The organism is Enterobacter cloacae complex sp. P47BA (assembly GCF_014930485.1).
Taxonomy (GTDB): Bacteria; Pseudomonadota; Gammaproteobacteria; order Enterobacterales; family Enterobacteriaceae; genus Enterobacter; species Enterobacter bugandensis.
Window position 1 is genome coordinate 1 of record NZ_JADBRF010000020.1, and the last position, 102,623, is coordinate 102,623.

Sequence of the window (102,623 nt, forward strand, 5' to 3'; positions counted from 1 at the left end):
AGGATGTTAAAAAGTGTTCACCATGTCCCCGAACACCTGTCTACCATGTCCCCGGACTGTACAGAGGGAGAGGGCTGGGGTGAGGGGAAGCATACGACTCTGGTGGTCATTCCATTCACTTTATGTTCCTTGCTACTCTGTAACGACAATACCCGTGAACGTGCCAGGGTGGCTCAGTCGCCACCACCCTGGCTACCCGGGCTCCCGGCAGTAAATCGCCGCTACGCGGTACCTTCGGCTTATTCCTTCCGGCTTATCGGGGACGGGCTGAGGTAACATCCCTGTAAAGCCCGCCCTCTCGGCGCATCCATGCGCCTCGCCCCGGCCTGCAGGAAACGCCTCAGCGATTTACACCCGGACCATAGCGTCGCTGTAAGACCTCTGCCCACAGTATGCTTTTCATTGCGGTAATTTTGCGAGTCTCTTTCCAGAAATGGTAATATCCTCAGTGGCATAGCTCAAATCTATTGCCGCCTGTTTTGATGAGCAGTAAGTTCTCTTTGCACCTGCAAAATCAGGTGCCGGGTTTAGCATCCTGGCTTATCTTATCGGCGGCACATTATGTGCAGCATGCTTTGCTACATCTCAATGGTGGGCTGAGCAGGGGCATCGAAAGATGCGCCGGTATCCGATAAGGCCGGTAATGCTAACTCTGTTCAGTCCACCACCAGCGAAGTTAGCATTTCCGGTGGTGGAAGCTTTATCACTTATCGGAGGCTGCCAATATGGCTACTACCCCAACCCAAGCTCATTCTTTATTCACCCTGCCCTTCAACCACGCCACCGACTTCACCGAACTGGCGGATAACTGCGAACGTTTTACCGACGCACTGGTAGATTGCGAAGAACCCGCCCCAAAAATGGCGCTTTACGGCAGACTTTATGCCTGTCTGAATCTTCTGCAACCCACGCTTCTGGAACCTGTTCCGGACGCTTTAAAAGCCAGCCTGACCGTGAAGGAACTCCCGTCACGCGTTCCGACTTTCGAACCCGAATGCGATCAGCTGGGGCGCTACTGTCAGGAGCTTACGCAGATGCTGATGAACGGCTCACTGTCGCGACAATCTGAAATCGTGATGGAAGATTTGCTGTGCGAGCTGGTCAGCTACTTTGCTGATACGCTGAAGGCACCGCGCTGGCTGCAGACAGACGAAGGCACAATCGCGATCGGCTAAACCTGCCGGATGGCGCTGCGCTTATCCGGTCTACAAAAGACCCATAAAAAAACCCGCCGAAGCGGGTTTTTAGCATGTGTTACAACAGGCACATTACTGCAACAGCGAAATATCCGCCACGCGCAGGAACAGCTCGCGCAGTTTTTCGAGCATGGAGAGACGGTTAATACGCAGTTCTTTATCTTCTACGTTCACCATCACTTTCTCGAAGAAGGCGTCGATAACGTCACGCAGCTCCGCCAGCTCAACCAGCGCTTCCTGGTAACGACCTTCCGCGAAGTACGGCTCGAGCTTGTCGCGCAGCACCACAACCTGCATCGCCAGAGCGATCTCTTCCGGCTCTTTCAGCGTCGCGGCGTTTACGCGCTCGTTCAGCGTCTCGTCGGATTTCGCCAGGATGTTGGATACACGCTTGTTGGCCGCCGCCAGAGCAGATGCCGCTTCCAGCGTACGGAAGTGGGAAACCGCCTTCATACGCGCATCGAAATCAGCCGGACGGGTTGGACGACGCGCCAGCACCGCCTGAATGGTGTCGACGGTGTAACCTTCGTCCTGATACCACGCGCGGAAACGGCCGAGCATAAAGTCGATCACGTCATCCACAACGTTCGCGTTGGTCAGCTTGTCGCCGTACAGACGCACCGCTTCTTCGGTCAGGGTCTGCAGATCAAGGTTCAGGTTCTTCTCAACGATGATGCGCAGCACGCCCAGCGCGGCACGACGCAGCGCAAACGGGTCTTTATCGCCTTTCGGATGCTGGCCGATGCCGAAGATACCCGCCAGGGTGTCCATCTTATCGGCAATCGCTACAGCGCAGGCAACCGGGTTGGACGGCAGATCGTCGCCCGCAAAGCGCGGCTGATACTGCTCGTTCAGAGCTACGGCCACGTCTTCCGCTTCGCCATCGTGACGCGCGTAGTGCATGCCCATTACGCCCTGGGTGTCGGTGAATTCGAACACCATGTTGGTCATCAGGTCGCATTTGGAAAGCAGGCCCGCGCGGGTCGCGTGGTTAACGTCGGCACCGATTTCACGGGCGATCCAGCCGGACAGCTCCGCGATACGGTCGGTTTTGTCGCGCAGCGTACCCAGCTGCTGCTGGAACAGCACGGTCTGCAGGCGCGGCAGGTTATCTTCCAGACGCTTTTTACGGTCGGTATTGAAGAAGAACTCGGCATCCGCCAGACGCGGGCGCACCACTTTCTCGTTACCGGAGATAATCTGGCTCGGATCTTTCGATTCGATGTTCGCCACGAAGATGAAGTTTGGCAGCAGCTTGCCGTCGTTGGCGTAAACCGGGAAGTACTTCTGGTCACCCTTCATGGTGTAAACCAGCGCTTCTGCCGGAACGGCCAGGAATTTCTCTTCGAATTTCGCGGTCAGCACAACCGGCCATTCCACCAGAGAAGTGACCTCTTCCAGCAGGCTGTCGCTCAGGTCGGCATTACCGCCAATCTTACGCGCCGCTTCTTCCGCGTCCGCTTTAATTTTGGCTTTACGCTGTTCGTAGTCGGCAATCACTTTACCGCGCTCAAGCAGGATCTGCGGGTACTGGTCGGCATTGTCGATGGTGAACTCTGGCTCGCCCATAAAGCGGTGGCCGCGGATCACGCGATCGGACGCCACGCCCAGAATGGTCGCCGGAATAACGGTGTCGCCCAGCAGCAGGGTCACGGTGTGTACCGGACGCACGAAGTGTACGTCAGACGCGCCCCAGCGCATCAGCTTAGGAATCGGCAGCTTCGCCAGAGAAGTGGCGATCATGTTTGGCAGCAGCGCTTCCGCGCTTTCGCCTTTCACGTGGGCACGATACAGCAGCCATTCGCCTTTATCCGTGGTCAGACGCTCGGCCTGATCAACGGTGATGCCGCAGCCGCGCGCCCAACCTTCGGCAGCCTTGCTTGGCTTGCCTTCCGCGTCAAACGCCTGGGCAATCGCCGGGCCACGTTTTTCAACTTCACGATCCGGCTGAGACGCCGCCAGATTTGCCACTTTCAGCGCCAGACGACGCGGCGCGGCAAACCACTCAATTTTACCGTGCGCCAGGCCAGCGTTATCCAGCTCGGCGGTCACGTTCGCAGCAAAAGATTCAGCCAGGCTGCGCAGGGCTTTTGGTGGCAGCTCTTCGGTGCCAATTTCCACCAGGAAAGTTTTCTCAGACATGGCCGCCTCTTATTTGTTTCGGTTGCACATCGGGAAGCCAAGGGCTTCACGGGACGCGTAGTAAGCTTCTGCAACGGCTTTGGTCAGGGTACGAATACGCAGAATGTAGCGCTGACGTTCAGTTACGGAGATCGCTTTGCGGGCGTCCAGCAGGTTGAAGCTGTGGGCGGCCTTCAGAATACGCTCGTAGGCAGGCAGCGGCAGTGGAGTTTCCAGCGCCAGCAGCTGCTGGGCTTCTTTCTCGTACTGCTCGAAACAGGTGAAAAGGAAGTCCACGTCCGCGTATTCGAAGTTATAGGTGGATTGCTCCACTTCGTTCTGATGGAACACGTCACCGTAGGTGGTTTTACCCAGCGGGCCGTCGCTCCAGACCAGGTCGTAAACGCTGTCTACGCCCTGAATGTACATTGCCAGACGTTCCAGACCGTAGGTGATTTCACCGGTGATCGGCTTACATTCCAGACCACCGACCTGCTGGAAGTAGGTGAACTGGGTCACTTCCATGCCGTTCAGCCACACTTCCCAACCGAGACCCCAGGCACCCAGCGTTGGGTTTTCCCAGTTGTCTTCCACGAAACGGATGTCGTGGATGGTTGGATCCATACCCAGCTCTTTCAGCGACCCGAGATACAGTTCCTGAATGTTGTCGGGTGATGGCTTAATCACCACCTGGAACTGATAGTAATGCTGCAGACGGTTCGGGTTTTCACCGTAACGACCATCGGTCGGACGACGGGAAGGCTGCACATACGCGGTCGCCATTGGCTCTGGGCCCAACGCGCGCAGGCTGGTCATCGGGTGTGAAGTGCCGGCGCCGACTTCCATGTCCAAAGGTTGAACAATGGTACAGCCCTGACGAGCCCAGTAATCCTGTAAGGTCAGGATCAGGCCCTGGAAGGTCTTGGTATCAAACTTTTGCATAGTATTTCGTGCTGGATACGTGTGGTTTTAAATGGAAGGGACCAGTATACCCGCTGGCTGCAAGATATACAGTACGAAACGGGGTTGTTTAGGGAAAATTGGGAAATAAGCCTTCCGGCCAGAACGCTGGCGGCGTCTGGTTGTTGATTATGCGAGCAGGCTAGCGCATGGAGAGATGTAAAAACTGACCGTCCGCATCAAACGAGCAGACAAAGCCCTCTTTACGCGCAGTATACCCTCTAAGCTCATAGCTGCCCTGAAAGCGCTCGAATCCGATGACGTTAATTTTCTGAACGTCCGAGTTATAGCGCCGAGCGGCCCGCTCTTTACAGAGCGCTTCCATATTCAGCGAACGCTCCGGGCTTATTTTTCCCTGCTGCGCTTTTTGCACGGGGACTTCCTGTGGCGCACTGCATCCTGCCAGCATCAACAGCAGAAAGAGTGATGCCACACGCTTCATCATCATTTTTATTACCGTCCTGGTCAGCGGCTGTTATTTTTAATATCAACACTTTTATAGATTAAGGTCTGCCATTCTGCGAATCTCGCGGTCTCCCGGCAAGCCTGCGCATAAAACTCAGAATTTTCCAAACGAAGACTTTTGGACAATGGGAGTCCCACTCACTTTACAGGGAATACGAGGAACTGATGCCGTCAAAAATTAACTGGATTGATAACCTGCGCGGAATAGCGTGTCTGATGGTGGTCATGATCCACACGACGACCTGGTATGTCACGAATGCCCACAGCATCAGCCCCGTTAACTGGGATATTGCCAATATCCTCAACTCCGCGTCGCGCGTCAGCGTGCCGCTGTTTTTTATGATTTCCGGCTTTCTCTTTTTTGGCGAGCGTAGCGCGCAGCCGAGGCACTTCATCCGCATCGCGGCCTGTCTGGGGTTCTACAGCGCCGTTGCCCTGCTCTATATCACCCTGTTTACCTCCATTAACGCCGGGTTATCCCTCAAATATTTGCTGCAAAAACCGGTTTTCTACCACCTGTGGTTCTTCTTCGCCATCATCGTTATCTATCTGGTCTCTCCGCTCATTCAGGTGAAAAACGTCAGCGGGAAAATGCTTCTGGCCCTGATGGTGGTGATTGGCATTGTCGCCAACCCGAACACGGTTTCGCAGAAAATCGACGGTTTCGAATGGTTGCCGGTAAATCTCTATATCAACGGCGACACCTTTTACTACGTGCTTTACGGCATGCTGGGGCGCGCCATCGGGATGATGGACACGCAAAAGCGCGGTCTGAACTGGCTCTGCGGAGCGCTGTTTATCGCCGGCGTGGCGGTGATTTCACGCGGGACGCTACATGAGCTTCAGTGGCGCGGCAATTTTGCCGATACCTGGTATCTGTATTGCGGGCCGATGGTCTTTATCTGTGCCGTATCGCTGCTCACGCTCGTTAAAAACACCCTGAATGCGCGTCCCCATCCCGTGCTGGGCTTTATCTCGCGGCACTCGCTGGGAATTTACGGTTTTCACGCGCTGGTGATCCACGCCCTGCGAACAAGGGGCGTTGAGCTCAAAAGCTGGCCGGTGCTGGATATCGTCTGGATTTTTGCCGCTACGCTGGTTATCAGCCTGCTGCTGTCGATGCTGCTGCAAAAAATAGATACCCGCCGCTTCGTCAGTTAACGCGTCGCTGCCGGGCGCGGTGGTACTGGCGCGGGGAGGAGAAGCCTGCCGCCAGCGAGGCCTGTTCCACGCCGCGCCCCTGCATCAGCCACTGCTCCGCCACCGCCAGACGCAGCTGCTCCAGATAATCGCGGACGCTAATCCCTAAATGCGTCTGGAAAAGCCGGGTGAGATGGCGCGGGCTGACGTGCGCCAGTGCGGCGATATCAGGCAAGCTCCACGTTTTTTGCGGCTCGGCGGTGAGCGCATCCTGCGCCCGATGGATCGCCGGATGAAGATGATTGCGGTAGCGCAGCCACGGGGAGAGCTGGGGATCGTCACCGGAACGGCGGAACCAGACCACCATCTCGCGCGCCACGGCCAGCGCCTTTTCGGGACCGCACAGGCGGTTAATCATATGCAGCGCCAGATCGATGCCCGACGTGATCCCCGCGCTGGTCCAGATATTCTCGTCCTGTACAAAGATGCGGTTTTCTTTAATCGTCGCCGTGGGAGCCACAGTGCGTAAACGGCTGATAACGTCATGGTGGGTTGTGCACTGTTTGTTATTCAGCAGGCCCGATTTCGCCGCCAGCAGCGCACCAGAACAGACGCACATCACCGTGATATCCCGGCGCTGAATGACCGGCTGCAGGCGCATTAGCCAGTGCTGGATCTGCTGCGCCTGCGGCGTTGAGAACTGAGCGCGGGAGTCGCTCACCCCCGGCAGGACCAGCAGACTCCCTGGAGGCAGACTTTCCGGCAACGGCTGGATGCCGCCCATCGTCAGGCCTATCGACGTCGGCACGTCCGGTTGCGGCCCAATGTAATGCAGACGAAACGCGTCGCCAGCCAGCACAAAGGTCTCCGCCGGGCCTGACATATCCAGTGCCAGTACCCCGGGTAACATCACGAACCAGACGTCGATGCGCATTACAGTGACTCCAGCGTCTCCGCTACCGTTTTAATTTCGGCAAAACGCCCGGCCAGTACCGTCTCGGTACGATGGCGAATTTCCGCTGCGCTCAGGGTAATGCCCTTGTACATCATGGGAAACGTCAGCGTTGCCTCGCTCACAAACGTCACAGCATAACCCAGATCGGATGCTACCCGAGCGGTGGTTTCACAGCATTGTTCCGTGCGAATGCCGCAGATGATCAGCTGGTTGATATCACGCTCGCGCAGCCAGCGGTCAAGCCCGGTATCCGTGAAGGCATTATGGACGTGTTTCTGGAAAACCACATCCGGCTGATGACGCAAAAAGGCCATCGGTTTGACATAGCCGCTTTGCAGCGTGAAGGGGCCGTCTTCATCCACATGAAAAATATCAACGACTGGAATACCGCGCGCCTGGCAGCCTTCAATCAGCCCCAGCATCGCCTGCTGAAAGGCAGGAATGTCGCCCTCCTGCCAGTAAGGGCGATGATGGAAGGACTGCTGAGTATCAATATTGATGAGTGCAATGCGTGACATGATAAATCTCCTCGCCAGTGGGTGTGTCACCATACTGGCAAGGAAAGAGAGGCACGCACAGACCAAAAAAGGACATCCTCGTGCCTCTGTCGGACAAGCGAGTTTATGACATCAGCGGCAGCAGCTGCTGATAGATTTTGCGGAACACCTCGCGCCTTTCTGCATAACGGGCATGTCCTGCCGCGTCAGGCACATGCGCCTGTTCAAGCGTAAGCTGCGGCAGCAGTTGCGAAAGCGGCTTTTCCGGGTTCATAGCGATCTGCGCCAGACGCGCGGCGCCGAGCGCGGGGCCAACATCCCCTCCCGTGCGGAAATCCAGCTGCAACCCGCTGATATCCGCCAGCATCTGTCGCCAGTAAGGGCTTCGCGCGCCGCCGCCAATCAGGGTGACGCTCGCCGGTTTCAGGCCGCAGTCGTGCACCACATCCATTCCGTCGGCCAGCGCATACCCCACACCTTCCAGAACCGCACGCGCCAGCTCTGCCGGGCCGTGCTGATGGGTTAGGCCAAAGAATACCCCTTTCGCTTCCGGGTTGTTGTGCGGCGTACGCTCGCCAGAAAGATAGGGTAAAAACCAGACGGTACTCGCCGCGTCATCCGCTTGCTGCGCTGCCGCAATGAGTGCCGGAACGTCCGCCATGCCGGTAAGCTTCGCCGCCCAGTCCAGGCAGGATGCCGCGCTCAGCATCACCGACATCAAATGCCATTTTCCCGGAAGCGCATGACAGAAACTGTGCACAGCGCTTTCGGGATTGCTGCGATAGCCGTCGCTGACGGCAAAATAGACCCCAGAGGTTCCCAGCGACAGCATCGCCTGCCCCGCCTCAACCATCCCGACACCCACGGCACCCGCCGCGTTATCGCCGCCCCCGGCCACCACCGGTACGGCAGGCATATTCCAGCGTTCCGCAACGTCTGGCAGCAGCGTACCCGTCACCTCACAGCCTTCGAACAGCGCGGGCATATGTTCCCGGGTCAGATGGCAGGCATCCAGCATCGCCTCGCTCCAGTCGCGTTTCGCCACGTCGAGCCACATCGTGCCTGCGGCATCGGACATGTCGCTGGCGAAATCGCCCGTCATACGAAAGCGCAGATAGTCTTTTGGCAACAGGGCTTTCGCCACCTGACGGAAAATCTCCGGCTCGTGGCGCTGTACCCACAAAAGTTTTGGTGCGGTGAAGCCCGGCATCATCAGGTTGCCCGTAATCTCGCGGGACGTGGGCACACGCGCTTCAAGGATTGCGCACTCTTCCGCACAGCGGCCATCGTTCCAGAGAATAGCCGGGCGCAGAACGCGATGCTGGCTATCCAGCAACGTTGCACCATGCATTTGTCCGGCAATGCCCAGCGCTTTCACGTCGCGCAGGCTGTGCTGCTCGCCTAAGGCTTTCATCGCGCGATCCGTCGCCTGCCACCACTGCTCCGGGTCCTGCTCCGACCACAGCGGATGCGGGCGTGAAACCTGCAGCTTTTCAGTCTGCGTTGCTAACACGTCGCCCTGCTCGCTTAACAGGATGGCTTTCACACCCGATGTGCCAAGATCGATCCCGATATACATTGTGGTGACTCCTTTGACAGAAATGCCCGGTGGCGCTTCCGCTTACCGGGCCTGGATGCTGTTATTTATCGAACAGGTAGTGATTAACCAGGTTTTCCAGCAGTTCCTGATGCCCGCTCTGGTGCTGCGGCGCCAGCTGCTGTTGTTCAGCGTACTTCGCGATGTCCGCAAGCGATAACTGACCCTTCAAAATTTGCTGGCCCAGCTCACTGTTCCAGCCGCTGTAGCGCTTCGCCACGCGCTTATCCAGCTCGCCGTCTTCAATCATACGCGCCGCCACTTTCAGCGCCAGCGCCATGGTGTCCATCGCGCCAATGTGGCCGTAGAACAGATCGTATTTGTCGGTGCTCTGGCGACGCACCTTGGCGTCAAAGTTAAGGCCGCCGGTGGTGAAACCGCCCGCTTTGACGATCTCATACATCACCAGCGCATTCTCTTCCACGCTGTTCGGGAACTGGTCGGTATCCCAGCCCAGCTGCGGATCGCCGCGGTTCGCATCTACCGATCCGAAGATGCCCAGCGCAATCGCAGAGGCAATTTCGTGATGGAATGAGTGGCCCGCCAGGGTAGCGTGGTTAGCCTCAATATTCACTTTGATCTCTTTTTCCAGACCAAACTGCTTCAGGAAGCCATACACGGTGGCGACATCGTAGTCGTACTGATGCTTGGTTGGTTCCTGCGGTTTAGGCTCGATCAGCAGCGTGCCGCGGAAGCCGATTTTGTGCTTATGGTCGACAACCATCTGCATAAAGCGGCCAATCTGCTCGCGCTCCTGGCGCAGGTCGGTATTGAGCAGGGTTTCATAGCCTTCACGGCCGCCCCACAGGACATAGTTTTCGCCGCCCAGCTGATGCGTAGCGTTCATTGCCGTCACCACCTGCGTAGCCGCCCAGCTAAACACTTCCGGATCCGGGTTGGTGGCCGCACCCGCACCGTAGCGTGGGTTGGTGAAGCAGTTTGCCGTACCCCAGAGCAGCTTCACGCCGCTTTGCTGCTGTTTTTCTGCCAGCACGTCCACCATCTGCGCAAAATTGTTCAGGTACTCTTTCAGCGACGCCCCTTCCGGCGATACGTCAACATCATGGAAGCAGTAGTACGGCACGTTCAGCTTGTGGAAGAACTCAAACGCCACGTCGGCTTTGCGTTTCGCCAGCTCGATGGCCTCACCCGGCTGTTGCCACGGACGGTCAAAGGAACCCACGCCGAACATATCGGCGCCGTTCCAGCAGAAGGTATGCCAGTAACAGGCGGCAAAGCGCAGATGATCTTCCATGCGCTTACCCAGCACCAGCTCATCCGGATTGTAGTGACGAAATGCTAAAGGATTGGTCGTTTTTGGGCCTTCGTAACGAACACGATCGAGTTGGTCGAAATAAGCTTGCATATTGAGCTCCATAATCAGGGTATGCGGCGAGTCGTTGATACAGGAGTAATAGTGAATAGACATTTTGGGTTGCTCAATTACGTTATTTCACACTGCTATTGAGAGAATGCACAACTGTGCGCTGGCTCGCAAAATAATGCGCAGACAAACTATTTTTCGGCGCGCATTCCAGAATCAAATGTAATTAAGGCGTTACGAATTTTAAAATCCGATCGCGGTCATAAATTCAGAAATAAACCAAATATCGTAATGAGAAGATAAAAATCTGTAATTGCCAGCCCGCCTTTCCGCGTTAAAAATTTGCTGCGACCCAGCAGTGAATGTTTCTTTTATCTCAGCAACACATACCCCTACAAAAAGGCCTAATAATTATGAAGATAAAGAACCTGACCCTAACGCTCTGCACTACGCTCCTCCTTGTAAGCTTTGCAGGGCATGCCAAGGAGGTCAAAATTGGCATGGCGATTGATGACCTGCGTCTGGAGCGCTGGCAAAAAGATCGCGATATTTTTGTGAAAAAAGCGGCATCACTCGGTGCGAATGTGTTTGTTCAGTCGGCTAACGGCAATGAAGAAACGCAAATGTCGCAGATCGAGAATATGATCAACCGGGGAGTCGATGTTCTGGTCATTATCCCTTATAACGGCCAGGTATTAAGTAACGTGGTGAAAGAAGCGAAGCAGGAAGGCATAAAAGTTCTCGCTTATGACCGCATGATTAATAACGCCGATATTGATTATTATATTTCCTTCGACAATGAAAAAGTGGGCGAATTACAGGCGCAAAGCCTGATCGACAAAGTGCCTCAAGGCAATTATTTCCTGATGGGCGGTTCGCCGGTGGATAACAACGCCAAACTGTTCCGCGAAGGGCAAATGAAGGTCCTTAAGCCGTACATCAACAGCGGCAAAATTAAGGTGGTCGGCGATCAGTGGGCCGACGGATGGTTACCAGAAAATGCCCTGAAGATTATGGAAAATGCGCTGACGGCCAATAACAACAAAATTGATGCTGTCGTGGCCTCCAACGATGCCACAGCAGGCGGGGCTATTCAGGCTCTGAGTGCCCAGGGACTGGCCGGTAAAGTCGCGATTTCTGGTCAGGATGCCGACCTGGCGGGCGTAAAACGCATTATCGCAGGTACTCAGACCATGACGGTCTACAAACCGATTACCGAACTTGCCAATACGGCGGCGGAAATTGCCGTTGAGCTGGGCAACGGTAAGCAACCTAAAGCAGATGCAACGCTGAATAACGGCCTGAAAGACGTTCCGGCTCGCCTGCTCACGCCAATTGAAGTCAATAAAGAGAACATTGACGCCACCGTTATTAAAGACGGTTTCCACAAGAAGAGCGAACTGTAATCCGGCGCTGCCCCTGCTCTGCGGGGGCGCATCACGTTGTACTGTTCTTCCCTCGGGTTATGTGGAGCAGTTATGCCTTATTTACTTGAAATGAAAAGCATCACCAAGCGCTTCGGCGCGGTGAAAGCCGTCGACAACGTCAGTCTCCGGTTGAACCCTGGCGAAGTGGTTTCGCTGTGTGGCGAGAATGGTTCGGGCAAATCAACGCTGATGAAAGTCCTGTGTGGGATCTACCCGCACGGCAGTTACGAAGGCGAAATTGTCTTTGCTGGTGAAGTCATCCAGGCGACGCACATTCGCGACACCGAACGTAAAGGCATCGCCATCATCCACCAGGAGCTGGCGCTGGTGAAACATCTCACCGTGCTGGAGAACATCTTCCTCGGAGCCGAGATTTCCCGCCACGGCGTGCTGGATTACGACACCATGACGCTCCGCTGTGAAAAGCTGCTGGCGCAGGTGAGCCTCAACATTTCACCGGATACCCGCGTGGGCGATCTGGGGCTGGGGCAACAGCAGCTGGTCGAAATTGCGAAGGCGCTGAATAAACAGGTCAGGCTGCTGATCCTCGATGAGCCAACGGCGTCGCTCACCGAACAGGAAACTGCGGTTCTGCTCAATATCATCCGCGATCTGCAAAACCACGGTATCGCCTGCATCTACATTTCGCACAAGCTGAACGAGGTAAAAGCCATTTCAGACACCATCTGCGTGATCCGCGACGGGCAACACATCGGCACGCGTGAAGCTGCGGGCATGAGTGAAGATGACATCATCACCATGATGGTGGGCCGCGAACTGACCGCGCTCTACCCGAATGAGCCCCACACTAAGGGCGATGAAGTGCTGCGCGTGGAAAACCTGACCGCGTGGCACCCCGTTAACCGCCACATTAAGCGGGTCAATAACGTTTCGTTTTCCCTTCACAGCGGCGAAATTCTTGGGATTGCTGGGCTCGTCGGTGCCGGGCGCACCGAAGCCGTGCAGTGCCTGTTTGGCGTGTGGCCAGGGCGCTGGGAGGGCACGATATATATAGACGGCCAGCCCGTGAGAATCGACAACTGCCAGCAGGCGATTGCCCGCGGCATTGCCATGGTTCCGGAAGACCGCAAAAAAGACGGCATCGTACCGGTCATGGCGGTGGGTAAAAACATCACCCTTGCGGCACTCGATCGGTTCTCCGGCGCGCTGAGCAGCCTGGATGATGCCGCCGAGCAGCAGTGCATCCTCCAGTCGCTTGCCCGGCTGAAGGTCAAAACCTCCTCACCGGAACTGGCGATTGGCCGACTGAGCGGTGGTAACCAGCAGAAGGCGATTCTGGCGCGCTGTCTGCTCCTCAATCCACGCATATTAATCCTTGATGAGCCGACGCGCGGGATCGATATCGGTGCCAAATACGAAATCTACAAACTGATTAATCAGCTTGTACAGCAAGGGATTGCCGTCATTGTCATCTCGTCTGAGTTACCCGAAGTGCTCGGCCTGAGCGACCGCGTGCTGGTCATGCACGAGGGGAAACTGAAAGCCAACCTGATTAACCAGAACCTGACGCAGGAGCAGGTGATGGAAGCCGCTTTAAGGAGCGAACGTCATGTCGAAAAGCAATCCGTCTGATATCAAAGTCGCTGTTCCGACGCCCGGCGCGTTCGCGGGGCTAAAAGCGCTGAACCTGCAGGTTTTCGTGATGATCGCGGCGATTATCGTCATCATGCTGTTCTTCACGTGGATGACGGATGGCTCGTACTTAAGCGCGCGTAACGTCTCAAACCTGCTCCGCCAGACCGCCATCACCGGCATCCTGGCCGTGGGCATGGTGTTCGTGATCATCTCTGCGGAAATCGACCTGTCGGTCGGGTCGATGATGGGTCTTCTCGGCGGCGTGGCGGCCATTTTTGACGTCTGGCTCGGCTGGCCGCTGCCGCTGACCGTGGCGGTGACGCTGGTACTGGGGCTGGTTTTAGGGGCCTGGAACGGCTGGTGGGTTGCCTATCGGAAGGTGCCATCGTTCATCGTCACCCTGGCGGGAATGCTGGCCTTCCGCGGGATCCTGATCGGTATCACCAACGGCACGACCGTCTCCCCGACCAGCGCGGCGATGTCGCAAATTGGCCAGAGTTACCTCTCGGACAGCATAGGCTTTACGATCGGCGTGGTGGGACTGCTGGCGTTTGTCGCGTGGCAGTGGCGTGGACGTATGCGCCGTCAGGCGCTGGGTCTTGCGTCGCCAGCGTCAACGTCCGTGGTAGGACGTCAGGCGCTGACGGCGGTCATTGTGCTGGGCGCCATCTGGCTTCTTAACGACTATCGCGGCGTTCCGACGCCGGTACTGCTGCTGGCGTTGTTACTGCTCGGCGGCATGTTTATGGCGACGCGCACCGCGTTTGGCCGTCGTATTTATGCCATCGGCGGCAACCTTGAAGCTGCTCGCCTGTCGGGTATTAACGTCGAACGTACCAAGCTGGCGGTTTTCGCCATTAACGGCCTGATGGTCGCTATCGCCGGGTTGATCCTCAGCTCGCGTCTGGGGGCAGGCTCTCCTTCCGCCGGTAACATCGCCGAGCTGGATGCTATCGCTGCCTGCGTCATCGGTGGCACCAGCCTCGCAGGCGGTATCGGTAGCGTGGCGGGCGCGGTCATGGGGGCATTTATCATGGCGTCGTTGGATAACGGGATGAGTATGATGGACGTCCCGACGTTTTGGCAGTATATCGTCAAGGGGGCCATTCTTTTACTGGCAGTCTGGATGGACTCTGCCACCAAGCGACGAGCCTGATAACCGCATTGTGACTTAACTGGGAAGCGAGCCATGTTTGAAAAGCGTCACCGCATTACGTTGTTATTCAATGCCAACAAAGCCTACGACCGTCAGGTGGTAGAAGGCGTGGGTGAATATTTGCAGGCGTCGCAATCCGAATGGGATATTTTTATTGAAGAAGATTTCCGCACCCGTCTGGAGAACATCAAAGACTGGCTGGGTGATGGCGTCATCGCCGACTATGACGATCCCATCATCGAGCAGCTGCTAACCGACGTCGACGTGCCGATTGTGGGCGTCGGCGGCTCGTATCATTCACCCGAACACTACCCGCCGGTCCACTACATCGCCACCGATAACCATGCCCTGGTCGAGGCCGCCTTTCTCCATTTAAAGGAGAAAGGCGTCCATCGCTTCGCGTTTTATGGTTTACCCGCCACCAGCGGCAAGCGCTGGGCCGTGGAGCGTGAACATGCGTTTTGCCAGCTGGTCGCGCAGGAGAAGTACCGTGGCGTGGTCTATCAGGGGCTGGAAACCGCACCGGAAAACTGGCAGCACGCGCAAAACCGCCTGGCGGACTGGCTGCAAACGCTGCCACCGCAAACCGGCATTATTGCCGTGACGGACGCCCGGGCCCGACACGTGCTGCAGGTCTGCGAACATTTGCATATCCCGGTGCCCGAAAAACTGTGCGTGATTGGCATTGATAACGAAGAACTGACCCGCTACCTGTCCCGCGTGGCGCTCTCCTCCGTAGCACAGGGCACGCGCCAGATGGGCTATCAGGCGGCAAAGCTATTGCACCGTCTGCTGGATAAAGAGGCTCTGCCGCTTCAGCGCCTGCTGGTTCCCCCCGTCCGCGTCGTTGAGCGTCGCTCAACCGATTATCGCTCCCTAAGCGACCCGGCCGTCATTCAGGCCATGCACTATATCCGCAACCACGCCTGCAAAGGGATTAAGGTCGATCAGGTCCTGGACTCGGTGGGCATTTCCCGCTCGAATCTGGAGAAGCGATTCAAAGAAGAGGTGGGCGAAACCATTCATGCCGTCATTCATGCGGAGAAGCTGGAGAAGGCCCGCAGCCTGCTTGTCTCTACGTCACTGTCGATCAACGAAATCTCGCAGATGTGCGGCTATCCGTCGCTGCAGTATTTCTATTCGGTGTTTCGCAAAGAGTATGACACCACGCCGAAAGAGTACCGGGATCGCCACAGCGAGGTGCTGATATAGAAAAGGAAACGCCTTCCAGTGGAAGGCGTTTTTTGAGATTACATATGGGCGGCAATTAAGCGCTGGTTATCCTGGTACATAGCGAACAGATAGTTGTTATAGCTATTTCCCTTCGTCGAATACCCTTTTAGCTTGTGAATCATTGCGCTGGCCGTTACTTCCTGATCCGCTTTACGCAACTGAGCGCGTGATTTACGGAACGATGAGTAGGCCGGGTGCGTATTAAGATTCACCGCGTAAGCATTCACGGAATCTTTTACTGATTCAAACTGAGAATAGCCCTTCACTTTGCCGGGCGCATTATTACAACGCCCTTTCGCACATTTCATGCCGAACAGGTTGTTGTTATTACGCGCCAGCTTAGACGTTCCCCAGCCGCTTTCGGCTGCTGCCATGGTCGCTACCATGCTGCCTGGGATAATGTCCACACGCTCAAGGAGAGCATTCCACGGTACGCGACGCGTGTTACCGTTCCAGCTCAGTTTGTAGCGCTTCGTGATGTCTTTCAGACGCGCGCGTTCAGACGGCGACCAGCGGCTATCGTACTGTTTTGAAATTAACCAGTTACGATCCGCCGTAATCGCGGCATTTTGACTTGTTATGTAAGGCATTACCGTCCGGAGAAACGCTTTTTTTCTTGGTGTTCCGGAAGGGTATTTTCGCAAATCAGGAAGTGAACTACTCTTTGCACTATTGCGAGAATACTCTTGTTTACTGCTAACCTTACTACTTGTCGTCTTTATTACGTGGGCTTTCTTACTCGTTGTATCCGTGTGCGTCTTCGCAAGCACCCCACCCGAAAATGTCGTGGTGAGTAACATGAGTATCGCGGCCCCATATCGTCGAATGGGAGTCGATATCATTAGGTCTCCTGGTCGGATGTAATCATCCCAACACCTTATTTTTTTCACAAATTTGAGAGCGGAATCTCAAATCATATCAAAAATAGACTTCAAGAGCACGTATAGAAATAGTCCAAATCCGAAACTATGTCACCTGAAACTTGCTCATAAAAACATCATTCCATGAAAATTGTGTGCGCTATCGCAGATAACCCCCTAATTTTGCGCGAGATCACTCATCCTCACGCATCCTCCTGGTAGAAAGCGATGGGGGATGAGTTTTTAACCACAACCTGATGGCACACTGGTCAAAAATGCCGCGACAGGAAAATGGAATGAAACGCACCGCATTAGCTTTTCTGATGTTACCCGCTCTGGCACATGCCGACTGGTCATCGCCGGGGTTTAACACATTTCGCGCCGAAGGCACCGGTGTTTTCACCAGCCAGGCAAAGCTTACGAAGGGTACGCGTCCTCTGACGCTGGGTTTTGACAAGACGTGCTGGCAGCCTTCGGAGGCGATAAAACTCAATGAGATGCTGTCGCTCAAGCCCTGCGACGGGTCTCCGCCGCAGTGGCGCCTTTTCCGCGACGGTGAATACCAGATGCGGATTGATACCCGATCCGGCACGCCCACGCTGTTGCTGACAATTCAGAGCACCGCAGAACAGCCGGTTGCAAGCGTTATCCGCCAGTGCCCGAAGTGGGACGGTAAACCGCTGACGCTGGACGTCAGCCATACCTTCCCGGAAGGCACCGTGGTGCGTGATTTCTACAGCAAACAGACCGCGACGGTGCAGAACGGAAACATAACCCTGCAGCCAGCCGCCAGCAGTGGTGGCCTGCTGCTGCTTGAGCGCGCCGAAACCGACAAACCAGCGCCATTTAGCTGGCAGAACGCCACCGTCTATTTTGTGCTAACCGACCGCTTTGTGAATGGCGACCCGGGCAACGACAACAGCTACGGTCGTCACAAAGACAGCATGCAGGAGATTGGCACCTTCCACGGTGGCGATCTCAAAGGGCTCGCCAGCAGGCTCGACTATTTACAGCAGCTGGGGGTGAACGCGCTCTGGATAAGTTCCCCGCTTGAGCAGATCCACGGCTGGGTAGGCGGTGGCACCAAAGGGGACTTCCCACATTACGCCTATCACGGCTACTACACCCAGGACTGGACGAAGCTCGATGCCAACATGGGCACCGAGGATGATCTGCGCCATCTTGTTGATGAAGCGCACAGGCGCGGCATTCGCATCCTGTTCGATATCGTCATGAACCACGCGGGCTACGCGACGCTTGCGGACATGCAGGAGTACCAGTTTGGCGCGCTGTATCTGCAGGGTGATGAGCTGAAAAAGACCCTGGGCGACCGCTGGACGGACTGGAAGCCGGGCGCGGGCCAAAGCTGGCATAGCTTCAACGATTACATCAACTTTAGCGACAAAGCCGCATGGGAAAAATGGTGGGGCAAGAAATGGATCCGCACCGACATTGGTGATTACGACAACCCCGGCTTCGACGATTTAACCATGTCGCTGGCGTTCCTACCTGATCTGAAAACGGAATCCACCGCCCCTTCCGGATTACCCAACTTTTATCAGCACAAGCCCGATACCCACGCGAAAGCCATCCCGGGATATACCCCGCGCGACTATCTCACCCACTGGCTCAGCCAGTGGGTGCGCGACTACGGCATTGACGGTTTCCGGGTGGATACCGCGAAGCACGTCGAGCTTGCGGCCTGGCAGCAGTTAAAGGACCAGGCTAGTCAGGCGCTGGCCGCGTGGAAAGGGGCCAACCCGGACAAAAAGCTCGATAACGCACCGTTCTGGATGACCGGCGAGTCCTGGGGCCACGGAGTGATGCAAAGCGACTATTACCGCCACGGTTTCGACGCAATGATCAACTTTGATTATCAGGAGCAGGCGGCAAAAGCGGTGAATTGCCTGGCCGATATGGATCTCACCTGGCAGCAAATGGCGGAAAAGCTGCAAAGCTTCAACGTGCTGAGCTATCTCTCCTCCCATGATACACGCCTGTTCCGCGAAGGAGGCCAGCGCGCTGCGGAGCTGCTCCTGCTGGCACCGGGCAGCGTACAAATCTATTACGGTGATGAATCCGAGCGTCCGTTTGGCCCGACGGGGTCTGACCCGCTGCAGGGTACACGCTCGGATATGAACTGGCAGGACGTGACGGGCAAGCAGGCCTTAACCGTCGCCCACTGGCAAACGCTGGGCCAGTTCCGCGCCCGCCATCCGGCGATCGGTGAAGGCAAGCAAACCACGCTTTCGCTGAAAGAGGCGTACGGCTTCGTGCGCGAGCACAAGGGCGATAAGGTGATGGTGGTATGGGCGGGTAATCAATAATTATCCCCCCTCACCCTGGCCCTCTCCCCACATGGGGAGTGAGCCGGGGGTGAGGGGTGAAACCCACCAGAACTATTCACTACAAAAATCCCTCTCGGCCATACAAAACAACAAATCCGACCACATCTCCCGATTTGCACCAGCACAGTGCTAGCGTTATGGTTACCCACTTTCAAAATAAGCTCGATAGAACACCTGCTATGACGTTTTCACTTTTTGGCGACAAATTCACCCGCCATTCAGGCATTACTCGCCTGATGGAGGACCTCAACGACGGGCTGCGCACACCGGGCGCCATCATGCTCGGCGGCGGAAACCCGGCGCAAATTCCGGAGATGACAACCTATTTCCAGACGCTGCTCGCGCAGATGCTGGAAAACGGCAAAGCGACCGATGCGCTCTGCAATTACGACGGTCCGCAGGGTAAAACCGAGCTACTGACTCTCCTTGCCAAAATGCTGCGTGAAGAGCTGGGCTGGGATATCGAACCACAGAATATTGCACTAACAAACGGCAGCCAGAGCGCGTTTTTCTACTTGTTTAACCTCTTCGCAGGGCGTCGTGCCGACGGCACCACCAAAAAGGTGCTGTTCCCGCTGGCACCGGAGTATATCGGCTATGCTGATTCCGGCCTGGAAGAGGATCTGTTCGTCTCCGCGCGCCCGAACATCGAGCTGCTGCCGGAAGGCCAGTTCAAATATCACGTCGATTTTGAACACCTGCATATTGGTGAAGAGACGGGGATGATCTGCGTATCGCGCCCGACGAACCCAACGGGCAACGTGATTACCGACGACGAACTGATGAAGCTGGATGTCCTGGCGAACCAGCACGGCATCCCGCTGGTGATCGACAATGCCTACGGCGTGCCGTTCCCGGGCATTATCTTCAGCGAAGCACGTCCGCTGTGGAACCCGAACATTGTCCTGTGCATGAGCCTCTCCAAGCTGGGTCTGCCGGGCAGCCGCTGCGGTATCATCATCGCCAACGAGAAAATCATCACCGCCATTACCAATATGAACGGCATTATCAGCCTTTCACCAGGCGGTATCGGCCCGGCGATGATGTGCGAAATGATCAAACGCAACGACCTGCTGCGTCTGTCTAATGAAGTCATCAAACCGTTCTATTACCAGCGCGTTCAGGAGACGATTGCGACGCTTCGCCGCTACTTACCGGAAGAACGCTGCCTGATCCACAAACCTGAAGGCGCGATTTTCCTGTGGCTGTGGTTTAAGGATTTGCCGATCACTACAGAACTGCTTTATCAGCGACTGAAAAAGCGTGGCGTGCTGATGGTGCCGGGCGATTACTTCTTCCCGGGTCTGGATAAGCCATGGCCGCACACCCACCAGTGCATGCGCATGAACTACGTGCCCGATCCGGCAAAAATCGAAGCGGGCATCAAAATTCTCGCCGAAGAAATTGAAAAAGCGTGGCACGAAGGCAGCCAGTAACACGCTACCCCTCACGCACGTTAAAACCCAGCTCTTTTGATATCGCCTCTGCCGTTTCGCGCAGAGGCTTGAGCAGGTTTTTCTCGCCAACCTGCTTCATGCGGGACGTCGACAGCGAAATGGAGATCGCATACGGCACGCGACCATGAATATCAAACACCGGCACGGCGATACAGGAGACACCCAGCTCGTTCTCTTCTTTATCCATTGCCATGCTGCGATCGCGAATTTCCGCCAGCTCATCGTACATAGCACTCAGTTCAGTGATGGTATTGCGCGTCAGCGGTTGAATCTGTTCCTGATGGCTTTGCCAGTAGCTGGCCACGTAATCCTGATGACCAAAGGCCATATAGATCTTGCCCATTGCAGAGCAATAGAGCGGCATATGCTGGCCGATGTAAGCACGCGTACGCAGCATGCCGGTTGTCGGCTCGAGCTTATAAATTAGGATCGCGTGGTCATCTTCCCGACTGGAAAAGTTCACCGTTTCGCCAGTGGCAATGTTCAGCGCCTCAAGATGCGGGGCCGCCACGTGAATAATGTTGAGCGATGACAGCGCCTTTTGCCCGACAGCAATGAATTTAGTGGTCAAACGATAGCTGCCCGCCGCTGGCGCCGGGGTAACGTACCCGCACGACTGCAGTCCCTGGAGTAACCGGTGGACGGTGCTCTTATTCAAACCTGCCAGTTCCGATAAATGCGCAAGCGGACACCCGTTCGGGTAGTTGCTGAGGATCTCAATCAGCATCAGGCCGCGAAACAGGCTCTGGCTGCCCGCTGGCCTCTCTTTTTCCTGCGTTATTTCGCTCTCTTTCATGCTCATCAAATCGCTCCTTTTTATCGCGCTCCTGATGGTAGCGCAAAGTGTGGTTTAGTTCACGATCTCAACAGAAAAAACGCAACCAGTTGATTTTAATGATTTTTGAAAAACGTGAATGTCGTTGATCTGATAAAAATTGATCGCTATATTTGAAATCAGATTTCGCATAGTGAAATTTAACGATAAAAAAGCGTTCGCACTTGCCCCTAAAAAACAGGAGAACAGGGATGAAAGTGACCTTCGAAGAGTTGAAAGCGGCGTTCAATCGGGTTCTGCTCGATCGCGGCATAAAAGTGGAGACTGCCGATGCCTGCGCAGAGATGTTTGCCCGCACCACCGAGTCCGGTGTCTACTCGCATGGCGTAAACCGCTTCCCGCGTTTTATTCAGCAACTGGATGCGGGTGACATCATCCCTGATGCCCAGCCACAACGGGTGACCTCATTGGGTGCCATCGAACAGTGGGATGCCCGACGCTCCATCGGCAACCTGACGGCGAAAAAGATGATGGATCGCGCCACCGAACTGGCATCCGACCACGGTATCGGCCTGGTGGCGCTGCGTAACGCCAACCACTGGATGCGCGGCGGCAGTTACGGCTGGCAGGCGGCTGAGAAAGGTTACATTGGAATTTGCTGGACCAACTCCATTGCAGTAATGCCTGCGTGGGGATCAAAAGAATGCTGCATCGGCACAAACCCGCTGATCGTCGCTATCCCGTCGAATCCCATCACCATGGTCGACATGTCGATGTCGATGTTCTCCTACGGCATGCTGGAAGTGAACCGCCTGGCCGGGCGCGAGTTGCCTGTAGATGGCGGCTTTGATGACGAGGGCAATCTCACCCGGGAGCCTGGCGTGATTGAGAAAAACCGCCGTATTCTGCCGATGGGCTACTGGAAAGGTTCAGGCTTATCCATCGTGCTCGACATGATCGCTACCCTGCTCTCTAACGGCTCTTCCGTCGCAGAAGTGACCCAGGACAACAGCGACGAATATGGCGTATCGCAGATCTTTATCGCTATTGAAGTGGATCGCCTGATCGACGGGCCAACCCGCGATGCCAAACTGCAACGCATCATGGACTTCATCACTACCGCCGAACGCGCTGATGAGAATGTTGCCGTTCGTTTGCCGGGACATGAATTCACGCGTCTGCAGGAAGAGAACCGTCGCAACGGCATAACCATTGACGACAGCGTATGGGCGAAAATCCAGTCTCTGTAAGGAGGGGATGATGATATTCGGACATATTTCGCAGCCCAATCCGTGTCGCCTGCCGCTGGCGATTGAAAAAGCGCTTCATTTTCTGCGCACCACGGATTTCACCACCCTGGAGCCAGGCGTGGTGGAAATTGAAGGCCGCACTATTTTTGCTCAGGTGCTCGACCTCACCACAAAGGATCAACACGAAAACCGTCCTGAAGTGCACCGCCGCTATCTGGATATTCAGTTTCTGGCCTGGGGTGAAGAGAAAATCGGTATCGCTATTGATACCGGCAATAACAAAATAAGCGAATCATTACTGGAACAGCGAGATATTATTTTTTATCACGACAGCGAAAATGAGTCGTTTATAGAAATGGCACCTGGCAGTTATGCCATATTTTTCCCGCAGGATGTTCATCGTCCTGCCTGTATTAAAAACAAGGAAACGGTAATTCGTAAAATTGTGGTGAAAGTGGCAATCAGCGAATTATTGTAATTTTCTGACGAATACAGGAACGCGAAATGGCCAACACCGGTTTTATTATTGGTGCGTACCCCTGCGCACCCTCGTTTCACCAGAAAGGGGAACAAGAAGAACAATCCTTCTGGCGGGAACTTTCCGACACACCGTACATACGCGGGCTGGAACAACCTTGCCTGGAAAACCTTCATCCTTTCGGTGACGAGTGGCTGTTCCGTCATACGCCGGACGAGTGGCAAATCGTGGTCACGGCGGTGATGGAAACCATGCGCCGTCGTGGCACGAACGGCGCATTTGGTCTGGCATCAGCAGACGAAGAACAACGTAAAGCATGCGTTGAATTTTACCGGCATCTGCACCAGAAAATTGACGCTGTAAATGTGCGTTTTCCGGGAAAAGTCATAGCCCTGGAGATGCAGGCGGCGCCGCAGGCCGGGAATGCATCCGTCGAACAGGCCACCGAGGCATTCTCCCACTCAATCCGCGAAATTGTGAGCTGGAACTGGTCCTGCGATCTGGTGCTGGAACACTGCGATGCCATGACCGGACCTGCACCGCGTAAAGGGTTTTTACCCTTAGAACAGGTGCTGGAGGTGGTAAACGGAACCGACATCAGCGTCTGCATCAACTGGGCACGGTCGGCCATTGAAGGCCGTAATTCCACCGTTCCGCTTGAACACGTTCAGGCCGCATGTAAAGCCGGAAAATTGGGCGCGCTGATGTTCTCTGGCACCACCACACGCGGCGAATATGGCGACTGGCAGGATCTGCACGCGCCGTTTTCTTCGTTCTGTGCCGACAGTTTAATGACGACTGAACAGGCTACATCACTCTTTACTGCGGCGAGCGCCGCAACATTGAAATTCTCCGGTATTAAATTACTGGAAATAAATGCTAATGCTGATGTCAGCCATCGCATCGCCATTTTGCGTGACGGCATTAGCGCTATGAATAAAGCGACACAATAAAAATAAAAACATATTCCGATTACATTCACAGAGACATTAACTATGAATATTTCAACGAATGCTCTACATGCGGATATTCCGCGCCAGCGCTGGCTAAGAATCATTCCACCTATTCTTATCGCCTGCATTATTTCTTACATGGACCGCGTAAATATCGCCTTTGCGATGCCCGGAGGTATGGATGAAGAACTGGGTATTTCCGCCACCATGGCAGGCCTGGCAGGCGGGATCTTCTTTATCGGCTATCTGTTCCTGCAGGTTCCGGGCGGCAAGATTGCTGTTCATGGTAGCGGCAAGAAGTTTATCGGTTGGTCCCTGGTCGCCTGGGCAGTCATCTCAGTCCTGACCGGTATTGTCACTAACCAGTATCAGTTGCTGGTGCTGCGCTTCTTACTCGGCGTGGCGGAAGGCGGGATGCTGCCCGTTGTGTTAACGATGATAAGCAACTGGTTCCCGGATGCCGAACGTGGCCGCGCCAACGCGATTGTGATCATGTTCGTGCCGATTGCCGGGATCATCACCGCGCCACTTTCCGGCTGGATTATCACCGCGCTCGACTGGCGCTGGCTTTTTATCATTGAAGGTTTGATGTCCATAGTGGTGCTGGTGCTGTGGGCGTTCACCGTTTACGACCGTCCGCAGGAAGCACGCTGGATCTCAGAGGCCGAGAAAAACTATCTGGTGCAAACGCTGGCCGCTGAACAGCAGGCCATCGCCGGAAAAGAGGTGAAAAATGCCTCATTGAGCGCCGTGCTTTCCGATAAAACCATGTGGCAATTAATCGCCCTGAACTTCTTCTACCAGACCGGGATTTACGGTTATACCCTTTGGCTGCCCACCATCCTGAAAGAGTTGACGCACACCAGCATCGGCCAGGTTGGGGTGCTCGCCATTCTGCCTTACATCGGTGCCATTGCGGGGATGTTCCTGTTCTCTACGCTTTCTGACCGCACCGGCAAGCGCAAGCTGTTTGTCTCCCTGCCGCTGATTGGCTTCGCACTTTGCATGTTCCTCTCCGTGGCGCTGAAGGCAAACACCTGGCTGGCCTATGCCGCGTTGGTCGGCTGCGGATTCTTCCTGCAGTCCGCCGCTGGGGTGTTCTGGACGATTCCTGCACGTCTGTTTAGCGCCGAGATGGCAGGCGGTGCGCGCGGTGTGATCAATGCGCTTGGTAACCTCGGCGGATTCTGCGGCCCTTATGCGGTAGGCGTACTGATAACGCTGTACAGCAAAGACGCGGGAGTTTACTGCCTGGCGATTTCTCTGGCACTGGCTGCGCTGCTGGCCCTGCTGTTACCAGCGAAATGTGATGCCGGAGCAGAACCCAATCCCACGGTGAATCCGCATAAACGTGCGGCCTGATGCCCTCACCCAACCCACTAAACCGAACCGTAGGCCGGGTAAGCGAAGCGCCACCCGGCGAATAAGTGAGATGAAGATGAGTGAAAAAGAGCCCTTCTGGCTGGGTATCGATTGTGGCGGTACTTATCTGAAAGCCGGGTTATACAACCGCCAGGGAAAGGAAGTGTGTATCGAACGTCGCTCGGTTGCCACGCTCAGCCCACGCGCAGGCTATGCGGAGCGGGATATGCACCAGCTCTGGCAGCACTGCCACGCTACCGTCGCCACGCTGCTCAAACGTTCAGGCGTAGACGGAGAGCAGATCAAAGGCGTCGGCATTTCTGCTCAGGGCAAAGGACTGTTTCTACTCGATAAACAGGATCGGCCCCTGGGCAACGCCATGCTCTCTTCTGACCGCCGGGCGCTGGAGATTGTGCAACGCTGGCAGCAGGACGGCATTCCAGAAAAACTCTATCCGCATACGCGCCAGACGCTGTGGACCGGGCATCCGGCCTCGCTTCTGCGCTGGGTAAAAGAGAATGAGCCTCAGCGCTTCGAGAAAATTGGCTGCGTGATGATGGCGCACGATTATCTTCGCTGGTGCCTCACCGGCACCAAAGCCTGCGAAGAGAGCAACATTTCGGAGTCCAATCTCTACAATATGAATACCGGCCAGTACGACCCACAGCTCACACGCTGGCTCGGTATCAGCGAAATTGACGGCGCCCTGCCGCCGATTGTCGGTTCAGCAGAAATTTGCGGGGAAATCACCGCTCAGGCAGCCGCCCTGACCGGTCTCGCGGCGGGTACGCCCGTCGTTGGTGGACTGTTTGACGTGGTTTCCACCGCGATCTGCGCCGGGCTACACGACGAACACACGTTGAATGCCGTAATGGGCACCTGGGCCGTCACCAGCGGGATTGCGCATGGCATCCGCGACAGCGAGCCGTTCCCCTACGTCTATGGCCGCTACGTTCATCCGCAGCAGTACATCGTTCACGAAGCCAGCCCGACTTCCTCCGGCAATCTTGAGTGGCTCACCGCGCAGTGGGGCGATATGTCATTCGATGAAATCAACCATGCCGTCGCCGGTCTGCCAAAAGCCGGAAGCGATCTGATTTTCCTGCCCTTCCTCTACGGCAGCAACGCGGGTCTGGAGATGACCAGCGGTTTCTACGGCATGCAGGCGCTACACACCCGCGCACACCTGTTGCAGGCGGTTTACGAAGGCGTGGTATTCAGCCACATGACCCATCTTAACCGCATGCTTGAGCGCTTTACCGAGGTGCAGGCACTGCGCGTCACGGGTGGCCCGGCCCATTCGGACGTGTGGATGCAGATGCTTGCGGACGTCAGCGGTCTGACAATTCAATTACCCCAGGTAGAAGAGACTGGCTGTTCCGGTGCCGCGCTGGCCGCACTGGTCGGTACAGGCACCTATCCCGATTTCCACACGGCGCAACGCGCCCTTAAACATGACATCCGGGTGATTGAACCCGACATGAACGCCCATGCGGCCTATCAACGCAAATATCACCGCTATCAGTTACTGATTTCAGCATTACAGGGCTATCACGCCCAGGTTAAGGAGCACGACCTATGAGCCGACCATTACTGCAGCTGGCGCTCGATCACACCTCACTTCAGGCCGCGCAACGCGATGTTGCCCTGCTTGTGGATCACGTCGATATCGTCGAAGCCGGTACCCTTTTATGTCTGACCGAAGGACTAAGCGCCGTCCGCGCGCTGCGTAAACAGTGCCCGGAGAAAATTATCGTGGCGGACTGGAAAGTGGCCGATGCCGGGGAGACGCTGGCAGAACAGGCGTTTGGCGCGGGCGCGAACTGGATGACCATTATCTGCGCCGCTCCGCTGGCCACCGTTGAGCGAGGCCACGAGGTGGCACTGCGCTGCGGGGGAGAAATCCAGATAGAGCTCTTTGGTAACTGGACGCTGGACGACGCGCGCGCATGGCAACGTATCGGCGTAAAACAGGCGATATACCACCGGGGAAGAGACGCGCAGGCCAGCGGTCAGCAGTGGGGCGAGGCGGATCTCGCCAGAGTGAAAGCCCTCTCAGATATCGGTTTACAGCTTTCGATTACCGGCGGCATCACGCCTGCCGATCTCCCCCTGTTTAAGCAAATCAACGTCAAAGCGTTTATCGCCGGGCGCGCGCTGGCGGGCGCGGATAATCCGCCGCAGGTGGCACAGGCATTCCATTCGCAAATCCGCGATATCTGGGGAGCGTAACCATGCGTCAGCATCCGTTAGGTATTTATGAAAAAGCGCTGCCGAAAGATCTCTCCTGGCCGGAACGCCTGGTCCTGGCGAAGAGCTGCGGATTCGATTTCGTTGAGATGTCGGTTGATGAAACCGACGAGCGTTTATCGCGCCTTGAGTGGAGTACCACGCAGCGCGCCTCTCTGGTTGAAGCGATGCTGGAAACCGGGGTGTCTATCCCTTCTATGTGCTTGTCTGCCCACCGTCGCTTCCCGTTTGGCAGCCGCGACGAAACGGTGCGCCAGCGCGCCCGTGAGATCATGACCAAAGCCATCAGGCTGGCACGCGACTTAGGTATTCGCACCATTCAGCTTGCGGGTTATGACGTCTATTACGAAGAGCACGATGAAGGTACTCAACAACGTTTTGCCGAAGGACTGGCATGGGCCGTCGAGCAGGCCGCCGCCGCACAGGTGATGCTGGCGGTCGAGATCATGGATACCGCATTTATGAATTCCATCAGCAAGTGGAAAAAGTGGGACAACATGCTCGCCTCGCCGTGGTTCAGCGTTTACCCGGACGTTGGCAACCTGAGCGCGTGGGGTAACGATGTTACCGCCGAGCTGACGCTGGGCATTGACCGCATTGCGGCTATTCACCTGAAAGATACCCAACCCGTTACCGCGCAAAGCCCCGGACAGTTCCGTGATGTACCGTTTGGCGATGGCTGCGTCGATTTTGTCAGCGTGTTTAACACGCTGAATAAGCTGAACTATCGTGGCGCGTTTCTGATTGAAATGTGGACCGAAAAAGCCAAAGAGCCGGTGCTGGAGATTATCCAGGCACGCCGCTGGATTGAAGCCCGTATGCAGGAAGGAGGCATGACATGTTAGAACAACTCAAAACCGAGGTACTGGCGGCAAACCTGGCGCTGCCAGCCCACCAGCTGGTGACCTTTACCTGGGGCAACGTCAGCGCAATAGATCGCGAAAGCGGCATGATGGTCATCAAACCGTCCGGCGTGGAGTACGACGTGATGACGGCGGAGGATATGGTGGTGGTGAACATTGCCACCGGCCTGGTGGTCGAAGGCAGTAAAAAACCCTCCTCTGACACACCAACCCATCTGGCACTGTATCGCCGTTATCCGGAGATTGGCGGCATCGTACATACCCATTCCCGCCACGCCACCATCTGGTCGCAGGCGGGACAGGATTTACCCGCCTGGGGCACGACACACGCAGACTATTTCTACGGAGCGATCCCCTGCACGCGGCTGATGACCACGGCAGAAATTGCCGGGGAATACGAATACCAGACGGGCGAAGTGATCATTAAAACCTTCGAGGAGCGCGATCTCAGCCCAATGCAGGTCCCGGCGGTACTGGTTCACTCCCACGGCCCGTTCGCCTGGGGCAAAGACGCTGCCGATGCGGTCCACAATGCCGTCGTGCTGGAAGAGTGCGCCTATATGGGCCTGTTCTCACGCCAGCTCGCACCACAGTTACCGGCTATGCAGCAGGCGCTGCTGGACAAGCATTATCTGCGCAAGCACGGGGCGAACGCCTATTACGGGCAGTAATCAACCGGAATTAATATGCTCCTTACAGTACCGCCGTTTCCAGACGGCGGGGGTTAACCCAGTATGCTTCGAGAATATCTGCCGGAAATATCCCACGTCGTTAAAGCCGCAGCGCGCTGCGACCTCGGTTAATGACGCAGCGTCGTTGAGCAGGAGTTTTTCCGCCGCCCTGACGCGCTGGCGATGTATCGCCTCCGTCAGGGTTAAATGGAAAGTCCGGCGAAAGACGCGCCCGAGATAATCTGCATTACAGTGCAACGCTTTTGCCAGCTGCGAGGTGGATATCGGTAAATGAAACTGCGTGCGAATAAGCTGTTTTGCCTTCCATGCCATCGCCGCGCCGGCCTGATCTGCGCTGTCTTCATATCCTGAAGAGTTCGACACCTGCTGTAAAATCAATAATAAAATCATCTCCAGCGCCAGGCTACGCCGTAATTTCTCCTGCTCGCTGAGAAATTGACGAAAGAGCGCAATCACATATTCCGCATCCCTTACGCGGCAGTGTTGTTCTATTGCCAGAGGAGCAGCGTTGGGTAACGTTGGATCTTGCGGCTCCACCTCAAAATGCAGCCAGTAAAAGCGCAGGTCCGCCGGGAAATCCTCCACGCCCACATGCCGACGCTGCGGCCAGAGCAACAAACTCTCTCCCGCATTGACATCAAAAACATGATTTTCTTCCTGGATCGTTAAAGTCCCTTTTTCGACAAAAATAATCTCCCACGATGTTAATTTTCGCGCAGGGTGGCGGCCCACTCCGCGGGAGATAAATAGCCCGCCATTTTGAACCTTAACCGGAAGCTCTATGGATAATTCGAGCATGGATATTCACCATTCCGCTTTTATTGTCGTTAATATTCGACTTACCCGTTGATTATTAATCAATATTAAAATATCTGTCCGATCGGAATCACATTTTTATCATCAGGTCGGAATCGTCACCTTTTTATACTTTTCCCTTCCCTTGTTGGCCTTCCCGTTCGATGCAGAATAAAGAGGTACCCAGCATAAATACGATAATAAATTCGATCTCCGAGGAGTTACTTCATGACTTCCACACCGATTACAGACGCAGACGCTGCAAAACAGAAAGTCGATGACCGGCTGTCCGTCCGCGAGAAAATGGGCTACGGCCTGGGCGATGCGGGCGGCACGGTGATTACCTGCCTGATCATGAACTTTCTGACCTTTTTCTATACCGATGTATTTGGTCTCACCCCTGCGCTGGTGGGCACGCTGTTTATTGCCCTTCGCGTGTTTGACGCCATTTCCGATCCGGTGATGGGCGTCATTGCTGACCGCACGCAGAGCCGCTGGGGCCGATTTCGTCCCTGGCAGCTGTGGGTCGCCGTCCCAATAGGCATTATCGGCGTAATGACCTTCACCGTTCCGGAAGCCAGCATGGGCGTGAAAATCGCCTGGGCGTTCGGCACCTATTTGCTATTGTCCGTGGGCTATACCGCCATCAACGTGCCCTACTGCGCGCTGATTAACACCATGACCACCCGCCACAACGAGGTGATCGCCTGCCAGTCCTGGCGCTTTGTGCTGTGCGGCGTGGCGGGCTTTCTGGTCTCCGTTGGCCTGCCGTGGCTGGTAGCGGAGCTGGGTCAGGGCGATACCGCGAAGGGTTATCAACTGGGCGTTGGCGTGCTGTGCGCTATCGCCGTGGTGATGTTCTTGTGCTGCTTCTTCTGGGTTCGCGAACGCGTTCCGCTGGCGCTGATGGGCAAATTCACCCTGCGCGAGCACCTGGCGGGCCTGCGTAAAAACGATCAGCTGCTGCTGATGTTGTTGATGTCGTTTCTGCTGATCAACGTCTTCAACATTCGCGGCGGTGGATATATGTACTTTATCACCTACGTGCTTCAGGGCAGCACGGCGTACACCTCGCTGTTTTTCACCATGGTGACCTTTGCCGCTATTCTGGGCGCGGTGATCGTCAGCCCGCTGTCGCGCCGTATTGATACCGTCAAACTCTACTACTACACCAACCTGGTGCTCGCTGCGCTTGCGGTGGGCATGTGGTTTCTGCCGGGTGGCCCGGCGCACCAGACGCTATGGCTGATCGTCATTTTAAGCAACGGCGTGATCCTGGGCTTCACCCTGCCGCTGCACTTCTCGCTAATGGCCTTTGCCGATGACTACGGCGAGTGGAAAACCGGCGTGCGTTCGTCGGGCATGAACTTCGCCTTCAACCTGTTTTTCATCAAGCTTGCGTGGGCGTCAAGCGCCGGGATTATCAGCCTGGTGTTTATTGCCGTGGCCTATCAGCCAGGCGCGGGCAACCAGACGCCAGCCTCACTGCAGGGCATTACCGCCATGGAGACGCTGCTGCCTGCCCTTTTCCACCTGCTGCTGGCGGTCGCTATCCGCTGGTGCAGGCTTAATAACCCTGTGATGTCGCGCATTTCCACCGACCTGCGCCAGCGTCACGTACCGTCCTGAGGAGAACGCTATGTCCATAATGGAACCCGACCTGCACCAGCTGAAAATCAACGATCCGTTTCTCGGGCAATATCAACGGCTGGTCCGTGACGTGGTGATCCCTTACCAGTGGGATGCGCTTAACGACCGCGTGGCGGAGGCCGAACCCAGCCACGCCATCGCCAACTTCCGCATCGCGGCCGGGCTGGAACAGGGGGAGTTTTACGGGATGGTATTTCAGGACAGCGACGTGGCGAAATGGCTCGAAGCCGTGGCGTGGTCGCTGTGCCAGAAGCCGGATGCAGCACTGGAAAAAACCGCCGACGAGGTGATTGAGCTGGTCGCGGCGGCGCAGTGTGAAGATGGCTACCTCAACACCTACTTCACGGTAAAAGCCCCCGAGGAACGCTGGACGAATCTGGCCGAATGCCACGAGCTGTACTGCGCCGGGCATATGATTGAAGCGGGCGTGGCGTATTTCCAGGGAACCGGAAAACGTCGCCTGCTGGACGTGGTGTGCAGGCTGGCGGACCATATCGACAGCGTGTTTGGCCCGGGAGAAACACAGCTACACGGTTACCCTGGTCACCCGGAAATCGAGCTGGCGCTGATGCGGCTGTACGACGTCACGCAGGAGCCGCGTTATCTCAATCTGGTGAAATACTTTATTGAAGAACGCGGCGCGCAGCCTCATTTCTACGATAGCGAATACGAGAAGCGCGGCAAAACATCTTACTGGAACACCTATGGTCCGGCGTGGATGGTCAAGGACAAAGCCTACAGCCAGGCGCATCTGCCCCTTGCAGAACAACAAACGGCCATCGGCCATGCCGTGCGTTTCGTCTATCTGATGGCGGGCATGGCGCATCTGGCGCGCCTGAGCAACGACGAGGGGAAACGCCGGGACTGTCTGCGGCTGTGGAACAACATGGCGCAGCGCCAGCTGTACATTACCGGCGGGATTGGCTCGCAGAGCAGCGGCGAGGCGTTCAGCAGCGATTACGATCTGCCCAACGATACGGTGTACGCCGAAAGCTGCGCCTCAATCGGCCTGATGATGTTCGCCCGCCGGATGCTGGAGATGGAGGCAGACGGCCACTACGCCGACGTGATGGAGCGCGCGCTGTACAACACGGTGCTGGGCGGGATGGCGCTGGACGGTAAGCATTTCTTTTATGTCAATCCACTGGAAGTGCATCCGAAAACGCTGGCCTTTAACCATATCTATGACCACGTGAAGCCGGTGCGTCAGCGCTGGTTCGGCTGCGCCTGCTGCCCGCCGAATATCGCCCGCGTGCTGACCTCGCTGGGGCACTACATTTATACCGTTCGCCCGGATGCGCTGCTGATAAACCTGTACGTGGGGAACGACGTCGCCATTCCGGTGGGCGATAACGCCCTACAGCTGCGCATTAGCGGTAACTATCCGTGGCAGGAGCAGGTGAAGATCGAAATCACTTCGCCGGTTCCGGTCACCCACACGCTGGCACTCAGGCTGCCGGACTGGTGCGCGGAGCCTGCCGTTTCGCTGAATGGCGAAGCCATTACCGGTGAAGTGTCACGCGGATATCTCTACCTCTCCCGCTGCTGGCAGGAAGGCGACACCCTGACCCTGACGCTACCGATGCCGGTCCGCCGTGTGTACGGTAACCCCCAGGTGCGCCAGCAGGCGGGTAAAGTCGCGCTACAGCGCGGGCCGCTGGTTTACTGCCTGGAAGAAGCTGATAACGGCGCCAACCTGCATAACCTCTCCTTGCCCCGAGATAGCGAGTTCCGGGTGTATGAAGGCAAAGGCATTTTCGCGCATAAGATGCTGATACAGACAGAAGGGATTGGGTGTCACATGAAGGAAACGGATGCGCTGTGGCAGTACGACCGCTCGCCGGTAGTGCGCCAGCCCCGTACGTTGACCTTTATTCCCTGGTTTAGCTGGGCTAACCGGGGAGAAGGGGAAATGCGGATATGGGTGGATGAAGCATAAATAAGGGTAATACTAATTTTCATAATATATAATATTTTTATCGAGCTCGGTGATGCCGAGCTCTGTGATTTATTATCAATCGAAAGACAATGTGATCTAACCCTCGGTATTGTTTTTTTTGGTGTCCATCATCTCAGCATACCATTGTCTAGTACACATTTTAGTGTTATTCCATAAAGACACACAGCTAAAAATAAGGATATCCCATGGAATTCACTGAAAGATTAAATGCCTTATCAAATAAAATAAAACAACAAATTGATGTAATAAATACTGAAGAAGGAACAAAAACTGCATTTGTAATGCCATTCATTCATAATGTCCTGGGCTACGATGTTTTTGATCCTTCAGAGGTAACACCTGAATTTGTCTGTGATATTGGCACAAAAAAAGGAGAAAAAATCGATTACGCCATAATGAAAAACAATGACGTACAAATACTTATTGAATGTAAAAAAATTGGCGAACCATTAAATATAAATCATGCGTCGCAGTTATTCAGATATTTTCACGTAACAAACGCAAGGATTTCAATTCTTACCAATGGTCAAAATTATAAATTTTTCACTGACCTTGACGCACCAAACAAAATGGACGAAAAACCATTTTTGGAAGTCGATCTACTTGATATTGACGAAAATATAATACCTGAATTAAAGAAACTAACTAAATCTTCATTTGATCTCGAATCAATTATCAATGCTGCTGGTGAGTTAAAATATGTTAGCCAAATCAAAAAAATCCTTCACTCTCAGCTTAATAATCCCGAAGATGATTTTGTGAAATTTTTTGCATCCAGGGTTTATGATGGAATTCTGACGCAAAAAGTCAGAGATTCATTTTTAAATTTAACTAAAAAGGCTGCAAGTCAGTACATAAATGATCAAGTTAATGAGCGACTTAAGTCTGCCATTACGGGTATAACCCCAGCGATTACCGAAACATCAAATGAGCCATCGCATATTGAAGAAGATGACCATAAAGATGAAAGCGATGTGATAACAACGCTAGAGGAACTTGAGGGATATCATATTGTTAAAGCAATTACCAGAGCAGTACTAGAGGCACCACGTATCACTCACAGAGATACCAAAAGCTATTTTGGCATTCTTGTTGATGATAACAACCGCAAACCAATTTGCCGATTGCATTTTAATCGTACGCAAAAATACATCGGACTTTTCGACATAGAAAAAAACGAAACACGTCACCCTATATCGACAGTCGATGATATCTATTCCTTTGCAGATATCCTTAAAGCAACAGCGGCTCTATATAATTAATTTTTACCCAGGCAGCACGCGACGTGCTGCCTCAGCCAGAAATGCGCTTCGATTACCGAACTGAGGATGCTCGCTGACAAAGGAATCAATCTGTACCAGCAAACGTCGAGGCATCGTGATGTTGATACGCTCGGCTCTGCCGTCAAACTGCTTCATATTAATATCCACCAGCAACCATTGCCCGCCCGTGAAGTCGTCAGGGTGATTTTCAAGGTGCACTTCGACATTCCCCGGAAGAGGCAATGCTTCATCCATTTCAAACAGCTCTTCGAAGTGCGCGGTGAGCGCCTCACGTGCATCCTGAAAAGCGTCGTCCAGGGAATCACCTGCAAAAAAACAGCCTGGAACGTCAGGAAAAAAGCCGCTGGCGCTACCGTCGGTGTCAGAATGAATGTAAGCCGGATAAAACATAACTACTCCTGATATCAGTGTTTAATTCCCGCCTGCCGCCATATCTGCGCGAGCGTGCCCGGTTTAATATCCTTCTTAGGATGTGGGACAGTAACCAGCCCTTTCTGTTCGGGATGGCGAAACTGATGATGGCTTCCTTTCGTTCTGACACATTTCCAGCCGTGGCCGATCAGAACGGTAATGACATCCGCACTTTTCACATCCCAGTCCTTCCATGATTATACACATGATACACACCTTTACTATCGGGTCGAATCACATTAGCGCATAAGGAACATCAGTGCAGCCGTGTTTTGGCGGAACAGGAAGAAGCATCGAGAAATGAAAAAGGAATACGTTGTATTGCAGATAAAAATGCAGGCAAGATCGTAGGCCGGGCAAGGCAACGCCGTCGCCCGGCTTTACCGCATCAGAAGCGCCAGGTCAGGCCGGTCATTAGCGCGAAGCTATCATCGCGGTCGATCATCGGGCTGTTCTTCACGTCATCAGGCAATACGGTGTAGACCGCGCTGGCGTTGAGGTACAGCTTCTGGGTTAACTGATATTTAGCTACCAGACCAACGTAGGGCGTCCAGCTGTCACCAGCGGTGTATTGATCCAGCCCTGAGCGGCGTGACTCGCTGCCGGATACGCCGTAGTAGTAGTCGTTATAGCTCTCGTCGCTGTAAAAAACACCGACAGAAGGCGTCAGGGTCAAACGCTCCATCCTGATTGGACGGAAGTAGGATACCTCGCCCACCACGCCGCCGCTTTCATCCGTGGCATCGCCTGAGACCGCCACTTTCAGAGAACCCCAGCTTTCGTGGCGGTAGTACGCACCGCCGAGGAACGCAGAGGCTTTACGCTCATCAAGCTGCTTCATCTGGTGGTCGTCGTTATCATCCGGATCAAAATGCAGCGGCATCCAGGATGCGGTCAGGCTGAGTTCATTTTTTGCGTCTTTCCACAGGATCCATCCGCCCGTGGTCTGGCGAACATAGAAACGATCGCTCTCATAGCTAATTAACGGCACCGCAGTGGTATTTTCGTTATAGCCTTTATAAGGAGACTCATTAAATACGGCCCCCGCGCCAAGTGAAAAGTCACCGGCCATTGCAGAAGAGGTTGCAAATAACGTGGCAGCAATCAGTAAATTGTATTTAATAGTCATGTGAAGTAATCCATTTATACGCCAAATAAGCGGGGCGAATAATAATGGTTACAAATTTGCCTGTGCAACGCTGCAGTTTATATAATATTATATATAAAACCATATAGATGGGTGCGCATGATGAATAAATTACAGCTAAAGCCACGCGAGTTAAAAATAATCTCCGTCATCGCAGCCACCCACAGCATTGGTGATGCCGCCGCCCTGCTGGGCATGGCGCAAGCCAACGTCAGTAAATATCTCTCGGATTTTGAAACGCGGGTTGGGCTTAAGGTTTTTGAGCGCACGACCCGCCAGCTCGCTCTGACGCAGTTCGGTGAGGCGTTGCTCCCTTATATTGACGCCACGCTGGACAAAAACACGCAACTTATTAATTTCATTGCCGATTATAAGCATGAAAAGCGTGGGAAAGTCACGATTTACGCCCCAACGGGCATTGTGACCTATCTCGCGCGCCACGTGATCCACCAGATAAAGGACATCGGGGACATTCGCATTTCCCTGAAAACCTACAACCTGGACCGCAACGAATATTCAGAAGGTGTGTCCTTCCCGGATGACTGTGATATTTTAATTACCTATGCTCAGCCAAAAGATGAAAGTCTGGTCGCCAGCGTATTAACAAAATATTCCGTCACTGCATTCGCAACCCAGGAATATTTAAATAAACATCCTTTAACCGGACCTGAAGATTTAATTAATCACTCCTGTATTCTGATCGACTCCATGCTGGTCGATGACGCCAACATCTGGCGTTTTCGCATGCATGGCAGTGATGATGTGCATGATTATCGGGTAACCGGAAACTATATTTGCGACAATACCCAGACGGCCCTGGAGTTGGCAAGAAATAATCTTGGCATTGTGTTCGCGCCGAAAGAAAGCCTGAAGAAGGAATTAACGCAAGGTACGTTGGTCCCCTGTTTCCCGCATCAGGAAGAGTGGTGGCTCGATCTGACCGCCATCTTCCGCAAGCGCGAATATCAGCCCTGGCGCGTACAATATGTTCTGGATGGTGTCCTCAACTGCCTGCGCCAGCAAATTGCTCAGGCCGTCCATGGACGGCCTGAACTGGGCGATTAGAACAGCCCCAGCGGTTTATCGGAGTAGCTGACAAGCAGACATTTCGTCTGCTGGTAATGCTCCAGCATCATCTTGTGCGTTTCACGCCCGATGCCCGACTGCTTATACCCGCCAAATGCCGCGTGAGCCGGATAGGCGTGGTAGCAGTTGGTCCATACGCGCCCCGCCTGAATGCCTCTGCCCATTTTATAGGCCAGGTTGCCGTTACGGCTCCAGACTCCCGCCCCCAGGCCATACGGCGTGTCGTTGGCAATCTCCAGCGCCTCCTCCATCGTTTTGAAGGTAGTCACCGCCAGCACCGGTCCGAAAATCTCCTCCTGGAAGACGCGCATGTTGTTCTGCCCGAACAGGATCGTCGGCTCAAGGTAATACCCTTCCTGCAGATCCCCGCCGAGCACCTTACGGCGACCGCCGGTCAGGATATCCGCCCCTTCCTTCTTGCCGATATCGATGTAGTTGAGGATAGTCTCCAGCTGGCCATGCGAGACCTGCGCCCCCATCTGCGTAACGTTATCGAGCGGGTTACCACTGCGGATAGACTCGACGCGGCGAATGGCCCGCTCCATAAAGCGCTCGTAGATGGACTCCTGCACCAGCGCGCGGCTTGGGCAGGTGCAGACTTCGCCCTGGTTAAAGGCAAACAGCGCAAACCCTTCCAGCGCCTTGTCGAAGAAAGCGTCCTCTTCCTCCATCACGTCCGCGAAGAAGATGTTCGGGGACTTCCCGCCCAGCTCCAGGGTCACCGGAATAATGTTTTGCGTGGCGTACTGCATAATCTGCTGGCCCACTTCCGTCGACCCGGTAAACGCCACTTTAGCGATCCGTTTTGAGGTGGCCAGATATTCCCCTATCTCACCGCCCGCGCCGTTCACCACGTTAATCACCCCCGGCGGCAGAAGATCGGCAACAATTTCCATCAGCAGCAGGACAGAGAGCGGGGTTAAACGCGCCGGTTTAAGCACAATGCAGTTCCCGGCGGCCAGCGCGGGCGCCATTTTCCAGCTCGCCATCAGCAGCGGGAAGTTCCACGGAATAATTTGCCCGACGACCCCCAGCGGCTCGTGGAAGTGGTACGCCACGGTGTCGCTATCTACCTCGCTTATTCCTCCCTCCTGCGCGCGAATACAGGAGGCAAAATAGCGGAAGTGGTCGATAGCCAGCGGCACGTCTGCCGCCATCGTTTCCCGGATCGGCTTGCCGTTATCCCAGGTTTCCGCCGTCGCCAGCAGCTCCAGGTTCTGCTCCATCCGGTCGGCGATTTTGAACAAAATGGCCGCGCGCTCCTGAACGGAGGTATGGCCCCATTTATCTTTCGCTTTGTGCGCCGCATCCAGCGCCAGATCGATATCCCGCTTGCCGGAGCTGGCAATCTCGCACAGCGGCTGGCCGGTAACGGGCGTCAGGTTGGAATAGTATTCGCCGTCGACGGGGGCCACCCAGTCGCCGCCGATAAAATTGTCATAACGGGGCTTCAGCTTGAGGGGAAAACCATACTCGCCGGGCTGGATACGCGAAGAGGGAGGATTGTTTGTCATGACCGTCTCCTTGCTGTTGGTGTACAACAAGGGTAGTCCCGGCTGGCGGTTTTCTCGCCAGTGGGTGACGGGTTTACGAGCCGTATCACGGATTACCGTACTTTACGTTTCGTTCCTGCCACTGAGCCATACTTAACAGCTCAAGGGCTCATGAGGAACGATGCGATGCAGCTGTTTATCGGTTTTGACGTAGGCGGAACCCACATCAAACACGGCGTGATTGATGAAAATGGCAAGGAGCTGACGACGGACGAGTACGATACTCCTGAGGATAAAAACACCTTCAAAAAGAAGTGGAAAGCGGTAGTTGAAGCGTATCAGGACGAACACGACATCGTCGGTATCGGCGTGAGCTTTCCCGGCCATATTAACCACCACAGCGGCGAAGCGGCAAAAGCGGGCGCGCTCGACTATCTCGACGGCGAAAACCTGTGCGAACTCTTCGCCGGTCTGACCGATCTTCCCGTCACCGTGGAAAACGACGCCAACTGTGCGGCGCTGGGCGAGCGCTGGCAGGGCGCGGGTAAGGACTACGAGCATTTCGTCTGCATCACCATCGGCACGGGCATCGGTGGCGGGATTGTAATGGAAGGCGATCTTTATCGCGGGTCGCATTACCGCGCCGGCGAATTTGGCGTGCTGCCCGTGGGTAATAACGGCGAACCCATGCATGACGTGGCGTCGGCCAGCGGCCTGATGAAAGCCTGCCGCCGCGCGCTGGCCGTATCAGAAGAAGAGATGCCTGACGGCGAGGAGCTGTTTAAACGCATGGAGAGCGACGTGCATCTGCGTGAGGCCATTGAGGAGTGGGCCCATTGCCTCTCGCGCGGCGTTTACAGCGTAATCTCGATGTTCGATCCACAGGCAGTGCTGATTGGCGGCGGGGTAAGCGAGCAGGAGAAAATCTATCTCCTGCTCGATAAGTACCTGCAGCGATTCGAGGAGTGGGAGGCGCTCAAGGTGCCCATTTTGCCCTGCGAGCTGGGTAACCAGGCGGGGAGGCTGGGCGCGGTATGGCTGGCTAAGCAAAAACTCTCCCGCCGCACGTAGCGCTCAGGGGAACAGCTGCGCGTCGCGAAGCAGATGGTCATTACCCCGGCGACGCGTAAAACCGATGCGGTTGAAATATTCCAGGATCTGGATCGCCAGCTTGCGGCCAACGTTCAGCCGGTCGCGGAAATCGGCTGCGCAGGTGGAGCCGCGCGCCTGATCCAGTTCGCGGATCAGGTTAGCAAACGCCACAATGCGATCGTTACGGTAATAACGATCTTTCACGATCGCGACTATCAGCCCCTGCTGCGCCGCATGGCGCAATACCTGGCGCATCATCTGCTCGTCGGTATTCGTTTCACGCGCCAGATCGCGAACCCACCAGGGTTCATCGCCAAACAGCGAGGCCACTTTTTGCCAGATTGCCTCCTGCTCTGCGGTGAACCCGGCTTTGTGATCCGGCAGATGCAGCCAGCCGTGATGGCTTTTAATCACCCCGCTTTCGCGCATGTTTTCAATCAGCAGCAGCACCAGCGCATCGTCTTCCATCGGCAACGCCATGCGTCGCAGACGCTCACGACCAGGACCGGGTTCATCCTGATGCTGTTCATGGTAAGTGGCGAGCGTGTTCAGGATCTTACGCTGCCAGTTTGCCGCAACCGGCGCATCGAGCAGGCTGTTGCCGGCCTGAATAAAGCCCGGCTGTTGGGTCAGCTGATGCAACCCTTCACCGCTCAGCTGGCGTGCCCATGCAAAATCACTCAGGCTCACGGCCCCGCGCTCAAGATGCACCCGCAGCGCGGCGTTATCATCCTGAGCCTGTGCAAGCGCAGCCAACCATTGCAGGTATTCAGGCTTACGCTTGCCGCGTCGCGGCGGGTTCAGCGTCACTACCCGCGCCCCGGCCAGCGTTTCCCGTGCGGAAATGTCCCGCAGTACCAGACGGTCGTTATCCGCCAGCCAGAGCGGCGAATCAAAAACCAGTTCGGCAAGATCGTTTTCCAGCAGGGACACGCGCCCGGTGATATGGCTGGCCGCGTGGTGAATATGCAGCGGCTGCCATTGGGTCAGCGGGACGTTTGTCTGCAGGGAGACGATGACGCGTTCAGACGGCTCGGGCGGGGCGTCGGCCAGCAGCCAGTCGCCGCGGTTAAGCTGCTCTTTTTCCGCATCCCCGGCAATGTTGAGCGCGATCCGCTGCCCGGCGTGGGCGTGCTCCGCAGGCTGATTTTGCGCATGTAAGCCGCGCACGCGCATCGGTTTATTAACGCCCGTCAGCCATAGGCTATCGCCCACCTTCACTTCACCGCTTAACGCCGTACCGGTGACCACCAGCCCCGCGCCTTTGACGGTAAACGCCCGGTCAATCGCCAGACGGAAGCGGTGATGGCTGGCGTGGTCTCGCGACGAAAGCTGCTGCAAATGGTAGTGAAGTTCGCCGATACCGCGCCCTTCTGTCGCTACGGTGACAAAAAGCGGTGCATCGGCAAAACCATATTCCCGTAAGGTCGCCTGCACCGCTTCGCGCACCTCGCTGACGCGCGCGTCGTCAACGCGATCGGCTTTAGTCAGCGCCACGGTCAGCTGCGGGTTGCCTGTCAGCTGGAGGATCGCCAGATGCTCACGGGTTTGCGCCATCACGCCGTCATCACAGGCCACCACAAGCAGGGCATGATCGATGCCCCCCACGCCCGCCAGCATGTTGGAAAGAAATTTTTCATGCCCCGGAACATCAATAAAGCCCAGCACGCGGCCATCGGGCTGGGGCCAGTAGGCATAGCCAAGATCGATGGTCATGCCGCGCTTTTTCTCTTCCGGCAGACGATCGGCGTTTATGCCGGTAATTGCCTGCAGTAACGTGGTTTTTCCGTGGTCGACGTGACCGGCGGTGGCAATAATCATTTCAACAACATCTCCAGAAATCGCTCTTCATCTTCAAGGCAGCGCAGATCCAGCCACATGCGGCCGTCGTAAATCCGTCCGATAACCGGCGTCGGCAGGCCACGCCAGCGCAACGACAGAGCCTCAAGGCGGCTACCGCGCCCGTCACGCGGGGTGAAGGTGAGCGCTTGACTCGGCAGCCTGTCTACCGGCAGCGAACCGCTGCCAATTTGCGACTGGCAGGGCTCAATGCGAACGTCAAAATCGGGGTAGTGCGGGGCAACGCGCGGCAGCAACAGTTCGGCCTGGGCGCGAATCGAGGCGGCATCCCGGCTTAACAGACGCAGCGTGGGCAGGCGGTCAGCCAGTTTTTCCGGATGGAGATAGAGCCGCAGCGTCGCCTCCAGCGCGGCAAGCGTCATTTTATCGGCGCGCAGGGCGCGTTTGAGCGGGTGCTGCTGCAGCTGCGCAATCAGCTCGCGCTTGCCGACGATAATTCCGGCCTGCGGCCCGCCCAGCAGTTTGTCGCCGGAAAAGCTGACCAGGCTCACACCCGCCGCAATCATCTCTTGCGGCATCGGCTCTTCAGGCAGCCCGTACTGGCTGAGATCCACCAGCGAACCGCTGCCGAGATCGGCAATCACCGGAATATTCAGCTCGCGCCCAATCGCCGCCAGCTCGGCCTCTTCAACCGTTTTGGTGAAGCCTTCAATATGATAATTGCTGGTGTGGACCTTCATCAGCAGGGCGGTGTTTTCATTCACCGCCGCGCGATAATCTTTCGCATGGGTACGGTTAGTCGTACCCACTTCATGCAGCGTGCAGCCCGCCTGGCGCATCACGTCCGGGATGCGAAACGCCCCGCCAATCTCCACCAGCTCGCCGCGGGACACCACCACCTCTCTGCCGCTCGCGGTCGCCGCCAGCATCAGCAGCACCGCCGCCGCGTTGTTATTCACAATGCAGGCATCTTCCGCACCGGTTAGCTGGCAGAGCAGATCCGCCAGCGCGCGATCGCGATGCCCGCGCCCGGCGCCGTCCAGATCGTACTCCAGCGTCACCGGCGAGCGCATGGCCTGCACGACCGCAGCCACCGCCTCTTCCGCCTGCTGGGCGCGTCCCAGGTTGGTGTGCAGCACGGTCCCCGTCAGGTTGACCACCGGGCGTAACGCGCTTTGCGCCTTCTCACCCAGCCGATGCTCAACTTCCTGCTCCCACGCTGCACACCAGTCGGGCAAGGCGTTTTCGGCCTGGATATGGCCTCGGGCTTCATCCTGAAGCAGACGTAACATCTCCACCGTCGCGGTATGGCCGAAGCGCTCAACGGCAGCGTGAATGCGGGGCTCGCGAAGAAGTCGGTCGGTCGCGGGGATCTGGCTGTACAGCGAATGATGAGTAGTCATGAAAGCGCCTGGCGAGTAAATATCTTCCCCCCTCCCGACGGGAGAGGGAGTTAACATGTGGAGGGATTGTACCGCCTCCGACGCCGAAGTGTTATAACCCGCGTCAAGCCTTTGGCGGTTCGGTGCGGGCAAAGCTCTCGCGGCTAAAGAGCGTTTCTGCGAGTTTCACCAGCAGCGGACGGTCAACGCACCAGCCAGGGGACACCCGGCGGAAGTTGAGATAGCCGATGGCGCAGGCGATGGCGATGGTTGCCAGGTCCAGGCTGTCGGTGTGGATCTTGCCCTCCCGGATAAGCTTTTCGCACATATCCAGACTGCGGCTGATTTTTTCCCGCTGGCGCAGCAGTTCGCTTTCTGACTGCTGGGCGGCGGGCCTTGCCTGCTCGCGAACGGAGGTGAGTGCTGCATCCATAATGCCGTCGGCCAGGGCTTCAATTTGCTTCACCGCCAGCGCCGCTTTAGGGTCAGACGGCAGCATTGCCGGGGCGACGCCCAGCAGCTCGATATACTCCGCAATAATGGGGGAATCGAACCAGTATTCGCCCTCGTCCGTCACCAGCGCCGGAACTTTCCCCAGCGGGTTATACTGCGCGACGCCGTTTTCGGCGTTGTAGGGCTGTTCATTAACGAATTCAAATTCAATCCCTTTCTCCAACAGGAGAATCGAGATTTTTCGCACGAAGGGACTGGTGTAGCTACCGATGAGTTTCATTGCCTGATCCTTGATGCCGGGAAAAAGTCAGTATGGATCAAGCGATGAAAAAAGGGCAGATATGCGTGTCGCATTCCCGCCCCGGAAGGATTAGTGATCGAGATAGAGGTAGTGCATCCAGCTGGTCATACGCAGCAGCACTTTACGCATCACCGAGACGTGGGCGAAATGATCCGAATAGACCGCCACCTGGGCATAAATACCGTCCGGCAAAGCATCGACGTCGGCGTTAGGCTCCAGTTCAATCAGCGCCTGTACCCCATCCGTACCCGGCGCAACGGTCAGTGCCTGCAAGGCACCCTGCGCCTGATACGACCCGCCTGGCACCACAGGCAGAACGCTGGTGAGCTTACCGGTGAACACCTGGCCCGGCAGCGCGTTAAATACCACTTCCGCTTCATCGCCCGGCTTCAGACGCAGCAGCGAGTTCTGACGGAACTGGGCCACAATCTGGCGCTTCTGTTCAGGAATGAAGACCATCACCGGGCGCAGCGGCAGCGCGGCGGCATAGGTTCCCGGACGAATCAGCACCTGGGTGATATAGCCATTGCTCGGCGCGCGCACCACGGTCTGATCGAGGTTGTATTTCGCTTCAGCAAGCTGGGCGCGTAACGAGGCAATCTGCGACTGCTCGCCGTTCACCATGCTGTCCAGCTGGCTTTGAATCTGCGTCTGTTCAGCAACAGAGCCTTTCACCATGGCATCCTGCGCCAGATAGTTCTGCCGCGCGTTATCAATATCGCTTTCAGAGAACGGATTCACCTTCGCCTGGCTGCCTTTGAGGTAGCGCTGATAATCTTTATATAGTCGATCGCGCTCAGCGGAGACGCGTGTCGTATTGGCAACCGCTTCCGAAAGCTGCGCTTTCAGAGTGTCGATATTGTGTGTTGCGGTCACCAGGTCCGCCTTCAGTCTGTCGACGCGCGCCTGATAACGGCCCGGATCCAGTTTAAATAACACTTCGCCTTTTTTAATGAGCTGGTTATTTTTATCGGTCACTTCACTAACCACCCCCGTGACCTGCGGCGTAATCGGAATAGAAATAACCGCTTTTTGCGCCGTAAAGGTATACGGATGGTTATAGTTCATTAGCAGAATGAGTCCGGCAACAATAAACACCCCGCCTAACGTCGCGGTAGCAAGCGTCCACTGATTTACCGGAATACGGAATATTTTAAAGATTGCCCAGGCAAATGCCACATAGGTCAGAATAATCAACAGATCCATGATTAGCGCTCCAGCGTGTTTTTATCATCAGAGGGCTGAACCGCTGCCAGCTTGTGTTCTAACTCGGCCACGCGTTTGGCCAGCGCATCCATCCCCGGAACCTCATCAGGCTTAGTAATGTGGTTCTGCATGCCCCAGCCGCGATCTTCGCGGTACAGCGTGGCCCAAATCCACAGGAACGGCCAGATGGCATGGAGCGTAAACAGGCTTATCCAGCCTGCCGTATGAATAGCATCGGCATGGGGATGATTACGCTTTTTAGCCATATTATAGGGGATGTCATGGATGGCGATGATTCCGTAAAAAAGAACCAGAAATACAAAAATCAACACGCCCAGCGCAAAATAGTTGAGAAACATAGTCTCCTCACTTAAACAACGTCAACTCATTACATTAATAAAACAGCACGCAGCCTAATTAATTTATTTTTAAATTTAAAAGGCACACTGATTATTTCAGAGCCGGGGAGTATCGGTTTTTATAATATCTCCACGCAAGTTTATAAGCGTGTCAAAATATATCCTGAATAATAATATACTCAACCTTACATTATGAGCGTAATTCAGGTTTCAACTTTCCGCCATACTACATATGAAAACTGTTTTATTAGCTTTCCGTGTTACTCGAGGCCGTCCTGACGCCGATCGCAGTCGGAGAAATCCGCATAAAAATATTTTGTGAAACCAGTCACAATCCAGAAACAAACCCGCAAAAACAAAATGTGATATCAATCACATAAAGAGGTGGTTTTTGCTCTATTTTTCGCCATCGTATTTTTTTTACTCACCTATTTTGTGACTCAGGTCACTTCATTCAACGCCACACCCCCTACATTTACGTGACATGCATCACACAAAATTCCGCTGTCTGGACAGTTGAACGATTCAGTGCCAGATTTCACAGCATCAGAACAGGGTCCGGCTACCTCTGCCGCCTCATTAACAATAAACCTCGGGCCGCAAGCCTAAGCGTAAACAGAAGAAGGGGTGTTTTATGTCATCCGATTTCAAGATCAAAGTTCAAAGCTTTGGTCGTTTCCTCAGCAACATGGTGATGCCAAATATCGGCGCGTTTATCGCGTGGGGTATTATCACCGCATTGTTCATTCCGACAGGGTGGTTGCCTAACGAAACGCTGGCGAAACTTGTTGGCCCAATGATTACCTATCTCCTGCCGCTGCTCATCGGTTATACCGGTGGTCGTCTGGTGGGCGGTGACCGTGGTGGCGTCGTGGGTGCCATCACAACCATGGGCGTGATCGTCGGTGCGGATATGCCGATGTTCCTCGGTGCGATGATTGCCGGTCCTCTGGGCGGCTGGGCGATTAAGAAATTCGACGTCTGGGTTGATGGCAAGATCAAGTCCGGCTTCGAAATGCTGGTGAACAACTTCTCTGCGGGCATCATCGGGATGATCCTCGCGATTCTGGCGTTCCTCGGCATTGGTCCGGCTGTTGAAGTGCTGTCCAAACTGCTGGCGGCGGGCGTTAACTTCATGGTAGCGCACGACATGCTGCCGCTGGCGTCTATCTTCGTTGAACCGGCGAAAATCCTGTTCCTGAACAACGCCATTAACCACGGTATCTTCTCGCCGCTAGGTATTCAGCAGTCTCACGATCTCGGTAAGTCCATCTTCTTCCTGATTGAAGCGAACCCGGGTCCAGGTATGGGCGTTCTGCTGGCGTACATGTTCTTTGGTCGCGGCAGCGCGAAGCAGTCTGCTGGCGGCGCGGCTATCATCCACTTCCTGGGCGGTATCCACGAAATTTACTTCCCGTACGTGCTGATGAACCCACGTCTGATCCTGGCCGTTATCCTCGGCGGTATGACTGGTGTGTTCACCCTGAGCGTGCTGGGCGGCGGTCTGGTCTCCCCTGCTTCTCCAGGCTCTATCCTGGCGGTGCTGGCGATGACGCCTAAAGGCGCGTACTTCGCGAACATCGCGGCGATCTGTGCGGCGATGGCGGTCTCCTTCGTGGTCTCTTCTATCCTGCTGAAAACCAGCAAGGTGAAAGAAGACGACGATATCGAAGCGGCAACCCGTCGTATGCACGACATGAAAGCCGAATCCAAAGGTGCGACCCCGCTGGCGGCTGGCGATGTTTCTAACGACCTGAGCCACGTGCGTAAAATCATCGTTGCCTGCGACGCCGGTATGGGTTCCAGCGCAATGGGTGCCGGCGTGCTGCGTAAGAAAGTGCAGGATGCGGGTTTGACCAATATCTCTGTGACCAACAGCGCGATTAACAACCTGCCGCCGGACGTTGACCTGGTTATCACGCACCGCGATCTGACCGAGCGCGCTATGCGTCAGGTACCGCAGGCACAGCACATCTCGCTGACCAACTTCCTGGACAGCGGCCTGTACACCAGCCTGACCGAACGTCTGGTTGCCGCACAGCGTCACGAAGACAACGAAGTGAAAGTGCGCACCAGCCTGCAGGACAGCTTCGACGAGAGCAATGCTCACCTGTTCAAACTTGGTGCGGAAAACATCTTCCTCGGCCGTACCGCGACCAACAAAGAAGAAGCGATTCGCTTTGCCGGTGAGCAACTGGTGAAAGGCGGCTACGTTCAGCCAGAATACGTTGACGCAATGCTGGAACGTGAAAAACTGACCCCAACCTACCTGGGTGAATCCATCGCGGTTCCGCACGGTACGGTTGAAGCAAAAGACCGCGTGCTGAAAACGGGCGTGGTGTTCTGTCAGTACCCTGACGGCGTGCGCTTCGGTGAGGAAGAAGATGACATCGCTCGTCTGGTGATTGGTATTGCCGCACGTAACAACGAGCATATTCAGGTGATTACCAGCCTGACCAACGCGCTGGATGATGAGTCCGTCATCGAGCGCCTGGCACAAACTGAAAGCGTTGAAGAAGTTCTGGCCCTGCTCAACAAATAGCAGCGCCTCTTCCCTCTCCCCTTCGGGGAGAGGGCTAGGGTGAGGGGGAAACGTTCCTCACCCCAGCCCTCTCGGGTAAAAACATTGATGAAGGTTAACACTATGAAAGCATTACATTTTGGCGCAGGTAATATCGGTCGTGGCTTTATCGGTAAACTGCTGGCAGACGCGGGCATTACCCTGACATTCGCCGATGTGAATCAGGTGGTTCTGGATGCCCTGAATGCCCGTCATAGCTATCAGGTTCATGTGGTGGGTGAAAACGAACAGGTTGAAACCGTCTCTGGCGTCAACGCGGTCAGCAGCATCGGCGACGACGTGATTGACCTGATCGCCAGCGTTGATCTGGTGACCACCGCCGTGGGTCCGGTGGTGCTTGAACGTATTGCTCCTGCGGTCGCGAAAGGCCTGACGAAGCGTAAAGCACAGGGCATTGAAACACCGCTGAACATCATCGCCTGTGAAAACATGGTGCGCGGCACCACGCAGCTGAAAGGTCACGTTATGGCGGCCGTGGCTGAGGAAGATAAAGCCTGGGTTGAAGCGCACGTCGGGTTTGTGGATTCCGCTGTAGACCGTATCGTTCCGCCGTCCGAATCCGCCACCAACGATCCGCTGGAAGTCACTGTTGAAACCTTCAGCGAGTGGATCGTCGATAAAACTCAGTTCAAGGGCGCGCTGCCGACCATTCCGGGAATGGAACTCACTGATAACCTGATGGCATTTGTCGAACGCAAACTCTTCACGCTGAACACCGGGCATGCTATAACCGCGTACCTCGGAAAGTTGGCCGGTCATCAGACCATTCGCGACGCGATCCTCGATGAGCAGATCCGCGCGGTGGTGAAAGGGGCAATGGAAGAGAGCGGCGCGGTGCTGATCAAACGCTACGGTTTTGATGCTGATAAACACGCGGCATATATCCAGAAAATCCTCGGTCGCTTTGAGAACCCGTATCTGAAAGATGACGTTGAGCGCGTGGGCCGTCAGCCGCTGCGTAAGCTGAGCGCGGGCGACCGCCTGATCAAGCCGCTGCTGGGCACGCTGGAATACGGTCTGCCGCACGCCAACCTGTTGAAAGGAATTGCTGCCGCGATGCACTACCGCAGCGAGCAGGACCCGCAGGCGATTGAGCTGGCTCAGCTGATTGATGACAAAGGCGCGCAGGCTGCGCTGGCGCAGATTTCCGGTCTGGACGCCAGCAGCGACGTGGTTGCGGAGGCGGTTAACGCATACAACGCAACCAAATGATGCAGAATCCGGCGCAGGTAAGCCTGCGCCCGAATAACAGATTGTCAGATATGCAGGCAATAATGGAACAAACCCAGGCCTTTGAAAATCGTGTGCTTGAGCGTCTGAATGCTGGCAAAACCGTACGAAGTTTCCTGATTGCCGCCGTCGAGCTGTTAACCGAGGCGGTGAATATCCTGGTGCTTCAGGTGTTTCGCAAAGACGACTACGCGGTAAAGTACGCTGTAGAGCCGTTACTGGACGGAGACGGACCGCTGGGCGATCTGTCGGTGCGTTTGAAGCTGATTTATGGTCTTGGCGTGCTCAACCGCCAGGAGTATGAAGACGCTGAATTGTTAATGGCGCTGCGCGAAGAGCTCAATCATGACGGTAATGAGTACACTTTTACCGATGATGAGATCCTGGGGCCGTTCGGCGAGCTGCACTGCGTCACCGCCCTGCCTCCTGCTCCCCATTTTGATAACAGCGACCCTGAACTGTACGCGATGCAAAAGCTGCGCTATCAACAGGTTGTCCGTTCCACTATGGTCCTCTCCCTGACTGAGCTGATTTCTAAAATCAGCTTAAAAAAAGCGTTTCAGAAGTAAGCCCGTTCACATTGGTGTATCCTTCCCTGTAAATTCCCCGTTTTCAGAGTTATTTGTCATGAAAGAAGTCGAAAAGAACGAAATTAAACGCCTGAGCGACCGTCTGGATCTGATCCGTCACCAGATGGCCGGCCTGTCTCTGGTTGATTCCGCCGAGAAATATGCCGAGCTGGAAAAAGAGTCCGCGAAGCTGGAAGCGGAAATCGAGCGCCTGCGCGAAGTGAAAGGCCAGAAGCTGAGTAAAGAAGCGCAGAAGCTGATGAACATGCCGCACCGCCGCGCGATCACCAAAAAAGAGCAGGCCGACATGGGCAAGCTGAAGAAAAGCGTCCGTGGTCTGGTGGTGGTGCACCCGATGACCGAGCTTGGCCGCGAAATGGGCCTGAAAGAGATGACGGGTTTTTGTAAGACCGCATTCTGATTTCATGCCGGGTGGCGCTGCGCTTACCCGGCCTACTCTTTTCCCCTTCGCGTGAATTGGTCCAACCAATAGCGCAATCAATCCTCCCCCGGTTCACAATTCCATTATTTGCGCTCACAAAACCATTGCCACTCCATAACATCTGGTTAACCATTCATTGTCATTAACCCTACAACACAATATTGGCAGGACCACTTTTACACAGTTTGTGACGCAGAGTTGAGCGGAGACTCACCCGCAGCACAGGCTGTCTGGTCCCCAGGAGACCTGCATGAGCCTCTGGCAACAAAACTACGACCCGGCCGGCAATATCTGGCTGTCGAGCCTGATCGCATCGCTACCGATCCTGTTCTTCTTCTTTGCGCTGATTAAGCTCAAGCTGAAGGGCTACCTCGCCGCGACGTATACCGTTGCCATCGCCCTGCTGGTGGCGCTGTTCTTCTACAAGATGCCGGTCGATCGCGCGCTGGCCTCCGTGGTGTATGGTTTCTTCTACGGTCTGTGGCCGATTGCGTGGATCATCATCGCCGCCGTCTTTGTCTACAAGATCTCGGTCAAAACCGGGCAGTTCGACATTATTCGTTCGTCGATTCTCTCCATCACCCCGGACCAGCGTCTGCAGATGCTGATTGTCGGCTTCTCCTTCGGGGCGTTCCTTGAAGGCGCGGCAGGATTCGGCGCACCGGTGGCGATCACCGCCGCGCTGCTGGTCGGGTTGGGCTTTAACCCGCTGTACGCCGCTGGCCTGTGCCTGATTGTGAACACCGCACCGGTGGCGTTTGGCGCGATGGGGATTCCGATTCTGGTGGCCGGACAGGTGACCGGGCTGGACAGCTTTGAGATCGGCCAGATGGTTGGCCGCCAGCTGCCGTTCCTGACCATTATCGTGCTGTTCTGGATCATGGCGATTATGGACGGCTGGCGCGGCGTGAAGGAGACCTGGCCTGCGGTGATGGTGGCAGGCGGTTCGTTCGCGATTGCCCAGTATCTCAGCTCAAACTTCCTCGGCCCGGAACTACCGGACATCATCTCTTCCCTGGTGTCGCTGGTCTGTCTGACGCTGTTCCTGAAACGCTGGCAGCCGGTGCGTATCTTCCGCTTTGCGGACATGGGCGCGTCGCACGTGGATCAGACCCTCGCCCGCACGGGCTATACCGCAGGACAGATCGTCCGCGCCTGGTCGCCGTTCCTGTTCCTGACCGCTACCGTGACGCTGTGGAGCATACCGCCGTTTAAAGCGCTGTTCGCTCCCGGCGGCGCGCTGTACGACATGGTGATTAACATCTCTGTGCCGTTCCTCGACAAGATGGTTGCCCGTATGCCGCCGGTCGTGCACGACGCCACCCCGTATGCGGCAGTGTTTAAGTTTGACTGGTTCTCCGCCACCGGTACGGCCATCCTGTTTGCGGCACTCCTTTCCGTGGTGTGGCTGCGCATGAAGCCTGCCGCCGCGGTGCAGACTTTTGCGGCAACGATTAAAGAGCTGATGCTGCCGATCTACTCCATCGGCATGGTGCTGGCGTTCGCGTTTATCTCGAACTACTCCGGCCTGTCGTCGACGCTGGCGTTAGCGCTGGCGCACACCGGCCACGCGTTCACCTTCTTCTCGCCGTTCCTCGGCTGGCTGGGGGTGTTCCTGACGGGTTCAGATACCTCGTCTAACGCCCTGTTTGCCGCCCTGCAGGCGACGGCTGCGCAGCAGATTGGCGTGTCGGACGTGCTGCTGGTCGCCGCGAACACCACCGGCGGTGTGACCGGCAAAATGATCTCCCCGCAGTCCATCGCCATTGCCTGTGCCGCGGTGGGACTGGTAGGCAAAGAGTCGGACCTGTTCCGCTTCACCGTGAAGCACAGCCTGATATTCACCTGCATGGTGGGCGTGATCACCACCCTGCAGGCCTATGTCTTAACCTGGATGATCCCATGATAGTGATGCCCAGACGCCTGTCCGACGAGATTGCCTCTCGCGTGCGGGCGCTGATTGAAGAACAACAGCTGGAAGCGGGCATGAAGTTGCCCGCCGAACGCCAGCTCGCCGCCCAGCTTGGCGTGTCGCGCAATTCACTGCGCGAGGCGCTGGCAACGCTGGTCAGTGAAGGGGTGCTGGTAAGCCGTCGCGGCGGCGGCACCTTTGTACGCTGGCAGCATGACGACTGGTCCGAGCAAAACATCGTTCAGCCGCTGAAGACGCTGATGGAGAACGACCCGGACTACAGCTTCGACATCCTTGAAGCGCGTCACGCCATCGAAACCAGTACCGCCTGGCACGCGGCTATGCGGGCAACCGACGCCGACAAAGAGAAACTCATCGCCTGCTTTGAGGCCACGCAAAGCAGCGACCCGGACATCGCCTCCCAGGCGGACGTGCGTTTTCACCTGGCGATTGCCGAGGCGTCGCACAACGTCGTGCTGCTCCAGACCATGCGCGGGTTCTTCGACCTGCTGCAATCCTCCGTGAAGCAGAGCCGCCAGCGCATGTATCTGGTCCCGCCGGTCTTTGCCCAGCTGACCGAACAGCACGAGGCGGTGCTCAACGCCATTCTGGCCGGCGATGCCGAAGCCGCGCGCAAGGCGATGATGGCGCATCTCGGCTTCGTGCACACCACCATTAAACGATTTGATGAAGACCAGGCCCGACAGGCGCGTATTACCCGTCTGCCTGGCGACAGTGATATTTCCAGGGAGAACAAAGCATGATTATTTCAGCAGCCAGTGACTACCGCGCCGCGGCGCAGCGCATTTTGCCGCCGTTCCTGTTCCACTACATCGACGGTGGGGCGTATGCCGAATACACCCTGCGCCGCAACGTGGAGGATCTGTCAGAAGTGGCCCTGCGCCAGCGCGTGCTGAAGAATATGTCTGACCTGAGCCTGGAGACGAAGCTGTTTAACGAAACGCTCTCCATGCCCGTGGCGCTCGCGCCTGTAGGCTTATGCGGCATGTACGCCCGCCGTGGCGAAGTGCAGGCTGCTGCCGCGGCGGATGCCAAAGGCATTCCGTTTACCCTTTCCACCGTATCCGTCTGCCCGATTGAAGAGGTCGCCCCGACCATCAAGCGCCCGATGTGGTTCCAGCTTTACGTCCTGCGCGATCGCGGCTTTATGCGTAACGCCCTGGAGCGCGCTAAAGCGGCGGGCTGCTCCACGCTGGTCTTTACCGTTGATATGCCGACCCCCGGCGCGCGCTACCGCGATGCGCACTCCGGCATGAGCGGCACGAACGCTGCCCTGCGCCGCTACTGGCAGGCGGTAACGCATCCGCAGTGGGCGTGGGATGTGGGTCTGAACGGCCGACCGCACGATCTGGGGAACATCTCGGCCTACCTTGGCAAACCGACCGGGCTGGAGGATTACATCGGCTGGCTGGCGAACAACTTCGATCCGTCGATCTCCTGGAAAGACCTGGAGTGGATCCGCGAATTCTGGGACGGCCCGATGGTGATCAAAGGGATCCTCGATCCGGAAGATGCCCGCGATGCGGTGCGTTTTGGCGCGGATGGAATTGTGGTCTCTAACCACGGCGGACGCCAGCTCGACGGCGTGCTCTCTTCCGCCCGCGCCCTGCCGGCCATTGCCGATGCGGTGAAAGGCGATATTGCAATTCTGGCCGACAGCGGGATCCGCAACGGGCTGGACGTAGTGCGCATGATTGCGCTGGGCGCCGACAGCGTGCTGCTGGGCCGCGCGTACCTGTACGCGCTGGCCACCAGCGGCCAGGCGGGCGTGGCAAACCTGCTGAACCTGATCGAGAAAGAGATGAAGGTGGCGATGACCCTGACCGGCGCGAAGTCGATCAGTGAAATCAGCAAGGATTCGCTGGTGCAGGAGTTGAGCAAACTACCGGCGGCGCTGGCTCCGCTGTCACATGGCGACGCGGCCTGATCCTCTCCCGTTACCCCACCTTTTCCATGCGTCCGATTTCCCCCTCGGGCGCTTTTTTTTGTCGAAAATAACACCTGCGTAACATTCTGGATAAGAAAATTTGACACATCCCTCCCGTTCGCAATTGTATAGACAAGCAAATACAAGAACACAAAAACAACATCACATCGGAGGGGAGCGTATGACCTATTCAGGTAAGGTGGATATTCAGCAGGTGATCGACGAGAGTCCTTTTTCAGGGTTTCACTGGCTTCTTATCGTGCTGGGCTTTCTGGTTCTGGCGATCGATGGTTTTGATACGGCAGCGATGGGCTACATCGCGCCTACGCTGTCGGCAGAATGGGGGATCCATAAGCAGGATTTGGGGCCGGTGCTGAGTGCGGCGCTGCTGGGGCTGTCGCTGGGAGCCCTTATTGCAGGTCCGGTATCGGACCGGATGGGACGCAAGCGCGTGCTGGTCTTCTCGTGCCTGTTCTTCGGCCTGGCGAGCCTGGGTACGGCCTGGGCGCAAAGCCTGAATACCCTGACGCTCTGGCGCTTTCTGACGGGTCTCGGGCTCGGCGCCGCCATGCCAAACGCCATCACGCTGATCTCAGAGTTCGCCCCCCAGCGCTGCCGCGCCATGGCGATTAATACCATGTACTGCGGCTTCCCTCTGGGCGCTGCGGGCGGCGGCGCGATCTCTTCCTGGCTTATTCCCCACCACGGTTGGCGAAGCGTGCTGCTGACCGGCGCGATTGCGCCGCTGATTTTAACCGTGCTGCTGGCGCTGCTGCTGCCGGAATCGGTGAAATTTCTGGTGCAGCGCGGGAAAGACGTCGCGCAGGTTCACCGCATTGCCAGCCGGTTCAGCCGCAGCACGCTGGAGAGCGTTACGGGCTTTTTCCTGGCGGAAGAGAAAGCCGCGTCTAAAAAAGGAAGCGTGGGGCAGCTGTTTTCCATGCCCTGGCTACCCGGCACCCTGATGCTGTGGGTGACTTATTTTATGGGGCTGGTGATTTACTACGTCCTGCTTAGCTGGATGCCGACGCTGATGCAGGGGATGGGTTATGCCCTGGCGGAATCCGCCTGGCTCACCTCGCTGTTTACCTTCGGCGGCACCGCAGGCATTCTGCTCGCGGGCTGGATGATGGACCGCTGGGAAGCGCACAAGGTGGTCGCAGGTGGTTTTGTGCTGACGATGGGCCTGATTCTTTTGCTTGGCCTTGAGCATAACCATATCGCCCTGTTTGGCGGGCTGATTTTCCTGATGGGGATCGCGATGAACGGCGCGCAGTCGGGCATGCAAACCCTCGCGGCCACCTTTTACCCTACCGAGTGCCGCGCGACGGGCATCGCCTGGATGCAGGGGATCGGCCGCTTTGGCGGCGTGGCGGGCACCATGACCAGCGCCCAGCTTCTTTCCCTGCAGTGGCAGGCAGACAGTATTTTAATGATCCTCAGCGTGCCCGCTCTGGTGGCCGCGGCGGCAACCGTCTACAAAATGCTGTACAGCCGCTCGCAGGAACCCGGCGTCGCGTAGTTCCTCTCTTTTCTGCTATTCTGCCCCCGCAATTAAGGGGGCAGCATGCTTAACATCGTTTTATTCGAACCAGAAATTCCGCCGAACACCGGCAATATCATCCGCCTGTGCGCCAACACCGGTTTTCGTCTGCACATCATCGAGCCGATGGGCTTTACGTGGGACGACAAACGCCTGCGCCGCGCGGGGCTGGATTACCATGAATTTACCGCCGTGGTTCGCCATCACGATTACGCCGCGTTTCTGGAAGCAGAGAAGCCGCAGCGCATGTTCGCCCTGACCACCAAAGGCACGCCAGCGCACAGCGCCGCGAGCTATCAGGAGGGTGACTATCTGATGTTTGGCCCGGAAACCCGCGGCCTGCCGGCCACGATCCTGGATGCCCTGCCCGCTGAGCAGAAAATCCGTATTCCGATGATGCCGGACAGCCGCAGCATGAACCTGTCGAACGCGGTGTCGGTGGTGGTGTATGAAGCCTGGCGCCAGCTGGGTTACCCGGGCGCCATTCTCAGAAGTTAAATGCCGTCACCATACTCGAAGGTATGGTGAATGCCGTTGAAGTGCTGATCCATATCCATCGACGGCTTATCGCTGTCTGGCTTACCAACGATGCGCGCCGGTACGCCAGCGGCGGTGGTGTGCGGCGGCACGGGCTGGAGCACAACCGACCCCGCGCCGATCTTCGCGCCGCGCCCGACTTCGATATTGCCGAGGATTTTAGCCCCCGCGCCAATCATCACCCCTTCACGAATTTTCGGGTGGCGATCGCCGCTGGTTTTCCCGGTACCGCCCAGGGTAACCGACTGCAGGATCGAGACGTCGTCTTCAATCACCGCCGTTTCCCCGACAACGATCCCGGTGGCGTGGTCGAGCATGATCCCGCGCCCAATCTTCGCCGCCGGGTGAATATCAACCTGAAACGTCACGGAAACCTGGTTTTGCAGGAAGATCGCCAGCGCGCGGCGGCCTTCATTCCACAGCCAGTGGCCAATGCGGTACGCCTGCAGCGCGTGGAAGCCTTTCAGGTAGAGAAGCGGCGTAGAATATTTATCCACCGCCGGATCGCGCGTGCGTACGGCCTGAATGTCGCAGGCGGCAGACGCAATCATTTCCGGGTCAGCGGCGTAAGCCTCTTCCACCACCTCACGAATCGCAATCGCGGGCATGATCGAGGACGCCAGCTTGTTGGCGAGCATATAGCTCAGCGCGCTGCCGAGGTTTTCGTGCTTGAGTAGCGTTGCGTGGTAGAAACTGGCCAGCATAGGCTCACAGTCGGCCAGCGCCCGGGCTTCGGCTTTAATATTATTCCAGACGATATCCAGTTCTTCACACGGCATTGCTTACTCCAGACGATAGTTAATGACCAGCCAGTTCTGCGCTGGCTGGGTCATTCAGGTGACGATACTTCCCGGCTAATTGCTGCTGCGCTCGTCCTTGCGCGCACGACCTAATAGGGTCAATGCTGCCTCGCGCGCATTTTTTCCGCAATACAATACCTGATAAATTTCCTCGGTTATTGGCATTTCGACACCAAACCGGTGCGCCAATTCGCGGACTTCTTTGGTATTGCGGTAGCCTTCCACCACCTGTCCAATCTTCTCCTGCGCACTTTTTACATCGCTGCCCTGTCCGAGCATCATGCCAAAGCGGCGGTTACGCGACTGATTATCGGTACAGGTCAGCACCAGATCCCCCAGACCCGCCATCCCCATAAAGGTGGCCGGATCGGCACCCAGCGCTTCGCCCAGACGGGACATCTCGGTTAAGCCGCGGGTAATCAACGCCGTACGCGCGTTGGCGCCAAAGCCAATACCGTCAGACATCCCGGCCCCGATGGCAATCACGTTCTTCACCGCGCCACCCAACTGCACGCCGATAAAATCGGGGTTGCTGTAGACGCGGAAGCTCTTGCCGCAGTGCAGCAATTGCTGGAGATCGTCGGAGAAGGCCTGATCGGTGGATGCCAGCGAGATCGCCGTCGGCAGGCCCGCAGCCAGCTCTTTGGCAAAGGTCGGCCCGGAGATGACCGCCAGCGGGATCTCATCCCCCAGCGCTTCGCGGGCAACGTCCTGCAGCAGACGTCCGGTTTCCGCTTCCAGCCCTTTGGTCGCCCAGACGATACGCGCATCCGGGCGCATCAGCGGCTTGATCTGATTCAGCACGTCGCCAAAGACATGGCTTGGCACCACAATCAAAATGTTGCGGCTGGCCGCCAGCGCGGTTGCAAGATCGCTTTCAAGGTGCAGGGTGTCAGGGAACGGAACGTCCGGGAGAAACGCCACATTGCAACGGTCGCGCTGCAGCGTGGCGATATGTTTTGGATCGTGGCCCCACAGGACCACGTCGTGACCATTTCTTGCCAGCGTGATGGCAAGAGCGGTGCCGTATGAGCCGGCACCGATCACAGTCATTGACGCATTAACAGTGCTCATCAGGCATCCTGATGTTGTTCGGCACCTTCGCCAGCCTGCTGCTGCAGATAGTTCATGAACAGCGCATCAAAGTTCACTGGCGCAAGGTTCAGTTGCGGGAATGTACCGCGAGAAACCAGGCTGGTGATGCATTCACGGGCATACGGGAACAGGATGTTCGGGCAGTATGCACCCAGGCAATGCGCCATCTGGTTGCCTTCGATGCCGCCGATGGAGAAGATACCGCCCTGCTGTACTTCGCACAGGAATGCAGTTTCTTCGCCCAGAGAGGCGGTCACGGTCACACGCAGTACGACTTCATACACGTCATCCGCCAGCTGGGTGGATGCGGTATCCAGATCAAGTTTAACCTCTGGCTGCCAGTCTTTCTGGAAAACGTGCGGCGCATTTGGCGCTTCGAAAGAGACATCCTTGGTGTAGATACGCTGGATCTGGAAAGTCATTTCGGTGTTGTTTTGTTCTGACATGGAAATACCCTTTTTAATTGTCCTAAAGTCTCTTAGCTCAGCAGCGGATCGAGTCCACCACGGGCGTCGAGCGCATACAAGTCATCACAGCCGCCAATGTGCTGCGCATCAATAAAAATCTGCGGAACCGTCGTACGACCACTACGTTGGATCATCTCTTCGCGTTTGATCGCGTCACCGTCGATCGGCAGTTCCTGGAACGTGACGCCTTTGCTGCTCAGCAGCGCTTTCGCACGGTGGCAGAACGGGCACGTCGCTTTGGTGTAGATCTCAATATTGGCCATGACTGAACTCCTTATTTACCGCGAACCAAAGGAAGATTTTCCCCGCTCCAGCCGGAAATCCCTTCTTTCAGTACCGTTACGTTTTCGAAGCCCGCTTTGTAAAGCGCGCTGGCAGATTCCTGCGCCTGCATACCGGTCGCATCCACAACGATAATGGGCTGGGCTTTGTGTTTCTCAAGCTCACCAACGTTGTTGGCTTTGATTTCAGCTGGCAACAGGTTGATTGCGCCGGCAATGTGACCTTTACGGAAATCGTCACGCTGACGCAGATCGACAACGACGGCATCTTCTTTGTTAATCAGACGCGTCGCTTCACCACGGGTGATAACCTTAATCTTAGACGTCAGGCTCTTAAATGTGGTGAACAGCACAGCAGCCAGCAGGCCAATCCACGCGATGCTCAGTACCGGATGGCGGCTAACGAATTGCATAATTTCTTGCATGGAGGGTAACTACTCCCGACTAAGTGATAAAAAAACCAGGACAGGAGTATACCTGTGCGTTCTGGCAAATACAGCCAGCGACCATAACCTAATCCATTTTCTGCGGCATGCCACCTAAAAAAATGCCTCAAAATGGTCCGGTCAGCATCTTGCCCCCGCGTTTTCTTTGATCTTCTGCGGCTATTTGATCGATTCAGCTGTAGTAAAATTACGCAAATTTTGACTCTTGAGCATGAGGTTGTTGCAATGTCGGTTTCTAAAAAACCTATGGTACTGGTGATTCTGGATGGCTATGGCTACCGTGAAGATAGCCAGGATAACGCTATTTTCAACGCAAAAACCCCGGTCATGGATGCACTGTGGGCAAAACGTCCGCATACCCTGATTGACGCATCCGGTCTGGAAGTGGGCCTGCCTGATCGCCAGATGGGCAACTCCGAAGTTGGCCACGTTAACCTCGGCGCGGGTCGTATCGTGTATCAGGATCTGACCCGTCTGGACGTCGAAATCAAAGAGCGCACCTTCTTCGCTAACCCGGTTCTCTGCGGTGCGGTAGATAAAGCTGTTGCGGCAGGTAAAGCGGTGCACATCATGGGTCTGCTCTCCGCAGGCGGCGTGCACAGCCACGAAGATCACATCATGGCGATGGTTGAACTGGCCGCTGAACGCGGTGCGGAAAAAATCTACCTGCACGCCTTCCTGGACGGTCGAGACACGCCACCGCGCAGCGCAGAAGGGTCCCTGAAAGCTTTCGAAGACAAATTCGCTGCGCTGGGCAAAGGCCGCGTGGCCTCCATCATTGGCCGTTACTACGCTATGGACCGCGACAACCGCTGGGATCGCGTTGAACAGGCCTATGACCTGATGACTCTGGCAAAAGGGGAATTCCAGTTCCCGACTGCGGTTGAAGCACTTGAAGCCGCTTACGCGCGTGATGAAAACGACGAATTCGTGAAAGCGAGCGTGATCCGCGCTGAAGGCCAGGCCGATGCCGCAATGGAAGATGGCGATGCGCTGATCTTTATGAACTTCCGCGCTGACCGCGCGCGCGAAATCACCCGTGCGTTCGTCAACAGCGACTTCGACGGTTTTGCCCGTAAGAAAGTGGTTAACATCGACTTCATCCAGCTGACCGAATACGCGGCAGACATCAAAGCGCCGTGCGCGTACCCACCAGCCTCGCTGGCTAACACCTTCGGTGAGTGGATGGCGAAGAACGACAAAACGCAGCTGCGTATTTCCGAAACGGAAAAATACGCGCACGTGACCTTCTTCTTTAACGGCGGCGTTGAAGAGCCGTTCAAAGGCGAAGAGCGCATTCTGATCAACTCGCCGAAAGTCGCGACTTACGATCTGCAGCCAGAGATGAGCTCTGCGGAATTGACTGAAAAACTGGTCGCGGCCATCGAAAGCGGCAAGTACGACACCATCATTTGTAACTACCCGAACGGCGACATGGTCGGCCATACCGGCGTAATGGAAGCGGCAGTGAAGGCGGTTGAAGCGCTGGACCACTGCGTTGAGCAGGTTGCGAAAGCGGTTGAGTCCGTTGGCGGCCAGCTGCTGATCACCGCTGACCACGGTAACGCCGAGCAGATGCGCGACCCGGCAACCGGTCAGGCGCATACCGCCCATACCAACCTGCCTGTTCCGCTGATTTATGTGGGTGATAAATCACTGAAAGCAGTAGAAGGCGGCAAGCTTTCCGACATCGCGCCAACCATGTTGTCGCTGATGGGTATGCCGATCCCTGAAGAGATGACTGGTAAGCCGCTGTTCATCGTGGAATAATCGCTCCCCATGAGGGGAAAGGCGATTTTTTCAATCACATGGGTCGTGAAGCCGCTTAGGCTATCAGTCAGACCTCTGCTTTGCGCCAGCGCACTCAGCGCTGGCGTATTGCTGTGCGCCGCATCCGCACACGCGGATGACCGCGACCAGCTGAAATCCATTCAGGCCGATATCGCCGCCAAAGAGCGTGCGGTACGCCAGCAGCAACAGCAGCGCGCCACCCTGCTCGCCCAGCTTAAGCAGCAGGAAGAGGCCATCTCCGCTGCCGCACGTAAACTCCGTGAAACGCAAAACACCCTCACCCAGTTGAACAAACAGATCGACGAGATGAATGCGTCGATTGCCAAACTGGAGCGCCAGCGTGATGCGCAGGAGCGCAACCTCGCAGCACAGCTGGATGCCGCATTCCGCCAGGGTGAACATACCGGACTCCAGCTGATCCTCAGCGGTGAAGAGAGCCAGCGCGGCCAGCGTCTGCAGGCCTATTTCGGCTATCTGAACCAGGCGCGTCAGGAGACCATTGCACAGCTGAAACAAACACGTGAAGAGGTTTCCACCCAAAAAGCGGAGCTGGAAGAGAAGCAGAGCCAGCAGCAGACGTTGCTCTACGAACAAAAAGCGCAGCAGGCGAAACTTGAGCAGGCCCGTAACGAACGCAAGAAAACGCTGTCGGGTCTTGAGTCCTCCATTCAGGCAGGACAGAGCCAGCTGAGCGAAATGCGCGCCAACGAATCAAAACTGCGTAACAGCATTGCCCGTGCGGAAGCCGCAGCGAAGGCGCGCGCCGAAAAAGAGGCCCGCGAGGCGCAGGCGGTTCGCGACAAGCAGCAGGAAGCCTCCCGCAAAGGGACCACCTACAAGCCAAGCGAAAGCGAACGCTCCCTGATGTCGCGTACCGGCGGTCTGGGTTCCCCGCGCGGTCAGGCCTACTGGCCCGTTCGCGGCACTATTCTGCATCGCTATGGCGAACAGTTGCAGGGTGAGCTACGTTGGAAAGGGATCGTTATCGGTGCGTCTGAAGGTAGCGAAGTGAAAGCCATCGCCGATGGCCGCGTGATCCTGGCCGACTGGCTGCAGGGTTACGGGCTGGTGGTGGTGGTCGAGCATGGTAAAGGCGACATGAGTCTTTACGGCTACAACCAGAGCGCGCTGGTCAGCGTCGGCACCCAGGTGCGCGCCGGCCAACCCATCGCCCTTGTGGGCAGCAGTGGCGGTCAGGGCCGCCCGTCACTCTATTTCGAAATTCGTCGTCAGGGTCAGGCGGTCAATCCACAGCCGTGGTTGGGAAGATAAGTTTTGCTTCAATTTCGTCGAATGGTTCTCTCCGTCGTCAGCGCACTGGCGCTGGCTGCACCGGTATATGCAGGTAAACTCGCCATCGTGATTGATGACTTCGGTTATCGACCACACTATGAAAATCAGGTGCTGGCGATGCCGTCAGCCATCTCCGTCGCCGTCCTGCCGAATGCGCCTCACGCGCATGAAATGGCGACCAAAGCGCACAATAGCGGCCACCAGGTCCTCATCCATCTTCCGATGGCACCGCTCAGCAAGCAGCCGCTGGAAAAAGACACCCTGCGCCCGGATATGAGCAGCGATGAGATCGAGCGCATCATCCGCGACGCCTACAACAAGGTGCCGTATGCCGTGGGTCTGAACAACCATATGGGTAGCGCGATGACCTCCAGCCTGTACGGTATGCTGAAGGTGATGCAGGCGCTGGAGCGTTACAATCTCTATTTCCTCGACAGCATGACCATTGGCAACAGCCAGGCGATGCGTGCCGCTCAGGGTACGGGTGTGAAGGTCATTAAGCGTAAAGTCTTCCTGGACGACTCCCAGAACGAAGCGGATATCCGCGTGCAGTTCAACCGCGCGGTACAGCTGGCGCGCCGTAACGGTTCGGCGATTGCCATCGGGCACCCGCATCCGTCTACCGTTCGCGTTTTGCAGCAAATGCTGCCGACCTTACCCGCCGATATCACGCTGGTACGCCCGAGCGATCTGCTCAATGAACCGCAGGTTGACACGTCTCGTCCGGAAAGCGCTCAACCTCCGGCAACGCAGCCGCGTAATCCGTTCCGCGGCGTGAAGAACTGCGCGCTGAAAAAGCCGCTCGAGCCGGTGCATGCAACCCGCTTCTTTGCGGTCATCAGCGAAAGCGTGGGCCAGAGTACGCTGGTGCAGTACTTCCAGCACCAGTGGCAGGGATGGGGTAAAAAAGTCTCAGCGAACCAATCCCAGTGACAGGCGATTAAGGTAGAAAGATGCCACAGCGACACAAAATTCTGCTCCTCGATACCGGTAAAGAGTGGGGAGGAGGCACCAACAGCATGCTCGAGCTTCTGAAGCGGATTAACCGCGAGAAGTTCGATATTACCTGTTGTTTTTACAGTGATTACAGCCGGGCCGAAGGACAAACCATCGGCCAGGTGTTGAACGGCATTGGCATCCCGTTAATTGTCATTCCGCAGCAAAAGCAGCCCGGATGGGCGAAGGTTGCGAAAGAGCTGGGCCGCAGCCTGCTATTTTTCTCGCGCAGCGCCCGCAAGGCATTTACCCGACATATTGATACGCTCTGGCGCATCCGGCCCAACGTCAGCAAGATCGAGACGATTTTCAGGGAAGGCGGTTTCGATACGCTGTACATGAACAATCAGCCGGGCTCTAACGAAGAGGGTTATCTGGCGGGCGCGAACCTGCATGCGCGGATAATTCAGCATTGCCGGATTGAACCGGTGCTGACCCCGCCGCTGGTGAAGCTGGTGAATGCCCACGCCACAAAAATCATCGCCGTCTCGCACGGCGTTGAACGCGTGCTTCTTCAGCATGGCGTCCGGCCCGAACTGTGTACGACGGTCAATAATGCCATCGACATCCACCAGCCTTTACCTGACCGACGCGCGATGCGCCAGCGTCTGAACATCGATGACGACACCTTTGTGTTCGGCAGCATTGGGTCGCTTATCCCTCGCAAATCCAACCACCATACTCTGGAGGCGCTGGCCCAGTTCAACCAGAAGCACCCGCAGGCAAAATGGAAGATGGTGCTGGTCGGCGAAGGTGCTGAACGCGGCGCGCTGACGGCGCAGGCTGACGCGCTGGGGATTGCTGAGCACATCATTTTTACCGGTTTCCAGAACACGCCTTTTGACTATCTCGCCACCTTTGACGCGTTTATTCTGGCTTCGAAGAGCGAAGGTTTGCCCCGCGTCGTGCTGGAGGCAATGCTGCTGAATATTCCGGTGATTGGCTCAAAGGTAACCGGCACGGCAGAATTGATCGACCATGAGTCGACCGGGCTGCTGTTCCCGTGGAGCGATGTGTCGCAACTTGCTCAACATCTGGATAATATCTGGCAGGATCCTGCTCTGCGCGCCCGGCTCGCCGCAGCCGCGCACCAGAATGTCTGCAACGTGTATGCCATTGAAAGCTATGTTAACGGTGTCGAGGCCGTTCTTGGCGCGCAATAACCAAACGAGAAGAACATGTTTAAATTCCTGAATGCTCGCTACCGCCACATTACCGGGCGTCATAACATTCCGTACGCTTCCCTTCCGGTCACGCGCGATCTCGTTGCGGTTGATTCCATCGTGATCCCTTGTACGGGCGCGGATTTCGTCGAAGAGGCGTTATTATCAGCGACCTTTGCAGAGCGTTACGCCACCGACGTCAGCGAGATTGTTATCGTCAGCGATCAGCCTGAATCCGCTTTCGGCGAGCTGCCGCCAAAAACCCGCGTTGTGACCCTCACGCTGCCAAAACGTGAAGAGGGGTACCGCTATAAGCAAATCTACCTCAGCCGTCTGGTGAAGCTTAACGCTCCGCTTCAGGCGCGCGGAGAAGGCGTATTGATGATCGACTCCGATCTCAACCTGCTCAAGATGCCCCAGATCAACATGGCCGATATGCACATCTACTCCAGCTTCCGTCAGGGCAAAATGATTGCCAAGCTGGACGGCGCCCCCGCAGAAAAAGTGCCGGCCTATTACAAAGAAACGGTGCGCCCGTATCTGGTCGATCACGTTAACGGCGCGTTTCTTGCCGCAACCAAAAAGACCTGGCGTCGCATTTGCCCGCTGTGGCTGACGCTGTTCCAGGATACCTGGGAGCTGATGGACGACACGCAGCCGCCGACCGATCAGCTGCCGCTCGCTGCGCTGCTGGACATGCTGGATGTTAAAACGGTTAACCTGGGCGACTGGATGAACTGGCCGGTCTCCAAGAAGATCGGCGGTCAGGAAGCCGTTGTGCCGAAAGAGGTGATTGGCGCGCACGGGGGTTTCCCGCTTTCCGAATGGCAGAAGTATCTGGAATCGCCGGATAACAAATTGCTGTTCAAAGGGCAGGACTATACCCGCAAGGTGCGCTACCTGACGGACGAAGAGAAAAAGAATCAGTAAAAAAGGGGCCTGAGGCCCCTTTTTGTTTACTTATCCCAGCTCAGGATCACTTTCCCTGACTGGCCGGAACGCATCGCGTCGAAGCCCTGCTGGAACTCATCGATGGAGAAACGGTGAGTGATAATCGGGGACAGATCCAGGCCGGACTGGATCAGCGCTGCCATCTTGTACCAGGTTTCGAACATCTCGCGGCCATAGATGCCTTTGATGAACAGCCCTTTGAAGATGACTTTGTTCCAGTCGATGGACATATCTGACGGCGGAATGCCCAGCATCGCGATACGGCCACCGTGGTTCATGGTGTCCAGCATGGTGCGGAACGCCGGCGGCGCGCCGGACATCTCCAAACCCACGTCAAAGCCTTCGGTCATACCCAACTCTTCCATCACGTCGGTCAGGCTCTCTTTCGAGACATCCACCGCGCGGGTGACGCCCATTTTGCGCGCCAGCGACAGGCGGTATTCATTCACGTCGGTGATCACCACGTTGCGCGCACCCACGTGCTTCGCCACGGCTGCCGCCATAATGCCGATTGGGCCGGCGCCGGAGACCAGCACGTCTTCACCTACCAGGTCGAAGGAGAGCGCGGTGTGTACCGCGTTGCCGAACGGGTCGAAGATAGAGGCCAAATCGTCAGAGATATTGTCCGGGATTTTGAAGGCGTTAAACGCCGGGATCACCAGGTATTCCGCGAAGCAGCCCGGACGGTTTACGCCCACGCCGACGGTGTTGCGGCACAGGTGCGTACGGCCACCGCGACAGTTACGGCAGTGACCGCAGGTAATATGGCCTTCACCAGAGACGCGATCGCCAATGCTAAAGCCTTTGACTTCCTGGCCGATGCCGACCACTTCACCAACATATTCGTGACCGACAACCATTGGGACAGGAATGGTTTTTTGCGACCACTGATCCCAGTTGTAGATGTGAACGTCAGTACCGCAGATGGCGGTTTTACGAATTTTGATCAGCAGATCGTTATGACCGACTTCCGGCTCCGGCACGTCGGTCATCCAAATCCCTTCTTCCGCTTTCAGTTTGGATAACGCTTTCATCACACGTCCTCAGGCAATTACGCCCAGCTGTTTGCCGATGCGGGTAAAGGCTTCCACCGCACGCTCAATTTGTTCAGGCGAATGCGCCGCAGACATCTGGGTGCGGATACGCGCCTGACCTTTTGGTACCACCGGGAAGAAGAACCCGGTGACGTAAATCCCTTCTTTCTGCAGCTCACGGGCAAACTGTTGCGCCACAACTGCGTCGCCCAGCATCACCGGAATGATCGCGTGGTCAGCACCGGCCAGGGTAAACCCTGCAGCGCTCATTTTTTCACGGAACAGACGGGCGTTGGACCACAGGCGGTCGCGCAACTCAGCGCCGGACTCCACCATCTCCAGTACCTTGATGGAGGCGGCAACAATGGCCGGCGCCAGGGAGTTGGAGAACAGGTACGGACGGGAGCGCTGACGCAGCCACTCAACCACCTCTTTACGCGCAGCGGTATAACCGCCAGACGCGCCGCCGAGCGCTTTGCCCAGCGTACCGGTGATGATGTCCACGCGGCCCATCACGTCACAGTATTCATGGGAGCCGCGGCCGTTTTCGCCGACAAAACCGACCGCGTGGGAGTCATCGACCATCACCAGCGCGTCGTATTTATCCGCCAGGTCGCACACGCCCTTCAGGTTGGCGATCACGCCGTCCATGGAGAATACCCCGTCGGTCGCGATCAGCACGTGGCGAGCCCCCGCTTCACGGGCCTCTTTCAGCCGCGCTTCCAGCTCAACCATGTCGTTGTTGGCGTAGCGGAAACGCTTCGCTTTACACAGGCGAACACCGTCGATGATGGAGGCGTGGTTCAGGGCGTCGGAGATAATCGCATCTTCTGCGCCGAGCAGGGTTTCAAACAGACCGCCGTTGGCGTCGAAGCAGGAGGAGTACAGAATCGCGTCTTCCATTCCGAGGAAGTTTGCCAGCTTTTGCTCAAGCTGCTTGTGGCTATCCTGGGTACCGCAGATGAAGCGCACGGAGGCCATGCCGAAGCCGTGGGTGTCCATGCCGTTTTTCGCGGCGGCAATCAGCTCAGGGTGATTCGCAAGACCTAAGTAGTTGTTCGCGCAAAAGTTGATCACATGGCTGCCGTCGGCAACGGTGATATCCGCCTGCTGGGCAGACGTGATAATACGCTCTTCTTTGAACAACCCTTCCGCACGTGCGGTGTCGAGGTCGCTGTTTAACTGTTTGTAAAAATCACCACGCATTGCAATTCTCCAGACTCGGCAAATTTTGGCACATATTACCCAAACCTATAGTTCATGACGAGATGACGCCGTATCTCTTCTCGTTTTTGCAGCATAAATCACGTGTACCCCTGCTGCATATCGGTGAATGGCTGAAGACCGGGCATTGTGATGATATGATATGAATATTAGCGTCCGGGATTGTCCCTGGGCTCAACACTTCAAAGGTTACAGTTATGATCATCGTTACCGGCGGCGCGGGCTTTATCGGCAGCAACATTATCAAGGCCCTCAATGATAAGGGCATCACCGACATTCTGGTGGTGGACAACCTGAAAGACGGCACCAAGTTCGTTAACCTGGTGGATCTGAACATCGCTGACTACATGGATAAAGAAGACTTCCTTATCCAGATTATGGCGGGTGAAGAGTTCGGCGAGATCGAAGCCATCTTCCACGAAGGTGCGTGCTCTTCCACCACCGAGTGGGACGGCAAGTACATGATGGATAACAACTATCAGTACTCTAAAGAGATCCTGCACTACTGCCTGGAGCGTGAAATTCCGTTCCTGTATGCCTCTTCCGCGGCAACCTACGGCGGGCGCACCTCGGACTTCATTGAATCCCGCGAATACGAGCAGCCGCTGAACGTCTACGGCTACTCCAAGTTCCTGTTTGACGAGTACGTGCGTCAGATCCTGCCGGAAGCGAACTCGCAGGTTGTCGGTTTCCGCTACTTCAACGTTTACGGGCCGCGCGAAGGACACAAGGGCAGCATGGCGAGCGTGGCGTTCCACCTGAACACCCAGCTGAATAATGGTGAAAGTCCAAAACTGTTCGAAGGCAGCGACGGCTTCAAGCGTGACTTCGTCTACGTAGGCGACGTTGCAGCCGTAAACCTGTGGTTCCTGGAAAACGGCGTCTCCGGCATTTTCAACCTGGGCACTGGCCGCGCGGAATCCTTCCAGGCGGTGGCAGACGCGACGCTGGCATATCATAAGAAAGGCAGCATCGAGTACATTCCGTTCCCGGACAAGCTGAAGGGCCGTTACCAGGCGTTCACGCAGGCCGACCTGACCAACCTGCGCGCAGCGGGTTATGACAAGCCGTTCAAGACCGTTGCCGAAGGCGTAACGGAATATATGGCCTGGCTGAACCGCGACGCATAAGTATGAAGATTCTGGTGATCGGCCCGTCATGGGTGGGCGACATGATGATGTCGCAAAGTCTCTATCGCACGCTCAAGGCGCGTTATCCCCAGGCGATAATCGACGTGATGGCACCCGCATGGTGCCGTCCGCTGTTATCGCGTATGCCGGAAGTAAACGAGGCTATCCCGATGCCGCTCGGCCACGGGGCGCTGGAAATCGGCGAACGCCGCAAGCTCGGTCATAGCCTGCGCGAGAAGCGCTATGACCGTGCGTACGTGCTGCCAAACTCCTTTAAATCCGCCCTCGTACCTTTCTTTGCGGGCATTCCGCACCGTACCGGCTGGCGCGGCGAAATGCGCTACGGTCTGCTGAACGACGCGCGGGTGCTGGATAAAGCGGCCTGGCCGCTGATGGTGGAGCGCTACGTGGCGCTGGCCTACGACAAAGGGGTGATGCGCAGCGCGAAAGACCTGCCGCAGCCGCTGCTGTGGCCGCAGCTTCAGGTGCACGACGGCGAGAAGTCCCAGACCTGCAGCGCGTTTGGTCTTTCGTCTGAACGCCCGTTGATTGGCTTCTGCCCCGGCGCAGAATTTGGCCCGGCAAAACGCTGGCCGCACTACCACTACGCCGAACTGGCGAAACAGCTGATCGACGAAGGCTACCAGATTGTGCTGTTTGGCTCGGCGAAGGATCACGAGGCGGGCAACGAAATTCTCGCCACACTCAGTAATGAACAGCAGGCCTGGTGCCGTAACCTGGCTGGAGAAACGCAGCTTGAGCAGGCCGTTATCCTGATTGCCGCCTGTAAGGCCGTGGTCAGCAATGACTCTGGCCTGATGCACGTCGCCGCCGCGCTGGACCGTCCGCTGGTCGCGCTGTATGGCCCAAGCAGCCCGGACTTCACGCCGCCGCTGTCGCACAAAGCGCGCGTAATCCGTTTGATCACCGGCTACCACAAGGTACGCAAAGGCGATGCCGCTGAAGGTTACCATCAGAGCCTGATCGACATTACCCCAGAGCGCGTTCTCGAAGAGCTCAACGAACTGCTGTTGAGCGAAGAAGGATAACGGATGCGGGTATTGATCGTTAAAACCTCCTCAATGGGCGATGTGCTGCATACGCTACCGTCGCTGACGGACGCGATGCGGGCCATCCCCGGCATCCGTTTTGACTGGGTGGTAGAAGAAGGCTTCGCGCAGATCCCCACCTGGCATGAAGCGGTTGACCGCGTGATCCCGGTCGCGATTCGCCGCTGGCGCAAAGCGTGGTTCTCCGCGCCGATTAAAGCCGAGCGTAAAGCCTTCCGTGAAACGGTGCAGGCGCAGCGTTACGACGCGATTATCGACGCGCAGGGGCTGGTGAAAAGCGCGGCGCTGGTCACGCGTCTGGCGCACGGCGTAAAGCACGGCATGGACTGGCACACCGCCCGCGAACCGCTGGCGAGTCTGTTCTATAACCGCCGCCACCACATCGCAAAGCAGCAGCACGCCGTAGAACGCACCCGCGAGCTGTTTGCGAAAAGCCTCGGCTATGCGAAACCGGAAACCCAGGGCGACTATGCCATTGCACAGCACTTTTTGCGCAATACAGATCCCTGTGCTCAGCCTTATCTTGTCTTCCTGCATGCCACAACGCGCGACGATAAGCACTGGCCGGAAACGCACTGGCGAAGGCTGATTGAACTAATGCAACCCTCCGGTATCCATATTAAACTCCCGTGGGGCGCTGAGCATGAGCGACAGCGTGCGGCGCGTCTGGCAGCAGGCTTTTCCCACGTCGAGGTGTTACCCAAACTCACGCTGGCGCAGGTTGCCGCAGAGCTGGCAGGCGCTAACGCCGTTGTTTCCGTGGATACGGGTTTAAGCCATTTAACCGCGGCGCTGGATCGCCCAAATATCACCCTTTTTGGCCCGACCGATCCCGGCCTGATCGGGGGCTATGGCAAAAACCAGCATCAGATGGTCAGCCCGACTCAGCAAACGAAGGATATCAGCGCAGATGCGATTTTTTCATTTTTACAGGGCAGCCGTTGGCTTTCCAACAGGGATATTTAACCCATGAGTTACGTATTTCTGCTGATTTTACTCTTTCCGGTGAAGCTTATCCGGAAGCTGTTGCGCAAAGAGACAGGGAAAAACCTGGTCATTCAGACAGCCAAAATCGGTGATTTTGTTAATGCAACGCCTCTTCTGGCCTGGCTGCAAAAAAGCGACGTACTCATCAGCCGCAGCGTGGGTGCGCTGGCGAAGCACGACGAGACGGTCGAAGAGATTTATTTTATTGAGCAGCATAAGCGTAACCTGTGGCGTAAGCTCTGTTTCGCCTGCAGGATCATGAACCGCTATGACAACGTCTACCTTCTGCAGCCTAACAGCGTGAATCTTTTTTTCGCCTCCGTTTGTAACGCCAAAAACAAGCAATTTTTAAGCACTTACACGCGCAGGTGGTATCACGGGATTTTCTATTCAACGGCCGATGGTACGGTTGACCACGGTAGAAAAACGTTAACAGTCACTGACTATCTTAAGCTGGCCGACCGCGCTCTGACCTGGCAAGACTCTCCAAAGCACGCCACAAAGCCACTGTTTAAACCCGCGACTTATCCGGCGATCCTTGATAAACCCGGCGCGGTCCGCATTGGCATCAGTATCGCCGCCGGGAATAAAGCCAAAACCGTTCCGCCTGTCATCTGGAAGCAAATTGCCGATCGTCTCGCCGACCTGCCCTGCGAGTTTTATGTCTTTGGCGCCCCAAATGAACAGTCCTGGATGGATGACATCACCCGCGCTTACGGTGAACTGCCCAACTTTATTAATCTGATTGGCAAGATCTCGCTTGAAGAGCTTCCATGGGCAATTTCTAAAATGGATTGTTATATCGCCTCCGACTCGGGGAATGTCTACATCGCCGATGCGGTTGGCGTGCCGGTCGTCTTACTGTTCGGTCCGTGCTGTCACTACGAGCAGCGCCCGCTTGGCAACGTGATGCTGATTGGCAACGATGATAATATTTGCTCGTATGTTTTTGAAACTCGTTATTATTTCCCGCAAGGCCGGGAAGAACTCTTCGCGGTAACAGATGAATCGCTGGACGAACTCAAACATTTCATTTGCGGGCTACCAACAGCGAAATCTGCCTTTGATGCTCAGGGGAACTAATTACTATGGCTTTTCTCAGCATCATTATTGCCGCACATAATGCCGAAAACACGCTTCACGCCACGCTGGAAAGTCTGCAAAACGCGATTGAGAATGCAGGCGATGATGTAGAAGTTATTATCATTAATGACAGTTCCAACGATTCCACACAGGATATTATTGAGGCGTGGTTGCCAAAGCTTCCGCATGCGCAATGCCAATACGTTGAGTACCGTAACGTAGGGCATGTTCGAAACAGCGCAGTCTCACTGGCGTCAGGCGATTACATCACGATGCTTGATAGCGACGATCTGTTAAAGCCGGGTAGCATCCGGGATGCCATCGCCTTCCTGAAAGCAGAGCGTCCTGATATGTTGCTGACGCGCCTGCTGGAAATACGCGATATGCGGAAAATCACCTCCGCCTGGCAGGGATTCACGCCCGTCTCATTATCGCAAAATGATGCAATAAAGCGTTTCCTGCAGCACAAAGATTTTCAGGCGCATCTGATCGGGCAATTCATCCACCGCAAGCTGTATGCAAGCAACCCGATCCCGTCTATGGTCTGCTATGAAGATTTCGCGGTATTTCCCGGCATGCTGATGCAATCGCACAAAATATTCTATCAGCGCCAGGGACACTACTATTACATCAAACGCAGCGACAGTTTGTCGAGCCGTCTTGACGCCAGCAAAATCGCCACGCTGATTGAATGTACACTACAGATGGAAAATACATTCCCGCAATCATTTAAGCAGCTTATTAATTGCCACTGGTTTGATATTTACAGTAATCACCGACAATATCTGACCGACCTGCAGCTCAAACAGGTTAAGGCGCGGGTAAACGCACTTTATTCTTTCTCTTTTTTCTTCTCCAGAGATGTACGTTTCAGCTACAAAAAAAGGGTCATTGAGGCATTATGGAAAAAGTAAAACTGCGGCTCTATCAGCTGACGCTGATTTTGAGCCTCATTTCGTTTGCACTGGCGCTGCTGAGCTCAGGTAAACAACGCGAATTTTTCTATATTGCGGTTTATGCCAGCATTATCGGCTTAGCTTGCGAATATAAAAAAATCACCCTGCGCCCCTTTTCAATCGCGCTCCCCATATTGCTGATTGGGCTACTCAATCTTGTCTGGTATATGGTGTACGAATATCATAGCGAAGGTTTAAACGCTTACAGCGATTATCTGGGTGCCAGTAAGAAACTGATATTAGCGAGCATTCTCGTTTTCTATCTTGACCGGTTTAAAACTTACGTCGATAAAAGCGCTTTCCAGAAGTACTTCCTGTACGCGGCAGGTACAGGGTTTGTCCTCGCCACGGGATATGGCTTATGGCAGGCCTGCCAGGGAATGGGGCGTATCGAGATGGCCATAAATCGTGCGACCGTGTCAGCCTATGTATACTCTGTACTGTCGCTGGCGCTGATATACAGTCTTTATCTTCAGAAAAACAGAAAATTGTATGTTGTAGCGGGTCTCACCGTATTAATTTCCTGGTTCGTTATTCTTTTGACAGGGACGCGTGCTGCCATGGGGCTGTATTTGCTTATGGCGATTGTGCTGACCCTTTACCATTTCAGAAGAATTCACCTTAAATCAATGCTGATTTTCTTATGTGTTGTGGCGGGCATTATTATCGTTAGCTACAAACCGTTGATCTCGCCTAAGATAGATCAAACGCAGAGGGAATTTGCAATCTACCAACAAGGCATCGACGCCACGTCACTCGGGGCGCGTTTTTCCATGTGGACAGTGGGTCTTCAGAACGGTCTGGCCCACCCACTGGGACAGTCAATCGAAGATCGCGAGGTATGGTCACAGCATTATGTTCAAGAGGGGCACCCGCACCTCGTATCCGCACTCGAGTATATCAGGATACATCTGCACAATGAATTTATCGAAAAATACTCTCTGCAGGGGCTTCCGGGTCTGGCGATATTACTCTTTTTCTTCGTTTCGATGATCGCTTACGCGCTTAAAAACCGAAATGACCTGCTGCTGACAACGATGCTTCTCTTATTACTCTATGGCCTGACGGACGTCATTTTATTGAGCTCAGAAGCCCTAATATTCTTTGTTACTCTGTTTGCATTGAGTACTCCCTTCTCGCAAACCAGACAACATCACTAAGAGATAATGCCCGCCAGCCGGGCATTATTTTTTCTTGTATTGATAAAACTCCGCCAGCGTCATCCCCACCGTCTTATCGGATAGCCAGCTAAAAAGCGCTTCTAAATCCTGATATAAACCTTCAATCGCCGCCTCATCTTTAAAGGTCGGACTTCCGCCTGGCATAAATTCAGACGAGTGAAGCATAAACTCCACATAATCCTGTCCCTGCGACAGGCATTGCTGCGCGACCTGAATCATCTGCGACGCATTGCCACCGGTCGGTCGTAGCCAGTTCACGGAAGGCGAGCGATATTTACCGCGAAGCCGATCGTATCCCTGTTTGATCGTGTTCAACCAGGCCGGATGTTTATACTGAATGCTCATCGGCACTTCGAGTAAGGGGCTATTTCCCGCCCGGGAAATAGTATCTAAATCCATAAAATAGGCGTGGTCGGGGAAATGCTGATAATCCGTTCCGCCATTGCCCTGCGGAGCACCTTTCGCATTGCGCCAGTTCACGCGTGGCGTCACGGAGCAATCAACCTGGTAGCCCAGTTCAACGAGCAATTTTGCATAGCGGCTATCAAATGCCCAACGCCCGGCGCGGTGGCTCAGCATTTTGGTCTGAAATGTCTCTTCCAGCAGACGGGTCATGAACAGCACTTTCTCACGCATCACCTCGTCTGAAAATTCAATCAGATACGGTTGCCAGCGCCAGTCATCTCCCGTGAGATCGTGCTCAGGTGGGCTATTCCATGCGTGAAGGTGCATTCCCACCTCCCCCTGACCGCGAGCGATCGCGTCCCTGGCGAATTCAATAAAAACGGGCTCGATTGCCATCTCATAGTTTGTCAGCCATACGGGTTTAAAACCAAAACGCTCACAGAGGGCCTGGAACCGGGCCAGATAGCGCGCATTTTCCGTTTTAATGACGCGGTGATTCTGCCAGAGATTATCGCCCTCAGTATCAATCGTGATGATAAACGCTGGTTTTTTCATAATGAGTCCGCATGACAGGGAAGTTAGCGCTATGTTACGCACTCTCCAAAGCCTGAGTAAACCCTTCCTGGGAAATTCCTGAGATTATGGAGAAAGAGTGCAAGTCGCTACCAGGTCTATTAGAATTGCCAACAGTACAACGCCGATAAGATGATGATGAATAACTTACCTGACACGCCTGATTTGCGCATTCTACTGATCAAACTCCGCCATCATGGCGATATGTTATTGACCACCCCCGTCATTGATTCATTACGTCAAAAATGGCCACAAGCGCAAATTGACGTGCTGTTGTATGAAGAAACGCGCGATATGCTCGCCGCGCATCCGACGATTGGCACTATTTATGGAATCGATCGTAAATGGAAGCAACTGGGCACGCTAAAGCACCTTCAAAAGGAGTGGCAGCTGCTCTGCGCGTTACGAAAGCAACATTATCATCTGGTGATAAATCTTGCCGATCAGTGGCGTAGCGCTATCGTCACCCGTTTCACCGGTGCGCCGGTTCGCCTCGGATTCGCCTTTAACAAACGCAACAATCCATTCTGGCGTTTCTGTCATAGCGATTTAGTCTCTGTTGCAAATCACAAATCCCTGCACACTGTCGAACAAAATCTCTCCATTCTGTCACCATTACAGGCCGCGCCTGAGCCAGCAGTTACCATGGCCTACAGCGCAGAAGACTGGCACCACGCACGCCAGCAGCTGGTGCAAAAAGGAGTGGGCGATAACTACATCGTCATTCAGCCGACATCACGCTGGTTCTTCAAATGCTGGGATGAAAGCAAAATGGCGCAAACCATCTCCGCGCTGCAGCAGGATGGGCATACCGTTGTACTCACGGCCGGGCCGGATAAAAAAGAGCTGGCGATGATAGATCGCATACTCGCCGCCTCACCGAAAACGGGGATCGTCTCGCTGGCGGGACAGCTAACGTTGCGCCAGCTGGCCTCACTCATCGATCACGCGTGTCTTTTTATTGGCGTTGACTCCGTTCCGATGCATATGGCCGCCGCGCTGCAGACGCCCTGCGTGGCGCTGTTTGGCCCTTCCAAACTGACGTTTTGGTCTCCATGGCAAGTCAACGGTGAAGTCATCTGGGCTGGCGACTACGGTCCCCTTCCCGATCCCGACGCTATTGATACCAAAACGAAAGAACGCTATCTCGACGCCATTCCTGTTGATGCTGTCGTCTCCGCTGCAAGGAGATATTTGTCATGAAACACCATCGTCTGGCGATTGTTCGCCAAAAGTATCGCCCTGATGGCGGAGCGGAGCGCTTCGTTTCACGTGCGCTCACCGCGCTGAGCAATCAGAATCTTGAACTCAACGTCATTACGCGTGAATGGCAGGGCGAGAGACAGGACGACTGGCATATCCATATTTGCGACCCGCGCAAATGGGGCCGAATTAGCCGCGAACGCGGGTTTGCCCATGCTGCCCGCGCGCTGTGGCAGCAACAGCAGTTTGATATTGTGCAAAGCCACGAGCGGATTCCGGGCTGTGATATCTACCGCGCTGGCGATGGCGTTCATCGCCGCTGGCTGCTACAGCGTGCGCGCATCCTGCCCGCCTGGCGCGCGAAAATGCTAATGGTCGACCGCTATCACCGCTACGTGATGCACGCCGAGCGTGAAATGTACCAGGCGCCAGAGCTGAAAGCGGTTATCTGTAATGCGGAGATGATCAAACGCGAAATCGTTGAAGACTTTGATATTGACGCAAAAAAGATACATGTGATTTATAATTCAATTGATTCCAGCCGCTTCGTTCCAGCCCAGGAAGCACAGCGTGCCGCGTTGCGTCAGCAATTTGGTTTGCCAGCCGATGCCGTGGTGTTCTGTTTTGTAGGATCGGGTTTTGAACGAAAAGGATTGGCCAGCGCCATACGCGCTATCGCAGGAACTTCAGCCTGGCTGATTGTGGTTGGACAGGATAAAGCAGAACATCGTTATCGTGACCTCGCCCGTTCATTGGGCTGCGAAGGGCAAATCCGTTTCCTGGGGATGCAGAAAGAAACGCTGCCTTTTTATCAGCTATCCGATGGTTTACTGTTGCCAACGCTGTATGATCCCTTTCCAAACGTCATTCTTGAAGCGATGGCCTGCGGCTTGCCCGTCATTACTTCAGAGAGTTGCGGAGGCGCTGAATTTATTCAGCAAGGCCAGAACGGATTTTATTGTGACGCCCTGGATATCAACACATTGAAGGAGGCAATTGCAGCCACTCCTTCTCTGGGAAAAAATAACACGATGGGGCAAGCGGCACGTGAACGGGTAAAAGACGCCACCCCCGAAAAACTGTCAAGTCAGCTTATTTCGCTTTATCAAAAATTACTGGATTAAAAATGCGCATCCTAATGATTATTGATGGTTTACCCGGTGGGGGAGCTGAAAAAACAGTTCTTACACTTTCCAGCGGATTAACGGAAATGGGGCATCAGGTCTCCCTTTTCTCTCTGCGGAAAGTGTGTGATTACGCCATCCCGGAAGGCATTGATTATCAGGTGGTCCAGGATACCTGCAAAAAACCGTGGCGCAAGTTGACGGAGATCCCACGCCGAGCCCGCCTGCTGGATCAGGCAATTGAGCGGGCTGAGCGCAGCGGAAAATTTGACGTTGTGTTCTCTCATCTGCACAAAACTGACCGCATTGTGGCGCACTGCCGCGCGCTGGAGCGTGAAAAAGTCTGGTTCTGTGTGCATGGCATGTTCTCTTTCTCCTATCTTCGCCATCGCAGCGGGCTGTCGCGCTGGTTTAAGCATCTTAAAATTCGTCATACCTATGAAAACCGAAACGTTGTCGCCGTCTCAGGCGCCGTGCTGAAAGACCTTTCCGAGACCCTGGCTCTGAAACTCCGGCGTAAAGCGGTTATCCACAATCCTTTTGATATCCCTGAAATTCAGCGTCTGGCGGATGCCCCCTTCGAGATGCAAGGGAAGGATTACATCATCCATGTCGGCCGCTTCCATGAACACAAACGCCACGACCGTCTTTTACGCGCGTTCGCACAGAGCCAGCTCGACACTACGCTTGTCATGATGGGCAATGGTTCCGAAGCCAAAATTCAAAAGCTCAAACAGCTTGCCCGCGACCTGGGTATTGAAGACAAGACGGTTTTCCGTCCCTTCGACTCCAATCCCTACCCCTGGATTAAAGGGGCACGCCTCTTAGTGTTAAGTTCTGACTGCGAAGGTTTTGGTAATGTGCTGGTGGAATCCATTATCTGCCAGACGCCACCGGTCAGTACCAATTGTCCGGGTGGCCCCGCAGAAATCCTCACCGGCGCCTTATCGCGCGGGCTGGCAGAGCTAAATGACGCGTCACTGGCAAAAACCCTGGTCGATATTTATACCGCCCCGCCGGTCGTTGGCGATGCAACGATTTCGTCGTTCGGTATCAATGCCATTTGCCAGCAGTACATTGCTTTGGTCGACAATCAAAAATAATCAGGTTTCTTATGCAAAATTCAGCGCCATTGTTAAGCGTGGTGGTTGCCGTTTATAACGGCGAAGCTTTTCTGGATCAGTTCTTTACCTGCCTTGTGAATCAACGCATCGACAGCATGGAAGTCATTATTGTCAATGATGGCTCGACTGACCGCTCGATGCAGATCGTCGAAAGCTGGCGTGAAAAACTGCCGCAGATGCAGGTGATTGAACAGCAAAACCAGGGCGTTTCCATTGCGCGGAATACCGGCCTGGCCGTTGCAACCGGTCAGTATCTCTCTTTCCCGGATATTGATGACGTCTTCAAACCTGGCATGTACCAGCGTCTGCTGGATATGGCCGTCACGCAGGATCTGGATGTCGCCACCTGCAACGGCAACTACGTCTGGGAAAATGATAAGAAACCGTCTCGACCTATCTTCCCCGAGGATAAACTCGCCTCAACGGGCGTTATGACGGGCCCGGCATGGTTAAAGATGGCGCTGGATTCACGTAAGTTCCTGCACGTGACCTGGCTTAATATTTATCGCCACGATTTTATTCGTAAACACAGTTTCCATTTCGAACCCGGGCTGCGCCATCAGGATATCCCGTGGACCACCGAGGTGCTGCTTGCCGCAGAGCGCGTTCAGTACACCAGTGAACGCTTTTATGACTACTACATTCACTCTGCCTCGGTATCGCATACGCCGGATAATGACGACACGCTGATCCGCTCCGCGCGCCACTACATGAAAATCCTGCAGATGCTTGATGCCATTAACCAGCGTTACCCGGATAAAGTGAAAAATATCCCCGCCTGCCACTGGCAAATCGCCAAAGAGGGGCTGGGGATCATTCATACCTTCGACAACATGAAGGATGAGACAAAGAAAACAATGATTATCAAAGAGTTCTTCGACACCGGGATCTGGAAGCTTATCTGGAAAAGTGCCAAAAGCCCGCGTTTGCGCTGGCGCCTGGGCCGACGCTACTTCCGTTTAAAACGGTATCTGGCATAAGAGATAGCTTTACCTGGCTTAAATGCTTAGAATTTGCCCGCCGAAACTAAAAAGACGGATAATCGCTTGGAATTGTTGTATACCGCCCTGCTCTATATCATTCAGCCACTGGTGTGGCTGAGACTGTTGCTTCGTAGCCGTAAAGCGCCTGCGTATCGTAAACGCTGGGCTGAACGCTATGGCTTTTGCCGCAATAAAGTCGCCCCGGACGGTATTTTGCTGCATTCCGTTTCTGTCGGTGAAACGCTGGCGGCGATCCCGCTGGTTCGCGCTCTGCGCCACCGCTACCCGTCTCTGCCGATTACCGTCACCACCATGACGCCAACCGGCTCAGAGCGCGCGTTATCCGCGTTTGGCAAAGACGTTCATCACGTCTACCTCCCTTACGATCTGCCCTGCGCTATGAATCGTTTCCTGAACACCGTTCGCCCGAAGCTGGTGATCGTGATGGAAACCGAGCTGTGGCCGAACATGATTTCCGCTCTGCACGCCCGTAAAATTCCGCTGGTGATTGCCAACGCGCGCCTGTCAGAGCGCTCGGCGAAAGGCTACGGCAAGCTGGGCAAATTTATGCGCCGCCTGTTGAGCAAAATCACGCTGATTGCCGCGCAGAACGAAGAAGACGCGGCGCGCTTTATCTCCCTGGGCCTGAAGCGCAACCAGCTTGCCGTGACCGGCAGCCTGAAATTCGATATTTCCGTTACCCCTGAACTGGCCGCCCGCGCCATCACGCTGCGCCGCCAGTGGGCTCCGCGTCGCCAGGTCTGGATAGCGACCAGTACTCATGAGGGCGAAGAGGCGATTATCCTGCAGGCGCACCGTAAGCTGCTGGAAACCTTCCCGGACCTACTGCTGATTCTGGTGCCTCGTCACCCCGAACGTTTTAAAGATGCCCGCGAAATGGTGCAGAAAGGCGGCTTCAGCTTCACCCTGCGCAGCAGCGGAGAGATCCCTTCCGGCAGTACCCAGGTGGTGATTGGCGATACGATGGGCGAACTGATGCTGCTCTACGGCATTGCTGACCTCGCCTTTGTTGGCGGCAGCCTGGTGGAGCGCGGAGGCCATAACCCGCTGGAGCCGGCAGCCCACGCCATTCCTGTGCTGATGGGTCCACACACGTTTAACTTCAAAGATATCTGCGCTAAATTGCAGCAGGCCGATGGTTTAATTACCGTGACAGATGCGGACTCGGTGGTCAAAGAGGTTTCAACCCTTCTGACGGACGAAGATTACCGCCTGTGGTACGGTCGCCACGCCGTCGAAGTGCTGCACCAGAACCAGGGCGCACTCACCCGTCTGCTGCAGCTTCTGCAACCTTATCTGCCTCAGCGGAGCCACTAATGTCTACGCGTCTGTCGGTCGTCATGATCGCCAAAAACGCCGCCGATCTGCTTCCGGACTGCCTGGCCTCCGTCGCCTGGGCTGACGAAATTGTTATCCTCGACTCCGGAAGCACGGACAACACGGTGGACATCGCCCGGGCTGCGGGCGCAAAAGTCTTTACCGATACCGACTGGCAGGGCTACGGCATTCAGCGCCAGCGCGCGCAGGGTCACGCCACGGGCGATTATGTGCTGATGATCGACACCGACGAGCGCGTCACCCCGGAACTCCAGCAGGCCATTCAGGCGGTGCTTTCCTCACCCCAGCCTGGCGCTGTATACAGCATCGCGCGTCGCAACTACTTCCTTGGCCGCTTCATGCGCCACAGCGGCTGGTATCCGGATCGCGTAATGCGCCTCTACGAGCGCGGGCGCTTTCAGTACAACGACAATCTTGTCCATGAGTCACTGGCCTGCGACGGCGCACAGGTCATCCCCCTGACGGGTGATTTGCTGCATCTGACCTGCCGTGATTTCGCCAGCTTCCAGCAAAAGCAGCTCAACTATGCCACCGCATGGGCGCAGGAACGCCATCAGCGCGGCAAGAAGGCCTCGCTGACAGGAATCTTCACCCACACGCTGGGCGCGTTTCTGAAAACGCTGCTGCTGCGCGGCGGCGTGCTGGATGGTAAGCAGGGCTGGTTACTGGCGGTAGTGAATGCCCAGTATACTTTCAACAAATACACCGAGCTGTGGGCGCTCTGCCGCGGCTACTCAGAGAAAACGTGAGCCATGAGCACAAAAGCGATTTATCCGGGTACCTTCGATCCGATCACTAACGGTCATCTTGACATCATTACCCGTGCAGCGTGCATGTTCGACAAGGTGATCCTGGCGATTGCCGCCAGCCCCAGCAAAAAGCCGATGTTTGATCTCAACGAGCGCGTGCAACTTGCCACCGACGCCATTTCGCACCTGCCGAATGTTGAAGTTGTCGGGTTCAGCGATCTGATGGCGAACTTCGCCCGCGCCCAGCAGGCCAATATTCTGATTCGTGGCCTGCGCGCGGTGGCAGACTTCGAGTATGAGATGCAGCTGGCGCACATGAACCGCCACCTGATGCCGGAGCTGGAAAGCGTATTCCTGATGCCGTCAAAAGAGTGGTCGTTTATCTCGTCCACGCTGGTAAAAGAGGTGGCGCGCCATCACGGGGACGTTACCCATTTCCTGCCGGATAACGTCCACCTGGCGCTGATGGAAAAGCTAAAGTAGTTCTATTTCTGACACTGGCGGCAGTAGAACGTGGCGCGCTGGGCGTGCTTCGTGGCAATAATCGGCGTCCCGCATGCCCTGCATGGCTCGCCCTTACGGCCATACACCTGCAGCTCCTGGGCAAAATAGCCTGGTTTACCGTCGCTCTGCAGAAAATCCTTCAGGGTGGTCCCGCCTTGCTCAATCGAGCGCAGCAGCACTGCTTTAATGACCCGAACCAGCAGCTCACACTCCTGCGCGGACAGCGACGAGGCCAGCCGATCGGGATGGATCCCGGCCGCGAACAGCGATTCACTGGCGTAAATATTCCCCACGCCGACCACCAGCTTATTATCCATCAGCCAGGGCTTGATCGGGGTCTTTTTCTTCGCGCACTTCTCTTTCAGGTAGTCCGCATTAAACGCGTCTGAAAGCGGCTCAGGGCCCAGATGCGCCAGCACGTTGTGTCCTTCCAGCTCCTTCGTCCACAGCCACGCGCCAAAGCGCCGCGGATCGGTGTAGCGGAGCACTTTGCCGTTGCTCATTACCAGGTCAACGTGATCGTGTTTTTCCGCAGGCAGTTCTTCGGTCAGGATGCGCAGGCTCCCGGACATCCCAAGATGGATAATGATCCAGCCGTCAGGCAGCTCCAGCAGCAGGTATTTCGCGCGGCGCTGCACGCTAAGGACGGGTTTGTCGCTTAACGCGTGGATCTCATCGGACACCGGCCAGCGCAGTCGTCCATTGCGAACGACGGCATGAAGAATAGTCGCGCCGACCAGATGGGGCTCAATGCCGCGACGGCTGGTCTCTACCTCAGGTAATTCAGGCATGGTTCCTCCGTTGAGATGCAGAATGCAAAAAACCCCGCAGTTGCGGGGTTTTTCAATACAAGGAGGCTAAAATTATTTGATTTTAGCTTCTTTGTACAGTACGTGCTGGCGTACAACTGGATCGAATTTTTTCAGTTCCAGTTTTTCCGGCTTAGTACGTTTGTTCTTCGTGGTGGTGTAGAAGTGACCTGTACCAGCAGAAGAAACCAGCTTGATTTTCTCGCGAATACCTTTAGCCATGATTTATTTCCTCTTTAAGTACTTAGTACTTTTCGCCACGGGCACGCAGTTCAGACAGAACTGTATCGATGCCTTTCTTATCGATTACACGCATACCTTTAGCAGATACACGCAGGGTGACAAAACGCTTCTCGCTCTCAACCCAGAAACGGTGAGAGTGCAGGTTCGGCAGGAAACGGCGTTTAGTCGCGTTCAGTGCGTGGGAACGGTTGTTACCGGTCACCGGACGCTTGCCAGTAACTTGGCAGACTCGGGACATGTCTATTCTCCAAAAATCAAATTAGCTCGAGCTTCGTATGGGGTATCGGCGCCTCGTCAGGCTTTACAGCCCGGTCATCGCGTAGTTCTAAGTGAACTCTCGATTGCCAGGCCCAAATGCCAAACCCGAGATTCTCAAAGGTGGCGTAGTATACGCTGACTCGGCGGTGTGCTCAAGTCCCGAACAGACAAAGATCCCGATGGATCGCGAGAAATAGCCTAAATCCAGCCATGTTCTGCAAAAGAAATATACTCTCCGCGGCCAATTATCAGATGGTCCAGAACACGAATGTCCATGAATTGACAGCATTTGATAATGCGTTCGGTGATTTCTTTGTCAGCTCTGCTCGGTTCTGCACAGCCAGAGGGGTGATTATGCGCGAGGATCACCCCCGCTGCATTCACTTTTATCGCTTCACGCACAATTTCACGCGGATGTACCTCAACGTGGCTCAGTGTACCCGAAAACAGGCGGCTGTGCTTCAGTACCCGGTTCCTGTTGTCGAGAAAGATCACCATAAAGATCTCCCGCTCCAGACCAGATAGCTGGCTTTGCAAAAATTCGCGGGTCATGTCAGGGGTAAGGATCGGATCTTGCTCCTCCATCTGTACGTTATAAAATCGCCGGGCAAGTTCAGCAATACCCCGTAACTGGGCATACTTCGCGACGCCAATGCCTTCTACGTGCGTAAATGCCTCCAGTTCGGCTGTCAGCAAACCATGTAGTGAACCAAAATGGTCTATCAGATTTTTCGCCAGCGTAAATACCGTTTTTCCCTTCGTACCTGTACGTAAAAAGAGCGCCAGCAGCTCCTCGTCTTTTAATAACGCGACGCCATGACGCAGCATTTTTTCGCGCGGTAGCAGCAGTTCAGTCTCTTCCATGCCCGGCCTCCTTCTGTTTGCCATTATGCTGCCACAGGCAAATCCGGGGCTCGACGCTGAGGTTTCGTTCTTGCGTAGCGCCTCGCAAAGTGCATAAAGGACTTCATCACCCCCTATTTGGGATTGTGGTAAAATGCCCGCTCTCTGGTGAAACCCAACAGGAAAGAATCATGATGAGCCTGGCCGGTAAAAAAATCGTTCTTGGCGTGAGCGGCGGCATTGCTGCCTATAAAGCGCCGGAGCTGGTGCGTCGTCTGCGCGAGCGCGGGGCGGACGTGCGGGTCGCGATAACCGAAGGCGGTAAAGCCTTTATCACCCCTCTGAGCCTGCAGGCGGTTTCAGGATACCCGGTATCTGACAGCCTGCTCGATCCGGCCGCCGAAGCCGCGATGGGGCATATTGAGCTTGGGAAATGGGCCGATCTGGTGATTCTTGCCCCTGCCACGGCAGATTTAATTGCCCGCGTGGCGGCCGGTATGGCGAACGATCTGGTTTCGACCATTTGCCTCGCGACGCCTGCCCCCGTCGCCGTTGTGCCCGCCATGAACCAGCAGATGTACCGCAATGCCGCCACCCAGCATAATCTGGAGACGCTGGCTTCGCGCGGCCTGCTTGTCTGGGGCCCGGACAGCGGCAGCCAGGCCTGCGGCGACGTTGGCCCGGGGCGTATGCTCGACCCGCTGACGATTGTGGATATGGCCGCCGCCCATTTTTCACCTGTCAACGACCTGCAACATCTCAACATCATGATTACCGCGGGCCCGACGCGCGAGCCGCTGGACCCGGTGCGTTACATCACCAACCACAGCTCCGGCAAAATGGGCTTTGCGATTGCTGCCGCAGCGGCAAAACGCGGTGCTAACGTCACGCTGGTCAGCGGCCCGGTCTCGTTACCTACGCCACCTTTTGTACAGCGTATTAATGTTACCACCGCGCTGGAGATGGAAGCCGCCGTGCAGGCTCATGCGCAACGCCAGCAGATTTTTATCGGCTGTGCGGCCGTGGCAGACTATCGCGCCGAGACCATCGCCGAGTCTAAAATTAAAAAGCAAGGCGATGAATTAACACTGAAAATGGTGAAAAACCCGGACATTGTTGCCGGTGTCGCCGCATTAAAAAGCCATCGTCCTTACGTTGTTGGATTTGCCGCAGAAACGAATAATGTGGAAGAATATGCCCGGCAAAAACGTACCCGCAAAAACCTCGATTTAATTTGCGCGAACGACGTATCGCTGGCCACGCAAGGATTTAATAGCGACAGCAACGCACTGCACCTTTTCTGGCAGGATGGAGATAAAATCTTACCGCTTGAGCGCAAGGAACTCCTGGGCCAACAATTACTGGACGAGATCGTTACCCGTTATGATGAAAAAAATCGACGTTAAGATTCTGGACCCGCGTGTTGGCGAGCAATTCCCGCTGCCAACCTATGCCACCTCCGGCTCTGCCGGACTTGACCTGCGCGCCTGTCTCGATGACGCCGTAGAACTGGCTCCCGGTGCCACTACCCTGATCCCGACTGGCCTGGCGATCCACATTGCAGACCCGTCTCTGGCGGCAGTGATCCTGCCGCGCTCGGGTCTGGGCCATAAGCACGGCGTAGTGCTGGGTAACCTGGTCGGCCTGATCGACTCCGACTACCAGGGTCAGCTGATGGTGTCCGTCTGGAACCGTGGTCAGGACAGCTTCACCATTGAACCGGGCGAGCGTATCGCGCAGATGGTTTTTGTACCGGTGGTACAGGCAGAATTTAACCTGGTGGCAGACTTTGATGCCACCGACCGTGGCGAAGGCGGCTTCGGCCATTCCGGGCGCAAATAACCGCCCGACACACGTATCTCGCAGCGCCATAACGCAATAACAAACCGCAAACGTCAGTTTGCGGTCGCTGTGTGGATGCCAGCCTGGCAAGTGCTTATTTTCAGGGGTATTTTGTAACATGGCAGAAAAACAAACCGCGAAAAGGAATCGTCGCGAAGAAATACTTCAATCTCTGGCTCTGATGCTTGAATCCAGCGATGGCAGTCAACGCATCACCACCGCCAAACTGGCCGCCTCTGTGGGCGTGTCTGAGGCGGCGCTGTATCGTCATTTCCCCAGCAAAACAAAAATGTTCGACAGCCTGATCGAGTTTATTGAAGACAGTCTGATCACGCGCATTAACCTGATTCTGAAAGATGAAAAAGATACCACCGCGCGTCTTCGTCTGATTGTGCTGTTAATACTGGGCTTTGGGGAGCGCAATCCGGGTTTAACCCGTATCCTGACCGGCCACGCGCTAATGTTTGAGCAGGACAGGTTGCAGGGCCGCATCAATCAGCTTTTTGAGCGTATTGAAGCGCAGCTGCGCCAGGTGCTGCGCGAGAAGAAAATGCGTGAAGGCGAAGGATACAATACGGATGAGACATTGCTGGCAAGCCAGATACTGGCGTTTTGTGAAGGCATGCTCTCCCGCTTTGTGCGCAGCGAATTCAAATACCGACCAACGGACGATTTTGACGCCCGCTGGCCGTTAGTGGCAGCGCAGCTGCAGTAGCACCGCAGGCCCGGTAAGCGTAGCGCCGCCGGGCAATTCAATTACACGCCAAACTCTTCGCGATACGCCCGCACCGCCGCCAGGTGATCCGCCATCTCTGGCTTCTCTTCCAGATACGCAATCAGGTCTTTCAGGGTGATGATAGAGGTCACTTTGCAGCTGTAATCACGCTCTACTTCCTGGATAGCAGAGATATCGCCGCGACCGCGCTCCTGACGATCAAGAGAAATCAGCACGCCAGCCAGCGTCGCACCGTTGGCCTGGATAATCTCCATAGATTCACGGATCGCGGTGCCTGCGGTAATCACGTCGTCGACCAGCATCACGCGGCCCTGCAGCGCGCTGCCCACAAGATTACCGCCTTCACCGTGGGTTTTGGCCTCTTTGCGGTTAAAGCAGTACGGCACATCACGGTCATGGTGCTCCGCCAGCGCCACCGCCGTGGTGGTTGCAATCGGAATGCCCTTGTACGCCGGGCCAAACAGCAGGTCGAAATCAATCCCGGAATCCACCAGCGCTTCGGCATAGAAGCGGCCTAACAGTGCCAGATCGCGCCCGGTATTAAACAGCCCGGCGTTGAAGAAATACGGGCTCTTACGCCCGGATTTCAGCGTAAATTCGCCAAACTTAAGTACCTGTTTATTAATCGCAAACTCAATAAACTGGCGCTGATACGATTTCATGGATTCGCTCCTTTGGTTTTTTCTGTCTTACAGGCAAAAAAAAGGCGACTCATTGGTCGCCTTTAAAATCAATTTTCTAACGCCGCTTTTTGCGTCGTTACAATGGATTCGATTCCCCCTCGGGCCAACGCCAGCAGGGAGAGAAGTTCTTCATGGGTGAACGGCTCACCTTCCGCCGTCCCCTGCACCTCAATGATGCGACCATCTTCGGTCATCACCACGTTCATGTCCGTCTCGGCGGCAGAATCTTCAACGTATTCCAGATCGCAAAGCGCTTCACCATTAACGATCCCCACGGAAACCGCCGCGACCATCCCTTTCATAGGGTTGGTTTTCAGCTTACCGGCTGCAACCAGCTTGTTCAGGGCATCGGCCAGCGCCACACAGGCACCGGTAATGGACGCGGTACGCGTGCCGCCATCTGCCTGAATCACGTCGCAGTCCAGGGTAATAGTGAATTCACCGAGGATTTTCAGGTCAACGGCGGCGCGCAGCGCACGTGCGATCAGGCGCTGGATTTCCATGGTACGTCCACCCTGCTTACCCTTTGCCGCTTCACGGGCGTTACGGGTATGGGTCGCGCGCGGCAGCATGCCGTACTCTGCGGTGATCCAGCCCTGGCCCTGACCTTTCAGAAAGCGCGGAACACCTTCTTCGATGGACGCGGTGCAAAGCACTTTGGTGTCACCAAACTCAACCAGCACGGAGCCTTCAGCGTGTTTTGTATAGTTACGGGTCAGGGTGACGGGACGCACCTGATTGGCGCTACGACCTGATGGACGCATGATGGATTCTCCGGCTTGAAACGAATGTGGCTGCGCATTATACGGATAAAGGACGCTTATTCCTATCCTGAGAAGCCCCCGAAAGCTATAATCCCCCCATCTCTCCTTTAAAAACGGGAATGTCTATGATCCGCAGTATGACCGCCTACGCCCGGCGTGAAATCAAGGGTAGCTGGGGTAGCGCTACCTGGGAAATGCGTTCGGTAAACCAGCGCTATCTGGAAACATATTTCCGTATGCCGGAACAGTTCCGCAGCCTTGAACCTGTAGTGCGCGAGCGTATCCGTTCGCGTCTGACCCGCGGGAAAGTGGAATGCAACCTGCGTTTTGAGCCCGATGCAAGCGCGCAGGGCGAACTGATCCTCAACGAGAAGCTGGCAAAACAGCTCGTGAATGCGGCGAACTGGGTCAAAATGCAGAGCGATGAAGGCGAAATCAACCCCGTTGATATTCTGCGCTGGCCTGGCGTCATGGCCGCCGGCGAGCAGGATCTGGACGCGATTGCAGCAGAAATTCTGGCAGCCCTCGACGGCACGCTGGATGACTTTATCGTTGCCCGCGAAACTGAAGGTCAGGCGCTAAAAGCGATGATTGAGCAGCGCCTTGAAGGCGTCAGCGCTGAAGTGGCGAAGGTTCGCGCCCATATGCCGGAAGTGCTGCAGTGGCAGCGCGAGCGTCTGGTCGCCAAGCTGGAAGAAGCGGAAGTTCAGCTGGAAAACACCCGTCTGGAACAAGAGCTGGTGCTGATGGCGCAGCGTATCGATGTTGCCGAAGAGCTGGATCGTCTGGAAGCGCACGTGAAAGAGACCTATAACATCCTGAAGAAGAAGGAAGCTGTAGGCCGCCGCCTGGACTTTATGATGCAGGAGTTCAACCGCGAGTCGAACACTTTGGCGTCTAAGTCTATCAACGCTGAAGTGACCAACTCAGCGATTGAACTCAAGGTTCTGATTGAGCAGATGCGCGAGCAGATCCAGAATATCGAGTAATCGCTTTTTGGATGGCGTCGGCTGACGCCATTCATTATTATTTCTAATCCGAATTATCACCTCTTTTCTAATTCAGCAGCCAAGTATCAAAGATATTCAACATGTATTGATTAAATTTTATAGGTGAAACCCAATCGCCTTAGAAAATCTCAATCGTGATCTTGCGCACAAATCGCTAACCTTTCCGCGTTCACACCGGAGGGTATATGCTGCTTCACATTCTTTATCTTATTGGTATCACCGCCGAAGCCATGACTGGCGCTCTCGCCGCCGGGCGTCGCCGGATGGACACCTTCGGTGTGATCATTATTGCCACTGCAACCGCCCTGGGCGGCGGTTCCGTGCGCGATATCCTGCTTGGCCATTACCCGCTCGGCTGGGTGAAGCATCCTGAGTATGTGATTATCGTCGCAACGGCCGCCGTATTAACCACCATCGTGGCACCCGTTATGCCGCACCTTCGCCGCCTGTTCCTGGTGCTTGATGCACTGGGGCTGATCGTCTTTTCTATCATCGGCGCGCAAATCGCGCTCGATATGGGGGAAGGCCCGGTTATCGCCACCATTGCTGCCGTGGTGACGGGCGTTTTCGGCGGCGTGCTGCGCGATATGTTCTGCAAACGCATTCCTCTGGTCTTCCAAAAAGAGCTGTATGCCGGTATCTCCTTCGCCGCAGCGGTGCTCTACATTGCCCTGCAGCATTACGTTTCAAACCACGACGTGGTGGTCATCTCCACGCTGCTGTTTGGCTTTACGGCCCGCATGCTGGCGCTGCGTCTGAAGCTCGGATTGCCCGTGTTTCACTATAAGCACAGCGCCCACTGATCTCAGAACCCATTGATGTGCTGCTGAGCAAGCCACCTGACCAGCACATCGATCTCTGGCGCGTGCAGCCAGGCAACGATTTGCCGCGCCGTCTCCGCTCCCGTCCCCGGCAAGGCCTGCCAGGCCTTTTCACTGCGTTCGCTCATCTTCTGCCACGACACATCTTCCAACGCCTTCAGCGAGGCCTGTGGCAGCGGAACACCCAGCGCCATAATCCAGCGGATAAAAGGCTGCTCATGCACCTGATTAAAGCGATGCCAGAGCGCCAGCCCGCGTGCGGCAGAGAATCCCGGCGTCGACTGCAGTTGCTCCTGCGTTAATAGCAGCCACGAAAAGAGATGTTCAAAATGATGCGCCTGCCAGAGTGTCCGCCAGCCTGACTCACCTAATCCTTCAATGTTGAATACCTGCTTTGAACTGAGCCACGTCAGCCGGGCAAAGAACTGTTCCATACACTCCGGCGAGGCATAAAAGCAACTCAGGGAGTGATAACGCGAGGCCGGAGGCTCTGGTTTTTGTCTGTCCGCCCCTCGCCAGACCACCTTATCAAACCGGGGGATACCCTGCCCTGCCAGGCTGACCTGGATCTGATCGCCCGGGGCAATATCCAGCCTCTGCCAGCGCCCAACCGAACCGAGACTCACTCGCTGCACCCGTTTATCGTCCAACTGCACAGGCTCAAGTGCCGCCACGACAGAAATTTTGCCCGTGCGCCCCACGGAAAAAAGAATATTCCTGACCTCTGCCACCTGTGCCGCAGGCGAATATTTCCACGCGATAATCCAGTTGCCTTCGCCGGGCAGCCAACTCTCCCCTGTAGGTGGCTCCGCAGACCGAACCACTATGCCATCCGTGGCAAAGGGCAATGCCGTGTTTTGCCAGGCCAAACGCTGTTTTTCAACAGAATCAACCGCTTGTACGGGCAACGTATAGCGCGCCGTCAGGGAAAAGCCTGCGCTGGACAGCTCAGACAGCCTGTTTTCCATTCCCTTCGGTCCATCCGGCCAGGCCCAGATAAATATTCCGGTCTGGCTCAAAAGCGCGTTGTCCTTTTGTCGCATCATCGCGCCTGCCACTTTTGCGCGAGCATTCATTCCGCCCATCTGCCGCTGGACGTGGTTTTCGCGTAGCCAGAAAAGCTCCCCCTGTAAGACGCTGTTTGCAAGCGCGCCGGATACCTCCTTGGGCACGGACGGGATCAAACGCACGCGGGCCGTCCAGTCCTCGCCTTTTAGCCCATTACCACGGCTGATGGCCCGCGCTAGCTTTCCGTTGCGATACACCAGCGTCACAGCCACGCCATCAACTTTTGGCTGCATCCAGAGATTTTTCCGGCCGTGCATCCAGTGACCCAGCGCTTCTTTGCTGGCTGCTTTACGTACCCCCGTATGGGCAACAGGATGTTTTACGTTTCCCTCCAGCGCAGGAAGGGCGCTCTCAGCAAAATCGTTGCCGAAACAGCGCTGCCACTGGGTTAAACGGCCGTTGAGCTGGTCATACACTTCGTCACTGACCTCGCTCACCCCCAGCTTCCAGTAAGCTTCATCCCAGCGTTTGATTTGTGCGCTTAATGACGCAATCTCTTTTTCGGCTTTTGCCTGTGACCACACCGGGCACACCGCCGCCCCGTAACCACACCACAACAGCATTAACCCGCTTATCCACCGCCACATCGCTATCCCTCCTTTGCAATGCAGGAGGTATAACCTGACGTGAGAAACGACGCTAATAGCAACCTTTCACGTTGCGAGGCGCTATCCAGCGTTAATTTTTATTGCTGCAAACCGCAGGTAAAACCTGAAAACGGTACGCAAAATTCAATAATCCAGGGGAAAAAGTGTGACAAAGGCTACGTCACACAGCGGCGACGTGTATAATAAGCCCGTATGTAGGACTTCTTCGTTAACACATACAAAAGACTCTCATGGCTCAAGGCACGCTTTATATTGTTTCTGCCCCTAGCGGCGCGGGTAAATCCAGCCTTATTCAGGCACTGTTAAAAACCCAACCGTTGTACGACACACAGGTTTCTGTTTCTCACACCACGCGAGCGCCGCGTCCGGGTGAAGTGCACGGTGAACACTATTTCTTTGTGGATCACGACGAGTTCAGAGCGATGATCGGCAGAGATGCGTTTCTTGAACACGCAGAAGTGTTCGGTAACTACTACGGCACCTCGCGTGAAACCATTGAGCAGGTTCTGGCGACGGGCGTGAATGTGTTCCTCGACATCGACTGGCAGGGCGCACAGCAAATTCGCAAGAAAATGCCTGACTCGCGCAGTATCTTTATTTTACCGCCGTCGAAGGATGAGCTGGATCGCCGCCTGCGTGGCCGCGGTCAGGACAGTGAAGAAGTCATCGCAAAGCGTATGGAACAGGCAGTTGCAGAAATGAGCCATTACGCGGAATATGATTACCTTATTGTGAATGATGATTTTGATGCCGCGCTGAGCGATCTCAAAACCATTCTTCGCGCAGAACGACTGCGTATGAGCCGCCAGAAGCAGCGACATGACGCATTAATCACCAAACTGTTGGCAGACTGAACCCACTTTCAGTATCATGCCCAGTCATTTCTTCACCTGTGGAGCATTTTAAGTATGGCACGCGTAACTGTTCAGGACGCTGTAGAGAAAATTGGTAACCGTTTTGACCTGGTGCTGGTCGCCGCGCGTCGCGCTCGTCAGATGCAGGTGGGTGGTAAAGATCCGCTGGTACCGGAAGAAAACGATAAAACCACCGTTATTGCACTTCGCGAAATCGAAGAAGGTCTGATCAACAACCAGATCCTCGACGTGCGTGAGCGCCAGGAGCAGCAAGAGCAGGAAGCCGCAGAACTGCAGGCCGTAACCGCCATTGCTGAAGGTCGTCGTTAATTAAACCTGCGGGTCGCCCTTGTATCTGTTTGAAAGCCTGAATCAACTGATTCAAATCTACCTGCCTGAAGACCAGATTAAGCGTCTTCAGCAGGCGTATCTCGTTGCACGTGACGCTCACGAGGGCCAGACACGTTCAAGCGGTGAACCCTACATCACGCACCCGGTTGCGGTAGCCTGTATTCTGGCCGAGATGAAACTCGACTACGAAACGCTGATGGCTGCCCTGCTGCACGACGTGATCGAAGATACCCCTGCCACCTACCAGGATATGGAACAGCTGTTTGGCAAAAGCGTTGCCGAGCTGGTGGAAGGGGTCTCTAAGCTTGATAAGCTGAAATTCCGCGACAAGAAAGAGGCGCAAGCCGAAAACTTCCGCAAGATGATTATGGCGATGGTGCAGGATATCCGCGTCATTCTCATCAAACTCGCTGACCGTACCCACAACATGCGCACGCTGGGCTCACTTCGCCCGGATAAACGTCGCCGCATTGCCCGTGAAACCCTCGAAATTTACAGTCCGCTGGCGCACCGTTTAGGTATCCACCACATCAAAACCGAGCTGGAAGAACTGGGCTTTGAAGCGTTGTACCCGAACCGCTATCGCGTGATTAAAGAGGTGGTGAAAGCCGCACGCGGTAACCGTAAAGAGATGATTCAAAAGATCCTCTCTGAAATTGAAGGGCGTTTGCAGGAAGCGGGAATCCCGTGCCGCGTCAGCGGTCGCGAAAAACATCTTTACTCCATCTACTGCAAAATGGTGCTCAAAGAGCAGCGTTTTCACTCGATCATGGATATCTACGCGTTCCGCGTAATCGTCCACGACTCTGACACCTGCTACCGCGTGCTGGGGCAGATGCACAGCCTCTATAAACCGCGCCCGGGGCGCATGAAAGATTACATCGCCATTCCTAAAGCGAACGGCTATCAATCTTTGCATACCTCGATGATCGGTCCGCACGGCGTGCCTGTTGAAGTGCAGATCCGCACCGAAGACATGGACCAGATGGCAGAGATGGGTGTAGCCGCACACTGGGCTTACAAAGAGCACGGTGGCGAAAGCAGCACCACCGCGCAAATCCGCGCCCAGCGCTGGATGCAGAGCCTGCTGGAGCTTCAGCAGAGTGCGGGTAGCTCGTTCGAATTTATCGAGAGCGTTAAATCCGATCTCTTCCCGGATGAGATTTACGTTTTCACCCCAGAAGGTCGCATTGTCGAACTGCCTGCGGGCGCAACACCGGTCGACTTCGCCTACGCCGTGCATACCGATATCGGGCACGCCTGCGTGGGCGCGCGCGTCGACAGACAGCCTTACCCGCTGTCTCAGCCGCTCTCCAGCGGACAGACGGTCGAAATTATTACCGCGCCGGGCGCACGTCCGAACGCGGCCTGGCTGAACTTTGTCGTGAGTTCCAAAGCACGCGCCAAAATTCGTCAGCTGTTGAAAAACCTCAAGCGCGATGACTCCGTCAGCCTGGGGCGTCGCCTGCTCAACCACGCGTTGGGCGGCAGCCGCAAGCTGGCTGAGATCCCACCGGAGCATATTCAGCGTGAACTCGACCGTATGAAGCTCACGTCTCTGGACGATCTGCTGGCGGAAATTGGTCTGGGTAACGCGATGAGCGTCGTGGTGGCGAAAAACCTGCAGCAGGGCGAAGCGACGCCATCTGCTCCAGGCGCATCCGGCCATGCTCATCTGCCGATCAAAGGCGCGGACGGGGTGCTAATCACCTTCGCAAAATGTTGCCGTCCAATCCCTGGCGACCCGATTATTGCGCACGTCAGTCCGGGCAAAGGGCTGGTTATCCACCATGAATCCTGTCGTAACATTCGCGGCTACCAGAAAGAAGCCGAGAAGTTTATGGCGGTCGAGTGGGATAAAGAGACGGCGCAGGAATTTATCACCGAAATTAAGGTGGATATGTTCAACCACCAGGGTGCCCTGGCGAACCTGACGGCAGCCATCAACACGGCCTCGTCCAACATTCAGAGCCTGAATACGGAAGAAAAAGACGGCCGCGTCTATAGCGCCTTTATTCGTCTGACCGCTCGCGACCGCGTGCATCTGGCGAACATTATGCGCAAGATCCGCGTCATGCCGGACGTGATTAAAGTCACCCGAAACCGAAACTAGGTTTATGAATTCACAACGTTATGCCCGTATCTGCGAAATGCTTGCCAGACGCCAGCCTGACCTGACGGTCTGCATGGAGCAGGTGCATAAACCTCATAACGTCTCTGCCATCGTCCGTACCGCAGATGCCGTCGGCGTGCATGAAGTGCACGCCGTCTGGCCGGGTCACCGGATGCGAACCATGGTCTCTGCTGCGGCAGGCAGTAACAGCTGGGTATCCGTCAAATCTCACCAGACGATTGGCGATGCCGTATCGCATCTGAAAGGACGCGGTATGCAGATCCTGGCGACAAACCTGTCCAATAAGGCCGTGGATTTCCGCGAGATAGACTATACCCGCCCGACCTGCATTTTGATGGGTCAGGAGAAAACCGGGATCTCCCAGGAAGCGCTGGATCTGGCGGATCGGGACATCATCATTCCGATGATCGGCATGGTCCAGTCCCTTAACGTCTCCGTGGCGTCCGCGCTCATTCTGTATGAAGCGCAGCGCCAGCGTCAGAACGCCGGGATGTACGAGCGCAGCAACAGCATGCTGCCGGAAGAAGAACAGCAGCGCCTGCTGTTTGAAGGTGGCTATCCGGTGCTGGCACGCGTTGCGAAGCAGAAAAAATTGCCTTACCCCCACGTCAACGCGCAGGGCGAAATTGAAGCCGATGCCGAGTGGTGGGCCACCATGCAGTACGCCGGGTAACCGATGAAAGGCCGCCTGCTGGATGCTATCCCGCTCAACAGCCTGACGGGCGTGGGCGCGGCGCAAAGCAATAAGCTGGCAAAAATTGGCCTGTACACCGTGCAGGATCTCCTGCTTCATCTCCCCCTGCGTTACGAAGACCGCACTCAGCTCTACAAGATTGGCGATCTGCTTCCCGCCATTTACGCCACCGTTGAAGGCGAAGTCCTGAACTGCAATATCACTTTCGGCGGACGCCGGATGATGACCTGTCAGATCAGCGACGGTACCGGCATCCTCACCATGCGTTTCTTCAACTTCAGCGCAGCAATGAAAAACAGCCTGGCGACAGGCCGCAGAGTGCTGGCCTATGGCGAAGCCAAACGCGGGAAATACGGCGCAGAGATGATCCACCCGGAGTACCGCGTGCAGGGCGATCTCAGCACGCCGGAGCTGCAGGAGACGCTCACCCCGGTTTACCCGACGACCGAAGGCATCAAGCAGGCGACGCTGCGTAAGCTCACCGATCAGGCCCTGGAACTGCTGGATACCTGCGCCATTACCGAACTGCTGCCGCCAGAACTGGCTCAGGGGATGATGAGCCTGCCCGAGGCGCTGCGCACCCTGCACCGCCCGCCGCCAACGCTGCAGCTCAGCGATTTAGAAAGCGGTAAACACCCCGCCCAACGGCGTCTTATCCTTGAGGAATTACTGGCGCATAACCTGAGCATGCTGGCGCTGCGCGCCGGCGCGCAGCGTTTCCACGCTCAGCCGTTAAGCCCGAATGATGTGCTCAAAGATAAGCTGCTGGCCTCGCTACCCTTTAAGCCCACCGGCGCGCAGGCGCGCGTCACCGCCGAGATTGAGCGCGACATGGCGCTCGACGTGCCGATGATGCGCCTGGTGCAGGGCGACGTAGGTTCAGGTAAAACGCTGGTTGCCGCCCTGGCCGCGTTACGCGCCATCGCCCACGGCAAACAGGTCGCGCTGATGGCACCAACCGAGCTGCTGGCTGAACAGCACGCCAACAATTTCCGCGCCTGGTTCGCACCGCTCGGGATTGAGGTGGGCTGGCTCGCCGGAAAGCAAAAAGGCAAAGCGCGTCTTGCGCAGCAGGAAGCCATCGCCAGCGGCCAGGTGCAGATGATTGTCGGCACACACGCTATCTTTCAGGAGCAGGTGCAGTTTAACGGCCTCGCGCTGGTGATTATCGACGAGCAGCACCGCTTCGGCGTGCATCAGCGTCTGGCGCTGTGGGAAAAAGGGCTGCAGCAGGGCTTCCACCCGCACCAGCTGATCATGACCGCCACGCCGATCCCGCGTACCCTGGCGATGACCGCCTACGCCGATCTGGATACCTCTACCATCGACGAACTGCCGCCGGGCCGAACGCCGGTGACGACGGTCGCCATACCGGATACGCGCCGCAGCGACATCATTGACCGGGTGCGCAATGCCTGCACCCATGAAGGGCGTCAGGCCTACTGGGTCTGTACCCTGATTGAAGAGTCTGAACTGCTGGAAGCCCAGGCCGCCGAAGCGACGTGGGAAGAGCTCAGGCTGGCACTGCCCGAGCTGAACGTTGGCCTGGTTCACGGCCGCATGAAGCCTGCCGAGAAGCAGGCGGTGATGCAATCCTTCAAACAGGGGGAACTGCATTTGCTGGTCGCGACGACGGTCATCGAAGTGGGCGTTGACGTCCCCAACTCCAGTTTGATGATCATCGAAAACCCGGAACGTCTGGGGCTTGCCCAGCTCCACCAGCTGCGCGGGCGCGTTGGCCGCGGCGCGGTAGCGTCCCACTGCGTCCTGCTCTACAAAGCTCCGCTCTCGAAAACCGCCCAGATGCGACTGCAGGTGCTGCGCGACAGCAACGACGGCTTTGTGATTGCGCAAAAAGATTTGGAGATACGCGGCCCGGGCGAACTACTGGGCACGCGCCAGACGGGAAATGCTGAATTCAAAGTGGCGGATTTACTGCGCGATCAGGCCATGATCCCCGAAGTTCAGCGCCTTGCGCGCCATATTCATGAACGCTACCCCGAACAGGCGGCAGCGTTAATTGAGCGCTGGATGCCGGAAACCGAACGGTATTCCAACGCCTGATCTCAGGCAAACATCGGCAGCATCAGGTAAAGCTTGATCACCAGCGCGTTGACGATATCAATGAAGAATGCGCCGACCATCGGGACCACCAGAAACGCCATATGCGATGGCCCGAATCGTTCGGTGATCGCCTGCATGTTGGCGATAGCCGTTGGGGTAGCCCCCAGACCAAACCCGCAGTGACCGGCCGCCAGCACCGCCGCATCATAGTTTTTCCCCATCATGCGCCAGGTCACGAACATGGCATAAAGCGCCATAAACAGCGCCTGCACCGCCAGAATCGCCACCATCGGCAGCGCCAGCGAGGCCAGCTCCCACAGCTTCAGGCTCATCAGCGCCATCGCCAGGAACAGCGACAGACAGACGTTGCCAAGCACCGATACCGCACGGTCAAACACGCGATAGAAGCCCATCAGCGCCAGACCGTTGCTCAGGATCACCCCGATAAACAGCACGCAGACAAAGGTCGGCAGTTCAAACGCGGTACCCGCCAGCCATTGCGCAACCACTTTGCCCACGGTCAGGCAGATGGCAATCATTGCGATGGTTTCAATCATCACCAGCGAGGTGATGCTGCGGCCAACGTCCGGTTTTTCAAACGCGGTCGGCACCATTTCATCGTCCGGTCTGCCATTCGGCGTGGTGGAGTGCTTCACCAGATAACGCGCTACCGGGCCGCCAATCAGGCCACCCAGCACCAGGCCAAAGGTCGCGCAGGCCATCGCCACTTCCGTCGCGTTTTCAAAACCGTAGCGTTCGATGAACAGCTTGCTCCACGCCGCGCCGGTGCCGTGACCGCCCGAAAGGGTAATCGACCCCGCCAGCAGCCCCATCAGCGGATCCAGCCCCAGCAGCGTTGCCATACCGATGCCAATCGCGTTTTGCATCAGCAACAGCCCCACCACCACAATCAGAAACACGCCGAGCACCTTACCGCCCGAGCGCAGGCTTGCCAGATTAGCGTTCAGGCCGATGGTGGCAAAGAAAGCCAGCATTAGCGGGTCTTTCAGGGACATATCAAAATCAATTTCCCAGCCCATGCTTTTTTTCAGTATCAGCAAGGCCAGCGCCACCAGCAGACCGCCGGCGACAGGTTCAGGAATAGTGTATTTTTTCAGAAAGGAAACGCTGTGGACCAGCTTGCGACCAAGCAGAAGAACCAGCGTTGCGGCAACAAGGGTCGACAACGTATCGAGATGAATCATAAAAGGCTCCTGTTATGCGCGTATTCCATACACACGCGGCGTTATCCTGGGCCGGTTTGCGCTCGTCATGAGCCCCCGGCGCAAAAAGTGTAATTTTTTTTTCCGATAGGTTGTAAAAAACCTGCTCACAGCGGCAGATTTTCTTCCTTTTTTTTGCTGGCAATCGTTTGCTTTTACCAGGTGGTCAGATAAAATGCCCGCTTTTCCACCGTGGGATTGCCGCCGATGTCCGTTAACACCATAGAATCGCCAGATGCGCAACCGATTGCGCAGAAGCAAAATAGCGAACTGATTTACCGCCTTGAAGACCGACCGCCGCTGCCGCAGACGCTTTTTGCCGCCTGCCAGCATCTTCTGGCGATGTTTGTTGCGGTGATCACCCCGGCGCTGCTGATTTGCCAGGCGCTCGGTTTACCGGCGCAGGACACGCAGCACATTATCAGTATGTCTCTGTTCGCCTCCGGCGTGGCCTCCATTATTCAAATTAAAGCCTGGGGCCCGGTGGGGTCTGGGCTACTGTCGATTCAGGGCACCAGCTTTAACTTCGTGGCGCCGCTGATCATGGGCGGTACGGCGCTGAAAACCGGCGGTGCGGATGTTCCGACCATGATGGCGGCGCTGTTCGGCACCCTGATGCTGGCAAGCTGCACGGAGATGGTCATCTCCCGCGTGCTGCACCTGGCACGCCGTGTGATCACCCCGCTGGTTTCCGGCGTGGTGGTGATGATTATCGGCCTGTCGCTGATTCAGGTGGGCCTCACCTCCATCGGTGGCGGCTACGCGGCAATGAGCGACCACACCTTCGGCGCGCCGAAAAACCTGCTGCTGGCGGGCGTGGTGCTGGCGATCATTATTTTGCTTAACCGTCAGCGTAACCCTTACCTGCGCGTGGCCTCGCTGGTGATCGCCATGGCGGCGGGCTATCTGCTGGCGTGGGCGCTGGGGATGCTGCCGGAGAACACCGCGCCGACCAACAGCGCGCTGATCACCGTCCCAACGCCGCTTTATTACGGCCTGGGCATAGACTGGGGTCTGCTCCTGCCGCTGATGCTGGTCTTTATGATTACTTCTCTGGAGACCATCGGTGATATCACCGCTACCTCCGACGTCTCTGAGCAGCCGGTTTCCGGCCCGCTGTACATGAAGCGTCTTAAAGGCGGCGTACTGGCGAACGGCCTGAACTCGTTTGTCTCTGCGGTATTCAACACCTTCCCGAACTCCTGCTTCGGCCAGAACAACGGTGTGATCCAGCTGACCGGCGTGGCCAGCCGCTACGTTGGTTTCGTGGTGGCGCTGATGCTGATCGTCCTCGGCCTGTTCCCGGCGGTGAGCGGCTTTGTGCAGCACATTCCTGAGCCGGTGCTGGGCGGCGCAACGCTGGTGATGTTTGGGACTATCGCGGCCTCCGGCGTGCGTATCGTCTCCCGCGAGCCGCTGAACCGCCGCGCAATCATGATTATCGCGCTGTCGCTGGCCGTTGGTCTGGGTGTTTCCCAGCAGCCGCTGATCCTGCAGTTTGCGCCGGACTGGGTTAAAAACCTGCTCTCTTCCGGCATTGCCGCGGGCGGTATCACCGCTATCGTGCTGAACCTCGTTTTCCCGCCTGAGAAGAACTGATCTCCCTCACGGCAGGCGGTCAATGCCTGCCGTGACATCTAATTACACCATTCCCGCCTTGAGCATTGCGCATAAATCGTGCATAACTCCCTTATGTTCGTTTCGCGGGATGGAAGACCATGAAATTTATTGGAAAGCTACTCGTCTATCTTCTGGTAGCCCTGCTTATTGTGCTGCTGGCGCTCTATATTTTGCTCCAGACCCGCTGGGGCGCGGCGCAGGTCAGCAGCTGGATTACGGTGAATACCGACTACGAACTCAGTTTCGACAAGATGAATCACCGCTTTTCATCGCCTTCCCACCTCATTCTGGAAAATGTCACCTTTGGGCGGGACGGTAAACCCGCCACATTAGTTGCCAAAAAAGTCGATATTGGCCTGAGCAGCCGTCAGATCACTGCTCCGCTGCACATGGGCACTATCACCCTGTTCGACGGCACGCTGAATCTCTCGCCTCAAACAGCGCCGCTGCCCTTCCAGGCCGATCGTCTGCAGCTGAACAACATGGCCTTTAACAGCCCGAATACTGAATGGGATCTGAGCGCACAGAAGGTCACGGGCGGCGTCAGCCCATGGCAGCCAGAAGCCGGGAACGTGCTGGGTAAAAACGCGAAGATTCAGATGAGCGCCGGCTCGCTGACCCTGAACGGCGTACCGGCCACCAACGTGCTAATCGACGGCCAGTTGAACGGCAAGGAGGTGGTGCTGAACACCATTGGTGCCGATATGGCCCGTGGCTCGCTCACCGGCTCCGCCCTGCGTAACGCCGACGGGAGCTGGATAATCGACACCATGCGCCTGAACGAGATCCGCCTGCAGAGCGACAAAACGCTGAAAGCGTTCTTCGCGCCGCTGGCTACCATCCCCTCCCTGCAAATTGGCCGTCTGGAGGTCACCGATGCCCGCCTGCAGGGCCCGGACTGGGCGGTGACCGATCTCGACTTAAGCCTGCGCAACCTGACTCTCAGCAAAGGCGACTGGCAGAGCCAGGAAGGTCGCCTGTCCATGAACGCCAGCGAGTTTATCTTCGGCTCGCTGCATCTGTTTGACCCGATCCTGAATGCGGAGTTTTCCCCGCAGGGCATAGCGCTGCGTCAGTTCACCTCCCGCTGGGAAGGCGGTATGGTGCGCACGTCCGGCAACTGGCTGCGCGACGGTAAAGCGCTGGTTCTGGACGATGTTGCCATCGCCGGGCTGGAGTACACCCTTCCTGAAAACTGGAAAACGCTGTGGATGGAGCCGCTGCCGGAATGGCTGAACAGCGTCACGCTGCAAAAATTCGGCCTGAGCCGCAACCTGGTGATCGACATCGATCCCGCCTTCCCGTGGCAGATCACCTCCCTGGACGGGTACGGCGCAAACCTGCAGCTGGCGAAAGATCGCCAGTGGGGCGTCTGGGGCGGCAGCGCAACATTAAACGGCGCGGCGGCGACCTTTAACCGCGTCGACGTGCGCCGTCCGTCGCTGGCGCTGAATGCCAACGCCGCCACGGTGAACATTAGCGACCTGAGTGCCTTTACCGAGAAAGGTATTCTGGAAGCCACGGCGACCGTTTCACAACTCCCGCAGCGGCAGACCACGGTGAGCCTGAACGGGCGCGGCGTACCGCTCAACGTGCTGCAGCAGTGGGGCTGGCCTGCGTTACCGATTACGGGCGACGGCAATATTCAGATGACCGCCAGCGGCAGCGTGCAGGCGAATGCGCCATTGAAGCCAACGGTGAATGGGAAGCTGAGCGCGGTAAATATGGATAAGCAGCAGGTTGAGCAGACGATGACGGGCGGCGTGGTTGCAACGCCTGTGCAATAAAGTTTTTGATGTTTGTTCCCTCTCCCTGTGGGCTGAGGGTTCCCCAGAAAAATGAAAAGCACGATGAAGTGTGATCTACTGGTTGCGCTAACAAATCAGAAGAG

Annotated in this window: 95 protein-coding genes and 1 pseudogene; 61 read left to right on the forward strand and 35 right to left on the reverse strand. The window is 55.9% G+C overall.

Translation table 11 applies throughout. The features are described 5' to 3' along the window. Window positions 1-654: 654 nt before the first annotated feature. Both IM299_RS23060 and IM299_RS18620 read left to right on the forward strand, forming a co-directional pair. A pseudogene (locus IM299_RS23060) lies at window positions 655-837 on the forward strand (hypothetical protein); the annotation flags it as partial. Further along, a complete protein-coding gene (locus tag IM299_RS18620; RefSeq protein WP_305038819.1) occupies window positions 798-1,175 on the forward strand; it encodes a hypothetical protein in 378 nt (125 codons plus the stop codon). The pseudogene IM299_RS23060 and the gene IM299_RS18620, both read left to right, overlap by 40 nt. 93 nt (window positions 1,176-1,268) lie before the next feature. Here IM299_RS18620 and glyS read toward each other — a convergent pair whose 3' ends face one another. From glyS to IM299_RS18635, 3 genes are all read right to left on the reverse strand, one after another. Beyond that, a complete protein-coding gene (gene glyS / locus IM299_RS18625) occupies window positions 1,269-3,338 on the reverse strand; it encodes a glycine--tRNA ligase subunit beta (protein ID WP_028015075.1) in 2,070 nt (689 codons plus the stop codon). A gap of 9 nt (window positions 3,339-3,347) precedes the next feature. Then, window positions 3,348-4,259: a glycine--tRNA ligase subunit alpha gene (gene glyQ, locus IM299_RS18630; protein WP_003860141.1), complete on the reverse strand. Its 912-nt coding sequence runs from the start codon at window positions 4,257-4,259 to the stop codon at window positions 3,348-3,350. 160 nt (window positions 4,260-4,419) lie between these two features. Continuing rightward, window positions 4,420-4,725 carry a YsaB family lipoprotein gene (locus IM299_RS18635; RefSeq protein WP_028015074.1) on the reverse strand — a complete coding sequence of 102 codons (306 nt, stop codon included), beginning with the start codon at window positions 4,723-4,725 and terminating at the stop codon, window positions 4,420-4,422. 182 nt (window positions 4,726-4,907) lie between these two features. Between IM299_RS18635 and IM299_RS18640 the strand changes: the two genes are divergently transcribed. Next, complete coding sequence (locus IM299_RS18640) at window positions 4,908-5,903, forward strand: acyltransferase (protein ID WP_193357924.1); 996 nt, start codon at window positions 4,908-4,910, stop codon at window positions 5,901-5,903. Here IM299_RS18640 and IM299_RS18645 read toward each other — a convergent pair. The 4 genes from IM299_RS18645 to xylA all read right to left on the reverse strand — a co-directional run bounded on the left by IM299_RS18645 (window position 5,896) and on the right by xylA (window position 10,297). Next, window positions 5,896-6,816 (reverse strand): GlxA family transcriptional regulator, encoded by a 921-nt coding sequence (locus IM299_RS18645; RefSeq protein ID WP_193357925.1) that lies wholly within the window; start codon window positions 6,814-6,816, stop codon window positions 5,896-5,898. The genes IM299_RS18640 and IM299_RS18645 overlap by 8 nt on opposite strands. Beyond that, window positions 6,816-7,355, reverse strand: a complete 540-nt coding sequence (locus IM299_RS18650; RefSeq protein ID WP_028015071.1) for an isochorismatase family protein — start codon at window positions 7,353-7,355, stop codon at window positions 6,816-6,818. Before IM299_RS18650 ends, IM299_RS18645 begins: the two co-directional genes overlap by 1 nt. Window positions 7,356-7,458: 103 nt before the next feature. Continuing rightward, entirely contained in the window at window positions 7,459-8,913 is a 1,455-nt protein-coding gene (gene xylB / locus IM299_RS18655; RefSeq protein WP_193357926.1) for a xylulokinase, read from the reverse strand. A gap of 61 nt (window positions 8,914-8,974) precedes the next feature. After that, entirely contained in the window at window positions 8,975-10,297 is a 1,323-nt protein-coding gene (gene xylA / locus IM299_RS18660) for a xylose isomerase (RefSeq protein ID WP_088204493.1), read from the reverse strand. Between the two features lie 371 nt (window positions 10,298-10,668). Here xylA and xylF point away from each other — a divergent pair, with 371 nt between their 5' ends. The 4 genes from xylF to xylR all read left to right on the forward strand — a co-directional run bounded on the left by xylF (window position 10,669) and on the right by xylR (window position 15,646). Continuing rightward, entirely contained in the window at window positions 10,669-11,661 is a 993-nt protein-coding gene (gene xylF, locus IM299_RS18665; protein ID WP_193357927.1) for a D-xylose ABC transporter substrate-binding protein, read from the forward strand. A 72-nt stretch (window positions 11,662-11,733) separates the two neighbouring features. Continuing rightward, window positions 11,734-13,275 (forward strand): xylose ABC transporter ATP-binding protein, encoded by a 1,542-nt coding sequence (locus IM299_RS18670; RefSeq protein WP_063155184.1) that lies wholly within the window; start codon window positions 11,734-11,736, stop codon window positions 13,273-13,275. Beyond that, on the forward strand, window positions 13,253-14,434 hold the full coding sequence (gene xylH, locus IM299_RS18675) for a xylose ABC transporter permease XylH (protein WP_041911621.1): 1,182 nt from the start codon (window positions 13,253-13,255) through the stop codon (window positions 14,432-14,434). The genes IM299_RS18670 and xylH overlap by 23 nt, the downstream gene beginning before the upstream one ends. Window positions 14,435-14,467: 33 nt before the next feature. Next, the gene (xylR, locus tag IM299_RS18680; protein WP_041911622.1) at window positions 14,468-15,646 is read left to right on the forward strand and encodes a D-xylose utilization transcriptional activator XylR; all 1,179 of its coding nucleotides are present in this window, start codon (window positions 14,468-14,470) and stop codon (window positions 15,644-15,646) included. Window positions 15,647-15,684: 38 nt separating this feature from the next. Here xylR and IM299_RS18685 read toward each other — a convergent pair whose 3' ends face one another. Continuing rightward, the gene (locus tag IM299_RS18685) at window positions 15,685-16,509 is read right to left on the reverse strand and encodes a protein bax (RefSeq protein WP_045630274.1); all 825 of its coding nucleotides are present in this window, start codon (window positions 16,507-16,509) and stop codon (window positions 15,685-15,687) included. Between the two features lie 314 nt (window positions 16,510-16,823). Between IM299_RS18685 and IM299_RS18690 the strand changes: the two genes are divergently transcribed. Together IM299_RS18690 and avtA are read left to right on the forward strand one after the other, a co-directional pair. Then, window positions 16,824-18,854, forward strand: coding sequence for an alpha-amylase (locus IM299_RS18690; protein ID WP_193357928.1), 2,031 nt, complete (start codon window positions 16,824-16,826; stop codon window positions 18,852-18,854). Between the two features lie 200 nt (window positions 18,855-19,054). Beyond that, window positions 19,055-20,311: a valine--pyruvate transaminase gene (gene avtA / locus IM299_RS18695; RefSeq protein ID WP_048958461.1), complete on the forward strand. Its 1,257-nt coding sequence runs from the start codon at window positions 19,055-19,057 to the stop codon at window positions 20,309-20,311. Window positions 20,312-20,315: 4 nt separating this feature from the next. Here the strand turns inward: avtA and yiaJ are convergent, their stop codons facing one another. Next, window positions 20,316-21,134 (reverse strand): IclR family transcriptional regulator YiaJ, encoded by an 819-nt coding sequence (gene yiaJ / locus IM299_RS18700; protein ID WP_041911625.1) that lies wholly within the window; start codon window positions 21,132-21,134, stop codon window positions 20,316-20,318. Window positions 21,135-21,358: 224 nt separating this feature from the next. Between yiaJ and yiaK the strand changes: the two genes are divergently transcribed. From yiaK to araD, 8 genes are all read left to right on the forward strand, one after another. Next, on the forward strand, window positions 21,359-22,357 hold the full coding sequence (yiaK, locus tag IM299_RS18705) for a 3-dehydro-L-gulonate 2-dehydrogenase (RefSeq protein ID WP_041911626.1): 999 nt from the start codon (window positions 21,359-21,361) through the stop codon (window positions 22,355-22,357). Between the two features lie 10 nt (window positions 22,358-22,367). Then, window positions 22,368-22,835 carry a YhcH/YjgK/YiaL family protein gene (locus IM299_RS18710; protein WP_193357948.1) on the forward strand — a complete coding sequence of 156 codons (468 nt, stop codon included), beginning with the start codon at window positions 22,368-22,370 and terminating at the stop codon, window positions 22,833-22,835. Window positions 22,836-22,861: 26 nt separating this feature from the next. Beyond that, complete coding sequence (locus IM299_RS18715) at window positions 22,862-23,788, forward strand: DUF4862 family protein (RefSeq protein WP_193357929.1); 927 nt, start codon at window positions 22,862-22,864, stop codon at window positions 23,786-23,788. A 42-nt stretch (window positions 23,789-23,830) separates the two neighbouring features. Further along, window positions 23,831-25,150, forward strand: a complete 1,320-nt coding sequence (locus IM299_RS18720; RefSeq protein WP_041911629.1) for an MFS transporter — start codon at window positions 23,831-23,833, stop codon at window positions 25,148-25,150. A 76-nt stretch (window positions 25,151-25,226) separates the two neighbouring features. Continuing rightward, complete coding sequence (locus tag IM299_RS18725; RefSeq protein WP_193357930.1) at window positions 25,227-26,732, forward strand: FGGY-family carbohydrate kinase; 1,506 nt, start codon at window positions 25,227-25,229, stop codon at window positions 26,730-26,732. After that, complete coding sequence (gene ulaD, locus IM299_RS18730; RefSeq protein WP_193357931.1) at window positions 26,729-27,382, forward strand: 3-keto-L-gulonate-6-phosphate decarboxylase UlaD; 654 nt, start codon at window positions 26,729-26,731, stop codon at window positions 27,380-27,382. The genes IM299_RS18725 and ulaD overlap by 4 nt, the downstream gene beginning before the upstream one ends. A gap of 2 nt (window positions 27,383-27,384) precedes the next feature. Further along, window positions 27,385-28,245, forward strand: coding sequence for an L-ribulose-5-phosphate 3-epimerase (locus IM299_RS18735; protein ID WP_193357932.1), 861 nt, complete (start codon window positions 27,385-27,387; stop codon window positions 28,243-28,245). Then, window positions 28,239-28,934, forward strand: a complete 696-nt coding sequence (gene araD / locus IM299_RS18740; protein ID WP_041911632.1) for an L-ribulose-5-phosphate 4-epimerase — start codon at window positions 28,239-28,241, stop codon at window positions 28,932-28,934. Before IM299_RS18735 ends, araD begins: the two co-directional genes overlap by 7 nt. Here the strand turns inward: araD and IM299_RS18745 are convergent, their stop codons facing one another. Then, complete coding sequence (locus IM299_RS18745) at window positions 28,935-29,753, reverse strand: AraC family transcriptional regulator (RefSeq protein WP_193357933.1); 819 nt, start codon at window positions 29,751-29,753, stop codon at window positions 28,935-28,937. A gap of 225 nt (window positions 29,754-29,978) precedes the next feature. Between IM299_RS18745 and IM299_RS18750 the strand changes: the two genes are divergently transcribed. From IM299_RS18750 to IM299_RS18760, 3 genes are all read left to right on the forward strand, one after another. Continuing rightward, a complete protein-coding gene (locus tag IM299_RS18750; protein ID WP_049137183.1) occupies window positions 29,979-31,379 on the forward strand; it encodes an MFS transporter in 1,401 nt (466 codons plus the stop codon). A gap of 10 nt (window positions 31,380-31,389) precedes the next feature. Then, window positions 31,390-33,339 (forward strand): glycoside hydrolase family 127 protein, encoded by a 1,950-nt coding sequence (locus IM299_RS18755; RefSeq protein WP_193357934.1) that lies wholly within the window; start codon window positions 31,390-31,392, stop codon window positions 33,337-33,339. Between the two features lie 206 nt (window positions 33,340-33,545). Beyond that, window positions 33,546-34,622: a type I restriction endonuclease gene (locus IM299_RS18760; RefSeq protein WP_060572008.1), complete on the forward strand. Its 1,077-nt coding sequence runs from the start codon at window positions 33,546-33,548 to the stop codon at window positions 34,620-34,622. 3 nt (window positions 34,623-34,625) lie between these two features. Here IM299_RS18760 and IM299_RS18765 read toward each other — a convergent pair whose 3' ends face one another. The 3 genes from IM299_RS18765 to IM299_RS18775 form a co-directional block, all read right to left on the reverse strand. Continuing rightward, window positions 34,626-35,033 (reverse strand): type II toxin-antitoxin system HicB family antitoxin, encoded by a 408-nt coding sequence (locus tag IM299_RS18765; RefSeq protein ID WP_193357935.1) that lies wholly within the window; start codon window positions 35,031-35,033, stop codon window positions 34,626-34,628. A gap of 14 nt (window positions 35,034-35,047) precedes the next feature. Next, window positions 35,048-35,233 (reverse strand): type II toxin-antitoxin system HicA family toxin, encoded by a 186-nt coding sequence (locus IM299_RS18770; protein ID WP_041911637.1) that lies wholly within the window; start codon window positions 35,231-35,233, stop codon window positions 35,048-35,050. Between the two features lie 209 nt (window positions 35,234-35,442). Then, entirely contained in the window at window positions 35,443-36,183 is a 741-nt protein-coding gene (locus IM299_RS18775) for a MipA/OmpV family protein (RefSeq protein ID WP_060572006.1), read from the reverse strand. A 117-nt stretch (window positions 36,184-36,300) separates the two neighbouring features. Here IM299_RS18775 and IM299_RS18780 point away from each other — a divergent pair, with 117 nt between their 5' ends. Then, window positions 36,301-37,266: a LysR family transcriptional regulator gene (locus IM299_RS18780; protein ID WP_193357936.1), complete on the forward strand. Its 966-nt coding sequence runs from the start codon at window positions 36,301-36,303 to the stop codon at window positions 37,264-37,266. Here IM299_RS18780 and aldB read toward each other — a convergent pair. Further along, complete coding sequence (aldB, locus tag IM299_RS18785) at window positions 37,263-38,801, reverse strand: aldehyde dehydrogenase AldB (protein WP_041911639.1); 1,539 nt, start codon at window positions 38,799-38,801, stop codon at window positions 37,263-37,265. The genes IM299_RS18780 and aldB overlap by 4 nt on opposite strands. A 165-nt stretch (window positions 38,802-38,966) precedes the next feature. On the opposite strand from aldB, the gene IM299_RS18790 reads away from it, so the two are divergent. After that, window positions 38,967-39,851: an ROK family protein gene (locus IM299_RS18790; protein ID WP_028015053.1), complete on the forward strand. Its 885-nt coding sequence runs from the start codon at window positions 38,967-38,969 to the stop codon at window positions 39,849-39,851. 3 nt (window positions 39,852-39,854) lie between these two features. On the opposite strand, the gene selB is transcribed toward IM299_RS18790, so the two are convergent. The 5 genes from selB to IM299_RS18815 all read right to left on the reverse strand — a co-directional run bounded on the left by selB (window position 39,855) and on the right by IM299_RS18815 (window position 45,373). Then, entirely contained in the window at window positions 39,855-41,693 is a 1,839-nt protein-coding gene (gene selB, locus IM299_RS18795; RefSeq protein ID WP_193357937.1) for a selenocysteine-specific translation elongation factor, read from the reverse strand. Next, window positions 41,690-43,075 (reverse strand): L-seryl-tRNA(Sec) selenium transferase, encoded by a 1,386-nt coding sequence (gene selA, locus IM299_RS18800; RefSeq protein WP_193357938.1) that lies wholly within the window; start codon window positions 43,073-43,075, stop codon window positions 41,690-41,692. The genes selB and selA overlap by 4 nt, the downstream gene beginning before the upstream one ends. Before the next feature lie 103 nt (window positions 43,076-43,178). Further along, a complete protein-coding gene (locus IM299_RS18805; RefSeq protein WP_048958475.1) occupies window positions 43,179-43,787 on the reverse strand; it encodes a glutathione S-transferase in 609 nt (202 codons plus the stop codon). Between the two features lie 90 nt (window positions 43,788-43,877). Next, window positions 43,878-45,014, reverse strand: a complete 1,137-nt coding sequence (locus tag IM299_RS18810; protein WP_048958477.1) for an HlyD family secretion protein — start codon at window positions 45,012-45,014, stop codon at window positions 43,878-43,880. A gap of 2 nt (window positions 45,015-45,016) precedes the next feature. Continuing rightward, complete coding sequence (locus IM299_RS18815; RefSeq protein WP_028015048.1) at window positions 45,017-45,373, reverse strand: DUF3302 domain-containing protein; 357 nt, start codon at window positions 45,371-45,373, stop codon at window positions 45,017-45,019. A gap of 634 nt (window positions 45,374-46,007) precedes the next feature. Between IM299_RS18815 and IM299_RS18820 the strand changes: the two genes are divergently transcribed. From IM299_RS18820 to trmL, 9 genes are all read left to right on the forward strand, one after another. Beyond that, on the forward strand, window positions 46,008-47,915 hold the full coding sequence (locus IM299_RS18820; RefSeq protein WP_193357939.1) for a PTS mannitol transporter subunit IICBA: 1,908 nt from the start codon (window positions 46,008-46,010) through the stop codon (window positions 47,913-47,915). 102 nt (window positions 47,916-48,017) lie between these two features. Continuing rightward, the gene (gene mtlD / locus IM299_RS18825; protein ID WP_193357940.1) at window positions 48,018-49,166 is read left to right on the forward strand and encodes a mannitol-1-phosphate 5-dehydrogenase; all 1,149 of its coding nucleotides are present in this window, start codon (window positions 48,018-48,020) and stop codon (window positions 49,164-49,166) included. Continuing rightward, entirely contained in the window at window positions 49,163-49,753 is a 591-nt protein-coding gene (gene mtlR, locus IM299_RS18830) for a mannitol operon repressor MtlR (protein WP_028015045.1), read from the forward strand. Before mtlD ends, mtlR begins: the two co-directional genes overlap by 4 nt. Window positions 49,754-49,811: 58 nt before the next feature. After that, a complete protein-coding gene (locus IM299_RS18835) occupies window positions 49,812-50,174 on the forward strand; it encodes a YibL family ribosome-associated protein (protein WP_028015044.1) in 363 nt (120 codons plus the stop codon). Between the two features lie 271 nt (window positions 50,175-50,445). After that, on the forward strand, window positions 50,446-52,101 hold the full coding sequence (gene lldP / locus IM299_RS18840; RefSeq protein ID WP_045630254.1) for an L-lactate permease: 1,656 nt from the start codon (window positions 50,446-50,448) through the stop codon (window positions 52,099-52,101). Further along, entirely contained in the window at window positions 52,098-52,871 is a 774-nt protein-coding gene (lldR, locus tag IM299_RS18845; protein ID WP_023294814.1) for a transcriptional regulator LldR, read from the forward strand. Before lldP ends, lldR begins: the two co-directional genes overlap by 4 nt. Continuing rightward, window positions 52,868-54,055: an FMN-dependent L-lactate dehydrogenase LldD gene (lldD, locus tag IM299_RS18850; protein WP_193357941.1), complete on the forward strand. Its 1,188-nt coding sequence runs from the start codon at window positions 52,868-52,870 to the stop codon at window positions 54,053-54,055. The genes lldR and lldD overlap by 4 nt, the downstream gene beginning before the upstream one ends. A 181-nt stretch (window positions 54,056-54,236) precedes the next feature. Continuing rightward, window positions 54,237-55,577, forward strand: coding sequence for an aromatic acid/H+ symport family MFS transporter (locus tag IM299_RS18855; protein ID WP_193357942.1), 1,341 nt, complete (start codon window positions 54,237-54,239; stop codon window positions 55,575-55,577). A gap of 45 nt (window positions 55,578-55,622) precedes the next feature. Further along, entirely contained in the window at window positions 55,623-56,096 is a 474-nt protein-coding gene (gene trmL, locus IM299_RS18860) for a tRNA (uridine(34)/cytosine(34)/5-carboxymethylaminomethyluridine(34)-2'-O)-methyltransferase TrmL (protein ID WP_193051581.1), read from the forward strand. Here the strand turns inward: trmL and cysE are convergent. The 5 genes from cysE to IM299_RS18885 all read right to left on the reverse strand — a co-directional run bounded on the left by cysE (window position 56,093) and on the right by IM299_RS18885 (window position 59,203). After that, window positions 56,093-56,914, reverse strand: a complete 822-nt coding sequence (cysE, locus tag IM299_RS18865; protein ID WP_008502718.1) for a serine O-acetyltransferase — start codon at window positions 56,912-56,914, stop codon at window positions 56,093-56,095. The genes trmL and cysE overlap by 4 nt on opposite strands. 75 nt (window positions 56,915-56,989) lie before the next feature. Next, window positions 56,990-58,009 (reverse strand): NAD(P)H-dependent glycerol-3-phosphate dehydrogenase, encoded by a 1,020-nt coding sequence (gene gpsA, locus IM299_RS18870; protein ID WP_045630251.1) that lies wholly within the window; start codon window positions 58,007-58,009, stop codon window positions 56,990-56,992. Further along, the gene (gene secB, locus IM299_RS18875) at window positions 58,009-58,476 is read right to left on the reverse strand and encodes a protein-export chaperone SecB (protein ID WP_003860835.1); all 468 of its coding nucleotides are present in this window, start codon (window positions 58,474-58,476) and stop codon (window positions 58,009-58,011) included. Before secB ends, gpsA begins: the two co-directional genes overlap by 1 nt. A gap of 32 nt (window positions 58,477-58,508) precedes the next feature. Continuing rightward, on the reverse strand, window positions 58,509-58,760 hold the full coding sequence (grxC, locus tag IM299_RS18880; RefSeq protein WP_028015037.1) for a glutaredoxin 3: 252 nt from the start codon (window positions 58,758-58,760) through the stop codon (window positions 58,509-58,511). 11 nt (window positions 58,761-58,771) lie between these two features. Beyond that, a complete protein-coding gene (locus IM299_RS18885) occupies window positions 58,772-59,203 on the reverse strand; it encodes a rhodanese-like domain-containing protein (RefSeq protein ID WP_014882007.1) in 432 nt (143 codons plus the stop codon). Between the two features lie 246 nt (window positions 59,204-59,449). Here IM299_RS18885 and gpmM point away from each other — a divergent pair, with 246 nt between their 5' ends. Genes gpmM through IM299_RS18910 form a run of 5 tightly spaced genes read left to right on the forward strand, consistent with a single transcriptional unit; the run spans window position 59,450 to window position 65,397 of the window. Next, a complete protein-coding gene (gpmM, locus tag IM299_RS18890) occupies window positions 59,450-60,994 on the forward strand; it encodes a 2,3-bisphosphoglycerate-independent phosphoglycerate mutase (protein WP_028015036.1) in 1,545 nt (514 codons plus the stop codon). Window positions 60,995-61,027: 33 nt separating this feature from the next. Further along, window positions 61,028-62,287, forward strand: coding sequence for a murein hydrolase activator EnvC (envC, locus tag IM299_RS18895; protein ID WP_231940812.1), 1,260 nt, complete (start codon window positions 61,028-61,030; stop codon window positions 62,285-62,287). Between the two features lie 3 nt (window positions 62,288-62,290). Then, the gene (locus tag IM299_RS18900; protein WP_045630248.1) at window positions 62,291-63,241 is read left to right on the forward strand and encodes a divergent polysaccharide deacetylase family protein; all 951 of its coding nucleotides are present in this window, start codon (window positions 62,291-62,293) and stop codon (window positions 63,239-63,241) included. A gap of 20 nt (window positions 63,242-63,261) precedes the next feature. Continuing rightward, window positions 63,262-64,467: a glycosyltransferase gene (locus IM299_RS18905; protein WP_041911655.1), complete on the forward strand. Its 1,206-nt coding sequence runs from the start codon at window positions 63,262-63,264 to the stop codon at window positions 64,465-64,467. 15 nt (window positions 64,468-64,482) lie between these two features. Further along, window positions 64,483-65,397 carry a hypothetical protein gene (locus IM299_RS18910; protein ID WP_045260055.1) on the forward strand — a complete coding sequence of 305 codons (915 nt, stop codon included), beginning with the start codon at window positions 64,483-64,485 and terminating at the stop codon, window positions 65,395-65,397. Between the two features lie 26 nt (window positions 65,398-65,423). On the opposite strand, the gene tdh is transcribed toward IM299_RS18910, so the two are convergent. Together tdh and kbl are read right to left on the reverse strand one after the other, a co-directional pair. Next, entirely contained in the window at window positions 65,424-66,452 is a 1,029-nt protein-coding gene (tdh, locus tag IM299_RS18915; RefSeq protein ID WP_006812404.1) for an L-threonine 3-dehydrogenase, read from the reverse strand. 9 nt (window positions 66,453-66,461) lie between these two features. Beyond that, on the reverse strand, window positions 66,462-67,658 hold the full coding sequence (kbl, locus tag IM299_RS18920) for a glycine C-acetyltransferase (protein ID WP_045630245.1): 1,197 nt from the start codon (window positions 67,656-67,658) through the stop codon (window positions 66,462-66,464). 215 nt (window positions 67,659-67,873) lie between these two features. Between kbl and rfaD the strand changes: the two genes are divergently transcribed. From rfaD to IM299_RS18950, 6 genes are read left to right on the forward strand one after another with little or no spacing between them, the layout of a single operon-like run. Further along, entirely contained in the window at window positions 67,874-68,806 is a 933-nt protein-coding gene (gene rfaD / locus IM299_RS18925) for an ADP-glyceromanno-heptose 6-epimerase (RefSeq protein WP_048958488.1), read from the forward strand. Between the two features lie 2 nt (window positions 68,807-68,808). Next, window positions 68,809-69,855 carry an ADP-heptose--LPS heptosyltransferase RfaF gene (rfaF, locus tag IM299_RS18930; protein WP_048958489.1) on the forward strand — a complete coding sequence of 349 codons (1,047 nt, stop codon included), beginning with the start codon at window positions 68,809-68,811 and terminating at the stop codon, window positions 69,853-69,855. Window positions 69,856-69,858: 3 nt separating this feature from the next. Continuing rightward, on the forward strand, window positions 69,859-70,842 hold the full coding sequence (gene rfaC / locus IM299_RS18935; RefSeq protein ID WP_060572001.1) for a lipopolysaccharide heptosyltransferase RfaC: 984 nt from the start codon (window positions 69,859-69,861) through the stop codon (window positions 70,840-70,842). 3 nt (window positions 70,843-70,845) lie between these two features. After that, on the forward strand, window positions 70,846-71,946 hold the full coding sequence (locus IM299_RS18940) for a glycosyltransferase family 9 protein (protein ID WP_059353786.1): 1,101 nt from the start codon (window positions 70,846-70,848) through the stop codon (window positions 71,944-71,946). 5 nt (window positions 71,947-71,951) lie between these two features. Next, window positions 71,952-72,860 carry a glycosyltransferase family 2 protein gene (locus IM299_RS18945; protein WP_041911662.1) on the forward strand — a complete coding sequence of 303 codons (909 nt, stop codon included), beginning with the start codon at window positions 71,952-71,954 and terminating at the stop codon, window positions 72,858-72,860. After that, complete coding sequence (locus IM299_RS18950; RefSeq protein ID WP_193357943.1) at window positions 72,848-74,062, forward strand: O-antigen ligase; 1,215 nt, start codon at window positions 72,848-72,850, stop codon at window positions 74,060-74,062. Before IM299_RS18945 ends, IM299_RS18950 begins: the two co-directional genes overlap by 13 nt. 24 nt (window positions 74,063-74,086) lie before the next feature. Here IM299_RS18950 and IM299_RS18955 read toward each other — a convergent pair whose 3' ends face one another. Then, on the reverse strand, window positions 74,087-75,043 hold the full coding sequence (locus IM299_RS18955) for a polysaccharide deacetylase family protein (protein ID WP_048958493.1): 957 nt from the start codon (window positions 75,041-75,043) through the stop codon (window positions 74,087-74,089). Window positions 75,044-75,193: 150 nt separating this feature from the next. On the opposite strand from IM299_RS18955, the gene rfaQ reads away from it, so the two are divergent. The 7 genes from rfaQ to coaD all read left to right on the forward strand — a co-directional run bounded on the left by rfaQ (window position 75,194) and on the right by coaD (window position 82,086). Beyond that, window positions 75,194-76,264: a putative lipopolysaccharide heptosyltransferase III gene (gene rfaQ, locus IM299_RS18960; RefSeq protein WP_193357944.1), complete on the forward strand. Its 1,071-nt coding sequence runs from the start codon at window positions 75,194-75,196 to the stop codon at window positions 76,262-76,264. Then, on the forward strand, window positions 76,261-77,388 hold the full coding sequence (locus IM299_RS18965) for a glycosyltransferase family 4 protein (protein ID WP_041911666.1): 1,128 nt from the start codon (window positions 76,261-76,263) through the stop codon (window positions 77,386-77,388). Before rfaQ ends, IM299_RS18965 begins: the two co-directional genes overlap by 4 nt. Before the next feature lie 2 nt (window positions 77,389-77,390). Continuing rightward, window positions 77,391-78,491 carry a glycosyltransferase gene (locus IM299_RS18970; protein WP_045630237.1) on the forward strand — a complete coding sequence of 367 codons (1,101 nt, stop codon included), beginning with the start codon at window positions 77,391-77,393 and terminating at the stop codon, window positions 78,489-78,491. An 11-nt stretch (window positions 78,492-78,502) separates the two neighbouring features. Then, window positions 78,503-79,492 (forward strand): glycosyltransferase, encoded by a 990-nt coding sequence (locus tag IM299_RS18975; protein WP_028015021.1) that lies wholly within the window; start codon window positions 78,503-78,505, stop codon window positions 79,490-79,492. Window positions 79,493-79,558: 66 nt separating this feature from the next. Next, window positions 79,559-80,833 carry a lipid IV(A) 3-deoxy-D-manno-octulosonic acid transferase gene (waaA, locus tag IM299_RS18980; RefSeq protein ID WP_028015020.1) on the forward strand — a complete coding sequence of 425 codons (1,275 nt, stop codon included), beginning with the start codon at window positions 79,559-79,561 and terminating at the stop codon, window positions 80,831-80,833. Beyond that, the gene (locus IM299_RS18985; RefSeq protein ID WP_041911668.1) at window positions 80,833-81,603 is read left to right on the forward strand and encodes a glycosyltransferase family 2 protein; all 771 of its coding nucleotides are present in this window, start codon (window positions 80,833-80,835) and stop codon (window positions 81,601-81,603) included. The genes waaA and IM299_RS18985 overlap by 1 nt, the downstream gene beginning before the upstream one ends. Window positions 81,604-81,606: 3 nt before the next feature. Further along, on the forward strand, window positions 81,607-82,086 hold the full coding sequence (coaD, locus tag IM299_RS18990; RefSeq protein WP_045260067.1) for a pantetheine-phosphate adenylyltransferase: 480 nt from the start codon (window positions 81,607-81,609) through the stop codon (window positions 82,084-82,086). Window positions 82,087-82,088: 2 nt separating this feature from the next. On the opposite strand, the gene mutM is transcribed toward coaD, so the two are convergent. The 4 genes from mutM to radC all read right to left on the reverse strand — a co-directional run bounded on the left by mutM (window position 82,089) and on the right by radC (window position 84,281). Then, the gene (mutM, locus tag IM299_RS18995) at window positions 82,089-82,898 is read right to left on the reverse strand and encodes a bifunctional DNA-formamidopyrimidine glycosylase/DNA-(apurinic or apyrimidinic site) lyase (RefSeq protein WP_028015018.1); all 810 of its coding nucleotides are present in this window, start codon (window positions 82,896-82,898) and stop codon (window positions 82,089-82,091) included. A gap of 72 nt (window positions 82,899-82,970) precedes the next feature. Beyond that, the gene (gene rpmG, locus IM299_RS19000) at window positions 82,971-83,138 is read right to left on the reverse strand and encodes a 50S ribosomal protein L33 (RefSeq protein WP_003024094.1); all 168 of its coding nucleotides are present in this window, start codon (window positions 83,136-83,138) and stop codon (window positions 82,971-82,973) included. A 22-nt stretch (window positions 83,139-83,160) separates the two neighbouring features. Next, entirely contained in the window at window positions 83,161-83,397 is a 237-nt protein-coding gene (gene rpmB, locus IM299_RS19005) for a 50S ribosomal protein L28 (protein ID WP_002436699.1), read from the reverse strand. Between the two features lie 218 nt (window positions 83,398-83,615). Then, entirely contained in the window at window positions 83,616-84,281 is a 666-nt protein-coding gene (gene radC / locus IM299_RS19010; RefSeq protein WP_028015017.1) for a DNA repair protein RadC, read from the reverse strand. Between the two features lie 173 nt (window positions 84,282-84,454). Here radC and coaBC point away from each other — a divergent pair, with 173 nt between their 5' ends. The 3 genes from coaBC (at window position 84,455) to slmA (ending at window position 86,817) form a co-directional block, all read left to right on the forward strand. Beyond that, window positions 84,455-85,666: a bifunctional phosphopantothenoylcysteine decarboxylase/phosphopantothenate--cysteine ligase CoaBC gene (gene coaBC, locus IM299_RS19015; protein ID WP_028015016.1), complete on the forward strand. Its 1,212-nt coding sequence runs from the start codon at window positions 84,455-84,457 to the stop codon at window positions 85,664-85,666. Beyond that, window positions 85,644-86,102, forward strand: a complete 459-nt coding sequence (gene dut, locus IM299_RS19020; protein WP_015570042.1) for a dUTP diphosphatase — start codon at window positions 85,644-85,646, stop codon at window positions 86,100-86,102. The genes coaBC and dut overlap by 23 nt, the downstream gene beginning before the upstream one ends. Window positions 86,103-86,220: 118 nt before the next feature. Next, window positions 86,221-86,817, forward strand: a complete 597-nt coding sequence (gene slmA / locus IM299_RS19025) for a nucleoid occlusion factor SlmA (RefSeq protein ID WP_028015015.1) — start codon at window positions 86,221-86,223, stop codon at window positions 86,815-86,817. A 41-nt stretch (window positions 86,818-86,858) separates the two neighbouring features. On the opposite strand, the gene pyrE is transcribed toward slmA, so the two are convergent. Both pyrE and rph read right to left on the reverse strand, forming a co-directional pair. Further along, window positions 86,859-87,500 carry an orotate phosphoribosyltransferase gene (gene pyrE / locus IM299_RS19030; protein WP_041911672.1) on the reverse strand — a complete coding sequence of 214 codons (642 nt, stop codon included), beginning with the start codon at window positions 87,498-87,500 and terminating at the stop codon, window positions 86,859-86,861. A 68-nt stretch (window positions 87,501-87,568) separates the two neighbouring features. Further along, window positions 87,569-88,285, reverse strand: coding sequence for a ribonuclease PH (gene rph, locus IM299_RS19035; protein ID WP_010426431.1), 717 nt, complete (start codon window positions 88,283-88,285; stop codon window positions 87,569-87,571). Between the two features lie 125 nt (window positions 88,286-88,410). On the opposite strand from rph, the gene IM299_RS19040 reads away from it, so the two are divergent. Then, window positions 88,411-89,274, forward strand: coding sequence for a YicC/YloC family endoribonuclease (locus IM299_RS19040; protein ID WP_193357945.1), 864 nt, complete (start codon window positions 88,411-88,413; stop codon window positions 89,272-89,274). Between the two features lie 206 nt (window positions 89,275-89,480). Next, on the forward strand, window positions 89,481-90,098 hold the full coding sequence (locus IM299_RS19045; RefSeq protein ID WP_023334014.1) for a trimeric intracellular cation channel family protein: 618 nt from the start codon (window positions 89,481-89,483) through the stop codon (window positions 90,096-90,098). Window positions 90,099-90,100: 2 nt separating this feature from the next. Here the strand turns inward: IM299_RS19045 and ligB are convergent, their stop codons facing one another. Continuing rightward, window positions 90,101-91,771, reverse strand: a complete 1,671-nt coding sequence (ligB, locus tag IM299_RS19050) for an NAD-dependent DNA ligase LigB (RefSeq protein WP_045630234.1) — start codon at window positions 91,769-91,771, stop codon at window positions 90,101-90,103. 251 nt (window positions 91,772-92,022) lie between these two features. Between ligB and gmk the strand changes: the two genes are divergently transcribed. From gmk to recG, 5 genes are read left to right on the forward strand one after another with little or no spacing between them, the layout of a single operon-like run. Further along, window positions 92,023-92,646 (forward strand): guanylate kinase, encoded by a 624-nt coding sequence (gene gmk, locus IM299_RS19055; RefSeq protein WP_010426438.1) that lies wholly within the window; start codon window positions 92,023-92,025, stop codon window positions 92,644-92,646. 54 nt (window positions 92,647-92,700) lie between these two features. Next, a complete protein-coding gene (gene rpoZ, locus IM299_RS19060; RefSeq protein WP_000135058.1) occupies window positions 92,701-92,976 on the forward strand; it encodes a DNA-directed RNA polymerase subunit omega in 276 nt (91 codons plus the stop codon). A 19-nt stretch (window positions 92,977-92,995) separates the two neighbouring features. Next, complete coding sequence (spoT, locus tag IM299_RS19065; RefSeq protein WP_045630233.1) at window positions 92,996-95,110, forward strand: bifunctional GTP diphosphokinase/guanosine-3',5'-bis pyrophosphate 3'-pyrophosphohydrolase; 2,115 nt, start codon at window positions 92,996-92,998, stop codon at window positions 95,108-95,110. A 4-nt stretch (window positions 95,111-95,114) separates the two neighbouring features. Continuing rightward, complete coding sequence (gene trmH / locus IM299_RS19070) at window positions 95,115-95,804, forward strand: tRNA (guanosine(18)-2'-O)-methyltransferase TrmH (RefSeq protein ID WP_193357946.1); 690 nt, start codon at window positions 95,115-95,117, stop codon at window positions 95,802-95,804. 3 nt (window positions 95,805-95,807) lie between these two features. Beyond that, window positions 95,808-97,889: an ATP-dependent DNA helicase RecG gene (gene recG / locus IM299_RS19075; RefSeq protein WP_193357947.1), complete on the forward strand. Its 2,082-nt coding sequence runs from the start codon at window positions 95,808-95,810 to the stop codon at window positions 97,887-97,889. A 2-nt stretch (window positions 97,890-97,891) separates the two neighbouring features. On the opposite strand, the gene gltS is transcribed toward recG, so the two are convergent. Continuing rightward, a complete protein-coding gene (gene gltS, locus IM299_RS19080; protein WP_061096645.1) occupies window positions 97,892-99,094 on the reverse strand; it encodes a sodium/glutamate symporter in 1,203 nt (400 codons plus the stop codon). Between the two features lie 225 nt (window positions 99,095-99,319). Between gltS and xanP the strand changes: the two genes are divergently transcribed. Both xanP and IM299_RS19090 read left to right on the forward strand, forming a co-directional pair. After that, a complete protein-coding gene (xanP, locus tag IM299_RS19085) occupies window positions 99,320-100,711 on the forward strand; it encodes a xanthine/proton symporter XanP (RefSeq protein WP_014881972.1) in 1,392 nt (463 codons plus the stop codon). Between the two features lie 119 nt (window positions 100,712-100,830). Further along, the gene (locus tag IM299_RS19090) at window positions 100,831-102,519 is read left to right on the forward strand and encodes an AsmA family protein (RefSeq protein WP_047366904.1); all 1,689 of its coding nucleotides are present in this window, start codon (window positions 100,831-100,833) and stop codon (window positions 102,517-102,519) included. Window positions 102,520-102,623 lie beyond the last annotated feature (104 nt).

Coding starts and splice junctions, on each gene's coding strand:
- glyS (WP_028015075.1), bottom strand. CDS start 3,338: ATGTCTGAGAAAACTTTCCTGGTGGAAATTGGCACCGAAGAGCTGCCA.
- glyQ (WP_003860141.1), bottom strand. CDS start 4,259: ATGCAAAAGTTTGATACCAAGACCTTCCAGGGCCTGATCCTGACCTTA.
- IM299_RS18635 (WP_028015074.1), bottom strand. CDS start 4,725: ATGATGATGAAGCGTGTGGCATCACTCTTTCTGCTGTTGATGCTGGCA.
- IM299_RS18640 (WP_193357924.1), top strand. CDS start 4,908: ATGCCGTCAAAAATTAACTGGATTGATAACCTGCGCGGAATAGCGTGT.
- IM299_RS18645 (WP_193357925.1), bottom strand. CDS start 6,816: ATGCGCATCGACGTCTGGTTCGTGATGTTACCCGGGGTACTGGCACTG.
- IM299_RS18650 (WP_028015071.1), bottom strand. CDS start 7,355: ATGTCACGCATTGCACTCATCAATATTGATACTCAGCAGTCCTTCCAT.
- xylB (WP_193357926.1), bottom strand. CDS start 8,913: ATGTATATCGGGATCGATCTTGGCACATCGGGTGTGAAAGCCATCCTG.
- xylA (WP_088204493.1), bottom strand. CDS start 10,297: ATGCAAGCTTATTTCGACCAACTCGATCGTGTTCGTTACGAAGGCCCA.
- xylF (WP_193357927.1), top strand. CDS start 10,669: ATGAAGATAAAGAACCTGACCCTAACGCTCTGCACTACGCTCCTCCTT.
- IM299_RS18670 (WP_063155184.1), top strand. CDS start 11,734: ATGCCTTATTTACTTGAAATGAAAAGCATCACCAAGCGCTTCGGCGCG.
- xylH (WP_041911621.1), top strand. CDS start 13,253: ATGTCGAAAAGCAATCCGTCTGATATCAAAGTCGCTGTTCCGACGCCC.
- xylR (WP_041911622.1), top strand. CDS start 14,468: ATGTTTGAAAAGCGTCACCGCATTACGTTGTTATTCAATGCCAACAAA.
- IM299_RS18685 (WP_045630274.1), bottom strand. CDS start 16,509: ATGATATCGACTCCCATTCGACGATATGGGGCCGCGATACTCATGTTA.
- IM299_RS18690 (WP_193357928.1), top strand. CDS start 16,824: ATGAAACGCACCGCATTAGCTTTTCTGATGTTACCCGCTCTGGCACAT.
- avtA (WP_048958461.1), top strand. CDS start 19,055: ATGACGTTTTCACTTTTTGGCGACAAATTCACCCGCCATTCAGGCATT.
- yiaJ (WP_041911625.1), bottom strand. CDS start 21,134: ATGAGCATGAAAGAGAGCGAAATAACGCAGGAAAAAGAGAGGCCAGCG.
- yiaK (WP_041911626.1), top strand. CDS start 21,359: ATGAAAGTGACCTTCGAAGAGTTGAAAGCGGCGTTCAATCGGGTTCTG.
- IM299_RS18710 (WP_193357948.1), top strand. CDS start 22,368: ATGATATTCGGACATATTTCGCAGCCCAATCCGTGTCGCCTGCCGCTG.
- IM299_RS18715 (WP_193357929.1), top strand. CDS start 22,862: ATGGCCAACACCGGTTTTATTATTGGTGCGTACCCCTGCGCACCCTCG.
- IM299_RS18720 (WP_041911629.1), top strand. CDS start 23,831: ATGAATATTTCAACGAATGCTCTACATGCGGATATTCCGCGCCAGCGC.
- IM299_RS18725 (WP_193357930.1), top strand. CDS start 25,227: ATGAGTGAAAAAGAGCCCTTCTGGCTGGGTATCGATTGTGGCGGTACT.
- ulaD (WP_193357931.1), top strand. CDS start 26,729: ATGAGCCGACCATTACTGCAGCTGGCGCTCGATCACACCTCACTTCAG.
- IM299_RS18735 (WP_193357932.1), top strand. CDS start 27,385: ATGCGTCAGCATCCGTTAGGTATTTATGAAAAAGCGCTGCCGAAAGAT.
- araD (WP_041911632.1), top strand. CDS start 28,239: ATGTTAGAACAACTCAAAACCGAGGTACTGGCGGCAAACCTGGCGCTG.
- IM299_RS18745 (WP_193357933.1), bottom strand. CDS start 29,753: ATGCTCGAATTATCCATAGAGCTTCCGGTTAAGGTTCAAAATGGCGGG.
- IM299_RS18750 (WP_049137183.1), top strand. CDS start 29,979: ATGACTTCCACACCGATTACAGACGCAGACGCTGCAAAACAGAAAGTC.
- IM299_RS18755 (WP_193357934.1), top strand. CDS start 31,390: ATGTCCATAATGGAACCCGACCTGCACCAGCTGAAAATCAACGATCCG.
- IM299_RS18760 (WP_060572008.1), top strand. CDS start 33,546: ATGGAATTCACTGAAAGATTAAATGCCTTATCAAATAAAATAAAACAA.
- IM299_RS18765 (WP_193357935.1), bottom strand. CDS start 35,033: ATGTTTTATCCGGCTTACATTCATTCTGACACCGACGGTAGCGCCAGC.
- IM299_RS18775 (WP_060572006.1), bottom strand. CDS start 36,183: ATGACTATTAAATACAATTTACTGATTGCTGCCACGTTATTTGCAACC.
- IM299_RS18780 (WP_193357936.1), top strand. CDS start 36,301: ATGATGAATAAATTACAGCTAAAGCCACGCGAGTTAAAAATAATCTCC.
- aldB (WP_041911639.1), bottom strand. CDS start 38,801: ATGACAAACAATCCTCCCTCTTCGCGTATCCAGCCCGGCGAGTATGGT.
- IM299_RS18790 (WP_028015053.1), top strand. CDS start 38,967: ATGCAGCTGTTTATCGGTTTTGACGTAGGCGGAACCCACATCAAACAC.
- selB (WP_193357937.1), bottom strand. CDS start 41,693: ATGATTATTGCCACCGCCGGTCACGTCGACCACGGAAAAACCACGTTA.
- selA (WP_193357938.1), bottom strand. CDS start 43,075: ATGACTACTCATCATTCGCTGTACAGCCAGATCCCCGCGACCGACCGA.
- IM299_RS18805 (WP_048958475.1), bottom strand. CDS start 43,787: ATGAAACTCATCGGTAGCTACACCAGTCCCTTCGTGCGAAAAATCTCG.
- IM299_RS18810 (WP_048958477.1), bottom strand. CDS start 45,014: ATGGATCTGTTGATTATTCTGACCTATGTGGCATTTGCCTGGGCAATC.
- IM299_RS18815 (WP_028015048.1), bottom strand. CDS start 45,373: ATGTTTCTCAACTATTTTGCGCTGGGCGTGTTGATTTTTGTATTTCTG.
- IM299_RS18820 (WP_193357939.1), top strand. CDS start 46,008: ATGTCATCCGATTTCAAGATCAAAGTTCAAAGCTTTGGTCGTTTCCTC.
- mtlD (WP_193357940.1), top strand. CDS start 48,018: ATGAAAGCATTACATTTTGGCGCAGGTAATATCGGTCGTGGCTTTATC.
- mtlR (WP_028015045.1), top strand. CDS start 49,163: ATGATGCAGAATCCGGCGCAGGTAAGCCTGCGCCCGAATAACAGATTG.
- IM299_RS18835 (WP_028015044.1), top strand. CDS start 49,812: ATGAAAGAAGTCGAAAAGAACGAAATTAAACGCCTGAGCGACCGTCTG.
- lldP (WP_045630254.1), top strand. CDS start 50,446: ATGAGCCTCTGGCAACAAAACTACGACCCGGCCGGCAATATCTGGCTG.
- lldR (WP_023294814.1), top strand. CDS start 52,098: ATGATAGTGATGCCCAGACGCCTGTCCGACGAGATTGCCTCTCGCGTG.
- lldD (WP_193357941.1), top strand. CDS start 52,868: ATGATTATTTCAGCAGCCAGTGACTACCGCGCCGCGGCGCAGCGCATT.
- IM299_RS18855 (WP_193357942.1), top strand. CDS start 54,237: ATGACCTATTCAGGTAAGGTGGATATTCAGCAGGTGATCGACGAGAGT.
- trmL (WP_193051581.1), top strand. CDS start 55,623: ATGCTTAACATCGTTTTATTCGAACCAGAAATTCCGCCGAACACCGGC.
- cysE (WP_008502718.1), bottom strand. CDS start 56,914: ATGCCGTGTGAAGAACTGGATATCGTCTGGAATAATATTAAAGCCGAA.
- gpsA (WP_045630251.1), bottom strand. CDS start 58,009: ATGAGCACTGTTAATGCGTCAATGACTGTGATCGGTGCCGGCTCATAC.
- secB (WP_003860835.1), bottom strand. CDS start 58,476: ATGTCAGAACAAAACAACACCGAAATGACTTTCCAGATCCAGCGTATC.
- grxC (WP_028015037.1), bottom strand. CDS start 58,760: ATGGCCAATATTGAGATCTACACCAAAGCGACGTGCCCGTTCTGCCAC.
- IM299_RS18885 (WP_014882007.1), bottom strand. CDS start 59,203: ATGCAAGAAATTATGCAATTCGTTAGCCGCCATCCGGTACTGAGCATC.
- gpmM (WP_028015036.1), top strand. CDS start 59,450: ATGTCGGTTTCTAAAAAACCTATGGTACTGGTGATTCTGGATGGCTAT.
- IM299_RS18905 (WP_041911655.1), top strand. CDS start 63,262: ATGCCACAGCGACACAAAATTCTGCTCCTCGATACCGGTAAAGAGTGG.
- IM299_RS18910 (WP_045260055.1), top strand. CDS start 64,483: ATGTTTAAATTCCTGAATGCTCGCTACCGCCACATTACCGGGCGTCAT.
- tdh (WP_006812404.1), bottom strand. CDS start 66,452: ATGAAAGCGTTATCCAAACTGAAAGCGGAAGAAGGGATTTGGATGACC.
- kbl (WP_045630245.1), bottom strand. CDS start 67,658: ATGCGTGGTGATTTTTACAAACAGTTAAACAGCGACCTCGACACCGCA.
- rfaD (WP_048958488.1), top strand. CDS start 67,874: ATGATCATCGTTACCGGCGGCGCGGGCTTTATCGGCAGCAACATTATC.
- rfaF (WP_048958489.1), top strand. CDS start 68,809: ATGAAGATTCTGGTGATCGGCCCGTCATGGGTGGGCGACATGATGATG.
- rfaC (WP_060572001.1), top strand. CDS start 69,859: ATGCGGGTATTGATCGTTAAAACCTCCTCAATGGGCGATGTGCTGCAT.
- IM299_RS18940 (WP_059353786.1), top strand. CDS start 70,846: ATGAGTTACGTATTTCTGCTGATTTTACTCTTTCCGGTGAAGCTTATC.
- IM299_RS18945 (WP_041911662.1), top strand. CDS start 71,952: ATGGCTTTTCTCAGCATCATTATTGCCGCACATAATGCCGAAAACACG.
- IM299_RS18950 (WP_193357943.1), top strand. CDS start 72,848: ATGGAAAAAGTAAAACTGCGGCTCTATCAGCTGACGCTGATTTTGAGC.
- IM299_RS18955 (WP_048958493.1), bottom strand. CDS start 75,043: ATGAAAAAACCAGCGTTTATCATCACGATTGATACTGAGGGCGATAAT.
- rfaQ (WP_193357944.1), top strand. CDS start 75,194: ATGATGATGAATAACTTACCTGACACGCCTGATTTGCGCATTCTACTG.
- IM299_RS18965 (WP_041911666.1), top strand. CDS start 76,261: ATGAAACACCATCGTCTGGCGATTGTTCGCCAAAAGTATCGCCCTGAT.
- IM299_RS18970 (WP_045630237.1), top strand. CDS start 77,391: ATGCGCATCCTAATGATTATTGATGGTTTACCCGGTGGGGGAGCTGAA.
- IM299_RS18975 (WP_028015021.1), top strand. CDS start 78,503: ATGCAAAATTCAGCGCCATTGTTAAGCGTGGTGGTTGCCGTTTATAAC.
- IM299_RS18985 (WP_041911668.1), top strand. CDS start 80,833: ATGTCTACGCGTCTGTCGGTCGTCATGATCGCCAAAAACGCCGCCGAT.
- coaD (WP_045260067.1), top strand. CDS start 81,607: ATGAGCACAAAAGCGATTTATCCGGGTACCTTCGATCCGATCACTAAC.
- mutM (WP_028015018.1), bottom strand. CDS start 82,898: ATGCCTGAATTACCTGAGGTAGAGACCAGCCGTCGCGGCATTGAGCCC.
- rpmG (WP_003024094.1), bottom strand. CDS start 83,138: ATGGCTAAAGGTATTCGCGAGAAAATCAAGCTGGTTTCTTCTGCTGGT.
- rpmB (WP_002436699.1), bottom strand. CDS start 83,397: ATGTCCCGAGTCTGCCAAGTTACTGGCAAGCGTCCGGTGACCGGTAAC.
- radC (WP_028015017.1), bottom strand. CDS start 84,281: ATGGAAGAGACTGAACTGCTGCTACCGCGCGAAAAAATGCTGCGTCAT.
- coaBC (WP_028015016.1), top strand. CDS start 84,455: ATGAGCCTGGCCGGTAAAAAAATCGTTCTTGGCGTGAGCGGCGGCATT.
- dut (WP_015570042.1), top strand. CDS start 85,644: ATGATGAAAAAAATCGACGTTAAGATTCTGGACCCGCGTGTTGGCGAG.
- slmA (WP_028015015.1), top strand. CDS start 86,221: ATGGCAGAAAAACAAACCGCGAAAAGGAATCGTCGCGAAGAAATACTT.
- pyrE (WP_041911672.1), bottom strand. CDS start 87,500: ATGAAATCGTATCAGCGCCAGTTTATTGAGTTTGCGATTAATAAACAG.
- rph (WP_010426431.1), bottom strand. CDS start 88,285: ATGCGTCCATCAGGTCGTAGCGCCAATCAGGTGCGTCCCGTCACCCTG.
- IM299_RS19040 (WP_193357945.1), top strand. CDS start 88,411: ATGATCCGCAGTATGACCGCCTACGCCCGGCGTGAAATCAAGGGTAGC.
- IM299_RS19045 (WP_023334014.1), top strand. CDS start 89,481: ATGCTGCTTCACATTCTTTATCTTATTGGTATCACCGCCGAAGCCATG.
- ligB (WP_045630234.1), bottom strand. CDS start 91,771: ATGTGGCGGTGGATAAGCGGGTTAATGCTGTTGTGGTGTGGTTACGGG.
- gmk (WP_010426438.1), top strand. CDS start 92,023: ATGGCTCAAGGCACGCTTTATATTGTTTCTGCCCCTAGCGGCGCGGGT.
- rpoZ (WP_000135058.1), top strand. CDS start 92,701: ATGGCACGCGTAACTGTTCAGGACGCTGTAGAGAAAATTGGTAACCGT.
- trmH (WP_193357946.1), top strand. CDS start 95,115: ATGAATTCACAACGTTATGCCCGTATCTGCGAAATGCTTGCCAGACGC.
- recG (WP_193357947.1), top strand. CDS start 95,808: ATGAAAGGCCGCCTGCTGGATGCTATCCCGCTCAACAGCCTGACGGGC.
- gltS (WP_061096645.1), bottom strand. CDS start 99,094: ATGATTCATCTCGATACGTTGTCGACCCTTGTTGCCGCAACGCTGGTT.
- xanP (WP_014881972.1), top strand. CDS start 99,320: ATGTCCGTTAACACCATAGAATCGCCAGATGCGCAACCGATTGCGCAG.
- IM299_RS19090 (WP_047366904.1), top strand. CDS start 100,831: ATGAAATTTATTGGAAAGCTACTCGTCTATCTTCTGGTAGCCCTGCTT.